The organism is Nocardia sp. NBC_01009 (assembly GCF_045208035.1).
Classification (GTDB): domain Bacteria; phylum Actinomycetota; class Actinomycetes; order Mycobacteriales; family Mycobacteriaceae; genus Nocardia.
Genome location: NZ_CP108695.1, coordinates 6091335 through 6206677, shown reverse-complemented (window position 1 = coordinate 6206677; position 115343 = coordinate 6091335). Strand labels below are relative to the sequence as shown.

The following is a 115343-nucleotide window of genomic DNA, read 5'->3' as shown; positions in this document are numbered from 1 at the left end:
CCCGGGGAGGTGTCGGCCAGATAGGTGAGGATAGGGCGTCGCCGGTTGGTCACGAAGGATTCGCCCAGCTCGGGGAACAGGCGGCTGACCTGGGTGCGGGTGTGCGAGGCGCTGTGATGCTCGGTGATGTCGTCGATGTTGTAGGCGAACACATCGCCCACCTGGCCACCGGCGACGTCGGTGATCTGCAATCGCTCGCCGGTACGCAAGGTGACCGACCGGGCCTGCCTGGCCGGAATGGTTACCGGCTCCGGATAGCTCAACGCTGTCATGCTGGTCAGTCAACAGAACTGTGGTGGCCAACAGGAATGGATATATACACACTATTTGGGCAATTGAATAGATGTTCACACATACCCGCGCAGATGTCTGCGCGATAGCGTGTGCTCTACTCGTTCCGGACCCGAGCATCGGGAGTACCTACCATGACTACCGCCACCGCAATGGCGCAGGCCCTCGCGAGCGGCGAAGCTACGTCGGCGCAGCTGGTAACCGCCGCCATCGACCGTGCCCGGCAACCTGATTCGGCTGCGGTGATGATCACTGTCACCGGCGAACGCGCCCGCTATCAGGCCCAGGCCAGCGACCTCCGTGCCTCGCGCGGCGCACGCCGCAGCCGACTCGACGGAGTCCCCATCGCATGGAAGGACGTGTTCGACGTCCAAGGCACCGTCACGACCTGTGGTTCGGCCAGCCACCTCCACGATGAACCCGCCGTCGTCGACAGCCACCTCGTGCGGCGGGTGCACAACAGCGGTCTGGTCACCATCGGCAAAACCAATCTCAGCGAGTTCGCCTTCTCGGGACTCGGGATCAACCTCTGTTTCGGCACTCCCGCCAACCCCCTCGACCCGGAGCTCATCACGGGCGGATCCTCCTCCGGATCCGCGGTCGCGGTCGCCCGCGGCATCGTCACACTGGCGGTCGGCACCGACACCTCCGGATCCGTGCGCGTGCCCGCCGCCCTGTGCGGCATCGTCGGATACCGTGCCAGCCCAGGTAGATACGGCCCCCACGACTTCGCGCCGCTGTCGGCAACACTCGATAGCGTCGGCGTCTTCGCGACCACGGTCGAGGATCTCGCCGCGCTGGACCGTGTACTCCTGCCTACCCGACCTCGTCGTCGCCCGCTACCGCTGCGATTCGTCGTACCCGCGGGCGAATGGTCGCAGGACACCACAGCGGAGATAGCCGACGACATCGACGTCGCCGTCGCCGAACTCCGGGCCGCAGGCGCTGACGTTCAATTTCGTCATCTACCGTCGCTCTCGACGGCCCAGAGCCTGATGGATGACATCGGAACGATCGTCGGCGCCGAGGCATACCGGCTGCATCGCCACCGGCTCGACTCGACAATGCCGATCGAACCCGCCACCCGGCGCAGACTCGAAAGCAACACGCATACAGCCGATTCCATCGGCCCCGTCTATGCTGCGATGTCTGCCTTGCGCGCTGAGTTCGCCGCCGACCTCGATGATGCCACGCTCCTGTGCCCTACCGTGCGCCGCATGCCACCCCGCGCAGCCGACCTGCAGTCCGACGCAGATTGGTACGACAGCGCCAACGCCGCCGTACTGCGCACGACCATGGTGCTCAGCTACCTTGGCAGTTGCGGCATCACCCTGCCCGCACCTGCCGTGCGGCCCGGGCCCCGCACCGGTATCCTGCTTTCCCGACCGTCTGACGACGACATGGCCCTATTGGACTGTGCGGCCTGGGTGCAGCGCGTCACCAACCCGACTATCGGGAAAAGTCCGACACCACCACCACACCCGTGACAGTCGCTGCACTCCTTGGTTGATTATCTGAGCGGGTCGAGCCGTACACGAAACGCAAGTACAGGGCTTTCATCGTCAACGACGTCGTCCCCTTCATGGGCACTGGCTCTTGTGGCGGTCACTCGGTTCACCGATGCGGCTCCGGTTTTGCGGCCGACGGGGTGGCGAGTGTCGAAGCCTCCACACGTGCACAACCGAACGAAATCCGATGGTTCGCTTTAGAAGTCGCCAGCTCGTGCAGCAGCCCACCGCGCGTGCGTTGGGTGCCCCGCTGGAGACGACGTGGATGTCGCCGTCCGGAAGGTGCACCATTTGCTCATACAATCGGTGTGTGGTCTGGGAGATCGCGCGACCGTCGTGGACACCCGCATTGCGCGGCGTCGATATGGCCGGATTCCGTATTCACGGTGACGGCCCGGCGCGGCTGCGTGCCATTCCCCATCCGGCCGTCACGGTGGTCGTCGAGTTCGGTGACCGTTGCTTCGATGTCCGCGACTCGACAGGCCGAACCCACTCGGGCAGCCTGGCCCTTGGTCTCGCCGACAGCGCGGCCCCGGTGCGCGTCGAAGCCATCGAGTGTGTACAGGTGCGCCTGTCACCGGTTGTCGCACATGCCATCCTCGGGTTCCCGCCTGCCGAGTTGAGCAGGAACATCGTTGGACTCGACGATCTTTGGGGCCGCGACGCGACGCGTTTGCGTGAGCGCCTGCACGAGACGCGAGGCTGGCACGAACGATTCGCATTGGTCGACACGACGCTCTCGGCGCGGGTCCGGGACGACAGCTGGGTCGACCCGGAGGTCGCCTGGGCGTGGCGCCAAATTATCGTCAGCCGAGGCCGATTTCGCGTCGAGCACCTTGCCGCTCGAGTCGGGTGGAGCCGCCAACGGCTGTGGTCACGCTTCGGCACCCAGATCGGCCTGACACCCAAGCGCGCCGCCATGCTGGTTCGTTTCGACCACGCCATGCACCGGCTGGTCCGGGGACATTCGCCTGCGCAAGTGGCGGCCGACAGCGGTTACGCGGACCAGTCCCATCTCTATCGCGACGTCCGCGGGTTCACCGGCGCGCTCCCCACATCCGCGGCCAGCGAACCGTGGCTCGCGGTGGACGACCGGGCCTGGCCGTCGAGCACTGTTGGCTGAGCGAGCGTTGCCGTGCGTCAGCATCCTCGGGCGAGCCTTTGAACTGCATAGTCACCATGAGGTTCCCCAGTCACCGGAAAGTGCGTTCTTCCACGTCCGTAGACACTCTCCTATGGTTTCTTGGTAACCATGAGTGACTAAGAGAAGGCGGGCGGCATGGCCATTGGGGTTCCCCTGAAGTAGTGGACATCTGAGATAGCGGGACCGATGGTCCCTGGAAGGATGTTCGCCATGCCTCGTCCGCGTCGATCGTATTCGCCTGAATATCGGGTGGAAGCGGCGCATCGAGTGATCGATTCCGGTCGGCCGGTGCGGGAGATCGCCCGTGAGCTCGACGTGCACGAGAACCTCCCTGGTCATATCGCGGGCACCGACGATCCGATGATCCTGGTCGTGTGGGTCTGTGCGGGCGTCTCGAAACTCGGCAAGCACTTCTCGCAGGTGGTACCGCCGATGGTGAGCAACAGCCCGTCGGTTCCGTTCAAGTGGCTCAAGCGGGCGCACTACCGTGACTTCCCGCGAGACCTGCGCCCGTCTCGGATCGCGGATGTGATGGCGCACGTCGGCGGCACAACGGTAGAAGTGATCACCCCACTGGTGCTGTTCTTCTCCACCAATATCTGGCTGACCGTGGCCGCGGCGACGGTGATGGTCATCTTCCACCTGTTCATCGTCTCCACCTTCCCGCTCGCGGTTCCACTCGAATGGAATGTGCTGTTCGCCTACGCGACCGTCTTTCTGTTCCTCGGCTTCCCGAACTGGGACGGCTACGGACTCACCGATATCTCCTCGCCGTGGCTGGCCGCCGCGCTCATCGCCGGATTGCTGTTCTTCCCGATCCTGGGCAACTTCCGGCCGGATAAGGTCTCGTTCCTGCCGTCGATGCGCCAGTACGCGGGCAACTGGGCCTCGGCGGTCTGGGCCTTCGCACCCGGTGCGGAGAGCAAACTGAACAGGGTGACCCGCAGCGCGAAGAATCAGATCGACCAGTTCGTCGAATTCGGCTACGAACCGCAGTGGGCCGAGATCACCATGCAGCAGACCATCGCCTGGCGCACCATGCACAGCCAGGGCCGCGGCCTGTTTTCGGTGCTGCTGAAAAACCTGCCAGATATCGATAGCCGGACGGTGCGTGAGGCCGAATTCATCTGCAACTCGCTGATCGGCTTCAACTTCGGTGACGGACACCTGCACAATGAGGAGCTGGTCACGGCGGTGCAGCAGGAGGCCGGCTTCGAACCCGGCGAACTGGTGATCGTCTGGGTGGAGTCGCAAGCCTGGGGCAGCAATGTACAGCACTACAAAGTGATCGACGCCGCGCTCGGCGTCATCGAGCGGGGCACCTGGAAGGTAGCGGAAGCGGTCGCGGAGCAGCCGTGGCTGCCCAACGGGCCGATCCCGTTGGAGGTCACCTGGTCGCTGGCGCTGTCCGCCCAACCCGCCGCCCGCCACGAGCAGGAACACGGACACGGAGCGCTGGCATGACCACAGCGACCGTTGTCGGCGGCGGGCCCAACGGACTCGCCGCCGCCGTTGCCCTCGCCGAGGCGGGCGTGCAGGTGACCGTGCTGGAGGCCGCCGGCGAGATCGGCGGCGGCACCCGCACCGGCGAGGCACTGCTGCCCGGCCTGCTGCACGACCAGTGCTCGGCCACCCACCCGATGGCCGTTGGCTCGGCATTCCTCAACAGTCTCGACTTGGAGCGCTACGGATTATCTTGGCGCACACCGGAAATCGACTGCGTGCACCCGCTGGACGGCGGCCGGGGCGCGACGCTCTACCGGTCGGTGGAGCGGACCGCGGCGGGGCTGGGGCGAGATGGCGAGCGGTGGCGGCTGTTGTTCGGTGCGCCGTCCGCGCGGTTCGACGCACTCTCCGAAGACATCATGCGGCCGCTGCTGCGGTTCCCGCATCATCCGTTGACACTGGCCAGGTTCGGCCTGCCGACCGTGCTTCCCGGTTCGACGCTGGCGCGGTTGTTCCGCACCGACGAGGCCAGGGCGTTGTTCGGAGGTGTTGCGGCACATGCATTTCGGCCGCTGCACTACCCGCTTACCTCGGCCATCGGGCTCGGCATCTTCACCGCCGGGCACCGGCACGGCTGGCCGGTGGCGGCGGGCGGCTCCCAGTCCATCACCATTGCGCTGGCTGCGCTGCTGGCCGATCTCGGCGGCAAGATCGAGACCGATACTCGGATCGAGACCGCCGCACAATTGCCCACCAGCGATGTGACCATGTTCGATCTGGCCCCGGATGCCGTGGCCGGTATTCTCGGTGACCACCTACCGTCTCGAATTGCCCGCGCCTACCGGCATTTTCGGCAGGGACCCGGCGCGTTCAAGGTGGACTTCGCGATCGAGGGCGGGGTGCCGTGGATCAACCCCGACGCGCGCCGGGCAGGCACGGTACATCTCGCGGGCAGCTACGGTGAACTCGCCGCCACGGAGCGCGAGATCCACGCCGGGCGGATGCCGCAGCGTCCGTTCGTGTTGGTCGGTCAGCAGTATCTGGCCGATCCGCAGCGCTCGGTCGGCAACGTGCACCCGCTGTGGACCTACGCGCACGTGCCCAACGGCTACACCGGTGACGCCACCGCGGCAATCATCGCCCAGATCGAACGATTCGCGCCCGGCTTCCGGGATCGGATCGTGGGCCAAACGGTCCGCGACACAACGCAGATGGCCGCGTACAACACAAACTATGTCGGCGGCGACATCATGACCGGCTCGAAGGATGTCCGCCAGCTGGTGTTCGGTCCGCGAATCACATTGTCGCCATACAGCATCGGGGTTCGGGGCATGTATATCTGCTCGGCCGCGACGCCACCGGGCCCCGGCGCGCACGGTATGTGCGGTGCCAATGCCGTCGACGCGGCGCTCGCCTACCTCAGGCGCACTGCCTAGCCGGTTGCCCAAATAGGCGCACGTTCAACAACTTTCGAAACCAAAAGGGATCTGTCATGAGCACGCTCGAAACCCTCCAGTCGACCGCACCCGCCACCGACAAACTGGCCAGCCGTGTCGCCTTCGTCACCGGTGGCACCCGCGGCATCGGCGCAGCCGTCGCACACAGCCTGGCCAACCAGGGTGCGTCCGTCGCAGTCGGCTACAGCCGCAATCCCGCCAGCGCCGAGCATTTCGTCGCCGATCTGCGGCAGGCCACCGAACCGCACGGCGCGGCGGCCTCGGCGCATCGCGGTAATGTCGGCTCCGCCGCCGACTGCCGCAGCACCATCGCTGAAGTCATCGAAACCCATGGCCGCCTGGACATTTTGGTGAACAACGCCGGAATCACCATGGACTGCACGGTCGCCGAGATGACCGAGGAGCAGTGGTCCACCGTCCTCGCGGTCAACCTCTCCGGCGCCTTCTTTCTCTCCCCGGCCGCGCGCGGCAGGCCAGAATTGGATATTCCGCCGACGGGCTCGGCTTCTGGAGAATCATGCTGTCGGCAAGGACGGGGATGGCCGACAACCGCAGCGGTTGCGTATTGGCTGCCGGTTGCGCGCCCAACGGCCGAATGGCATCCGTTATCGTGCTGCCACCGGATCGAGTCAGGACCATACCGTCTGTTATGAATTGGTGGTCGTACGTTCAGGCCTTCGACAACCGAGCGGACGAGGATGGTGTCGAGCGGACGCGCAGTTACCGCATCGAGGGGTGATCGGGGGCTCGGCCATGGACAACGGCGACCAGTCGCACAAGTACACGATGCGGATCAGTCGGCCGACGATCGACAAACTCGGGATCCGGTTGTACGACCGAGTTTCGGCCGTGCTCGCCGAACTCATCGCCAATTCCTATGACGCTGATGCGACCAAGGTCGAGGTCACGCTGCCGTTGGGGGGTGACGCTGGCGGGCACGATCCATGCCGTCGAACATGAACCGTATCGAATTGTGGTGCGGGACAACGGTCATGGGATGACATCGGAGGAGATCAACGCCCATTATCTGATGGTCGGTTCGGATCGCCGGGTGCGGATCGGTTCGGATCTGTCGCGCCGTCTGGAACGACCGGTCATGGGCCGCAAGGGGATCGGTAAACTCGCCGCCTTCGGGATCTGCCGGACCATCGAGGTGGTGTCAGTGGGTGGCGCAGACGCGGAGCGCACGCCACAGGGTTGGCCGGTGGCGAATATCGTCATGAGCCTGGACCAGATGCTCTCGGATACCGAGCGCGACTACCATCCGCGCCCTGGGCTGCAGGACGGCACGTTCGGTACCGAGCGGGGAACCACGGTCATCCTGCGTGACTTCCTGCGTAAGCGAACTGTTTCGCAAGTCGGTGATGGACGCCGCGCGAATCCTGGTGAACAACAAGGACCGTGCTGCGCTGGACGATCCGGCCCATCTCGACAGCATTGTGCGCCTTGCCCTCTCGCTGGGTCCGCAGCGCAGCCTATTGGAAACACTGAAGGAAGTTGCCGAGGATGGTGACAATCAGCTCGACGTTGTTGTGGCCCTATTCGAAACCGCGCGGGTGGCCGAGGTGTATTCGCTCGGTCAGATCGCCTCGGAGCGGGTCGTCGTCAACCGGTTGCAGAGCCTGATCGATGACCGCCGTTCGCTGGAGCGTCCCTTCCAGGAGTTGATCGAGCGGGCCCCGTGGCTGCTCGCGCCGGAGTGGACGCCGCTGGGCATGAATGAATCGCTGAAGCGGGTACGAGCCAGTTTCGAGCGTTGGTATCGGCAGAAATTCGGCACCGTCCTGGTGACCACCGCGATCGGCAGCGAGAAGCGCGAACCCGATTTCGTGTTGCTACATGATGCGGGCGAACTGTGGATCGTGGAAATCAAGCGGATGGACTACCACCTCACCGATGAGGAGTACAACCGCGCGATCAACTACCTGTACTCGTTGGACGCCTTCCTCAACGAAAATCAACGCATCGGTGAACAATTCCCGCGCCGCAGGCTCACCTTCATCGTCGATCACGTCGACAGACTGCGCCCAGCGTCGCTGTCGTCGCTGCTCAGCGATCATCGTATCGACCGGCGGACCTGGCGCGAACTGCTCGATTCCACTCTGCGTGCCCACCGCGGCTTCCTTGATCGGGTCTACACCATGCGTCTGGGCGAACAGTCCGAATCCGATGATGCTGGAGCAAGCGTCGGTTGATTCAGGGCGGACCACTGACGACCAATCCCGCTGGCCAAGATAGTCGTACGTCCCTGGTGTTGTGAGAAGTCACGATGGATGCGGTTCACGATGTCCGGCCCCTCCGGATCAGCGGTCCGAATCAACTGGCCTGGCGAGAGTATTCCGACCGTGTCCGTCTCGCGGGTGCTGGTGAGCGGTATGAGCGTGCGCGCGCGGGAACTTCGGAGACGTAGCCGTCGATGATCGGTATTCCGTAGCGGCGTTGGAATTTGGTCAGCAGTTCGATGCCGGCTGGGGCCGCGCCGCAGATGGCGAATCGTACTGATGAGGTGTTCGGCTGGATTTCGGCGGGCAGATCCGACAGCAGTGCATACATGGTCGGGACTGCGGAAATGTATGTGGCACGGCTGCGTTCGATCCGGTCGAAGAACGTCTTCGGGCTGAAGGCCATGGTGGCGTGGCCACCGGCCAGCAGTGGTGACAAGGCGCCGACCACGATGCTGTTGACGTGGAACAGCGGCAGGTTCAGCAGGCTGTGGTCGGCTCCGATGAGTTCGAATGCCTCGATCACCATGCGGCACATGGCAGTGAGATTGGCGTGGTCGATCGTCACCCTGTTGGGTTTGCCTGTGGTGCCGGTGGAACAGATGAGCAGCGCCAGCGTGTCCTTGCGAAGCCGTGCGGGATCGGCGGCATCGGGGTCTGCGGTGGTGAGATCGTCGGCGGGTATGACGGCGTGGACCGGAGCGTCGGCGGCGGGCGGCTGTGCGGTGATCAGGACCTTGGCGCCCGTGTCGGTCATTTGGCTGTTCGCTTCCGCGGCGGTCAGCGACGGGTCGATAGGTGTGACCGTGGCACCCACACGCCAGGTAGCGAATAGAGAGACGACAAAGGCGGCAGTGTTGGGCAACATGATCGCAACCACGTCGCCACTCGAGACTTCCGCGCCGCGCAGGGTAGCGGCGGCGCTTCGCACAGCGTCCAGGAACCCTGCGTTGTTCAGGTCGGTGCTGTCGTCGGCGACGGCGGCTGCGTCCGGCGCGGCGGCGGCGCGATGGTTCGGGAGAGTCGAAAGATTCATAAGCGGTCCTCAGGAGGGATACAGGGAATGACGACAACGGTAGAAATCACGCCGCCGCTCGGCACCGTCGTGCATGAATGAAATTCGCCGCGGGCATTGTCACCGGAGGACAGTCCCGACCGCGCAATGCGACGCCGCGGTAACCGGGATGTAACTAATGGAAGGTGATGAATCTTCGTGGCGACGGTACTGCTGATGTTCGCGGCTATGTCGCCGGTTCCGACACTCCCGAGGTCGCCGACTGGACCTGGCGGAGCTGAGCCGGGCGTAGCGTGTTCGGGGTCACACACCGAGCCGGCGACGGGATCAACAGCATGGATCTGCATCTGTCGGGCAAGACCGCCGTCGTGACCGGCGCGAGTAAGGGTATCGGGCTGGCGATCACCCAGGCGCTGGTGGACGCTGATGCCCACGTCGTGGCCGGATCACGTACCCGTGGGCCCGATCTCGGGGCGCTGGAGGAGGCAGGGAAAGTGACGTGTCCGCCGATCTGTCGCAGCCCGGCGGCGCCGAGGACCTGGTTGCTGCTGCGGCGGACCGCGGCGGCATCGATGTGCTGGTGAACAACGTGGGCGCGCTCACTGTGCAACCCGGCGGACTCGCGAGTGTTACCGACGACCAGTGGCAGGCATCCTGGGATCTCAACGTGATGGGGACGGTGCGCCCGACCCGGGCCGCTCTGCCACAGATGTACCGCCGTGGCGGCGGATCGATCGTCATCATCGGATCCGTCAATGCGTACTATCCCGACCCCGGGATCTACGACTACTGTGCCACCAAGGCCGCCGTCACCAACTTCGGCAAGGCTTTGTCAAAAGAATTGGGGCCGAAGAATATTCGCGTCAACTCCATAAGCCCCGGACCGGTGACGACCGGGCTGTGGCTGGACGAAGGCGCAGTGGCCGACACGATCGCCGCCGCCAGCGGTCGAACCCCCGAAGAGGTCAGGTCCGCGACAGCTGGTGCCACCTCGATGGGGAGGTTCACCACTCCGGAGCAGGTTGCCGACCTGGTCGTGTTCCTGGCCGGTGACCGGTCCGCCAACATCACCGGATCCGACCTGAGGATCGACGGCGGCTTCGTCACCACCATTTGAGGTAGCCGACCAGTCGCATGCGTCGTTCCGTCCGGTTATCGGGATCGGCTGACAAATCCACGGGCGGCGCCTGGGTGGGATGAGAACGCGAACTGCGGAGCCGCACAGTTGCCGGACCGGCAGCTGCCACCCATGGTGCACAATCACTCGCGATGTTGCTCCGTTTTGGAGATCAGGTGCCCGAAGGTTCAGCCACGGTTGACCGAGCGCTCCAGCGCCTGTTGGACATTCGCCTCGAGTTCGTCGATCACATCGTCGCGACCCGCGAGATACCTCAAGAGGGCCTGCTGGAACAGTCCGTCGAAAATGGCGTAGGCCACCGGTGGTGTGACAGCGAGAGGTAGTCCGGTGAGGTCGGCGTACTTGTCGACCACTCGCCAGATCATCTGTTCGCGTCGTTGGTCGATATCCAGTACGTCGGCTCGGAACCCTTCTTCGAAGAGGCTCTGGTTGCGCAGGTCATACCAAAGCCGGTGCATCGGGGCGTCCGTTCGCAGCGTGGTCGCCATCGCGGCGGCAAAACCTTGCTGGAGCTCTTCGGCCGAGGTCGCGGCGGCGACGACCTCGTCGTAGCGAGTCACACACGCTGCTTCGTACTGCTGGACGGACTGGGTCAGCAGGTCCACCTTGTCGCTGAAGTAATAGTGGAGCACACCGTGGGAGAACTCCGAGTTCTGTGCGATCTCGCGCAGGCTCGTCCGGGCGTATCCGAGTTCGGCGAGGGTCTGTAGCGCGGACGCGGCCAACTGTGCCCGCCGTTCGGTGAACTTGTCTACCTGCCGGCGCGAGATCCGTTCGCGGTTGCGTTCCGTCACGTCAGTCACGGTGAACCTCCCTGTCGGCTCTCGCTACCCGCACCGTGCGAGCACCGATCGAGTCTATCGCCGTGCGGCTCGGATGAGCCGTTCGAGGTCTTGACAAGTGTCACAAAAAAACTTGACGACTGTCAAGAAAAAGCTTGACGACTGTCAAGAGATTGATAATGTATGGCGTACGTCACAGCAACTGGCATTCGGCGTAACTGGCGACGACACCGCCAAACTCGAAGAGGAGATCTACATGGGTGCTTATGACCTGACCGGACGAACAGCGTTGGTGACCGGCGGTGCGGGCGGCCTCGGAGCCGAGATGGCCGAGGCACTCGCTCGCGCAGGTGCGGCCGTCGTAATCGGAGACATCAACGAGGATGCCGGAAGGGCAACCGCTGACGCGTTGAAGCAGTCCGGTGCCAAGGCCGCATTCGTCTCCCTCGATGTCACCGACGACGCGAGTTGGGAAGCCGCCGTTGCCGCGACGATTGCGGAACTGGGTGGCTTGGACATCGTGGTCAACAATGCCGGGCTGGAAGTCACCGCGTTACTGGCCGACTTGGACCCGGACGAAGCCCGCCGGATGCTCGACGTCAATCTGCTCGGTCCCGCACTCGGCATCAAGCACGCATTCCGGGCGATGCGTCCGGGCGGTCCGGCAGGCGCAGGTGGCGCCGTGGTGAACATCTCCTCGGTCGCCGCGACCATCGCGTTCCCGGGAATCGCCTGCTACTCGGCGACGAAATCTGGTCTCGATCGACTCACGAGGGTCGCGGCCATGGAGTCCGGCAAGCTCGGCTACGGCGTGCGGGTCAACTGCGTCTATCCCGGCTTGGTGGCCAATGAGATGGGCATCAAGCTCGCCAATGATGTTGTTGCCCTTGGCCTCTTCCCGAGCGCCGAGGAGGCCGTCGGTGCAGTCGTCGGCTTGACTCCGCTCGGCCGCCTCGGCGTCGCGTCCGAGATGGCTGATGCTGTGGTGTTCCTGGCGTCGGACTCCGCTCGCTTCATCACCGGCGCAGGCCTTCCGGTCGACGGCGGCATGGGCATGTGACCCGAGCACTCCACCAACTTACGAAAGGCTGATCCATGACTATTGCCAAACCCGTTGTTGTGTACGGGGCCTCCGGGTACACCGGTCGATTGATTTGCGAATACCTTCGCGAGTACAGCGTGCCCTTCATCGCGGCCGGACGTGATAAGCGGCGTATCCAAGAAGCGATCGACAAAGTTCCCGGCATCGAGACCGCGGAGTACGAAGTCGTCGAGGTTTCCCACGAGGTCGAATCGCTGACCGAATTGTTCAGCAGCGCCGAGGTTGTCTGCAACACCGTCGGACCGTTCTCCAAGTACGGCCACGAGGTCGTCGAGGCGTGTATCCGAGCAGGCGCGCACTACCTCGACACCACCGGTGAGCAGGACTGGTTGATCGAGTGCGACGAAACCTACGGCGAGCGGATGGGGGAGCACGGGCTGTTGCTCGCACCAGGTGTCGCACAGATGTACACCACAGGTGAGATCGCGGCGAACATCTGCTTGGAAACGCCCGGGTTGGACACCCTCGACATCCTGGTCTTCTGGAAGGGCTTCCCGACGGTCGCATCGACCAGAACGATCCTTGTCAACGCCGCGCTGTCGAAAGCGCACTACCTGGAGCAGAATCGGTACCTCGAATGGCCTGCCGACGCCGGCCTTTACGACGTCACGGTTCCCGGGCAACACGAAGCGGGTCTCGCGCTGCCATGGGGCGGCACATCGCACCCGGTGTGGTTCAAGCGCGATCCACGAGTGGCCAATGTCAAGGCGCTCGGCGGAGTCTTCGATCGCCAACTGATGCAGGGTGTGCCGCTGATCGTGAAAGCCGTTGTCGAACAGATACAAGGACTTCCGGATTCGGAGAAATACAAGATCCTCGACGAGCAGGCCGCTGCTGTGCGTAGCGAGATGCCTCCTCGGGAGAATCCGCGCATCAATACCTCGATGGACTCTGTGCACGCGTCGGGCCCACTCGGCCGCGCCCACTGCGTGATCCACGGCAATTCCAACTACAAGCAAACCGGCCTGCTGCAAGCATTTTCGGCGTACTCGCTGCTTCAGCAGGCACCGAAGCGCGTCGGCTTCGCCTCCGCATGCCAGGCGTTCGGACATCGTGAACTGTTGGGTGTGCTGCGAAGTTTCGGGCTGGTGCTCGAGCCGATCCATTCTGTCTACAGCTGATCGCGTGGGGCTCCCGGCTCACCACCTGCCGGGACCCACGCCATATCAGATCCGAGTACGCACCTGAACAAAGGACGGCATTGTGCGTCTGACCGAATACCTCGACAAGGGGGCCTCCCTCGGGCCGTCGTCGCCATGTCTGACGACGGACGGTGAATCACTGAGCTACGGAGCGGTACAACGACTGTCGTGGCAGGTGGCTCGTGCGTTGGCGCGGTCCGGTGTGCGGCCGGGTGACAAAGTGGCGATCCTTTCCGGCAACGACCCGGTCGCGTTCGCGTGCGTTTTCGGTATTGCGCGAGCCGGCGCGGTGTGGTGCCCGATCAATCCACGCAATGAAGCGGCGGAAAACCGGGATCTGCTCGATCTTTTCGACTGCACGTGCCTGATCGTTCAGGAGGCGTTCGCCGAACTCGTCACAAAGATCCTTCCGGACCTACCGAAGCTGACCACGTTGGTGTCACTCGAGGGGCAGATCCCGGCGGCAATACCATTCGAGCAGTGGCTCGACGGTATGGCCGCCGAGCCCTGGCAGGCGGAACCGGTCGACGACGTGATCATGATCGTCGGCACCGGGGGCACCACCGGGCGCCCGAAAGGGGTGATGCTGACCGGCAGCAACATTGCCACGATGTCAGCTCTAACACTGATGAGCTATCCATTCGACCAACGGCCGAGATATCTGGCGCTCGCACCGTTGACGCATGCCGCAGGTGTGCTCTGCTTTCCGGTGATGGCACTCGGTGGCGAGATTGTTGTCATGCGGAAACCCGAGCTGGCCGAGTTCCTGTCACTGATCGAAAGGCACCAGGTCACCCATACGTTCTTGCCGCCGACCCTGATCTACATGCTGCTGGACCATCCAGGCCTCGAATCCGCTGAACTGAAATCCTTGGAGTGCCTTTGGTACGGGGCGGCACCGATGTCGGCGGCGCGGCTGGAAGAGGCGATCGAGAAGATCGGCCCGGTGCTTGCTCAATTATTCGGCCAGACCGAAGCGCCCATGATGATCTCGACCATGGCGCCGAAGGATCACTTCCATGCCGACGGCACCCTTGCTCGCGGCCGCCTTTCCTCTGCGGGACGGCCGACGCCACTGGTGCTGACGGCGATCATGGATGGCGAGGGTCGGCTACTCGGTGCCGGTGAGCGCGGCGAGATCGTCATCCGTAGCCCCCTCGTCATGGCCGGCTACTACAAAGATCCGGCGGCGTCGGAGGCTGCCGGGAAATACGGCTGGCATCACACCGGGGACATCGGCTACCTCGACGAGGAGAACTATCTGTTCATTGTCGACCGTGCCAAGGACATGATCATCACAGGAGGCTTCAATGTGTACTCGACCGAGGTCGAGCAGGCGCTGATGACCCATCCCGCGGTGCGGGACTGCGCGGTGATCGGCCTGCCGGACGACAAGTGGGGCGAGCGGGTGACCGCAGTACTGGAGCTACACGACAGCCAACATGTGACGGGCCCCGAAGTAGTTGCCTTTGTACGCAATCTGTTGGGTAGCGTGAAAGCTCCTAAACAGGTGGAGGTTTGGCCAAATCTACCCCGTTCGAAGCTCGGCAAAGTTCTCAAGAACGAGGTCAAACGCCGCCTGCTGCACGACCGCGAGATCGACGACTGACGTCGGGCTCGGCGCAGTGGTGGCCGGGTCGGTGGTGGCGATGCTGCCAGTCTTAGAGCCTTTTCATCTTCGATTGAGGGCGCTCTGCGCTGCATCGCTCGCGCGGGACACAAATCTACGGTGATCGCGGATCCGGCGCACACCCCACATGCTCAGCGCTATCGCAAGGCTCAGATACAGGATGTAGGCGGTGCAGACCATCAGCGGGCCGTAGTTGCCGGCCCACTCTCGCATCAGCGGCAGGAAGGCCAACCCGGTGCCGATCAGCATCATTCCCAGCGCCAGAGCTGGTATTCCCAGTGGCGCGAGTTCGTCATCGATACTGCGCTGCTGCGGCAGTCGACTGCGCGCGCTCGCCCGGCTCCGGTCGCCGATGACAGTAAAGGCGTCGAGTGAATGCATGGAAGCTCTGGTGACCATGATGTTCTCCAAGCGGGCCGCCCCGGGTCGGCCGAGGGTGGATCTGCGGGCATCGTTGTTCACGTGTCGCTGTGGTCGACATCACAGCCGTTAGCGATGGTTATAGATAACTCCAGTTGCAGGAAAGCTTGCCAGAGGTATGGCTTCGGGGAAACCTCGTTCGCATCCCGGAAAATCGAACACGTAGGCGATGCAGATTCGTGACCAATGTGTAGCAGTGATACCTAACCGGGGGAAATGTGACCGTCCACACCTGCTGCCGGCCGAACGGAGAGAGTAAATCCCCTGGTTGTGATTTATGGAACCGTTACGCCGGTGCAACAGAATCTGCGCGATCGGGCACGGAATCCTGGCAGTGGGCGCACTTCGAGACGAAGTGCGAAACGAAGTAACCGCAGGTAGGCGCACCGGTCATAGCGACGGTGCTGATTGGGGCGAACCGCACCGTTTGGGTACGTAGCTCCGCAGAATTATCTGCAGCAGATCGCGCTCGGCCACCTGTTCTGTCGTAGCGAAACCGTTTGATGTGACTTTCTCGAAGGTGGACCCCACCCCGTGATCGACGATGGTTCGTTCGATCAAGAGACCGGTGCCCCTCGGCCTGAGCTTTCGAGACCTGGTGGTATGCGGAGTACACCCTCGAGCTCCGCTGGCTCAGGCGATATCGGCGGGGGCGGCCAGCGCGGCTTGCATCGCCACCCCGTCGACGTAGGAGTGCTTCTCCCGCACCGCGCCGTCCTCGATCAGAACCACATCTGCGAGGTCCACATCGACGGTGCCGCCGGTGGCCGAGGTGCCTGACAGCCTCCATTGGACCACCCAGAAGTCGTCGCCGACTCGCAGGTTGACCAGGTGGAAGGTCAGGTCTGGAACCAGAGCGAAGGTCCCCGCGGCGGCGGCGCGGATCTCGGCGCGCCCGCGAGCAGGTTTGCTACCGGAGTGCAGGTGGAACATCGAGTCGGGGGTGTGCAGGGCTGCGATGCGGTCGGGGTCGCGGTCGGCCCAGCAAGCGTGGTAGCGCTCGAACAGATCTTTGGTGGAAGCGGACATAATCAGAAATCCTTCTAAGATACAAACAGGATGACTGTATGTTCCCGGATGGCGGTATCACTGGTCAAGGGGCGAAGTAGCTCGGATCGAAGACGGATTCGGTGCTGCCCTAGACTTCAACGTCGCTATGAACGCTGATCGCCGAACCCAAGCCGAACGCTCGGCGTCGACGCGCGGTGCGGTGATCCGTGCGGCGCGAGAACTGTTCGGCCAGTATGGATATGGCGCGGTGAGCACGGTCGCGGTCGCCGAGGCCGCAGGTGTCAGTCGTGGTGCGCTCTATCACCAGTTCAGCGAAAAGCGGGATCTGTTCGTGGCGGTGTTCGAGGACCTCGAACGCAGTCTGGTCGAGGTGATCGGTGCCGCGGTCGCCGAGTCGCATTCCGATGATCCGATCGCCAACCTGATCGTGGGCTGTCTGGCGTGGCTGCAGGCCTCGACCAGTTCGGAAGTGCGACGGATCGCGCTCCTGGACGGGCCTGCGGTGCTCGGTTGGAGCCTCTGGCGCGAGATCGAACTGCGACACACGATCGGTCTGGTGGAGAACGCCTTGGCCGGGGCCATCGCCGCGGGACGCATCAGAACCCAACCTGTGCGGCCGCTCGCGCTGGTCATCGTGGGCGCGCTGGACGAGGCCGCCCAATGCCTCGCGCACTCCGAAGGCGACGCCGAGGATGCCGCGGCCATCGGCTCGGTGATCGAGCAGCTCATTTCCGGTCTCGCGGTCCACTCGGAACCCGAGTCGCGCGGGTAGGGCGGACGCTCGCGCTGTCGACCGATCGGACCCGCTGCGGCTCGACATCATGTGGTACCGCCTATCGCGCGGTTCGGAACCCGCACAAGTCGATTACCGCGTGTCTGATTCGTCTTCAACGGGCTAGAGGTGTTCGGGCAAGGAGAATCCAGTTGGCTACGTTGCTGAATGATTCCCGACGCGCTCCGGTCGAGCTACCAGCGCACCATGGGCAGCGGACGGGTGGGGTGGGCCAGCGCGTAGGTGGTGACTTGGTTTGCGAGGAACCGATGAAAGCCGAGGTAAGGCAACTGTGCGACAACAGCTTTGACATCTGCGCGAGTCACCGGTCGGCGGAACAGACCACGGCTTGCGTCGATGCGGTCGGCGATACGGAACGTTTCGGTCAATCGGTCGTCGTTGCGGCGCAGTCGATGATGGTTGAGGACCATCCGTCGCGCACTGTCGATGTCGTCGATTCCGAACTCGGCGGCGTGTTCGGTGACCAGATCCGCCGAGGGCTTCAGGTAGTCGAAGGTTCCGGCAGTCCAGATGCCCAAGTCATGTACGACCCACGCCAGTGCCGCTGTGTCGGGCACCGGCTCGCCCAACAGTAACTGCTGATAGTTCAGACTGCGGAATACATGATTGCGATAGACCGGCAACGCATCGCCGAGCTTTCGGCAATGCCGATCCAGTACGGCGTCCACAATTGGATGGGATGTGCGAACCATCATGTGTCGCCCCCGTATCGCTCTGAATTGGGTATGTTCCAGACGCTACACGGAAAGTTGGTGAGTCCGATGGTGACCGAACGCCGAGGACTGGCCGGTCCGGGCCGAAGTTCGTGAGAGCTCACAGGCGAACATCATGTCTTGTCGCTGATCGCGCGGTGAGAACGTCCCTGTGTTCGTTGCATAGTCGCTGACTGCTGATGCGTAAAGCTGTGTAAGCCAACACTTATGCGGGGGTCTCCAGCTTCGGATCGGCTACGCGTCATCGGTGTCGTTCGCCGCGCCCCGCCGGCTCAGGGACGACCAAAGGGATTGTTCCGGTTCGATGCCGCCACCGAGGTGGATGTCGAAAGCCGATGTCCCTGGTGCAAGACTCGGGGACGTGAGATGGGCGGTGGCGGAATCGGGCGACGGAGGTGCGCGTCTGTGTCCACTTGATCAGGAGGGTCGGCCCGCGGGACCAGTGATACGCGAGCCCTCGATCGCCGAGGCGGTGCGCTCACGCCCCGAGGTCGAGCGGTGGGTCTGGCGATCCACGGCCGAGATATACCGACCCTTGCTTGCGGCCGGAGTGCGGGTCGAGCGCTGCTACGACGTGCAGGCCGCGGAGGCGCTGCTGATCGGCCACGAGGAGGGCCAGTCGGGCCAGGCCCGCTCGCTGGCGGCCGCCTGGGCGCGACTGCACAACCTGCCCGTCCCGCCGGATGCGCCAGCACGGGCCACCGAGACCCAGCCGTCGCTGTTCGAGTCGGGCCCGGTACCGCTGCCACCCGGCACGGACGAGTTCAACGCCCTACTCGAGGTCTACGCGGGACAGCTGGCCCGTACGGCGAAGACCGAATATCCGGAGCGAATGCGGCTGCTCCTTGCCGCCGAATCCGCAGGCATGCTGGTTGCCACCGAGATGTCGCGATCCGGGATCCCGTGGCGCGCGGACGTCCACCGCGAGTTGCTGGACGAGCTGCTGGGTGAGCGCTTTCCTGGCGGGCTGGAACCGCGCCGGATGGTGGAGTTGGCCGACGAAGTGTCGCGGGCCTTCGGGGAAGGCGTCCGAGTCCGACCAGACCTGCCCAACGACATCATCAGAGCCTTCGCCCGCGCCGGGATCTCGTTGTCCTCCACTCGAAAATGGGAGCTCCAGCAGATCGATCACCCTGCGGTAGCACCACTGCTGGCCTACAAATCGCTCTACCGCTTGTACACCGCTCACGGCTGGTCCTGGCTCGAGCAGTGGGTGCACGGCGGCCGCTTCCGTCCCGAGTACTTGCCCGGCGGCACGGTTTCGGGCCGCTGGACTACCAACGGTGGTGGTGCGCTGCAGATCCCCAAGGTGATCCGTCAAGCGATACGCGCGGACCCGGGATGGTGTCTGGTGGTCGCCGACGCCGACCAAGTGGAGCCGCGAGTGCTTGCTGCAATCTCCCGCGACCCAGGTCTGATGGAGGTGGCCGGACGCGGCGAAGATCTGTACGCGGATCTGGCGGTGCGAGCCTTCGGCGGCGACCGCGCCCAGGCCAAAATCGCCCTACTGGGCGCCATTTACGGCCAGACCTCCGGCGATGCCCTCACCCACATGGCCGGACTCCGCCGGCGTTATCCGGCCGCAGTGGCGTATGTCGACGACGCGGCTCGCGCCGGTGAGGAGGGCCGCTTGGTGCGCACTTGGCTGGGGCGCACCTGCCCGCCGCTGTCGGTCGCGTCGCACGACCAGTCGGACCTGACCCAGGAGGAGGAGCATTTCAGCGGGTATGGCAGCACCTCCGCGGCGCGCGCTCGTGGCCGCTTCACGCGTAACTTCGTGGTGCAGGGCAGCGCCGCCGACTGGGCCCTGCTGGTACTGGCGGGCGTGCGTCATGCGATGACTCGCGCCGGGCTCCGCGCCGAACTGGTCTTCTTCCAGCACGACGAGGTAATCGTGCACTGCCCGGCAGAGGAGGCCACGACGGTCGCCGAAACGATCGCAACCGCGGCAGAGACCGCAGGCCGGATCGCCTTCGGGCCGACACCCGTGCGGTTCCCGTTCACGACAGCGGTGGTGGAGTGTTACTGGGACGCCAAGTGAGGATGCTCAGTGCCGCCCCGGTGAGTGGAGGCACGCCCAGGCGAATGCCGGTGCGGGAGATGCCTTCCCGCCGCTCTTGCGTCGCCGCCATCACACTCCGACCTGGACCGCTGGCCCGCGCCACCGACCAGGACGCGTGAGTGTCAGACGCCCTCCGAGGCAGTTACGACGCCCGCTGTGATCGGTCGAATGTGAAATCATGGCTCGCGATCCACAACCCCTACGAACAGGACACCAGATGAAGAAGCTCATCGTTGTCGCCGCCGTGACGGCCGGCCTGCTCACACCCGCCGGGCTGGCAACCGCGGAACCCGCTGCCGCACCGAACGCCGCGACATCGACCACGACGTCGACCGCGATGCCCATCGGATCGTTGTCGGAGGACATATTCTGCGCCGTGATCCGATTCCTGAAGGGCGGCTGGGCAGGCCGTCCAACAGACTGCACGTTCTGACTCGCACCTTGAAGCTCGTCATTCTGCTCGTCCGGCCGTGAGGCCGGTGCCGCCGATAGCCGAGCATCCCAGAGAAGAGCGGAAGCCCAGGAGCATCGGCTCCGGGGCTTCCGCTGTGATTGACGGCGGTGATTGCGGTGACCATCGGATTCCGTCGGTGTCGGAGACGGCGTAACGGGGTTCTACCTCACCTGCGTCATGGGCCGAACGAGTCACCGACACTAGGACTTTCGCACCCACAGTTCGAAGCCTGCTCACCGCGTCGCGCGATTCGACGAACCTGTTCTACTCCATACTCGTGGCGCACATCCTCGCCACCGACATAGCCTCGGGCACAGAAGTCGCTCAGGTAGCGCAGATAGCGCGCCGATCGCAGCCCGTCGCCGTTGATGACCGCGGCGCCGCGAGCGTTCCGGCCTCTTCGAGGTCTGCGCCGACCAGCACAGCGTGTGTCAGCACAGCGCGTATCAGGTTGGCGCCAGTGAGGTTGGCGCCGGTGAGGTTCGCTCGGTACAGGTGGGCGTTACGGAGGTTCGCCCGCAGCATCTTCGCGGCGGACAGGTTTGCACTGCGCATGTGCGCGCCGGACAGGTCGGCCCCTGAAAGGTCGGCTCCGGAAAAGTCGGCGTTCGACAGGTCTGCGGCGGACAGGATCGTACTGCAGAGATCTGCCTCCCGACAGATCTGCGCTGCAACCACCCCGGCGGACGGTCCTGTTACCTTCTGCCGTCGGCACTCGTCATAGGTGCGACGACCGAATACGAATGGTCGTCGCACCAACGACTGAAGCGGAGAACAGGATGCTGACAAACATCATGTACGTGACGATCTACGTCACCGATCAGGACCGCGCGCTGGGGTTCTACACCGAGGGGCTCGGTCTGGAAAAGCGGATCGACTTCCCGGGGCCCGACGGACGTTTCCTCACCGTCGGCGTTCCCGATAGCCCGGTGCAGATCATCCTGTGGTCACATGCGGCGGCCGCGGGACAGCCCGCCGACGTGGGCCAGCACGCCGCGCCCGGTCCTCTCATCCTCGAATCCGACGATTTGCGAAAAGATTTCGAGGTCCTGCGTCAGCGCGGCGTCACCTTCAAACAGTCCGAACCCGAGGACTACCCGTTCGGGATCCGCATCGAGGCGGCGGATCCGGACGGCAACCGGATCTCGCTCCGTCAACAGCGGAAGCCGTGACCACCCACCCGTCCGGCCTCGTGACCGAGGCGTTCGAAGCCCAGCGCGATCGGCTGCGCGCCGTCGCGTACCGCGTGCTGGGCTCGCACGCCGACGCCGAGGACGTGGTCCAGGAAGCCTGGATGCGCCTCGTCCGCCAGGACACGGCAACCATCGGCAACCTGGCGGGTTGGCTGACCACCGTCGTCGGCCGAATCAGCCTGGACCTCCTGAGATCCCGCCAAGCACATCCCGAAACCCCCTATGGGCAGGAATTTTCGGCCCTCATGGTGACGCCGGACGACGCCCCTGCGCCAGACGAACAAGTGGCGCTGGCCGATTCGGTCGGCCTCGCCCTGCTCGTCGTGCTCGATTCGCTCACCCCGAGCGAGCGCCTGGCGTTCGTCCTGCACGACATGTTCGCGGTCCCGTTCCACGAAATCGGCCAGATCCTGGGCAAATCCGCCGACGCCACCAAGGTGATCGCAAGCCGCGCCCGCCGCAAGGTTCAAACCGTGGACCAGCCGGCGGACCCAGGCCGCGAGCACCGAGAGGTCGTCCAGGCATTCCGCGCCGCCGCCCTCGGTGGCGACTTCGAAGCGCTCCTGCGTGTCCTCGACCCTAACGTGAAGCTGACCGTCGACACCCCCGACGGCATGGTCGTCACCCTCGGCGCCACCGAGGTCGCCGCCGGCGCCCGCATGTTCTCCGGCGAGGTCGCCCGCCACCGACCCGTGCTGGTCAACGGCGTCCCCGGCCACATGTCCTGGCGCCCCGACGGATCCCCCCTCTCCGTCATCGCCGTCACGGTCACCGAAGGCTGGATCACCGCGATCCACATAGTCGTCGACCCGGCCAAACTCGCCTCGATCCATCTGCCGGACCCGGCCTGAACCAGTGTCGTCAGGGTCGGCCCCTGCATGCGCAAGTCATCCCGGGCCGACGGACCTAGTTCCTCAGTGCCGTGGCCGGTTCGGGCAGGGCTGTCTTCGGCGATTCATGTTGTGCTGATGTCGGGCGTCGTCCCAGATGGCGTCAGAAACATCGGCGTCGGCTGTGGGCGTCTTGTGTTGCAGTGGTTGAAGTTTGGCTTGTTGCTCGTCGAGCATCGCCTGGGTGAATCCAGTGTCGACGTTGCCTATGTAAGACAGGGTCACGGAATCATTGACCGCCATCGAACCCCGCATCGTCGGCGAGGTCTCATGTGCCGGTTGGACCAGGGACGGCCGCCTCCGGCACCAGGCGGCGAAATTCGGTTTTGGTTGGCGAAGGAGTGGGGGAGTTCATCGCAGGGCAAAGGGGTCATATTGTCCAGCGGGCGCGCAGGACTCCATCAGGGTCGGGTGGGAGCACATCGCGACTCTATAGCGGCATGAACGAACGAAACGTCGGCAGTCTAGTTGTGACACCAGATTCTGGGGTCGGACTGCCTCTCGATGCCGCGTGGCTGACGTCATCTCGGTGGTGCCACAGCGGTAGGTCTGGATGGGATCGGGTGGAGCTCGAGGCCGAGACTTCAGCTGAATCGGACGATCGAGAGCACCCCGGCGGCCACGCAGTAAACCGCGAACGGTAGCAGGGTGCGGGTCTGGAAGTACCGCTCGAGGAACCGTACGGCCAGCCACGACGACAGTCCGGATACGATGGCGCCGACCAGCACCGGCCCTCGGATGCCGTCGGTCTCCGGTCCGATGAGTTCCGGTATTTCCAGTATCCCCGCGCCCAGGATCGCCGGAGTCGCAAGCAGGAAAGCGAATTTGGCCGCATGCTTGTATTCGAGACCGCGCCACAGACCACCGACCATGGTCAGACCCGCCCGACTGAACCCGGTCAGCAGCGCGCCGACTTGAGCGAAGCCGATACCGACGGCATCCCGGATCCCGAGGGCGGCCAGTGGGCGGTCGGATTGGCGGCGGGTTTGCGCTTCGGCGGTGAGAACCCCGGTGAGGGCCTCCTGTCGGGCGAACCGTCGCCCATATTCCGCCAGCGACGGCTCATTGCGCCGGCGCAATCCTTCACCGACGATCAGCACGACACCATTCAGCATCAGAAAGACGCCGGCGCAGAGCGGCGCCGCGAACAGCGCGTGCAGTGGATGTTCCAGCAACGGCCCGAGGACACCGACAGGAATGGTGGCGATCACGATCAGCAACGCCAACCGCTGCGCGACGGTGTCGCGGCGCCCGGTCCGCAGCGTGGTGATGAAACCGGCGACGATCGCACACCAGTCGCGCCAGTAGTAGCCGATGAGCGCCACCGCCGTCGCCACGTGCAAGGCCACCACGAATGCCAGATACGGTGTGCCCGTGGCCGACTCGCCCGGCCTGACCAATTTCTGCCAATCACCTCCGAGCCATGCCGCAACCAACACGGAATGCCCGAGGCTCGAGATCGGGAACAGTTCGGTGACACCTTGCACCGCACCGATGACAGTCGCTTGAAAGTAGGTGAGCATCGCGACGAGTCTCGCATGCGCACAACGGCAACGCCGCAGGGCCCCGCGCACGGACCGATAGGCCCGAATACCGTTTCCCTCAGCGGCTTTCGTCTCGTTCGAGCCCGCTTGTTGCGGATGTCGACCTCGCCTACATCCGCCTGGTGGCCTACCAATTCGTTGCGTGACGGTCGATAAGCTCGGCTACCGCAGCCGGCCGTATGCCGCCGAGCCGACCACCGCCCCGATCGGCCCTGGCCTTCGGCTATGACTTCGAGCCGCCAGGCGAGTTCGCCGAGCGATGATCGGCCCTCTTCTAAGGCAAAGGCCTCCATGTCATCAGTGACACAAGAGCGAGGAAGAGTGCATGACGGGCCGTCATTTCGGCGGCGAGTCGGGGCGGGTGCACGAGGCTGATGGACCTGAATCCGCGTAGTGGACTACTCGGGTTCCAGCGGGCTGAGCGCGCTAGCGTTTGGTCGTATCCGTCCTCGCCGCACGCCAGTGGAGAGGTCCGATGATCGTGAACCACCATGAACCCTCGCCTTCACACCGGATCAGGCGACCAGACACTTTGCCATGACCAATCCGCGACGATCCTCGCCGACACCGCGGGTTAGCTGCCGAACAGCGCATCGAAAGGACAACGGACCATGGGCCTGAAAAGCATGCTGTTCACCTCGCCGGACCCCGACCAACAGCTGGAGGACTGCTTGGTCTCCGATCCTGCGCATATCGGGGAGGGGATCAACGGTATCGGCGAGCACGTGCGGCGGATCCAGATCGCGCTCAACGAGCTCGACGATGCCGGTCTCGAGGTCGACGGCCGCTTCGGAGAAGACACCGGCGACGCGGTCGAGGACTACAAGAACGCGCGCAATATTTTCGCCCCCGGAGAGACCACAGCCAATCGCATCGTGGGCAAGGGCACGATCAAGATTCTCGACGACGAGTTGAACGTTCTCGAGAAGTCGACTCCGCTCCCCACCAGCTTCGTGTCGCCGACGGAGGCGGGTCTGCCGCACGCCCACCAACAATGTCCCACCTCACCACGGGTCACCGTACCCGGCCCCGACGGGCGCGCCCAACATCTAGGCAGCCCGATCAATCCCATCGGCAACGCAATGAAGATCAACATCTACGGCGAGGGAGAGACCGACTACATCGGCTTCGCCGACTTCGCGACCGAACCCCAGTTCGCCAATGGGCGACCGATGACTTCAACGTTGGTCAACGGATGCGCCAGCGATATCTGTGTGCGCAGTTCGCCGCTGAGTGCGGTGACTTTGAACGAGATCCGGCGGATCGCCCAGTCGGCTTTGGTCGGCGGATGCCGCTTCACCTACGGTTCGAACCAGGAGACCTTCACGACCCCCCGCGCCGACATCCTCAGTCTCGGCACGGTAATCCAGCAGCATCGGATCGCCAATCCCACAGCTCCGAACAATCCCCAGAAAGACTTCGAGGTATGGGTCGTCGACATGTTCTGACCGGCCGGCAACCGACCAAGGTTTCGGTGGCGCGATCGGTCAATTGCTGGAGGCTCTTGCCGGTCGGACGGGCGAGCCATGTGTCGGCCCAGCTCTGGGCGTAGTAACGGCGGTAGTCCGGGGTGGGCTCGATGCCGGAATCCCATTCCCGCGAGTCCTCAGCGACCTGAACCCGCAGCTTCAGTGCGCTTGCCAGTGGCTGCAGCGTTTGCACCGCTCGCCGAACGGTATTCATGGAGAACGCTTGCGTCGAGCGAATATTGGGCCCGCCGACACGCTGCTGATGTGCTCCTCGAAGCCATGTGCCAGGAGAGCACCAGCGGATAGTTTCCTGGATCGACATGGCCGCCTGCGGGTCGATCTTGTCGGCATCGGTGCCGATCCGAGCGTGATGGGATCCGGGTTGTCGGCGTCAATCGGGGACCGGTGGAGACCGAGCGGCGGGTTGAGCGTGGCCCAGCGCTCCCGGGACGGCTGGAACGCGGTGCCTCGGTCGAGCCGCCGGCAGCGTTGCACCCATCCGCCACCGGGCGCAACACTGTTCGTCCCGAACTCACTTCGTGATGAAAATGCCTGCCACATCGGCTTTCTTGATCGGCGTATCCGCATTGCGCTGCGAGCCGCACAGCAGGTCGACGGAGATGATCGTCGCATCGACCACGGTGCCCGCAGGCTCGTGATCATCCTTGGTCTGTTCCTTGATGGACTTGGTGATCGTCACCCGCTTGGTGTCCTGGTCCTGCTTGACGTATTCGCTGCAGGGCGTGTCACCACCGCGATTGAGCACTCGCTCGATATCACTGCACCCCGCCAGCAGTAACACGACCGCCGCGACCCCGAGGCCGGTCCGGCCGGTCCGTGACAGCGTGGCATTCATCTATTCCTCCTGGCAGCTGGTCGCGCGGCATTGTCCGCGACGATCGCCCCCAGCGTAGGGCTAATCAGGCTGGTCGTTCGCATGGTCTGCGCGCGAGTTCGCCGTACACCGTGCCGTACCGCACGATCACGTGCGATGGACGCGCAGCGGCACATTCATTTCCGCAGGTGTGAGGGATCCGTGATGGCCGATCAGCATCGCTTGCAGTGGCTCGGCGCCGGTGCGGATGATGCCGCGGGAACCGGCGGCGACCACGACCAGATCGCCGATGCGGTCGGCGACGTGGGGGGAGACGGTGGGGCCGAACCAGCCGCGGGCGATGATGTCGGCGCGCGAGAGCACGTGGAAGTCGGCGCCGAGGAATTCCTGCCAGGTCGCGGCGACGTCGGCGGCAGCGCCTCCGGTGGTGTAGACGTGGCGGGCACGGGGTTCACCGCCGAGGCGGGCGACACCGTCCTGGAGGGGTGGGGTGTTGTCGAAGTCTATGCGGGCGTCGAGTTCCACCATGCCGTGGTCGGCAGTCACGACCAGTGCGGCGTTCGGGGGTAGGTGTTCGGCGATGGTGGCGGCGAGGCGGTCGACGTGCGCCAATTCCAGCAGCCATGCGTCCGAGGACGGCCCGCGCACGTGGCCGGTGGTGTCGAGGTCGCCGTGGTAGGCGTATACCAGTGCGCGGTCGCCCGCGCGCAGTGCTTCGGCGACGCCCGCGACGAGGTCGCCGGTCGAGACGTTGGGGCGAAACTCGCAGCCGCGCAGCACCGCTCGGGTGAGCCCGGAGCCGGCCTGATAGTGCGGGGCGACCTGTGTGACGGCGATGCCATCGGCTGCCGCGCGTTCGAAAACCGTTGCGTTGGGCTGGAATTGCTCCGGGATGAGCTCGCGCAGCAGGTCGACCTTCGGTCCCTCGCCGTGCAGGCGCCAGCGTAGTGAATTCACCAACCGGTCGTAGCCGGGAACGTTGATCAGGTAGCCGACGATCCCGTGCTCGCCGGGTGGGACACCGACGCCGAGAGAGCTCAGGCTGGTCGCGGTGGTGCTGGGGAAGCCCGCCGCGAGCTCGGCCGGGACGAGACTCGACAGGAACGGCGCCGCATCGGCATTCGCCGCGAGCGCCTCGGCGCCGAGGCCATCCACCAAGAGCACGCAGATGCGGTCGGCGGTGCAGCCGAGGCCGAGCCGGTCGACCTCGCCGGGCACACCGAGCCCGGCGAGGAGCGAAGGAAACAGATCTGCGAGGGAGCCCGTACCGTAACGGGGCGCGACGAACACGTGCGTCAGCCTGTCAATATCGGGGCTGTGTCCGCAAGAGTTTCAGGCCTGCCCGGTCTCGAATCGGCTGACCTTGCCGTCGCGAAGGATGAAGCGCCAATTGGTGCGCATCGATCCCCAGCGCGAGTTGGTGTAGTTGGCCACCAGCTCGGTGCCGCCGTCGCCGATCGATTCGATCTCCATGCGACCGCTGCTGCCGAAGACCTCGGAGTCGGTCCACTGCGCGAGGTTGCGTTCGACACCGTCGTCGGACATCGACGCGTCATCGGTCAGGACCGCGAACAACCGGTCCTGGTCATTGTCATTGAGCGCGTCCACGAATTCTTGAACCACTGGATCGAGCTGCGGTGCGGTCATCCGGTCTTCCCTCTCGAATCAGGTGGGGAGCGTAGGGCGAAACAGCAAATATCCGGCACTCACTCTAGGGCAGTTCGGTCCTCGGACGTGTGACGTTGCGGTGCGCGTTATGCGCTGGGTGCGATGAGTGCGGTGAAGGTGCGCATATGTCGTCGACCAGTGCGGGGGCCTCGGTGCCGAGCTGGACCGAGCGCTTTTCCAATTGCCCGTCGAGCCACAGTGAGGCGAGACCGTGCGCGATTCCCCACCATGCGACGGCGATGGTGTCGGCTTTGTCGGCGGACAGCAAGCCCGCGGCGACACAGTCGCCGACGGTGTCGGCCAGTACCGCGAACGCGGCGTCGCCCGCATCCATGGCGTCGGGATGCTTGTCGGGTTGAGAGAGTTCGGGGCGAAACATCAGCCGGAAGGGTCCGGGATGTTCGCGGGAGAACCGCACGTAGGTGAGCTGTCCGCGGAGCGGGGGCTCGAGTTGGTCCTGATAAACCCGGGAATGATGCTGGGGCCGCTGTTGTCCACGGCGCTCAGCACGGCGATCGTTCCGGTGCAGTGGTTGCTCGGGCGCAGTGTGCCCGGCTCACCGCGGGTGAGTCGCTCCGGTCGTCCCAGCGTCGGCACCGCCAGTCGCACGGGGGCGGCCGGTGGCGGTATTGGCCGCGGCGGTGACGCTCGTCGGAATCGCTATCGCGGCTGGCACGCTCGCGCAATGTTGACCGGCCGGTCGCGGCGTGCTGAAGGTGCCGTGGAAAGGCATGGATACGTCAGAATTTGCCCGTTTGATGGTCGATACGGTGTCCCAGTTGTGCGCCGAACTCGGTGATGAAGGTGTCGGTGAGTGGTGGCCAACCCCAAAAGTCGAAGGCGAGTGCGCCGAGAGCGAACCCCCACGGCCATTGCCATTCGGTGACCGGGATGGCGTCACCGCAGGAATTGCAGGCGGCAGTGCCGACGCCGGTCTGCTCCCACGCGTCGATGCCGTTCCGGAATGGTCGCCAGATCTCAGGATCGGCTTCCCACTGCTGCGGGTAATCGATGATCACCGTCGTAGCGTGGCAGTGCGGGCACACCGCCGACTCCGGCTCGATCCCGCCCTGCCCGCCGTAGTGGTCGGCGCGCCCGACGATCACAGCTACCGGACCGGGGATCCAGTCGCCCCATTCCTGGGTGACCTGCGCCCAATCCGGTCCTGGCACATAACCTTTGTCCACCCCTAGGCTGTACATCGCGTCACCGGACATCTCCCGCGTGAGCAGCCGTCGGGAAATCATCCAGTCCAACATCCGGGCCGCCACCGCGTCCGCCTCCGTAGCGGTCACCTCGATGTCGACGATCCGTTCGAAGTAGTCACCCATGTTTGTCGAGCACCTCCTGAATCAGTGGTGCACACTCTGCCAGCACGGACCGACAGCGATTCCGGATACCGCCGGTGCCCTGCGGTCGAATCATGATGGTAGACAGACGTTATGACTGTGCCACGTCCGTTCCGGTTCGGCGTCAACATGGTGGTTCCCGATTCCCGCGCGAATTGGATCGAAAAGTGCCGTAGGGCCGAGGAATTCGGCTACGACGTGATCGGAGTGGCCGATCATCTCGGGATGCCTGCGCCGTTTCCCGCGATGATTCTGGCGGCTGAGGCGACCGAGCGAGTCCGGCTGAACACCTTCGTGCTGAACACGCCGTTCTACAACCCGGTGTTGCTTGCTCGCGATGTGGCGGGTGCGGACCAGTTCACCGATGGTCGAGTGGAGCTCGGGTTGGGTGCGGGCTATGTGCAGTCCGAATTCGAGGTGGCGGGCATCCCGTTCGCCAGTGGCGGCAAGCGTGTCGAGCACCTGGAGAAGACGGTCACCACGCTGCGTGCCCTCTTCTCCGATCCGGAATATCAGCCGCGCCCCGCACAGCCGTCCGGGCCGCCGATGCTCATTGCGGGCTGGGGTGATCGGCTGCTCGGCGTTGCGGCGAAGCACGCCGACATCATCGGGTTCACCGGCGCTGCGGCGGCACGCAACGGTGGGCCGCTGCAGATGGCGGGGCTCGAAGAAACCGCGGAGCGGATCGACTACGTGCGGACTCTGCTCGGCGCGCGAGTAGATCAGGTGGAGCTGAATATCCTGATCCAGCGCGTCGTTCCGCCGCATGAACTGACGGCTGTACTGGAAGTATTCGGTCCCGCACTGCCGCCGGATGTCGCGGAGAGTCCGGAAGAGCTGCCGATCCTACTGATCGGGACGCCTGAGGAGATGGCCCAGCGGCTACGCGATCGCCGCGAGCGGTACGGCATCAGCTACATCACCGTGCTCGAGGACAGCATGGAGAACTTTGCGCCGGTGATTCAGCTCCTGCGTTAGCGTGCTTCGGCGTATCGGGCCCCTGTATTCGTGATGACGTCGACGATGTCTCGAGCGAGCGGCACCGAGGCCGAGCGGCAAGGGGCGGTCTCGACGGTGGGCTTGTCGCCCGTGCCGCGTTCGACGACACACGTCCCACCATGCCAAGGTTCGCTTGATCGGGTAGTGCTTCGAGCAAAGGGCTGATCTGAAATGTGGCGTGATGGAAGACTTTGCGGGGAGCGAGGAAAGTGTCGGCTTCGGCCGGGTGGCGGACGGGGAGAGGGAAGATCATGGGATTGGCGAGTGGGCTCAGGAAAGTTGTCGTTGCGGGCGCGGCGGCGCTTGCGTTACTTGCGTTGACGCCCGGCGGTGCGCATGCGGCAGTCGGCAGATTCTCGTACATCACCGCAGCCGGGCAGCTCATCCATGTCGACGACCCGGCGAGCGGCACCTGTCTGCAGCTTCAGGGTGGCGCGGTGAGGTTCGAGAACGGCACCTCCGACTCGGCCTCCCTGTTCAGCGATTCGTCGTGCAGTGGAGGATATGACCTCGAGAAAGTCGAGCTCATCTGGAAGGCCCCGGCTGGCGTGCAGGCGCTCGCCGTGCGCTTCGACAAGCCTGCCTAGGGCGGAGGCGAAGCTACGGAACTAGTTCGGCGAGCGCATCTTTCAAGTAGGTGGCGAATTTCCACACATCCGGAATGGTGTCGGTGCAGGCGAGGATGCCGAAGTCGAGGTGGCCGTTGTAGGACATCACGGTGATGTTGAGTGGGCCCGATAGGTCGGTGAGTACGGAGATGGGATAGCTGCCTGCGACGCGAATTCCTCCGGCGTACAACGGAATCTGAGGGCCTGGCACGTTGGAGACGACCATGTTGGCCAGGGGGAGTGCGGGGGCGGCGGCGCGAAGCAGCATTCGGGTTGCCAGGCCGTGCAGGATCTGGGGTAGCACCGAGGTGGCGTAGTGCAGCAGGGATGGTGGGGTGGCTTGGAAGCGCTCCTTGGCGGCGAGCATGGCGGCGTGGGTGAGTTTCATGCGGTGCTGCGGATTCGCTTCGCCGATCGGAAGTTCGCACAGCATGATGGAGAACTGGTTGCCCGCGGTGCCGCACTGCTCAGGGGTGCGGACCGATACGGGTATCGCGGCAACGGCGGGGTCGTCGGTGGGTATGTCGTGGTCGAACAGCCAGCGGCGAAATGCGGAGGCGCACAACGTCATCACGACGTCGTTGACGGTGCCGCCGAAGCTGTTCTTGACCTGCTTGACGGTATCGAGCGGCAGGGATACGAACGCAAAGGAGCGGTCGGTGCTGTTAGGGCCGGTGCCGGGCAACCTGGGATTCACCTTACGCATATCGTCGAGCGCGTTCGGCAGCATCGGTCCAAGGCGCAACGGCAGGCGCAGTCGGTCGGCCTGGCGGGTCATCGTGTTCGCGATGCCCCGGCCGAGCATCTCGGCAGGGTTGGGAGTTCGGCCCAGCTTGACCCCGTCGGCCGGTGGCGGCACCGGCTGCGACTCCGCGACGACGTCGAAGACTACGGCCATCACTTCGGCACCGGACACACCATCGATCAGTGCGTGGTGCACCTTGGTGTAGATGGCTTGGCGATCTCCGGCCAGTCCCGAGATCAGGTGGCATTCCCACAGCGGTCGGCTTCGGTCCAGCGGCTGCGCGTGCAGGCGGGCCGCGAGATCCGCCAGCGCCACGTCGGTCGAGCCTTCGGGCAGGCGTGTATCGCGCACGTGATATCCGAGGTCGATGGTGTCGCAGTCGTCCCAATAGGGGAGATCGAGACCCCAGGGGACGGTGCGCAATCGCCATCGCAGCGGTGCGATCAGGTGTAGGCGGCTCGCGATCAACTTCCGGAATGCGGTGACGGTCAACAGACTGCCTTCGACGGTCGGCTCCAGCAGCGTGACCGATCCGACGTGCAGCAGCATGGTGGGTGCTTCGGCATTGAGCAGCAGGACGTCGAGCGAGCTGAGCTGCCGAGACGGCCCGCTATCGCTCGATAGTGGGATCCTTTGCGACGGTGCTGCCCGGTTGGCGGGTAGGCCGCCGGCGAGTTGGCCGGGCGTCGTGATGCGGACGTCCAAGTGGCGGGCGGGTTTCAGGTCGGCGTGGGTCATAAGTGCTCCGCGGTGTCGCTGGGGCGGGACAGACTGCCGACTCGGTTCAGGGGCGGCGGCATGATGGTGCCGCGACGCATTGACGGTCTGTCGGTATCTGCAGGGGCTGAGAACCGTTCGAGCCGCTCCGCTCGTCCGGCGACGCCAGTGTCCGTGTCGAAGACGCGTCATTGATTCTAGTTGTCGACCGGTCGTGATCGCGTGCTCGGCAGGTTAATTCTGCGCAAACCCTGGATAGGGGGCGTGTAACTCCGGCGACCGCTCGTCGATTCCGGCCCGCGCTCGCAGCTGCGTCCGGGTGCAGCACGAAGATGAAATCGCTATCGAAGCAAGACATTCCGGAAGTGCCTGGGGTGATGCACAAGGTCGGCGGGCTTTTCGGCAGTTCGGCCCACCACGCTCGCGGACGGCGTAGAGAAACTGCACACTAGTAATGCATGTAATGTAATGATGTGATTTGAATCACATGAGCCCGCACAAATTGTCGGTGTCAGATGGCATGGTGGTCGGTATGCCATTGACCGATTCCGTTGCCGCCACCGATGTCATCCGGGTGTTGGGGGCCAGCGAGCACAACCTGCGCAATGTGTCGCTGGAGATCCCCAAGAACAAGATCACGGTGTTCACCGGCGTCTCCGGTTCCGGGAAGTCGTCCATAGTGTTCGACACCATTGCCGTGGAATCCCAACGCCAGCTCTACGCAACATTTCCCGCCTTCATCCTCAACTTCCTGCCCCGCTACGAGCGCCCGCACGCCGAGGCGATCGAAAACCTGACCGCGCCGGTGATCATCGACCAGCAGCCGGTCGGCGGCGGGCCGCGCTCCACCGTCGGCACCATGACGGATATCTACTCGATGGTGCGCGCCATGTTCGCCCGATTCGGTTCGCCCTCGGCCGGATTCGTCTACAACTACTCCTTCAACGTGCCGCAGGGGATGTGCCCGGATTGTGACGGGCTCGGTCAGACGGTGCGCGCCGATCCCGACCGGCTGGTGGATCGGAGCAAGTCGCTCAACGAGGGCGCGATCCTGCTACCCGGCTATGGGGTGGGCAGTGGTGACTGGCAGCTGTACGGCAACTCCGGCCGGTTCGATCCGGACAAGAAGCTCGCCGACTACAGCGTCGAGGAATTCCAGGATCTGCTGTACGGCACCGGCGGCAAGGTGGAGCTGACCTTCAGTAAAGGCACATGGAAGGCGAATTACGAAGGGGTGGCGGCGAAGTTCACCCGCACCCGGTTGCAGCGCGACACCTCCACGCTCAGCGAGAAGACTCGCGAGCAGATGCAGAAGTTCCTCACCGAGGGGGTGTGTCCGACGTGCAACGGCGCACGGCTCAATGCCGAGGCGCTCGCGACGGAGATCAACGGACGCAATATCGCCGACTGGTCGGGCTTGCAGATCACCGATCTGATGGCGGTGCTCGACGAGATCACCGATCCGGCCGCACTCGGGCTGGCCGCCGCGATTCGCACCGCACTGCAGCGGGTGGCCGATATCGGTCTCGGCTATCTGAGCCTGGACCGGGCGACCTCGAGCCTGTCCGGCGGTGAGGGTCAGCGGCTGAAGATGATCAAGCATCTGGCCAGCACGCTGATCGGCATGACCTACATCTTCGACGAGCCGAGCGTCGGCCTGCACCCGCGCGATGTCGGGCGGTTGAACAATCTGCTGAAGGCGTTGCGGGACAAGGGCAATACTGTGCTGGTCGTCGAGCACGATCCGGATGTCATCCAGATCGCCGACCATATTGTGGATGTCGGGCCGCGCGCCGGGGCGCACGGCGGACAGGTCGTGTTCGAGGGCAGCTTCGCCGAGCTGCGTGCGGCCGACACCCCGACCGGCGCCGGGCTGCGCAGGCCGTTCACAGTGAAGGAGGTGTTCCGGAAGTCGAACGGTGCGTTGCTGATCGAGCACGCAACTGTGCACAACCTCAAGGATGTCACTGTCGCGATCCCTACCGGCGTGCTCACCTCGATCACCGGCGTCGCCGGGTCCGGCAAGAGCAGCCTCATTCGAGATGTGTTCGTGCGCAACCATCCCGAGGCCATCTTCGTGTACCAATCCGCGATCGCGGCCTCCTCGCGCTCCACACCCGCCACCTATCTGGGGCTCATGGACCCTATTCGCAAGCTGTTCGCCAAGGCCACCGGTGAATCGCCGGGGCTGTTCAGCTTCAATTCCGCGGGCGCGTGCAAGCAGTGCGAGGGGCGCGGCGTGATCATCACCGAGGTCGCCTATATGGATCCGGTGACCACCCATTGCGACGCCTGCGATGGACGGCGATTCTCCGATGAGGTGCTTGCACATACCTTCCGCGGCAATTCGATCGCGGACGTGCTGGAGATGTCGGCCGAAGAGGCGGTGCAGTTCTTCCCCGAGAAGGCGCTGCATACGAAGCTGCGCACCATGAACGAGGTCGGTCTGGATTACTTGAGCCTCGGCCAGGCGATGAGCACGCTCTCGGGCGGCGAGCGCCAACGCATCAAACTGGCCACCCAACTGCAGAACACCGGCAGCGTCTATGTTCTCGACGAGCCGACCACCGGACTGCACATGTCGGATGTAGACACCCTGCTCGCGCTGATGGACGGGCTGGTCGAGCGAGGCAACACGGTGGTGGTGATCGAGCACAACCTCGATGTGGTCGCGCACTCGGACTGGGTGATCGATCTCGGGCCGGACGGTGGCAAGGATGGTGGTGAAGTGGTCTTCACCGGCACGCCGGCGGCACTTCTCGAGCATCCGACCTCGCTGACCGGCGAGTACTTGCGCAAGTACAAGGCGGCGTAAGCGGTTGCGTTGTGGCCGGGGGTCGATCTCCGGCCGCAGCGCCCCCGATCTCGGGGCGAATCAGCTATGGCCGGTGAACTGTTGGGTGCCGGTGATGCGGAGCAGGTCGAGAGCCGAGGCGGCGGGGGTGCCGGGTGCTGCAGAGTAGACGATGACGGTCTGGTCGGAGTCGGGGACGAGGAGAGTGTCGCACTCCAGGACCAGGAGACCGAGTTCTGGATGGTCGACCGACTTGCTGGCGCTGCGCCATGGTTCGGATGGCCGTTCGTTCCACAACTGTTCGAATCGTGCACTGCGCGTACGGAGTTCGCTGATCAGGAGCAGCAGGTCGGGGTCATCGGGGTAATGAGCTCGGGCGCTGCGCAGGCTGCTCACCGAGAAGACGGCAGCCGTCTGTGTCTCGGTGGGGGTTGCCGCGACCCGGCGTGGTCCGGTGCCGAGGAACTGCTGCCAGATGATGTTGCGTTGCGCGGGCGGCCATTCGGTGAAGTCGCCGAGCAGTGCGGCCGCCATCGAATTCCAAGCCAGCACATCGCCTTTCGCGGAAAGAACTAGTGCGGGCAGGTCGGCCATCCGGTCGAGCAGTCGCAGCACGCTCGGCCGGACCACCATGGCGATCCGGCCAGCTTGCGGTGGTGCGGATCCGGCGAACTGGAACAGCAGATCGCGATCTTCGTCGTTGAGGCGCAGGGCCCGGGCCAGCGCCGCGAGGACGGCGATCGAGGGTCGTGGGCCGCGGCCTTGTTCCAGCCGAACCACGTAGTCGACGCTGACACCGGCCAGTTGTGCGACCTCTTCGCGGCGCAGTCCAGGCACCTGTCTGCGGAAGCCCGCGGGGATGCCGACATCGCGGGGCTGGATGCGCGCGCGGGCCCGCCGAAGCAGTTCGGCCAGTTCCGTGCGGTCCATGCCGTCGATCATGCCGTACTACTCACACGGCGGGGTGGTACCGCGGGTCCCAGGAGCCGCCGGTCCTGGAGTGCCGTGACTGCGGCGGGCGATGCTCGGATGATGAACAACCCCACGAACTCCGCAACGACGGTTCTGGTTACCGGAGCGAACAAAGGACTCGGTCGCGAGACCGTCCGCAGGCTGGCGAGCCTCGGCTGGCAGGTGTTCCTGGCCGCACGCGACGCCGATCGCGGTAAGTCGGCGACGGCCGCCCTCACCGCCGCAGGCCTCGACGTCGAGTTCATCCAGCTGGAGGTCACCTCAGCCGACTCGATCGCCGCGGCCGTCGAGGCGGTGAGGCAACGGACGCGGAAGCTGGATGTGCTGGTGAACAACGCCGGCATCGGCGGCACCCGCAAACTTCCGCCCGACACCGAAGCCGCAGACTTTCGAGAAGTATTCGAGACCAACGTCTTCGGCGCGGTTCAGGTGACCAACGCGTTCCTGCCGCTGCTACGCGCGGCCACCCAACCTCGAATCGTGATGGTGTCGAGCGGCATCGGCTCGCTGGCCCGAACCTCCGACCCGACCCGCATCGAGTCCACCCTTCTCGGCCTGCCCTATCCGTCCTCGAAGACCGCCCTCAACATGATCACCTCGATGTACTCTCGCGCGCTGCCCGACATCCACATCAACGCCGCCGACCCCGGCTACACCGCAACGGATCTGAACAACAACTCAGGCCACCAAACGGTCACCGAGGGTACCGACGCGATCGTCCGCCTGGCGTCGATCGGACCGGACGGACCGACCGGTGGATTCTTCGATCGCTTCGGTCCGGTGCCCTGGTGACCGCGCTCGAGCGGTGACCAACCGCGCGAGCGGCGAGTTCGTCCGGCTGAGCGGTGCGGTGACCGTCATGGCAGCGGTGCTCAGCGGGTCGTAGTGATCGAAACGGACTGGTACCCGCCGGTTCGCACGGCAGCGGTGAGCAGTGCCCGGACATCGCGGGGCTCGGCGGACAGTAGTTCGAGTAGGTCGGTCCGGTTTGCCTCGAGCACACCCGCGCCTATATTGGCGAACATGGAGACGGCATTCGTGACTTGGTAGGGCTCCATTCCGATGTCCTGCAGTGCGATTCGGGTGTCGAACAATGACATGGATCGGTAGCGCACTGGCCGGCCGAGCGATTCGGCCAGCACCGCTGCGATGTCGGACCCGCCGATCGTCGCGACACCTTCGAGTTCGTAGACCTTGCCCGCGTGCCTGCTGCGACCGCCGGCCGTGAGGTCACGGCTGGTTTCGGCGGCTACCCGCACCGCCGCGTCGGCGAGGTCCTCGCGAGCGACAACCGACACTCGTCCATTGCCGAATGAGGCTGTGTAGAAACCTGTTTCGGCGGCCGATGCGGCACCTGCGGCCGCCAATCCGATCGGCACCTCGGCATAGAGTCCGTTGCGCAGAATCGTCACATCGAGCGGCGCCGAAGCCAGACGTGTCTCGGTCCATCGGTGCGGGAGCGCGATGGTCATCTGATCGCCGGAGCCCGCGAGGCTGGTGTAGATGACGTGCCGGACGCCGGCCGTCGTCGCGGCGGCGACTACCGCGTCGTGCCTGGCCAGCACCACGTCGTCTTCCGCGTATCCGGCCGAGATGAACACCAGCACGTCCACCTCCCGAAACCCTTCGACCAGGGTGGCGGGGTCGTCGAAATCGATGTGCCGGACGCCGGTGCCGTCACCGGAACGGCTGCCCGCCGTGACGGTGATGTCGTCGAGCGCGGACAACCCGCCGAAGACGAGGCTGCCGAGCGAACCGGAAATACCGGTGACGAGGATCATTGGTGCACTCCCGAATGTTGCAGTTGCTGAACATGACCCAGCATCCGCAATCGCGGGCGGCAGCATAAGGAGGCACTCTGATGTCAGTCACGAACACGGCGGTTAGCTCGCAGGCGGCGGGCCCTATGCCCGATGGACCCTGTGGCGATGACGACTGCGGGATTCGCGATGTCCTCGACAGGCTGGGGGACCGGTGGACGGTGCTGGTGATCGTGGAGCTGAGCAAGGGAGTGCGTCGCTTCCGCGAACTGGAGCGAGCGATTCCGGGTATTTCCCAGCGCATGCTGACCTTGACGACCAAAAGGCTGTGGCGGGACGGGATCATCGAACGGATCGCCTACCCGACCATCCCACCGCAGGTCGAGTACCGGCTCACCGCGACCGGCCGGAGTCTCGCGGAGACGGTGCTGGTACTCGCCGACTGGTCGCGAGAGCACAGAGGCGCTATCGCAGCCGCCCGGCAGCAGTGGGATGCCGAGCATGCATCCGCGAATCAGGCGTGAATGGAACTGTGCGGCCGATGTGCCGCTATCTGTATCACCTTCTTCTGACGCAGATCCACTTGCCATCGGGTCCGCACTCGCAGCGGAAGGGACCCTGGTCCGATCTCTCGCCTACCTTGCACTCCGGCTGTGGCTGTGGGTCCTGCTGTCTTTGGGCAGCTGCCGCGGTACCGGACAGCCCCAGGCTGCCGACGGTTGCCAGACCCGCGAGGAGGATTGTGAGTGAGCGATTCGGCATAGCTCTCATTGCCGTGGCTCCTTTCTATCGACATCGTCGATCGAAGTGCCCATTATCCTCGCCATACCGGGCGGTCGCTATAGCGCATTCGGGCCGGCTCAGCGGGCCCCACCGTTGACGTAGAGCGTTTGGCCACTGACGTAGGAGGCCTCGTCGCTGGCGAGGAACGCAATGACAGCGGCGACCTCCTCGGGCTGTCCGACGCGGCCGAGCGGGGTGCGCTCGGCAACGGACTGCTGGTGCTCCTCGGCGGTGAGCCCTACTCGGTTGGCGGTCGCGGCGGTCATTGCGGTGGCGATGTAGCCGGGCGCGACCGCGTTGACGTTGATGTTGTAGGGGCCGAGTTCGATGGCCAGCGTCGCGGTCAAGCCCTGGATGCCGGCCTTGGCGGCGGCGTAGTTCGCCTGGCCCCGGTTGCCGAGGGCGGAGCGGCTGGAGAGCGAGACGATCTTGCCGTAGCGCTGCGCGACCATGAACTTCTGTGCGACCTGCGCGCAGTGGTAGGCCCCGGTCAGGTTGACCGAGAGGACCGCGTTCCAATCGTCCTCGGAAAGTCGGAAGAACATGTCGTCGCGGGTGATCCCGGCATTGTTGATCAGGATGTGTGGTTGCCCGAGATCCATTGCCACCTGGTCGAATACGGACTGCACCGAGGTGCGATCGGTGACATCGCAGACGTAGCCGCGTGCGGTGCCGCCTGCCGCGGTGATCTGCTCGGCGGTCTTGTCCGGAGCATTGCGGTCGAGCACCGCCACCGCAGCGCCCTCGGCGGCCAGCCGCACCGCGGTGGCCGCACCGATGCCCTGTGCCGCACCGGTCACGACGGCGATCTTGTCGGTGAACCTGTTCATCGATGGTCCTTTCTGTTCTTCGACGAGGCCGGATCCGACGTCGTCAGAATGCGCTGATTCCGGTCAGGTCTCGGCCGATCAGCAGTTTTTGGATCTGGCTGGTGCCCTCGTAGAGCGTCATCACCTTGGCGTCGCGCAGATACTTGCCGACCGGGAACTCATCGATGTAGCCGTAACCGCCGAACACCTGCAGCGCGCGATCGGCGGCGCGCACCGCAGCCTCGCTCGCGAACAGCTTCGCCTTGGACGATGCGATGGCGAACTCGGCGCCACGGTCGATCAGATCGGCCACCCGCCACACCAGCAGCCGTGCCGCGTCCACATCGAGCGCGATGTCGGCGAGCAGTTCCTGCACCAGTTGGTGTCCAGCGATCGGCTTGCCGAATTGTGTCCGCTGCGTGGCGTATCCGACCGCGGCGTCGAGGCACGCCTGTGCGATGCCCACACAACCCGCGGCCACCGACATCCGGCCCTTGGCGAGTGCCGCCATTGCGACGGTGAAACCTTTGCCCTCGGTGTGCAGTCGTGCGCTGTCGGGGATGCGAACGTCGTCGAGCGCGAGTTCCGCGGTCGCCTGCCCGCGTAGCCCGAGCTTGCCGTGCACGGGGCGGGCGGCGAAGCCGGGGGAGTCTGTCGGAACGAGGAAGGCCGTAATACCGCGGTACCCGGCGCCGCCGGTGCGTGCGAAGACGAGCGCGACCTCGGCCCAGGTCCCGTTGGTGATGAACATCTTGCTGCCGGAGATCACCCAGCCGTCGCCGTCGCGAACCGCGCAGGTGCTCAATTGTGCTGCGTCCGAACCAGTTCCGGGTTCAGTGAGCGCGAAACAGCCGAGCGCTTCGCCCGCGGTGAGCCGGGGCAGCCAGGTGCGCTTCTGTTCGTCGGTCCCGTAGTGGTGGATGGATTTGCTGACGAGACCGAGGGAGACCGAGACGATGCCGCGCACGGCGGAGTCGCCGCGGCCCAGCTCCTCCAGCACGAGGCAGTAGGTGAGATGGTCGCCGCCGCTGCCGCCGTATTCCTCCGGAATGGTGAGACCGAGAAATCCGAGCTCGCCGAGCCGCGGCACAATCGCTGGATCGACCGATTCGGCGCGATCCCATTCCGTTGCGTGCGGGGCGATCTCGCGGTCGACGAAGTCGGCGGCCATGCGCTGTGCCGCTGCCTGTTCATCGGACAGTTCCAGGTTCACCGCAACTCCAAGAAAACTAACGCTGAAAGTTTCTTGTAGGCTAGCTCTGCATAAACTAACAACGCAAGTTTACTGCCCCCATGCGACACTGAGGGCCGATCGACCAGGAGGTTTTCGTGGGAAGACCGCGCCGACCATTGCTGAGCCGCGAGCGCATAGTGTCCGCCGCGTTGGCCCTGGTCGATGCCGAAGGCCTCGAAGCTGTATCCATCCGCAGGCTGGCCACCGAACTCGGGGTGCAGGGGCCGTCGCTGTACAACCACCTCGCCACCAAGGACGACCTGCTCGACGCGATGGTCGATGCGGTGCTCGGCAAGGTGGATTTGTCGATGTTCAGCAGCAACACCGACTGGCGCGGCGCGCTCGAAGCCTGGGCCCGGTCGTATCGCGCGGCATTGGCAGACCATCCGAACTTGGTGCCTGCCCTGCATCAGGGGATGGGCAGGCGGCCGAACGCACTACGCCAGGCAGACGCCGTCTTCGGTGGGCTGGTAGCGGCGGGCTGGCCGCGACGTGAAGCAACTCAGGTGGGCGCGCTCATGCGGTTCTTCGTCACCGGTTCTACCCTGGGGTCGTTCGCGGGCGGCTTCCCCGAGGACGCGGCGGTGTATCGCGGCAACTATCCGCACCTCGACGAAGCGCACCTGCTGTCGGGGCGGCAACGCGAAATCGACGACGCCGCTTTCGGAACCGGCCTGCGCGCGCTACTGGATGGTCTCACCCTGCGATTCCAGGCACTGTCCTCGGCCGCGCCCGGCCACTGACCGCCGGTGGTCGACTCACCGCGCGGGCTCCGAATTCGCTGAGCCAGTCCGGAAACTCGGTGAGGTCCTCCAGCACGACGTCCGCGCCCGCCGCGCGGAGTTCGTCGGCGTCGCACGGTCCGGTGGTGACGCCGACAGCCGCCACCTCCGCGGCTCGCGCGCCGCGCATATCACCGGCGTGATCGCCGACGAAGACATCGGCGCGCTGTTCGCGCAGCACACCGGCCTTGCCCGCCGACCAGAGATCACCTGCCAAATGATCTATCTGCCAACCGAGTTCGACCAGATGCAGCCGTGCCAACGGCTCGTGCTTGCCGGTGACGATCACTACTCGTCCGCCGCGCTCGGCCACGGCGGCCAACGCCGCATCGGCGCCGGGCATGGCCGGAACGTGCGGCACCACGGTCGGATAGAGCGCGCGATAGCGGGCCACCAGGGCCGGAATGAGATCGGCGGGGACACCCGCGTCGGCCAATAGCTGGTCGAGCGGGGGGCCGAGCCGGTCGGCGAGCTCGACGCCACGCAGCGGGAGATCGAACTCGGTAGCGATGGTGTCGATCGCCCGTGTGACGCCGGGACGGGAGTCGATCAAGGTCATATCCAGGTCGAAGCCGATGGTCCAGGTCACTAACCGACTGTAGCGGCCCGTCGATCGGCCGCACAGATGGCCTGTGATGGTTACTCGTTGCGATTCGGGAAGTGCTGCTCCGGAGGTTCCTGGTCGTCGTCGAGCCCCTCGCTCAACTCTGCGGTTCCATCTGTCTCGGCGCTGGGCGTGACAAACTCGGCGCGGGCCGACCCCAGTTCGCGCAGCACGGACGGATCGACCGCAAGATCGAGTGACTCGGGTGAGGGCAGCGGCGTGTCTCGTACGGTCAGAAACGTATCGAGGAGGGCCAATCCGTCGACAGTCATGCCGGACGCCATGGACGACAGCTCGTCCTGCAGGATTTCCTGCCCCTGCGCCGCCTCGATTCCCGGCGTTTCGGGATCGACCCGCCGCCATTGCACGGCGAGCGTCCACGAGGGGTCGCCGCTGGCCCACGCCCAGATGACGGCGCGGACCACAGTGTGCAGCATGGTGTACACACGGAAATGCTCCGAGGCGGATCCGGCCCGATGTTCGATCTCATAGACCCACTCGTGGCGTCGCGTGCGGATGTAGTTCTCATCGTCGCGCGCGACGAACAAGAACGGATCGTCGGGGTCGGCGGCACCGACCACGAGGTCCTCGAGCAGCGCGGCGGTGAGATAGGGCAGTGTCCTCCTGTCGTGGTCGTGTGCGCCGACAGTGACGCGGACATCGACGTGGTCGCGCGGGTCGTAGAGGTGCCCGGTCGCGACGTCGAGTACGGCGAGGTCGCGGTCCTTGGTCAGCTTCAGGACGGCAAGCAGGTGCTGGCCCCGGCTCGGCCCCCAGGTGCGCAACACGGCTCCGCGGACATCCGCGACGGCCGTGACGAATCCGACGGCCGCGCCCCTGCTCTCTATTTCGGCCAGGAGGTCGAGGACGGCGGGCGGTGCCGCGCTGTTGTCCGAATGGGCGCACATCTGCTCATACAGCGCAAGCGCGTCGAGGGAGGTATCGACTTCGCCGGCCGGGACCACTCCGAAATCGCACGTCACCGCCAGGCTGGTCAGCAGCGAGTCGAATTCCGGCGTCTGGTGTACCGCGACATTGCCGTCCTTGTCGATCTCGGTGCCGGCCGCGAGGCTGATCTCCGAATCCTTCCACCAATAGACCGCCGGACTGACCGGTCGCGGTTCGCTGCGATAGGTGTTGGCCGCTACCTTGCCGAGCAGGATCATGGCCGTCATCGCGTCTGGTCCGGTGATGGGGTGCACGTACACGTTTCCCTCGTGAGAGGTGACGAAAAGCGCACCGTACATTCCGATTACCGGGTAGTCGTCGAGCCACCTTGCGTGGGCGCTGGCGAAGTCCGAGCCGCTCAGCAACGCGAAGTACGCGTCGTTGTAGCCCTTCCACTCGATCTCGAGGCGACTGTCGGCGCGCGTGTTCGCCTCGGCGAGGTCGAAGAGTTCGTCGAGACCGATATCCCAGTGGGCGAGCATCTCGAGGGTGACGGCCACGGCGGTGTGGAGTTGACCCAGCACCGCCACTTGCACGATTCCCGGCGCAACGTCCCGGCGGACGCCATCGATGCCCGTGTCGGCACCTGCCGGAGCGAAGTGCGTCCTGAGCAGGCCCCGCACCGTGGCAAAGTCGTTGGTGTCCAGCGGATCGGTGTATTCCATGTCCACTTCGGCGAGAAATGTGCCGACGTAGTCCGTGACGAGCGTTGGCCACTGGTCGGCTGGGTGTTCGTTCAGGCTACGGCGCAGGTTGTCCAACCACAGGTAGTGCGGTCCGTCGCCACGCGGGCCGATGAACTCCGCCACCTCGTCGGCGTTGGTCGCCCGGCACACGTAACCCAGTTGCTGGGCTGCCAGGGTCACCAGCGAAGTCAGCCTGTGCGAAGGCACATTCGGCACTGTTTCTCCCCGAGATCGGCGTCGAAAAGACCCTAGGTTACCCACCCATGCGCGCGCGGTCGGCGTGGTTGTTGCCGTCTATGGGAGGCCGAGCTGATGGGTGGCGAGATCGGATGGTGTCGCGTATTCCGCACTGCGGCAAACGAGTTGAGCCCGGGTTTGTGCCGATGCGTCGGTCTGCGCCGATGGTTTCGGTCCGCGCGTCGGTCGCGGTCTTGGGGGTTGCCCATCAGACAACAAGGAGTACGCTCATTAATGAGTCTACTCATTATCTTAGGGTGTCGGATGACGATCTCGCCCGACCCGGCGCACGCGGGTCGCCGCCAGCGGAACATGCGTGACAAACAGTCGCGCATCTTCGAGGCGGCGGCGGCGCTGTTTGCCGAGCGGGGCTTCGAGAGCGTCACCACGCAGCAGATCTCCGACCGCGCCGATGTCGCCGCGGGGACGCTGTTCCGGTACGCGTCGTCCAAGGGTGAGTTGCTGCTGATGGTCTACAACGAGGACCTCCGGCTGGCACTCGAACTCGGCGACGCGCAGTCGCGCTCGCAGAGTAAGCCGGTGGACGCGGTGCTCAGCATGGTGCGGCCGACCGTGGAGGCTGCCGACCGGCATGTCGAGAACACCGTGGCCTACCAGCGTGAACTGTTATTCGGCTCGCCGACCGAGAAGTACCGTGCCGAGGGCCTTGCCCTTGTCGCACAGCTCGAGGCGATGATCGCCGCGCGTTTGGCGGCTGCCGCCAGGCAGGACGGCCGCCAATCGCGCCGCCTGGACAAGCAGGCACTGCTGGCAGGCCGCAGCGTGTTCGCGGTGCTGCACCTGGTCCTTGCCCGGCCGTCGACCGGCGTGCATCCCGGCTATGGCGCGATCGGCGACTTGCGTGACCAGATCACGCAGATCGTCGCCGGATTCTTCGCGTCGCTCGACTGTGCCGACACCGAAGACGACGAGTGAACATCGAGGGGCGGACTTCGCCCCGTGAAGAAAGGAGACAGCAATGACCATCGAGATTCGCAAGGTGACAGTCCTCGGGACGGGGGTGCTCGGTTCGCAGATCGCGTTCCAGACCGCGTTCAAAGGGTTCGACGTCACCGCCTACGACATCAGCGATGATGCCCTGACCGGCGCCCGCGATCGATTCGACAAACTGGCGGCAACCTATGACGAAGAGGTTGCTGGAGCCGCGGATGGGAAGGCGGAGCAGACGGCGGCCGAAATCGTGCTGACCGCCGATCTCGCCGCCGCGGTGCGGGACGCCGACCTGGTCGTCGAGGCGGTGCCGGAGGTTCTCACCATCAAGCAGGAGATCTACAAGCAACTGGGCGAGCTCGCGCCCGATCGCACCATCTTCGCCACCAACTCCTCCACCCTGTTGCCCAGCGACATCAAGGACTTCACCGGCCGACCGGATAAATTCCTCGCGCTGCACTTCGCGAACCAGGTGTGGAAGTACAACACTGCCGAAATCATGGGCACGCCCGAGACCGACCCCGAGGTGTTCCAGGCGGTCGTCGATTTCGCGGCCGCGATCGGCATGGTGCCGATCGAGTTGCACAAGGAAAAGGCGGGCTACGTGCTCAACTCGTTGCTCGTGCCGCTGCTCAACGCCGCCATGGCGCTCGGTGCGGGTGGATACGCCGAACCGGAGGCGGTCGACACGACCTGGCGGATCGCGACCGGTTCCCCGCTCGGTCCGTTCCAGATCCTCGACGTCATCGGCCTCACCACCCCCTACAACATCCTTGCCAACGGCGGCGAGGACGCGCAGCAACTCGCGGCGTGGTTGAAGGTGAACTACATCGACAAGGGCAAGCTCGGCCTCGCCAGCGGAGAGGGGTTCTACCGCTATTCCGCCTGACCGCGGGTGTGAAATCACTTCGAACGCGCAGCAGGTTTTGATCAAGAAATTGGGCTCGACCGAGATCGGTGAATTGCTCAGGGAATTCGGGTTGGTCACCGACATGCACTAGCTCCCCGACACAACTCCACCGCGAGGGCCCGGTACTTCTGGACCGGGCCCTGGTATCGCGATCGTCCTTCAGGAGGACTTGGTCTCGGCGCCGGGTGCTGTCGCGGTCGGCGACAGCGGTTTTCCTGATGCTCGCCGCATCTGCCGGTCGGCCTGGAGGGGGGAGGTATCGGCAGGGATGACGAGCAAGGTGAGGCGGGCGCCATGGGCTCCGATGAGGTGCATGACATCGGGTGGTTGGTTTTTGCCCGGGCCGTGTATCTGTATGCCGTCGTCGTGATCGATACGTCGTTGGGTGAGACTGACGGCGTTCCAGTCGAAACCGATACGCACAGTCGGTCCAAGGCGTGGGGTGAGCACGCTGATGAGGTCGTGCAGCTCGGCTGTGAGATTGGCCGTCCACGGCCACCACGCGCCGTCGACGTTGCTGGACCGCGTGCCGCCTTCGCGCAGTAGCAGGCGTGGCGTGCGGGTGGGTGTGCGGAAGGGTTGCCGGTCACGTTGGGGTGGACCGGTATTCCTCGTCATGTCGCGGTGATTGGTAATAGGGCGTTGCGCTTGAATGGGGATCATGGTCTGGTTTCCTTTCATCTGGAGACAGTGGCCGCCGGTTCGGGGGTGGCGGCGGCCATCAGGGCCGAATGCGCGGTGAGTTGATTCGTTGCGGACGGGATTACCTGCAGCACGATGAAGGTGCTGTCGCTGCCGAACACATACATCGTGTTCCACAGCTCGAACGGGTAGGCGTCGAGTCGAACTACACGACCGTTGGCGGTCATCTGCGGGGGCGGCGATGACCATCCGGCGGGGTCGTAGACGACTCGCCAGACCGGGCCGAGTCGAATTGCCAAGACCGCCAGCAGATCTGGCAGTTCGGCGGTGAGGTCATCGGATCGGGGCCACCACGCGCCGTCGAGATACCCGATGCTTTCGGATTTCGGCTTCAATCTCAGCCGAGGCGTGTAGTCGGGTGGCACGCGGTGGCGCGCAGCGTGCTGTCGAATCTGTGTAGAGGTCATGGTGCGGCTCCTGTCTCGGCTGCGAATTCGGGCCTGTCGACAGCGAGGTGCTGCCTTGTCCCGGTGATGACAGTCGCGTTCCAGCGGCTTTCGGCTCCGCCTTCGGAATCCCAACGCTGCTGTGCAGCAATAGTTTCGGGATCGTCGACGTCGCCCGCGTCGGCTGCTTGTGGTGTGCACCGCAGCCGGAGCCGATCTGTGGACGGAATGCGGTTGTTCGGATCGGTTCGGACCGGTGAAGGTGTCATGATTGGGGCTCCTTTCTCGACTGTGGACCGGCTTGGAGTCATGGTCATGGTGAGGCCGGACAGCAGGATGTCCAGGCCGCGCTCGAGTTCGGTGACGCCGTCGTAGGCGGCCAGGTCCGAGGCGAGGCCGCGCAGCAAAGGGAATTCACCGATCGGCAGGCGATTGAGGCCGAGGCGCAATAGGTCGGTGGTTTCTTCGGGGCGTTCGACGATTTCCTGGAGCTCGTTGAGAATGTGGCCGTTGAGGAAACCGAACAGGGCGCGGTAGATGTGCAGGGCGTCCGCGCCGCTGAAGTCGGCGCGGGTGAGCAGATCCAGCGTGTTTTCCAGTGGGCGCAGGGTGCCCAGCGGCCGCAGTCCGAGCGGCGTGGCCAGTGGGTGGGTGACCAGCAGGGGAACCACGTTCGGGTGCGCCACCGCCAGCTCGCGGAACTCGCGTGCCACGACACGCAGCTGGTGGCGCCAGTCCGGGTCGTCGATGTCGACGGTCAGTTGTCCGAGCACCATCTCGGCGACTCCGTCGAGGACCGCCGCCTTGTTGGCCGCGTGTCGGTAGAGCGCCATCGGGTCTCGGCCGAGCGCGTCGCCGAGGTGGCGCATGGACAGTTGGTCGACGCTGTCGCGGTCGATGATCTCGAGCGCGGCCGCGAGCATTGCGGCCCGGGTCAACGGGCTGTGCCTGGTGCGTTTCCTGCCGCCATGACCTTTCGGGCGTCCGGTTGGTCCATCTCTGGTTGCGTTCATCGAATTCAGCACCTCTCGGCCGGAGTCGGTGTCAGGCCCTCCCCGCGTCTAGACCTCCAGTACACGCCCATATCTACGCGGTGTCAACGTTGTAGGTCTACGATTGATGTCTACATTGTTGAAGGATCACCGATGGCGAGTCTGGTTCGCATAGGCCATTCGATCGGCGGCCCACGTCACAACTTCTGACCGGCGGCTGCTGGTCGGGTTGGTGCTCAACAGCCTGTTCGGATGGTGGTGGGCCGATCCCCTCGCGGGACTGGGTATTGCCGCGATTGCCGTCAAAGAAGGGCTGGCCGCGCGACGCGGTGCGGCGTGCTGCGCCTCCGGTGCCTGCCAGGGCTGACGTGGCAGGTCAGCCCTGGCAGCGCGTCCCCTTCTCGGGAACGATGCCGTCGAGGAAGAAGCCGACGACGATCGCGTCGATGCATTTCGAGCCGTTGTCGAAGGCGATGTGGCCTTCGTGTTCGTTCACCACCAAGACTGCGTCGGCGAGGTTGCGCGCGACGTTCTGTGCGCCTTCCAGTTTCGTCGCCGGGTCCTCGGTGTTGTTCAGTAGCACGATGGTCGGCGCACCCGCGGCATCGACCGCTCTGGACTGCTGTGTCGGCGGCACCGGCCAGAACAGGCACAGCGGGGTGCTGAACACTCGATTGGCGCCGAAAATCGGCGCAGCCACCGCGCGACTTCGTGCGATCCGCGCCAACTCCGCCAGTATCTCGTCCTCGGACTTCGACTGGTAGGTCGCAGGATCGTCGTTGACGCACTGGACCGCCCAGAAGGCCGAATCGGAGGTCGAGTAGGCGCCCGAATTGCCGCGACCGACATAGCTGTCGGCGAGCTGGGCGAATCCGGTGCCATCGCCGTCCAGCGCTTGTGCGAAGGCCTTTTCGAAGCTGGGCCAATATCTTTCGTCATAGGTCGCCTGGAAGATACCGATCAGCGCCAGGTTCGAGCCCACCTTCCTGCCGTCGGCGGCGGGGATCGGGTGCGCGTCGATGCGGTCGATGAGTTCGCGCAGGGCGCGCAGCGCCGCTTCGGTATCGGTCCCTACTGGACAATCCGGCCGGGTCGCGCACGAGGCGAGCATGTCGCGCACGACACGGTCACGCGGAGCTAGTTCGACGGGGCCTGCGCTCGACTCGGGTTCCGCGCCGGAGAAATCCCAGCGCTCGGTCCGGACGCTCGGATCGTCGACGGAATCCAGCAGCATGCGGCCGACTCGATGTGGAAACTGCTCGGCATATTGCTGGCCGATTCGAGTGCCGTAGGAGAAGCCGATGAAGTTGAGTGTGTCCTCGCCGAGGGCCGATCGCATGATGTCCATATCACGAGCGACGAATTCGGTGCCGACGAAGCCGAGCAACGTGCCGGTCTGACGCAGGCACGCCGAGGCGTAACGCTTGTGCGCCGCCGCGACCGCGCGCAGTCCGGCGGCGTCGGTCGGGGTGAAGTCGGTGGCGAGATATTCGTCCATCTCGCGGTCGCCGAGACACTTGACGCCCGCCGTGCGGCCGACGCCGCGCGGGTCGAAGCCGACGAGGTCGTAGCGGGCAAGGAACTTGCGCAGGCTGGTGTCGTGGGGGTTGCGTGCGAATACCACTTGCTCGTAACCGGATTCGCCCGGCCCGCCGGGATTGGTGGTGAGCACGCCGAGTCGATGCGCCGGATCGGTCGCGCGCAGCCGGACCAGTGGCATCGTAATGGCGAGGGCGCCCGGGTGTTCGTAATCGACCGGAACGCGAATCGATCCGCAGTCCAATTCGGGCCCCTCCCGACACGGCTGCCATTCGACCCGTTGCGCCAGATAGGCCTCGTGCGTCGGAAATGGCTGCGGCGACACGACGGCCTTGCCTGGCACGGGTCCGTTGGGGGAGCAGCCGGACCCCGCGACCAGTAGTACGGCCGCCGCGATGCAGAGCAGCCCAGAGCGACGCCGCATGGGCGGACCCCCGATCACCGACGAATGCCTTCGAGTAGAGCACAGGCACGACGCTGCGCGCGGCCTTCTTCGCCGGAATGAAACCGAGGCGGTATCGGCTACTGCGCACAGCGGCACTTGCGCTCACTGTTGAGTTCGGGCCGATGCTGCCAGGCGGATCGGGACCCTCCGTCCGGTTCTGTTGCCGGGCGGAGGGTCGGGTGCCCGAATGTTTCTCGTAGCCGGGCTGATTCACGTGGAACTCCCGGTGCACGCGATGCGGTATTGCGCACCGCACTGCTACCGCGCGAACGGGAGGGCGACACTGCGTTGTGCGCACAATGGCATTCGCTGAAATTTCAGGAGCCGCTGGGGTTCTGAAAGGAGAAAAGGAAAGCTCAGAGCGTTGTCGCGGCTGTCGATCGACAGGCGTGGCCGCGTGCGCGATTCCGTTCTGCCCCACGATGTCTGGAGTGACGGCTGCTGCATGATTGCATCGAGTGCGGCCGCGGAGCCCGCCTCGGGCTAGCCGTTGTCCGATTCGACGCTGGTGTCCGGGAAAGAATGGTGCTCGTGCACGACGACCCAGCGCTCTTCCTGCTTGCGCAGACCGAAGGTGAGGCGCAGCCGTTTCGCCGGATCGGTGGCGAAATCCTCCGCGGTGCCGCACAGCAGCAGGGCGTAGGCGAAGGCCACGTCACCGGAGGCGGCGACCTCGAGTGAGACGATGTCGAACGTTGCGCCCTTGGCCTGCCATTCGAAGAAGCCGGGCCAGACGTCACGGTAGGCGTCGATGCCGCGGATCCCCTCGTTCGGCGGCGGCACATCGAACATCACGATGTCGGGCGCGTGGTCGGTGAGGACACCGGCGAGGTCGCCGACGTGCACCGCGGCGGCCCACCGTTCGATCAGGATCCGGATCTGCTTCTCGTCATCGGACATAGGGTTGCTGTCCTTTCCGCACGGCCGTTGAGGGTGGGTGCCGCGACTCTTGCCAGAGAGCGTGCCGAAATCCCTGGTTATCCGCAATGAATCAGGAATGCTCTCGGTCGAATTCGTGCAAGATCCCAATTGCGGAAAAGTCGCCCGCTACCGCTCGGCCCGAACCGCCTCCGCGACGGGTTCCGGTGCGGCCATGACCGAGCGTTTGCGGCCGTAGCCCAGGTAGACGGCGATACCGATGGCCACCCAGACCGCGAAACGGACCCAGGTCAGCGCGTCCAGTGTGGTTGCCAGCAAGATGCAGCCGACCAGCGCGAGAATCGGGACCACGGGAACCAGCGGCGTGCGGAACGGACGCTCGCGGTTCGGTTCCAGTTTGCGCAGCACCAGCACCCCGACGCACACCACCGCGAAGGCCGAGAGCGCGCCGATGTTCACCAGCTCGACGACGATGTCGATCGGCAGCAGTCCGGCGATCGCTGCGCAGACGGTGCCGAGCAACAGCGTCAGCCGGACCGGGGTGGATCGCTTGCCGGTGGTGGCGAGGGTGCTCGGCAACAGTCGGTCACGACACATGGCGAACATCAGGCGCACCTGTGCGTACACGATCAGCAACAGACCCTTGGTGAGCGCGATGATCGAGGCGATCACGATGACATTGCCGATCCAGCCGATGTGCAGTCCACCGAAGGCCGTCGCGATCGGCGAGGCGTTGTTCAGTGTCGCGAAAGGGGCGATTCCGGTCAGCACCGCGCTGACGAGTGCGTACAGCAGGGTGGCGATGAGAACCGTGCCGATGATCGCGAACGGCACATCGCGGCGCGGGTTGCGAGCTTCCTCCGCCGAGGCCGCGACCACATCGAAGCCGAGAAAGGCGAAGAACGCGATGGCGGCGCCGCCGACGACGCCGCCGAGGCCGAAGGGCGCAAACGGCGTCCAGTTTCCCACATCGATATGCGGGGCGCCGACGGCAACGACCAGCACCAGCACGCCGATTGTCACGCCGACCAGTGCCTTGGTGATGCGCGCGGTCAGTGAGACCTCACCGACGAGCACCGCGACGATCACCCCGATGATCAGCACCGCGGGCAGGTTGAGGACACCACCCTCGGTAGGGCTTGCCGTGATGGCCTTGGGCAGCGTGATTCCGAACATCGAGTCCAGTGCGGACACCACCGTGCCGGACCAGCCGATGGCGACGGCAGCACCGGCGATGACGAATTCCAACAGCAGATTCCACCCGACCAGGAACGCAGGTCCCTCGCCGAGGGTCGCGTACGTGTAGGTGTAGGCGCTGCCGGAGACCGGAACCATTGCGGCGAGCTCGCTGTAGCAGAGCGCGACGAGCACACAGACTGTGCCGGCGAGCACGAAGGACAGCACGATAGACGGACCGGCCTTCTCCGCCGCGGCCACTCCGGTGATCACGAAGATGCCCGCACCGACGATGGTGCCGACGCCCATCGCAGTGAGATCGACGCGGCCGAGGCTGCGCTTCAGCGTGGCGGTACCGGCGTCTGGCGTGCTCGCTTCATCGGGGAAGCGGCGGCGCCACCGCCGCGCTGGTGCGCTTGTCATGTACTCCCTTTGGACGAAAAATGGTCTGCCGAGTCCGCCGGCTCGGCCGGACTCGACAGACCATTCTCGTCGGTGGGACACGGGTACCCATGACTGGGGGTACCGCACTGCCTGCGTCGACGCAGTGCATGCGTAGCTGCACCACCTGCTGCTACTCGTCGCCCCGGCGGACGGCGGTGCCCATCGCGCCATGGATTCCGGCATCTTCCGGGGGCGACGAGGGCGGTCGTCAGCTATTGGAGGACGCCGCGAACGGGGTGGCGCTGAGGGTGCCCGCTCCGTTGACCGGATTCCGCCACAGGCCCTTGCGCTCGAGGATGGGCAGCACGCCCTCACCGAACCAGTAGGCCTCTTCCAGATGCGGATAGCCGGAGAGGATGAAATGGCTGACGCCGACCTTCGAGTACTCGATGAGGCGCTCGGCCACTTCCTCGTGCGAGCCGACCAGCGCGGTGCCCGCGCCGCCGCGGACCAGGCCGACGCCCGCCCACAGGTTCGGCGCGATCTCCAATCGGTCGGTGCTGCCGCCGTGCAGTTCGGACATGCGACGCTGTCCCTCGGACTCGCTGCGGACCAGGCTGGCCTGCACCCGTTCAATGTCGGCGGGGTCGATGCCCTTCAGTAGACGATCGGCCTCGGCCCACGCTTCCTCGGCGGTGTCGCGGGTGATCACGTGGATGCGCAGGCCGTAGTCCAGGACGCGGCCCTGATCGACGGCGAGTCCACGGATCCAGTCGAGCTTCCTGCTCACCGCGAGCACCGGCTCACCCCACGTGAGGTAGGTGTCGGCGTACCGAGCGGCCACCGGGCCCGCCGGCGGGGACGAACCGCCGAAGAACACCGGCGGGATCGGGTCGGGCCGATTGGCCAGCTGGGCGCCGCGCACCTGGATGTGCTCGCCGTCCAAGGTCACCGGATCGGCCGATTTCCACAGTTCCCGCACCACGTGCAGGAATTCGCCGGTGCGTGCGTAGCGCTGCTCCTTGTCCAGGAAGTCGCCGTAGGCCTGCTGCTCGTGCGGTTCACCGCCGGTCACCACATTCAGCAGCAACCGGCCGCGCGAATGCCGCTGGAAGGTCGCGCCCATCTGTGCGGCGAGGGTGGGGCTGATCAGACCGGGCCGCAACGCTACCAGGAACTTCAGGGTTTCGGTGGTCTCGACGAGCATGGCGGTGGTCAGCCAGGCGTCCTCGCACCAGGTGCCGGTCGGGGTGAGGACGGCCTCGAAACCGTTGTCCTCGGCGGCGGCGCTGATCTGGTTGAGGTAACGCAGTGTCGCGGGGCGATCGCCGGACATGAAGGTGCCGTGCCCGCCCGCGACCAGGCTGCGGGAATCGCCGTAGGTGGGGAGGAACCAGTGGAACGACAGACTCATCGGAGCCGATCTCCCTTCAGGAGTTCCGGGGGAACAGGTCGTTGAAGCGCGTGTCGGTGAAGTCGGTGATGGACACCTTGTGCGGAATGAGCCCGGCGCGGGCAAAGCCGTCGGCGCTGCGCCGCTCGGCGGTGATGGTCGCCGGATCGGTCGCGGTACGGACTGCACTCGACCGCGACGCGGGTGACTCCTCGAGCAGTCCGGTCAGCTCCGCGACACATGCGACACCTCGGGTTGGGGACAGTACGCCGTGCGCCGTGAGCGCCGCAGTCGTTCATGATGTGCGCGTAATGGCCAGGGGTCACCCTTTGTAACCACCCCGGTTCTAATGGTAGACCCGGGCGCGCCGACCTCCACCACTAGACGTAACTATCGATAACACGTAATCTCGTGGGAACGCGCGGCCGAGGGTGCCCGGGCGAGACCAGACGAAACGAGTACCTCAATGACGCGGCATGTCGACGTACTGATCATCGGCGCGGGCCTGTCCGGAATCGGGATGGCCTGCCATCTGACCCGCGAGCAGACCGGGCGCAGCTACGCGATCCTGGAGCGCAGGACCGCGATCGGTGGCACCTGGGATCTCTTCCGCTACCCGGGCATTCGCTCGGACTCGGATATGTACACCTTCGGCTACGGCTTCCGGCCCTGGATCGGTACCAAGGTCCTCGCAGACGGACCACACATCCGGCAGTACATCGAGGACACGGCGGCGGAGTACGGCGTCACCGACCACATCCGTTTCGGGCGGAAGGTAACTACTGCGCGCTGGTCCACCGAAGCCGGGCTGTGGACGGTCGAGGCGGTCGACGAGCAGACTGGCGACACCGAGGTGTGCACGAGCAATTTTCTCGTCGGCTGCACCGGCTACTACGACTACGACAACGGGTACCGCCCCGAGTTCCCCGGCGCAGCCGACTTCGGCGGGCAGATCGTGCATCCCCAGCACTGGCCCGCGGATCTCGACTACCGAGGCAAACGCGTCGTCGTGATCGGCAGCGGCGCGACCGCGATCACGTTGATCCCCGCCATGAGTGACGATGCCGCGCATGTCACCATGCTGCAGCGCTCGCCGACCTACATCACGGCACTGCCCGCCGACGATCCCGTCGCAGTCGGCATGAAACTCACCCGCGTGCCCGCCAAGGTGGCCTACAGGCTGGGCCGCGCCCGCAATATTGCCCTGCAGCGAGCCAGCTTCCAGCTCTCGCGCACCAACCCCGAGATGGCCAAGAAGCTGCTGCTCGGCGCGGTCCGGATGCAGGTCGGCAAGGACATCGACATGCGCCACTTCACACCGTCCTACAACCCGTGGGATCAGCGCCTGTGTGTGGTCCCCAACGGTGACCTCTTCAAGGTCCTGCGCAGCGGCCGCGCCTCGATCCTCACCGACCGCATCGCGACCTTCACCGAGACCGGCATCCGGCTCGAGTCCGGCGCAGAGCTGCCCGCCGACATCGTCATCAGCGCGACCGGCCTGACCGTACAGATGCTCGGGGGCGCGACGCTCGAGGTGGACGGCGAACCCGTGGTGACCCGCGACCGCGTGGCCTACAAGGGCGCGCTGCTCAGCGGCATTCCCAACGCCATGGTGGTGCTCGGCTACACGAACGCATCGTGGACGCTCAAGGCCGATCTGGCAGCGGAATACTTCTGCCGCCTGCTCAACCACATGCAGACCAACGGCTTCGACAAGGTGGTCGCCGTGGCCGAGGACGGCGACCGCTCCGAAGACTCGCTGATGGGCGGCGCCCTCACCTCCGGCTACATCCAGCGCGGCGACGCCGTGATGCCGCGCCAGGGCACCCGCGGCCCATGGCAGGTGATCAACAACTACTTCCGCGACCGCACCATGCTCCGCAAGGGTCCCATCGAAGACGGCGTGCTGGCCTTCACCGCCGCCCAGACCACAACCAGCTCCGGCGATCGCTCACTCGCCGACTCCCGCACCGCCTGACCGAGTCCAGCGGTAGCTCGCCCCATTCGAGCGCCCTGGCGGTCGGCGGTCGCCCCGTGGTCGCACCATTTTTCGGGATCCGGTCCGGATGTGGGGCACCGCAATGCGTGCGAACTCGAGAAAGGGCGGTGAGGGCGGTTTCGGGTCGGTTGTCTCAGGGGTGGTCGGTCGGGTTGAGGAGGGTGTCGGCGACCGTGTTGATGTGGGCGAGGTATTCGCCGCGGTCGGCAGGGGTGGCGGTGGCGCGGGCCAAGGTGCCGCGGGCGAGGGTATAGCCGATGGTTTCGGCGATGATGCGGGGCGGGACGGCGGGTGCGATCCGATCCGCGGCATGCAGGCGCTCCAGGTAGCGGGTGAAGCGGCGGATGGGCCGTTCGGCGATTTCCTCGGCGAGTGCGGCAATGCGGTCGTCGACGGCACCGCGTTCGTCGATGAGGCGCAGCATCGGGCCCGCGGCGAGGACGGCGGCGGCGAAGGATTCGATGGTGGCGGCCAGCATGTTTCGCGGATCGGCGTGGTCGATGTCCGGTTCCTGGGCGGCGAGGAAATCGTCGCGGACCTGGGCGGCGAGGGCGAGGAAGATTTCCTCTTTGGAGGCGAAGTAGACGTACAGGGTGGCTCGGGAGACTCCGGCGGCCGCGGTGATGTCGGCGACGGTGGTGTTGTCGTAGCCGCGGAGAGCGAAGACCTGTGCTGCGGCGTCCAGTAGCGCGCGATGGCGGGAGGTGTGCGATCTTTCCCGCGCCGCGCGCACCGACCAGCCTGCCTCTGCCATGGGATCATCGTCGTTGACATTGACGTCAATGTCAACGCAGACTGTCGGCATGCGCATAGCGGTGGCGAACAGAGGTGAGGTCGCGGTCCGGGTGATCCGGACGGCTCGCGAGCGGGCGTACTCGGTCCTTGCGATGCACACCGCAGACGAGGTGGGAGCGCTGTCGGTACGGCTGGCCGAGGACGCGGTCCAACTGCCGGGCGTCGGGGCGGCGGCGTATCTCGATGTGGCCGCTGTCGTTGCCGCAGCGCGCAAGGCAGGTTCCGGCGCACTGGTGCATCCGGGTTACGGGTTCCTCAGTGAGAGTGCGGATTTCGCGGCCGCCTGTGCGGAAGCGGGGTTGGTGTTCGTCGGACCCGCGCCGGAGGTGTTGCGGATCTTCGGCAACAAGCTCGCCGCCCGGGAGGCCGCGCAGCGGGCAGGGGTCGCGGTGCTGCCCGCGACGTCCGCCGGTGTCGGTCTGACCGAGATCGCGGCACTGCTCGCGGATCATCCGAGCGGTGTGATGGTCAAGGCCGCGGCCGGGGGAGGCGGGCGGGGAATGCGTGTGGTGCACGAAGCATCTCGGATCGCCGAGGCGTATGGGCGCTGTGTGGCCGAGGCGCTTGCGGGCTTCGGCGATGGCACCGTCTATGCCGAAGCGCTCGCGCCGGACGCACGGCACATCGAGGTCCAGGTTGTCGCGGACGGCGCGCGGGCGATCGCGATCGGCGACCGGGACTGCAGCGTGCAGCGGCGGCACCAGAAGCTCATCGAAATTGCTCCGGCACCGAATCTCGCTGCGGCGCTGCGGGAACGATTGCACGGCGCTGCCGTCCGGATCGCCGAGTCGGTGGGCTGTCGCGGCGTGATCACCGTCGAATTCCTGGTCGGCGGTGATGATGCGTGGTTCCTCGAGGTAAACCCGAGGCTGCAAGTTGAGCACACGGTGACCGAGGAAGTGACCGGTGTGGATCTGGTGGCGGTTCAATTCGATCTCGCGCAGGGATACGCCCTCGCGGATCTCGAGCTGTCCGACGTAGCAGCGCGCGGATTCGCCGTGCAGGCGCGGATCAATGCCGAACTCGTGACCGCGGGTGGGGAAATAGTGCCGAGCACGGGCTCCATCACGCGCTTCGCCCCACCAACAGGGGGCGGCGTCCGGGTCGACACCGCCGCGCACGCGGGCATTGGGCAGAGCACGCAGTTCGACTCCTTGCTGGCGAAGGTGATTGCCCACGGACCGACGCACTCGGCTGCGCTGCGGCGATGTTCGGATGCCTTGGCGGAGACAGTAGTGGTCGGCGTGGACACCAACACGAGTCTGCTGCGCGCAGCTCTCGACCGGCTCGCCGGCGGGGTCACCGTGACGACCTCGTGGTTCGAAGACAACATCAGCGAACTCTCCGGTCGCGCAGCGGATTACGCACGATGGATGGCACATGCCGATGCCGTCGAACCGTCCGCGGTGGGGCAGGACAGGTCGGCGGGCGCAGATACGGCCCAGCAAAACTCGGCCTCGGCCCGCGGGCCGCAGGAGATATTGCACGACGACGAGCAGGCGCTTCGATCCCCGATGGGCGGCACCGTCGTCGCACTCGCCCCGCCTGGCGTCACCCTCCCCGCAGGTGCGGAAGTGGCCGTGCTCGAGGCGATGAAGATGCAGCACGTGCTGCGGGCCCAACAGCCGCTGCGAGTGCTGCGTCATGTCGTCGAACCGGGAGCGGTCGTCGACCCGCACGCCCTACTGGTGACCTGGACCGACGCCGACCACGACGGTCCTGCCGCCGACATGGCCGCAGTGGACCTGGACGCTGAGCGCGCGGATTTGGCGCAGGTGCGGCAGCGGCACCGGATCGGGCGGGACGAGGGGCGTCCGGATGCGGTGGCCAAACGCCGCCGGCTCGGTCGACGCACAGCACGGGAAAACATCGCCGACTTGGTCGACGACGACAGCTTCATCGAATACGGCGCGCTGGCGGTGGCCGCGCAGCGGCTGCGCCGTAGCCAGGAGGACCTGATCGCGAACACGCCCGCGGACGGCTTGATCGCGGGCATCGCCACCATCAATGCCGACCGCTACGGTGCGCAATCGGCTCGCGCGTTGGTGATGTCCTACGACTACACCGTGCTGGCGGGCACCCAAGGCATGCGCAATCACGCCAAGACCGACCGGATGCTCGCGCTGGCGCACGAGCAGCGGCTGCCGGTCGTGTTCTTCACCGAAGGCGGTGGCGGGCGACCGGGCGACACCGACTATGCGGGCATCTCGGGTCTCGATGTCACCACATTCCGTGCGATGGGCGCGCTGTCGGGCCGAGTTCCCTTGATCGGCATCGTCTCCGGGCGCTGTTTCGCGGGCAACGCCGCTCTGCTCGGCATCTGCGATGTCGTCATCGCCACGCCCGACGCGAATATCGGTATGGGTGGCCCTGCGATGATCGAGGGCGGCGGTCTCGGCGTCTACGCGCCGGAGGACATCGGGCCCATCGAGGTGCAGCGCCGCAATGGCGTTGTCCATGTGGTCGCGCGCGACGAAGCCGAGGCGGTCGCGCTCGCGCGCCGCTACCTGGCGTACTTCCAAGGGGCGATGGGGGACTGGGAGGCGCCGGATCCGCGCGTGTCCCGGCACGTTGTGCCCGACAACCGCTTGCGCGCCTTCGATATTCGGGCTGCCATCGAATCCATCGCCGATGTCGACTCGGTCCTGGAGCTGCGGCGCGACTGGGGCGTCGGCGTCGTCACGGCGCTGATTCGAGTGGAAGGCCATCCGTTCGGCCTGATTGCCAACAACTGCCACCACCTGGGCGGCGCGATCGATGCATCGGCCGCCGACAAGCTGAGCGCCTTTCTGCAGCTGTGCGACGCCCATGGGTTGCCGATCGTCTCCCTCTGCGATACGCCGGGTTTCATGGTCGGCCCCGACGCCGAGAAACAAGCAACGGTCACCAAGTTCAGCAAGCTGTTCATCGACTCGGCCGCCCTGTCGGTCCCGTTCGGTACTGTCATCCTGCGCAAGGGTTACGGCCTCGGTGCGCAAGCCATGGCCGCAGGCTCCTTCCGCGCGCCACGCTTCGTCATCGCCTGGCCCACCGGCGAGATCGGTGGCATGGGTCTGGAAGGCGCCGTTCGCCTCGGCTTCGCCAAAGAGTTGGCCGCCATCGAAGACCCCGGCAAACAACGCGAAGCCTTCGACAACCTCGTCCAACTCGCCTACGCCAATGGCAAAGCCCTGACCGCCGCCACCGTGCTCGAGCTCGATGCCGTCATCGATCCTGCCGACACTCGTCGCTGGATCCGCACCCTGCACTGAGGAAGCACTCCCCAGCACAGCGAAGTCTCTTCGCGACATCACCTGCCGACACCGGCATAAGCTGCTCCGATGGTGCCCGCTTCCCACCTCGCAGCCTTCGCTCTCGCCGCACTGGTCATCGTTGTGATCCCCGGCCCGAATGTGCTGTTCGCCATCGGACGGGCCTTGACACTGGGCCGCCGTCCGGCATTACTGTCCGTGCTCGGTGCGACGCTGGGATCGACTGTGCCTTTGACGGCCGTTGTCCTGGGCCTCGGCACGATTCTGGCCGCATCGGCAATGTTGTTCACCCTCATCAAGATCGCGGGCGCGGCCTATCTGATCTATCTGGGCGTAATGGCGATTCGCGATCGCAAACAGATGGCCACCGCGCTGGAATCGGCCGCGGAAAAACCGGCCGTAGGCCGGATCGTGCGTCAAGGATTCGTCGTCGGAGCGACCAACCCGAAGGCATACGTATTCCTCGGCGCAGTGCTACCCCAGTTCGCGGTCCCCGAAGCGGGCGCCCTGCCCATGCAATTTCTGCTCCTGGGCGCGGTCTGCCTGGCTATCCAGGTTGTTTCGGACAGCAGTTGGGCGCTGCTGGCCGGTACCGCCCGTTCGTGGTTCGTCCGCTCCCCGCGCCGTCTCGAGGCCGTGGGCAGCACCGGCGGGCTCATGATCATCGGCGTCGGCGCGAGCGTCGCGCTGAGCGGCAATCACTAGCGGCCGAGCGGCCACCTTTCCTGCGGCGTGACGATGACCAGATCGCACACGGCGCACAACTGGTCCCGCGCTTCGACGACATGCTCGACGCGCCATCGATAAGTTGGCGTCGACCGAACCGCACGACGTTCGACTGTGCCGCACCGCCTTCGATGCGCTGTGGGAACTGGCGATACCGCACCGTGACTACCAACCCGTCTAGTTCTGGGAGGCGCGCCGCGCACTGGGCGGGAGGCTGCGCGACATGCGCAAGGACGCGGGTCTGAGCCGGCGGGAGTTGGCGGCCGAGACCGGCCAGCATCCCACGCGAGTGAGCAAAATCGAGAACGGTGCGCAAGCGCCCACCGATCACGACATCCGCCGATGGTGTGCCGCGTGCGCCGCCGACGATCAGGTGCCCGATCTGATCGCGACCTTGCGTTCGGTCGATTCGTCCTATCTGGAGTTCCGTAGGCAGGCCTGTGCCGGAATGAAGCGGGTACTCGGCGCGCACACCCTCCAGCAGTACGAGCAGACGAAGGTGTTTCGCATCTACGAGCACAACGTCATACCCGGCCTCTTCCAGACGGCGGAATACTCGACCGCGATGCTGTCGTTCTGGACCACAACCCTCGGCGCGCCGAACGATATCGAGGAAGCGGTGGCCGTCCGCATGGAGCGGCAGCGCGTAATCCGCCGCGGCGGCAAGCGATTCGTCGTCGTGCTGGAGGAGCAGGCCCTGCGGACCTGGTTCGGCACCGCAGAACCCCAGGCAGGGCAGCTCGGTCGACTCCTCGAACTGCTGTCACGGCCGAAGATCTCGCTGGGCATCATCCCGCTGATGACCGAACGCACGGCGGTCGGCTCGACCGGATTCTGGATCTTCGACGACACACTGGTCGCACTCGAAACGCCGACCGCGAGTATTCAGGTCACCCAACCGCAAGAGTGCACCATGTACGCGCGAATGTTCGAGGTGCTCAAAGGCTCTGCCGTCTACGGTCGGGCCGCCCGCGGGCTCATTGTCGGGATATTGAACGAGCTCGATTCGAGTATGCCGCCGCCCGAAGAGCATGAACTGCGCTAGGCGCTCGATGCGGCGACTGTAGGAACCCGAGCCGCGGGGTCGGACTCGACGACCGAGCGAAAGATGTGCTCGCAGCATCACTCTCATGCAATCCTTCAGTCACGAATCTTTCAACCCAGCAAACATCATTTGCTTAGCAACAAGCTACCCGTTGGTAACTTGAGCTACTTTTGTGCACACTCCTAGTGATTGACGCCAATCCGGGGTCGTCGTATGTTCCTCGTCACAACTCCCGGTGTGATTGTGGTTGGCGGCACAAATGGTGGATGACGGGTATGGCCTACGGGTCTTGCTGACGCGGGCACTACGCCGGATTCAGGAGTTGGAGGCAAAGCGGCACGCGCACGAACCGATCGCCGTCGTGGGGATCGGCTGCCGGTTTCCCGGCGGCGCGGACAATCCGGACAACTACTGGGACCTGCTGATCTCGGGGCGCGACGCCATCGTCGAGGTCCCGGCGGAACGGTGGCCGCTCACCGATCCGGCACCGCAGAGCGGACTGCGCCGGGCCGGGTTGCTCGACGCGCCGATCGACGCGATCGACACCGAATTCTTCGGAATCGCGCCTCGGGAGGCCGCCGCGATGGATCCGCAGCAACGTCTTGTGCTCGAAGTTGCCTGGGAGGCAATGGAAGACGCTGCGCTACTGCCCGAAAGTGCGGCCTCGACGAGAACCGGCGTCTTCTTGGGCGTCAGTTGGCAGGAGTATCAGCGGACCATCACGCCGGACTGGGTGCGGTCGGTCGACGCGCACACGCTCACCGGAACGATGTCGAGCGTCGTCGCGGGACGGGTGGCCTATCTGCTCGGCTTGCGCGGTCCCGTCGTCGCTCTCGACACAGCCTGCTCGTCATCCCTGGTCGCCGTGCACCAAGCGTGTCGCAGCCTGCGGTCGGGGGAGTGCGACGTCGCGTTGGCCGGTGGGGTGAATCTGCTGCAGTCCGAGCTGACTTCGGCGGCGTTGTCGCGGATGGGCGCATTGTCGGCCGACGGCCGGTGCCGACCGTTCGACGCACGAGCGAACGGGTACGTGCGCGGTGAAGGCGCGGGCGTGATCGTGCTCAAACGGCTGTCGCGCGCGATCGCGGACGGCGACGAGATTCGTGCGCTCGTTCGAGGCTCGAGCGTGAACCACGATGGTCGGTCGATGGGGCTGACCGCGCCGAATCCCGTGGCACAGCGGGAGTTGCTGCGCGCGGCACTCGCCGACGCGGGTTGTGACGCGGCGCAGATCGGCTATGTGGAGACCCATGGAACGGGAACCCCACTCGGAGATCCGATCGAATTCGAAGCGTTGTCCGAGGTTCTGGGTGCGCCGCGGTCCGACGAGTCGGTGTGCTTGCTCGGCTCGGTGAAGTCGCAGATCGGGCATCTGGAAGCGGCCGCGGGGATCGCGGGACTGATCAAGACAGTGCTGCTGTTGCAGCGGGGACAGATCCTGCGCCAGCACGAATTCGACACGATGAATCCGCGAATCGCGCTCGACGGCACGGCATTGGCGGTGCCGACGCGTGATGTCGAATGGCCGGAGGCGGACCAGCCGCGGTTGGCCGGAGTGAGTTCGTTCGGGTTCGCTGGGACCAACGCGCACGTGGTGCTCGAGGCGGCGGCCGCGTCCACCGAAAGCGCAACGGTCCCTGAAATGCCTGCGGTGCTGGCCCTTTCGGCGCGGTCCGAAGCGGCCCTCGAGGCACTCACCGCGCGGTACGGCTCGGTATTGACACGCACGAAGCTGCCACTCGCCGACATCGGCGCCACCGCGGCGCTCGGGCGAACACACTTCGCGCACCGGCGTGCGATCGTCGCATCGACCTCGGCCGAGGCGGCAGGCCGGCTCGCGGCGCCGCAACACCGTGCGGGGTTGCCGCACGAGCGGAATCCGCGGGTCGCCATGCTGTTCACGGGCCAGGGCGCGCAGTACGCGGGCATGGGAGCGGCGCTGTACGAGCGTCACCCGGCATTCCGGGCGGCACTGGATCGCTGTGACGACATCCTCGGTGTGCTGCCCGGTGGTCTGCGGCTGCGGGCACTGCTATTCGAGGCGAACGACGAGGTGCTGACGCGCACCGAATACGCCCAACCGGCGCTATTCGCGGTCGAGTGGGCGTGTGTCGAACTGTGGGCTGCGTGGGGGATTCGCCCGGATGTCGTGCTCGGACACAGTCTCGGCGAGCTGGTGGCGGCGACGGTCGCCGGAGTACTCGACCCCGAGGAAGGGTTGCGGCTGGCGGCCGCGCGCGGACGGCTGATGCAGGCCGTGTCGCAACGGGGCGCAATGGCCGCAGTGTTCGGCGCGCAGGCCGAGTTCGCGGATCTGCTCGCTGAACTCGCACCGAGCCTGGCGGTGGCGGCCGTCAACGGGCCGCGGCAGTTCGTTGTCTCCGGCACGGAGGCCGCGGTGCGGCGAGTCCGAGACTTGGCTGCCGAGCGTGCCATTCGTGCCGTCTCGTTGCCCGGCACGACAGCGTTCCATTCGCCATTGCTGGACCCGATTCTCGACGACTTCGAAGCGAAGGCGGCCGAGCTGGTGGCAGAGCCATCCCGGATCACCTCGATCCCGCTGGTGTCGAATGTGACCGGGCAGTTGCTCGAGGCCGCGGCGATGAATGCCAGGTATTGGCGCGAACATGCCCGCAGGACAGTGCGTTTCGCGGAGAGCATGCGGACGGTAGCGGACTTCGACGTGGACGCGTATCTCGAAGTGGGGCCGCATCCGGTGCTGCTGGACTTCGCGCGACAAGTGGATCCCGAGGCGATGTGGCTGCCGAGCCTGCGCCGCTCCTCGTCCGACGACACGACGATCCTTACGAGCCTCGGCGAGATCTACTGTGCTGGAGCGGATGTCAACTGGACAGCGGTGGTGCCGGTGTCGGCACGGCGACGCAACGGACTGCCGACCTACCCGTTTGCGCGGGAGCGTCAAACGCCGCCGCTGAGTGCTGATGCGCCGGTGGACACCGGTTACCTCGCCGAACATCGGTTCCAGGATCGGCCGGTGGTGCCTGCGGCATATCTGGCGTGGGCAGCACTGCGAGCCGCCGGCGCGGATCGTGAGCTGGTCGATTTCGTTGTCGTACGACCGGTTCCATTGGACCAGCTCGCCGCGCCGGTGGTCGATGCGGCTGATGGTCGCGTCGATATCAGGTTCTGCGTCGAAACCGGTGGGGCGGCGGCTGTTTCCGCGTCGGCGGTGCGTTGGGAACGGATCCGGCCAGGGGACACGACCGACCTCGCCGCGGCCGAGCACAGCGACGCCGCGGAATGGGATGTCGCCGAGTTCTATCGGAACTGCACCGAGACAGGCCTGACGTTCGGCCCCCGGTTTCGGTGGATCGAACAGCTGCGTGCTGGCGGTGACTTCATGCTGGCCAAGCTGTCTCGCCCCGCAGAGCTGGCCGATGAACCGCAGGCGCTGCTGCCGTGCCTGCTCGACGCTGCCGTGCAAACCGGGCTCGCGTTGGTGACCCGGCAGGGGGAATCCGGGCAATTGCCGGTCGGTATCGGCAGATTGCGCGTGCACCGCACGGACGAGGTCGAGACGGCGTGGGCGCTCGCGACGCGCACCGGCCGAACGAATCGAATCCAGGTCTTCGATGACGACGGCGACCTCATCTGCGATATCGAAGATGTGTGGTACGCGAAGACGGGATTCGGTCGACCGGCGCAGGAGCGGGTCGTCACGCCGGACCTGGTTCACCTCTCGGCCTGGGAGCGGGCGGTGGCCGAACCCGGTGTGGTCGCGCCGAATTCGTGGCTGGTCATCGGGACCGGTGAGCAGGCGGATCGGTTGGCCGAGGCACTTCGCAAGGCGGGTCACCAGGCTGTCCGGATCGACCGGACGGCCGACCGGACCGCCTTCGCCGGAATGCTCGGCGAGGCTGGTCGGGCGGTTGTCTATCTCGGTGACGCCGAGGCAGACGACAGCGCGATTACGGCGCGTGTCGAAACCGAGCTCGCTGTCGAAGTCGTGCAGTCCCTGGCCCGTATTGCGCACGACGGCCCCCTGTACCTGGTCACCACTGCTGGCATCGCCGTAACGCCGGGCGAGCGAGTGCGTCCGGCGGCCGCCGCGCTGTGCGCATTCGGGGCGGTGGTGCGCACCGAACTTCCGGATCTGCGTTGCCGTCTGATCGATCTGCCGGATCGCGCTCGATCCGATGACCGCAGGCTCGTCGCGGAACTCCGCACCGCTGCCGTCGATCCCACGATTGCACTGCGAGGACGAGATCGCTATGTCCCACGTTTGGTGGCGCCCGCCGACGCGGCGGGGCTGAACGATCCTGACACCACGCACCGCGCTGACGGGCTTCATGCGCCACGCCTGCCGGAGTTCAGCGATGCGATGGAACTCGACAGGGCCGCAGCCTATTTGATCACCGGCGGGTTGGGGGCGTTGGGTCTGCTCGCGGCGCGCGCACTTGCCGAGGCGGGCGCCGGAACCGTGGTGCTGGCGGGCAGGAATGGTCCGAATGCGGAAGCCGCAGTAGCGATTGCGGGCATCTCGGCGCTCGGCGCCCGAGTCGAGACGGTGCAGGTCGACGTCGCTGATCGAGCTGCACTGTCTACCTTGATCTCCCGATTCGGTGGCCAGCTGCCTCGATTGGCCGGGGTTGTGCACTGCGCTGGAGCACTGGACGACGCGTTGTTGATCGAGCAGTCCCCTGAGCGGGTGCGTCGGGTGTTCGCGGGCAAGGCGGACGGGGCCTGGAATCTGCACGAGCTCACCGCTGCCCATGCGCTCGACCTTTTCGTGCTGTTCTCCTCGGCCAGCGCCATCGTTGGCATCGCAGGTCAAGGAAACTACGCGGCCGCGAACGCGTACCTCGATGCACTCGCCCGCGTCCGGATTGCCAGTGGCCTGGCCGCCCTGAGCATCCAATGGGGACCATGGGCAGACACCGGCATGGCGCGCGGCCTGAACGCGGCGGCCCGCCACGCCTGGGAGCGCCACGGCGTCGCACAGCTCGACGTCGAGGACGGTGTCCGAACCCTGAAGTCGCTGTTGGCTGTTGACGGCGTCGTCGCCGTTTACCCGCCTGCCCTTGCCACCCGATCAATGGTGGCCACGCAACCGACTTCTGCCGCGCACCCCCCGGTGACGGACTACCTGGCCACGGTCCGCGCCCACGCCACCACAGCGCTGGGCCGCAAGACTCCGGTCGCCGACCGCACCCCACTCCGTGAGTTCGGACTGGATTCGATGATCGCAGTGGAGCTTCGGAACACCTTGTCATCGGAACTCGGGGTCCGGCTACCCGCCACGCTGCTCTTCGACCATCCGACCGTTGCCGCCGTGGCAGACGAGATCGCCCGACTCGCAGCCGAACGGCCCGTGCCGCGCGCAGCGGGCAAAGCAGTGCGCGAACCCGACCACCCGACGACCTTTGCCGCAACCGATGAAGCCGAGCTCGCCGCGGCGACGCATGAACCCGACCGCGCTTCGGCCCCGACCTTCGCCGGAGCCGAACGGGTCACTGCCTCTGCTCGGCCGCAACAGGCTGGGCGGCCCGAGGTCGAGGGTCGGCAGGTTCAGGATGTCGCCGGATCGAGTGAGTACGACGATGCGATCGCGATTATCGGGATGGGATGCCGGTACCCGGGTGGGGTCCGGGGCCCCGGCGATCTATGGCGGCTGGTGTCGGAGGAAACCGATGCGGTTACCGAGGTTCCCGCGGATCGGTGGGACGTCGAGGCGTACTTCCATGCGGATCCGGATGTCGAGGGGAAGACGTATACCCGGTGGGGCGGGTTCGTCGACGGTGTCGAAGAGTTCGATGCAGGGTTCTTCGATATTTCGGTCGGCGAGGCACGGATGCTCGATCCGCAACAGCGGTTGCTACTCGAAACATCGTGGGAGGCATTGGAACACGCGGGGTATCCGGCGGACCTGCTGACCGGGAGCCGCACCGGTGTCTTCGTCGGTGTGATGTCGACCGACTATGCCGAACGGATGGCGCGGGCCGGCGTGGCGCCGAATGCGTGGTTCGGCACAGGGAATCTGGCGAGTGTCGCGTCGGGCCGGTTGTCGTATTTCCTCGGTCTGAATGGTCCGAGCCTGACTATTGACACCGCGTGCTCCTCGTCGTTGGTGACGGTGCACTTGGCGATGCAGAGCCTGCGGCGCGGGGAATCCGATCTGGCACTCGCCTGCGGTGCGACCGTGGTTCTGACACCCTCGCTGGACATCTATTTTGCGCGGGCGCGCGGGCTGGCCGCGGACGGTCGGTGTAAGAGCTTCGACGCCCGCGCCGACGGTGTGGTGTGGAGCGATGGTGCGGGAACGCTGGTGCTCAAACGATTGTCGGACGCGCGCCGCGATGGGGATCGAGTACTTGCCCTGGTGCGGGGTTCGGCGGTCAATTCCGATGGCCGCAGCCAGGGTTTGAGCGCGCCGAACGGTCCCGCACAGGAAAGGGTGATCCGGGCGGCGCTCGCGGACGCGACGTTGACGGCGTCCGACATCGACTATGTCGAGACGCACGGGACGGGAACGGCGCTCGGCGATCCGATCGAAGTGAACGCACTCGCCTCGGCACTGACCAGCGAACGGCCCGACAGCACACCGCTGTTGATCGGCTCGGTGAAGTCGAATATCGGGCACACACAGGCCGCGGCCGGGATCGCCAACATCATCAAGGTGGTCGAGTCCATGCGGCACGACCGGATCCCCCCGTCCCTGCATTTCCGATCCGGGAATCCGCACATCGACTGGGACGACATCGGTGTGCGAGTCGTCGCGAAGGAGCGGGCGTGGCCGCGTTCGTCACGGCCACGTCGGGCGGGAGTGAGCGCGTTCGGCATCAGTGGCACGAATGCGCATGTCGTCCTCGAAGAAGCCCCCGTTCCGCCACACACCGACACCCCCGACCACACCGACGGGCACCTGCTGGCCCTGTCCGCGAAGAGTGCGGACGGATTGCGTGAACTGGCCGGTCGATATCGGGATCTGCTGACCGCAGATCCTGATACGAGACTCCACGACCTTTGTGCCTGCGCGAATACCGGCCGCACGCATTTCGCCGAGCGAGTGGCGATCATTGTCGACACCACCGCACAACTGCGTGCGGCCCTCGAGTCGGTGGCTACCGGGAGCAGCGCCGCAGGCACAGTTGTGGACCGAGCCACCGGCTCCGTCGAATTGTCGACAATGGCTCTCCGGTACGTCGAGGGTGCCGATATCGACTGGCATGCAGTGCATTCCGACCGAACATGGCGACGAATCGAACTGCCGACCTATCCGTTCCAGCGCAAGCGCCATTGGCTCGACCTCACGCCCGTACGGCCGGTCGACGACAATGTGCGTGAGCAGCCGGTCGGCAAGCTGTCGACCAGCGTGCTCGCGGTCGAGCCGGAGATGTTCAGCGGGCACCAGCTGCACGGCGCGCCCACGGTGCCAGCGGCGTGGATGGTCGCGCAACTCGCCCGGATCGCGGCCGAGCTGCCCGGGGCCGATCGCTGGGAGATCACCCATGTGCGGCTGACATCGCCGCTCGCGGTCCCATCCGTTGGCACGGTCGAGATCCGAATCGAGGCTGTGGCAGCCGGATACGACGCGCACTTCATCAGTACCTCCGGCATCGAACCCGAGTCGAATCCTTTCGCTCGGGCGGCGCTACGTGCGGCTGCCCGCCATCGGGAACCGGCTCCGAGTGGGTCATGGCTGCGGCAAGCGGCCAGACGACCTCTCCACCATGTCCCACGCGACGACCGGGACGCCGGGGATGGCGCGGCATGGGCTGCGTATTACGGCCGGGTGGCGGAGTGGGGGCTGTGGTTGAGCGAGGACTACCGGTGTGCTGCCGGGTTTCGGCGGATCAGCGCGACCGAATCGGAAACCTCGCTGCGGGCCTCTGCGAGGGATTCTGTTTCGTTGGATCCAGTTCTGCTCGACGCCTGTTTGCACAGCATCGTGCTGACCGCCGATCCGGACACGCTATATCTGCCTGTTTCGATCGATCGAATTGCATTGTCCGACAGTGAATGTACGGCCGGTGACCTGGTGCGCTGCCGTGTTCGCGTGACCGATCGCGGTGCCCGAGTGATCGTCGGTGACGCGACGCTGATCGACAGCGACGGACGCACGATTGCGACAATCGGAGGAGCGTGCCTCATTGCGGCGGGGGGCGCCGCGGCCGCACGGGATGCCGAAGCCCTACGGGATGCCGCAGGCCCACGGGATGCTGAAGCCCTCAGGAACACTGCAGCCCTAGGGCACGCCGAAGCTCTGTGGGATACCGCAGCCCGAGGAGATGCCGAAGCCCTGCGGAACGTGACAGCCCCAGGGGGTGCGCGAACTCCAGTCCTGCGCGGAGCGGCCGCTGGTCCCGGGTATGCGGCAGCCCCAGGGGGTGCGCGAACTCCAACCCTGCGCGGAGAAACCGCTGGTCCCGAGCATGCGGGAGCCCGCATCGAGCGGCTGTTCCATCGTCTCGAGTGGACACCGATCGCTATCGGTGAACAACTCCCCGTCGGCAGGGGCGCCGCAGATCGATGGCTGGTGTTCAGTGACGGACCGGCGGGGGAGGCAGTCGCCGCCGGGCTGTCGGCGCGAAATATCGAGATCAGCGTGGTGCGTCCGGAAGATATTCTCGGCGAGGGGTTGTCGATCGAGCCCGGCGAGGCGAACTTCGCGGCGATCCTCTCCGGTGCACCGTTGGGTGGCATCGTCTACGCGTGGACCGCCGGTTCCGCGGCCGTCCGGGTCGGCACAGTACTGCGGCTCGCCCGCGCGCTGGACGGTGCCGACCGCGTGCCGTCCACGCTGTGGCTGCTCACGGTGGGTGCCCAACGCGTCTCCGACGCCGACCGCCCCGACCCGGAGCAGGCCATGATCTGGGGGTTGGGCCGAACTCTTGCCATCGAGCATCCCGAATTCGCTTGTCGCCTCGTCGATTTGGAGGCAGAAAGCGCGGTCGACACGACGCTGGTCACAGCCGGCTTCGTCGCCGGGATCGAAGACCGTGAACTCGCCGTCCGGGACGGCCGGTGGCATGCCGCTCACCTGGCGGACGGAGTGCTGGATTCGGATGTGGCGGACAACTTCCACCTGGTGGCCCACCGATCCGGTGACCTGGGCCGATTGCGCTGGGATTCGACCGCCCGTCGCGCGCCGGGGCCGGGCGACGTGGAAATCGCGGTCGAGGCCACCGGTCTGAACCCGCGTGACCTATGGCTGGCGTTGGGCACTCACCCGGATGCTCCCGCGCCGCTCGGCCTGGAATGCTCGGGCCGCGTGACCGCGCTGGGCGCGGGCGTCACCGAGTTCCGCGTCGGTGAGCGTGTGGTGGCGTTGGCGAGTGGCAGTTTCGCGCGTTACGTCACGGTGGACCACCGGCTGGTGGCGCCGCTGCCTGCGCGGATGACGTTCACCGAGGGTGCCACCATCCCGGCCGCGTTCGTTAGCGCGTGGTACGGGCTCTTCGATGTCGCGGGTGTGCGGGTGGGTGAGCATGTCCTGGTGCACGCTCCCGCGAACGGAATCGGCACGGCCGCCGTGCAGTTGGCCGGGTGGGCGGGGGCGCACGTGCTCGGCACGGTCGCCCTCAGCCGATGGGCGGCAGGCGTCGGACTCGATATCCCGCAGGTCGACACCTGGCGCATGCACGGTGTGGGCGACCAACTCGACGCGCTCACCGACGGCCGAGGTCCCGATGTCGTATTCAATGCGATCGCGGGCGAGTTCACCGCAAGTGCCGCAAAGATCGTCGGCCCACATGGACGATTCATCGATATTGATGATCCGGGCCAGTCCCGGCGCGAGGACGGGGCACAGGCCGGGCACGGCATCGATTACCGAGTGGTCGATCCGAATTCGGCCGATCCAGAACGCCTGGGCACGATCTTGCGCACGGTGCTGGAACTGTTCGACAACGGTACGCTGGCTGTCCGGGACCAACCGGCGGTGTACGAGGCGGACGACGCGGAGACCGCGTTCCGTTCCTTGTGGCGACACCAGCATTCTGGTCCTATTGCCTTGCAACGCAAGACTACTCGCGCGACGCCCGACGGCATCCGAACGGTCGCTGGCACCGGCACTTACTTGGTCACGGGCGGATTCGGCGGACTCGGCGCGGCAGCGGCCCGGTGGCTCGCCGCACGCGGGGCACGCACAGTGCTGCTGGTCGGCAGGCGCGGACCGGATGACGCGGGCGATCGGCTCGTGGCTTCGCTGCGGGCCGACGGACTTCACGTGGTGACTCGTCAGGTCGACGTCGCGGATCGGGCAGCGGTGGCGGAATTGCTCGCCGGGTTCGAGGAATCGGGGTTGCCGCCGCTGCGGGGTGTGGTCCATTGCGCGGGCGTGCTCGATGACGGCGTTGTCACCGAATTGTCCTGGCGTCGCTTCCAGAGGGTCCTCGGCCCGAAATACCTTGCGGCCCAGCATCTGGACGAGCTGACGCGCGGCATGGAGCTGGATCTGTTCATCACCTACTCGTCGGTCGCGGGGTGGCTGGGCACTCCGGGGCAGGCGAACTATGCCGCCGCCAATGCGGCGCTCGACGCCTTGGCCTGGCGGCGGCGTGCCGACGGGCTGTCCGCGCTGAGCATCGTGTGGGGACCTTTTGCCGATGTCGGGATGGCGGCAGGGCGGCCCGAACTCACCCAACGCCTGGACCGGCGAGGGCTGCCGCCGCTGCGGGTGGCGGACGCTGCCGCGGCATTGGACCGATTGCTTTCGGTCGACAGTCCTTGTGCGGGCGTCTTCGATTTCTCGGCCGATCGTTGGTACACCGCCTATCCGGCTCGCGTTTCGGTCGCGGAGGCGAAACGGGAGCCGATCCCGGACACACGACCTATCGATGCTGGTGCGACTACGGGGCAGGTGAACGTGCGGCATCCTTCGGAAAGTGCGGCTACACAGCGAGATGCGGGCCGTTGGATAGCGCTCGTACAGCGCATCGCGATGCGTGTGCTGGATCGGACCGCCGAACTCGATCCGGATCTGCCGTTGCACGACATCGGCGTCGACTCGCTGACCGGAATGGAGTTGCGTGCCGCACTGGTCACAGAGATCGGTGCACCCCTGCCCGCCGGCCTCGTATTCGACTACCCCACCGTAGGTGAAATAGCGAAGTTGTTGCAGCGCAAGGGCGCTGACATCGAACTCGATCACTCGAACGGCGTGGGCCAGGTCGCCCACTCGGACCGGGCAGATCACCTCGACCAACCGGAGATCGACTACCGGATCGAGGGGGTGGGGACCGCCGTTCGGCACGAACGAGACGCCGATGACGCCACCCACATCGGTGGCGAGGACGACGATCCGATCGTCATCGTGGGCATGGCCTGCCGGTTCCCGGGCGGCGTGCGTACCCCGGAGGAGTTCTGGGAGCTGCTGTGGGCGGGCCGGGACGCGATCACCGAGGTCCCGCCGCAGCGCTGGGACATCGACGCCTTCTACGACCCGGACCCCGCCGCCCTCGGCACGATGTACACCCGATGGGGTGGATTCGTCGACGGCGCCGACGAATTCGATCCCGCTTTCTTCGGCATCAGCGCGGCCGAGGCAAGGGCTATGGATCCGCAGCAGCGCCTGCTATTGGAAACGAGCTGGGCGGCGCTGGAGCGGTCCGGGCGGGCGCCGGGGAGTTTGGCGGGCAGCCGGACCGGAGTGTTCGTCGGCTTGTGTTTCAGTGAGTATCCCGGAACGCCCACGCAGGCAACGGATCCGGCGTCGATCGGCGCTTACTCCGTGATCGGTTCGGCGCCGAGCGTCGCGGCCGGCCGGGTGGCCTACGCGCTCGGGTTGCAGGGTCCCGCGGTCACGCTCGACACGGCATGCTCCTCGTCGCTGGTCGCCGTGCAGTCGGCGTGGGACGGCCTGCGGGCGGGGCGCTGCGATCTGGCGCTGGTGGGTGGGGTCAATCTGCAGCTGGCACCGGAAACCACGATCGGGTTCTGCCGTCTGGCGTCACTATCGCCGGACGGCCGGTCGCGGGCGTTCGACGCCGACGCCGACGGCTATGTCCGCGCGGACGGTTGCGGTGTGCTCGTACTGACACGACTGTCCGCGGCCCGCGAACACGGCGACCGGGTGCTCGCGGTTGTGCGCGGTATCGGGGTGAATCACGACGGCAGGTCCAACGGGCTCACCGCACCCAACGGCCGGGCCCAGCAGCGGGTCATCCGGGACGCCATGGGGCAAGCGGGAATCCGGCCCGGTGAAGTCGACTACGTGGAAGCTCACGGCACCGGCACACCGTTGGGCGATCCGATCGAGGCGGCGGCACTTGCCGAGGTCTACGGCGAGCACCGCACTGTGCCGCTGCTCATCGGCTCCGTCAAAACGAATATCGGGCACACCGAAGGGGCGGCCGGTGTCGCCGGTGTGATCAAGGCCGTCCTGATGGTGCAGCACGCGAAAATTCCGCCGAGCCTGCATTTCCACACGCCCAATCCACTCATCGATTGGTCGGGGCTACCGCTGGAGGTTGTGCGGGAGCCGCGAGCGTGGCCCGAGACCGGCCGCCGTCGCGCGGTCGGTGTCAGCTCGTTCGGAATGAGCGGGACCAATGCGCACCTCATTCTGCAACAGGCCGCACCGGAACCCGTTCGTCGTCACTCCGCTTCGGCACCACAGGTGCTGGTCGTCTCAGCGCGTGATGACGCCGCACTGATCGAGTCGGCGAACGGCTGGGCGGACCATTTGAGTGGGGCCGTCGGCGAGCTCGCCGATTTCGCCTACACGGCCGCTACCGGGCGCACCCACTTCGAGGAGCGCCTGGCTGTGGTCGCGGCAACGGCGGATACCGCCGCCGCTCGGTTGCGCGCTGCGGCAGCGGATGCACGGTCGGTGCTGCGGGGCCGGGTCGAGCGCGCCTCGGCCGCACCGAAGATCGCAGTGCTGTTCACCGGGCAGGGATCCCAGTATCCGGGCATGGCCAGAGGATTGTTCGAGACCGAACCGGTGTTCCGGCGGGCATTGCAGCACTGCGACGACGTGCTGGGGCCGATCAGCGATGGAATGGGGCTGCTCGATGCCTTGTACGGTGACCGTGCGTCCGCAGACACGCTCGGCCGTACGGTATTCACCCAGCCTGCGCTGTTCGCGGTGGAGTGGGCGCTGTGGGAGATGTGGCGTGACTGGGGGATTGTGCCCGCCGCAGTGCTGGGCCACAGCGTCGGAGAGTATGTGGCCGCATGCGCGGCCGACGCGATGCGGGTAGACGATGCGCTGCGCTTGATCGCCGTGCGCGGCAGGCTGATGCAAAGCCTGCCGGATGGTGGCGGAATGCTGGCGGTCGAGGCCGATTCGGCGGCGCTCGCCCCGGCACTCGAACGCTATGCGCCCGCGGCGACGATCGCCGGATTCAACAGCCCGGCTCAGGTCGTCGTCGCCGGGCCGCGCAGCACGCTCGGATTGCTGCGGGATGACTTGGTAGCGGCAGGAATTCGCGCAACTGCCCTGACTGTGTCGCACGCGTTCCATTCACCTCTGATGGACCCGATTCTCGATGATCTGGCCGAAGCCGCACGGCGCACCGTGCTGCGGGATCCCGCGATCCCGATGATCTCGAATGTGACCGGTGCCCCCTTGCGTGCCGGCGAGCTCACGGCAGAGTACTGGGCGCGACAGGCTCGACAGCCGGTTCGCTTCGTGCAGGGGATGCGGGCCCTGACCGAACTCGGGATCGGCACCTTCCTCGAAATCGGTGCGCAACCAACGCTTTCGGCGCTCGGCAGTCGCGCGATCGAGGGTCCCGCGAGGTTTGTCGCGGCATTGCGGCGCGGCCGCGACGACCGGGAGATGACAGCGGATGCGCTGGCGCAGCTGTACATCGGCGGCGTCGCCATCGATTGGGAACGCGTGCACCGGCCGCACGCGCCACGACGGGTCCTCGCCCCGACCTACCCCTTCCAGCGGCAGCGGTACTGGGTCGACCAGCCCCGCAAGCCCAAGGCGCTGAGTCCGAACGAGCCGGACGCGGCCGCGCACCGACTCGGAGATGATCTTCATCGACCGACCGCCACCACGTCTACTGCAGCAGTACACATGCCGCTTCCGTACCTTCCGCGCCGTCTCGACTTGCCCGGCGACGTCACGCATTTCGCTATGACCCTCGCGCCGGCCGCACCACGCTATCTGTCCGATCACGTGGTCGGTCATGACGTGGTGGTTCCCGCCGCGTGGTTCGTCGCGACCATCGTGGCGACGGCACAGGAGGTGACCGGTACCGAGGTCGTCACGATCGAAGATCTCGTGATCGCCAGCGGTCTGATGCTGACGGCGGACCATCTCGTTCAGCTACGTTTCGCGCCGCAGGTCGCCGGTTTCACCGTGGAGGTCGCGAGCCGCGCGGGGGACGGCTGGCACACCCACGCTCGTGCGCAGGTGTCCACGGGCGCCATCCGAACCGCTGTCGAGTTCACCGTCACCGATCTGTTGAATCGTTGCACTGCAACGCAATCCGCCGACGACTTCTACCGAATGCTCGCCGTCGCCGGTCTGCACTACGGTCCGGCGTTCCAGCGTGTCGTCGAGGTTCGGACCGGTGATCGAGAAGCTGTGGTCAGGATGTCGGATCCCGACCCCGACGCCGACCTGCTGCCACCAGTCCTGCTCGATGCGGCCTTGCAGGCAACCTATGCCGCGATGGCGCCGCAGGCGGGGACGCACACCTGGATGCCCATGGCCATCGACCGGGTGAGCGTTCCGGCCGTCGGCGGGCGAATCCGATACGGCCACGTGCGTGTTCTCGAGCAGACGCCGCAGCTGTGCGTCGCCGACGTTCTGCTGCTCGACGAGGAGGGTGCTCCCGTGCTGATCGCCGACGGTCTGCGAGTGGTGCGGACGGCCACCGACCGCTCTGACGCTCGACTCGCAGTCCAGCTGTCGCCGACCACCCACGGCGAGGCAGCCCTTCAGGATGTCTACCGCATGGCTTGGCAAGATGCCGGCCCGGTCACAGAAGTCGCTGCGGCGGGCCGCTGGCTCGTCGTCGGCACCGTGGGCGGCCCCGGCGACGCGGTCGCAGCCGGTCTGCGGGCATCGGGCGCACACTGCGTGGTAGCGCGGCCCGGCCCCGGATTCGGGTTCCTCGCGGACGACGAGTTCGAAGTGGACCTCGGCAGACCGGCGGCGGTGCGGGCCTTGCTCGGCGCGGCAAGCGACGGGCGAACGCCGCTGCGCGGCATTGTCTACACGACGCCGGTGTCGGCCGCCGATGACATGACGCCGGACCGGGCTCAGCAGGTGGTCCTCGGCGCACTGCACCTGGTGCAGGCCGCGGCCGTGAACGGTGAACCCGCACTGTGGCTGCTCACCCGCAACGGCCAGCAGGTGGACGCAGCCGATCGGGTAGCGCCGGATCAGTCCGCACTGTGGGGCTTTGCCCGCAGCGCTCACCTCGAGCAGCACGAAATCGGTTGCCGGATAATAGATCTCGACGATCGAACGGCAGCAGATGTGGAAGCTGTTGTTGTCGAGCTACTCTCGACCACACCTCGTCGACAACTCGCGTTGCGCGGCGGAAGGCGGCTGCTGCCGCGACTTGTTCCCGCCCAGCGATCCCGGCCGGAGCCAGGACGGAACGGTTTCGGCAGCGCGGCCACCACGCAGACGGTGCTGAGCACCGAGGGGACGGTGCTGATCACCGGGGGGCTCGGCGGAATCGGCCGGACCCTGGCCCGCTGGTTCGTCGACCGCGGCACCCGAAGCCTGGTCCTGGCCGGGCGCAACGCCCCGGACGCCCCGGCACTCCAGCTGATCACCGAGCTCAGAGAACGTGGCGCGCATATCGAGATCCGCACTCTCGACGTGGCCGATCGTGCTGCGGTAGCGGCAACCTTGGACTGGATCGACCGTGAACTCGCACCGCTGGCCGGGGTTGTTCACCTGGCGGGTGTGCTCGATGACGGGGTGATCGCCGAGCAGTCCGCGACCCGACTCGGCCGCGTTCTCGCGCCGAAATTACACGGCGCCTGGCATCTGCACGAGCTGACCGCACTGCGCGCACTGCGGTTTTTCCTGCTGTTCTCCTCGGCGTCCGCGGTGGTCGGCCTGCCCGGCCAGTCGAGCTACGGTGCGGCCAACGCGTTCCTGGACGGATTGGCCGAGCTGCGCCGCGCCGCTGGCCTACCCGCGCTATCGATCGCCTGGGGACCCTGGGCCGGAACAGGCATGGTGGACCGGCTCGGCGCCGGCGATGTGCAACGCCTCGCCCGCCGCGGCTACCACCTACTCTCCGAGCGTCGTGCGCTCGAAATCCTTTCGCACACGATGGATTCGGAGAGTGGCACCCTGATGGCACTGCCGCTCGACCTGCCCGCCCTGCGCCGGTCCGGTGTCGAGGTGCCCGACGTGCTGGCGGGCCTCGCCGCCGGCGGCACACTGCCGCCGGCCCCGTCTTCCGTGACGGTGGAGCGCAGGGTCATCCACGACCGGAACGGATGCGACGCCGAGATGGCGGCACTGGTCCGGCACTGTATCGGCCTGGCTCCCGACGCCGACCTCGATCGCCCACTGCACGAACTCGGCCTGGATTCGGTCGCGGCCATCGAGATCCGGGACGAGCTGTCTCGCGCCGTCGGGCACCGCCTGCCCGCCACGCTGGCTTTCGAGTATCCGACCCCGCGTGCGGTCATCGATCTGCTCGTGCAGCTGGGAACTGCTGTGCAAGAGCCGGTTTCGCTGCCGGACGGGGTACCTACCGTAAACGCGCCCGCACCGGTGGGTGTGTCGGCACGGGATTCGCTTGCGCAGCAGTACGAAGTGTCCGCGGAACGTGCCGCCCATGACTCGTCCGCAGCCCAGGATGAGCCAGGGCGCACCTCGGTTGCACAGCGGGGCGAGTTGAACGCGAACGGTTTAGTTCGCAGTTCGCCCGGATCCGTGAACGCGCCAGCTCACGAAGCGGTTTCGCGACAGCATGAGGTCTCCGCGTCGAGCCCGGCCGATACGGAGGCGCTACGGATCACCGGGCTCGAGCCGTCCAGGCGGGAGCGTTCGGGCGCGGGCGTCGGGGATATCGCCATTGTGGGTGTGAGCGGTCGGTATCCGGGGGCGGACGGACTGGAAGAGTATTGGCGAGTCCTGCTCGAGGGGCGCGACTGCATTACCGAGATTCCGCGAGAGCGGTGGGATCACTCGCGATACTTCGTCCCGGATCGGCACAACCCGTATACCTCCTACACCAACTGGGGCGGGTTCCTCGACGATGTCGATTGTTTCGATCCGCTGTTCTTCGCGATCTCGCCGCGTGAGGCGGAGGTGATGGATCCGCAGGAACGACTCTTCCTGCAGACAGCTTGGGCCGCTTTGGAAGACGCGGGACATACGAGGGCCGATCTGGCGCGGCGCGGTATGCGCCCCGAAGAGGCCGGGGTATTCGTCGGCATCATGTGGGGCACCTACCAGATGTTCGGCGCGGAGGAGTCGCGGCTGGGACGCGGCACGTTGCCCGCTTCGACTTTCTGGAGTGTCGCCAATCGGGTGTCGCACGCGCTCGACTTCCAGGGGCCGAGTATGGCGGTGGACACGGCGTGTTCCTCCTCGCTGACCGCGCTGCATCTGGCCTGCCAGAGCTTGCGGACCGGGGAGTGCCGGATGGCCGTGGTCGGCGGGGTCAACCTGTCGCTGCACCCGTACAAGTTCGTGGCGTTGAGCCAGGGGCAGTTCGCCTCGACCGACGGGCGCTGCCGATCCTTCGGAGCGGGCGGCGACGGATATGTGGCTGGAGAGGGGGTCGGCGCGCTCGTGCTGCGGCCGCTGGCCGACGCCGAGGCAGACGGCGACACCATCCACGCGGTCATCAAGGGCACCGCGGTGAACCATGGCGGCCGGGTGAACGGCTTCACGGTGCCCAATCCGACGGTGCAGGCGGCGGTGATCCGTTCGGCGCTACGCACCGGCGGTGTCGATCCGGATTCGGTGTCCTACATCGAGGCACACGGCACCGGAACCGCACTCGGCGACCCCATCGAAATTGCCGGCCTGTCCAAGGTATTCGGCGGAACCGAGCGGGCCGAGCTGCCCATCGGCTCGGTGAAGTCCAACATCGGGCATCTGGAGGCCGCGGCAGGTGTGGCGGCACTGACCAAGGTGCTGCTCCAATTGCGCCACGAGACCATCGTGCCCTCACTGCACGCGACGCCGGCCAACCCGAACATCGACTTCGCGAGCACTCCGTTCCGGATTCCCGAGCGACCGCTGCCGTGGCCGTCCGGTGGTCCCGAGCAGCCGCGCCGGGCGACCATCAGCTCATTCGGCGCCGGGGGATCCAATGCGAATGTCGTGCTCGAAGAATACGTGGACCAGCGCCCGGTCACCCGATGGGTCGACGATCAGATCGTGCCCGTGTCGGCACGGGATGCGGATCGTCTCACCGAATACGTTGCGGCACTGGATCGTTTCCTCACCACCCAACGGCCGAACCTGGCCGATCTTGCGCACACAATGCAGGTCGGCAGGCTGGCGGGCAGCGCGCGAACCGCGTTCATAGCTCGCGATCTGGACGAACTCCGGGCAGCGGTTCGTACCTGGGTCGAAGACGCGCCCGGCGCACGCGGTTCGGCGCGAGCGGCCGCCGATCACCGCATCGCGGACTGGCTCAACGGTGCCGAGATCGATTGGGAGACCGTGTGTAACAACGAATCCCATCGCCGGATCCCGCTACCGACCTATCCGTTCGCCAGCGAACGCTACTGGATTCCCGATGTTGTGGACCGAAACGATGGTCCGACGGCGGACGCCGCAACATCCTCCGCGGCGCCGGCAGCAAGCGTTGCCGATCTCGGAGCCACCGTCGATGCCGGAACGCGTGCCAGGAATGGGTCGGCCCGCAGCGCCACCTTCGAAACCATCGCCACCGGGGCGGAAGCGGTTGCCGTGCACGCGGAACGGCGTGCACTCGTTCCGGTGTGGCGGCCTGCGGAACCCGGCCGCGGTGATGTACGCGACCGCCTGCCGCTGGTCTTGTACGACGCCCGGACACCCGCATCCTTCGTCGAGACACTGCGGGCAACACTCGGGGAACCGCTGCGCCTGATCCGGGTCACCGATGCCCCACGAGACGGTGACCTCGACCGTACCGACTTCGCAGCGGGCGCCCAACTCGGTCGTGCACTGCTGGCTCGATACCCGGACACCGACAGCGTGATCGATCTCTGCGATCTCGCCCCGTTGCCCTCGGGTCACCGACCGACTGCTGATCTCGGCCGAATGGGCTTGTACCAGGGCGTGATCGACGGTCGTTCGCGTGCTCTGTCACTGCTGCATGTGGCGGCGGGCACCCCGGGCACGGACGGGCCGGAGTGCACGCCGCTCGCCGGACTGGTCGCGGCTCTCGCCGATGAGATCGGCGATGTACACACCCGCAGTGTGCATCTGGTCGCCCACCGCGGCGCCGTCTGCGCGGATCCGCACTCGCTGATCGAGATCCTCGGCGCGGAGTGCGCGTCTGTGGGTGACGATGCCCCGCGCGTGCGGTACCAGGGCGGGCGACGTGTGACCGTCGGGCTCGAACCGGTGGCACCGCGCAGCGGACTCGTCGTCGATCCCGCACGCACCTATGTCGTGACCGGCGGAACCCGCGGCCTCGGTGCGGAATTCGCGGCCATGCTCGTGGAGCGCGGCGCGCGCCGGCTGGCCGTTCTAGGACGGGAGGCACTGCCGCCCGAATCCGAATGGCCAGGACTGGCCGACTCGGATGGGCCGCACGCGGCCAAGGTGCGGCGGCTGTCCGCGCTGCGCGACCGAGGTGTCGCGATACGCACCTATTTCGGCGACCTCACCGACGAGTCGGCATTGACCCATTTCTTCGCCGAGGTCCGGCGTGAGCTCGGCCCGATCGGCGGCGTATTGCACTGCGCGGGCGCTGTTTCCGTGGAGAGTCCCGCCTTCGTCCGCAAGACCGCGCCCGCGGTGGCAGACGTTCTGGCGCCGAAGATTGCCGGAACGGCGGTGCTCGCCGCGGTGCTCGCCGCTGATCGACCGGACTTCTTCGTGCTGTTCTCCTCGGTCTCGGCCGTCCTGCCCGGTCTCGCGGTCGGATTGTCCGACTACGCGATGGCCAACGCACACCTGGACCGCTTTGCCGAGGCCCAGCACGCCAACGGCCGCACGTGGTTCCGTTCGATCGAGTGGCCGTCTTTCCGCGGCACCGGGTTCGGTGCGGTGACGACGTCGGCCTATCGGTCGACCGAATTGCCGACGATGACGGCAGCGGAGGGCTTCGATCTCCTGGACGGCATCCTCGGCCTGCCCGACACGCCGGTCGTCCTGCCCTATCACGGTGCGCCACTGCAACTCTCGCTTCATCGGTCGAAGCGCAACGCGGTCTCCGGTCCGGCCGTGGCTACGCCTGCCGTCGATGCGGCCGCACACGGCGGATCGAGTCGGGCCTATCAGGAGTTGTTGCGAATCTTCTCCGATGAGCTGAAGCTCGCGCCCGCCCGTTTCGAGGGGCACAAGCGTTTCGACGAGTACGGCGCCGACTCCGTGCTCATCGCTTCTGCGGTACGCCGCATCGAGAAGGTGACCGGACAACCTTTCGACCCCGCGCTGGTGCTGGAGTACCCCACCCTGGACGCACTGGCCGATCTACTGACCGACCAGCATCCGGATCTGTTCGCCGCCCCATCACATCCGAAGCGGGCGCAACCCCATGGCGATCCAGATCCGCGGGGCGCAGTCGACGGTGGCGCGACCAACGGCGCGGGCCCGCATCGTACCGGCGCACTGCCGGCATCGGACACGCAGCGTAATGGCTCGGTCGCGCCGATCGCCGTTGTCGGAATCGGCTGCCGCCTGCCGGGCGGCGACGACCCAAATGCCTTCTGGCGCCTGCTCGCGGCAGGCGAATCCGGTATCCGCGAGGTCGATCCGGCACGCTGGGATCCCGCGCGGTACTACCACCCGACCGGAGGTCCGGGATCGACCAACAGCAAATGGGGCGGCTTCGTCGACGGCGTCGACCTGTTCGATCCAGGGTTCTTCGGGATCAGTGACGCGCTCGCTTGGCAGATGGACCCTCTGCAGCGGCTGCTGCTGGAAGCATCCGTGCTGGCGACCGCGGATGCCGGCTATCACCGTGACGAGCTCGCGGGTCGCCGGATCGGGGTGTATGCGGGTAGTCGTGCGGCCAACTACTTCGACCGCATCCCGGTCGCCGACCGGCACACCATCGTCGGCATCGGGCAGAACTTCATCGCCGCCCGTATCTCCGACTATTTCGATTGGCATGCGGGCAATCTCATACTGGACAGCGCCTGCTCGTCGTCGCTGGTATCGGTGCACCTGGCCTGCCAGGCGCTGCGCGCGGGCGAACTCGACGCGGCACTGGCCGGTGGCGTCGAGGTGCTGCTGGACGAGGCACCGTTCGTGACCCTGGCCGCAGCCGGTGTGCTGTCGCCGAACGGCCGTTGCGCCACCTTCTCCGAGCACGCCGACGGTTTCGTGCCGGGGGAGGGCGCGGCATTGCTGTTGCTCAAGCGTCTCGACGACGCGGTCCGCGACGGAGACCGGATCTACGCGGTGCTGCGCGGCTCGGCGATCGGCAACGACGGGCACACGATGGGCATCACCACACCCAATATGCATGCGCAGATCGAGGTCATCACCGCCGCCCTCGACACGGCGGGCATGTCGCCCGACGCGCTGTCGTATATCGAAGCGCACGGCACCGGGACCATGATCGGCGACCCGATCGAACTGAAGGCCTTGGCGACCGTACTCGGCGACCGTTCACGCGGTACCCAACCGTGTGCGGTCGGCAGCGTGAAAACCAATATCGGCCATCTACTTTCGGCGGCCGGTATTGCCGGCGCGGTGAAAACGATTCTCGCGGTGCACCATGGTGCGCTGCCGCCTTCGCTGCACTGCGAAAACCTCAACCCGCGTTTCGCGTTCGCCGGGTCACCGCTGTACATCAACCGCGAGTTGCGCCAGTGGCGCACCGACGACGGCAGGCCCCGTGCCGCGGGGGTCAGCTCGTTCGGGTTCGGTGGCACCAATGCCCACCTGATCGTCGAAGAGGCACCTGGGGCGCACCGTCCGGTGCGTAACCCGCTGTCGCCACCCGTCTTCCGCAAGAGGAGCTTCATGCTGCCGAAAACGGTTCCGAGCACATCGACCGATCCTGGGCCCCGGTTCGTGCTTTCGTCGGTGCCCACCACAGCCGCGCCGACAGTGCCCACCGCGTCGTTCCTACGCGTGGAGCCACTGGTATGAACGAGCGAAGTGCGGGAGTCGTGTGCCGGTGCGCTGCGCGCATGTCGGAGCCGAGCGTCAGCGAGGCGCGGGCATGAGTGGGATCGAGCTGGACAGCTTTGCCACCACTGTTCTCGCGGACGATCCGGTGGTGCGGGACCATCGGGTGCACGGGGTGCGGATCCTGCCCGGTGTGGTGTATCTCGACCTGATTCTGCGTGCCGCGATGGCGGCCGGCTACGCGCCGGCGGACCTGGTGATCCGGGAGGCGTTCTTTCACCGGCCGGTCGCGTTGGATTCCGGCGGCGCGGTCCGCATCGCATTCCGGGTGGAGGCGAGCAGCGGTCGCGTTCGGATCGATGTGCAGCGGTTCGACTCGGGCGGACCGACCCGGCCGATCGAGTTGGTTGCGGAATGTGTAGTCGCACGGTCTGATTCAGCCGCGGATCCGGAAGCCATGGACCCGGGTGCAGTCCGGGCGGCGCTGGTCGCGGCCCGTGGCCTGGACGAGATGTATCAACAGAGCGGTAGCCGCGGCATCGAGCATCGCGATTTCATGCGTGCCGCAGGCATTTTCGGTCGTCATGAGGATGTGGTGACCGCGGAGCTGACGCTGGGCGCCGAAGGGGCGGCGCACCTGCCCGGGTTCCTGCTGCATCCGACGTTCTTGGATGCGTCGACGATCGTGCCGTTCGTCGATCCGCATCGACTGGGCATCGACGACGACAGCGCGTTCATTCCGATCCACTTCAGCGAGGTTCGGGCGTGGCGCCCGACGCCGGAGCGGGTGTTGGTGCGTGCCCGGCTTCGCGGCCCCAGCCACGCACAGGATCTATTGCGAGCCGAAGTGCGGCTATACGACGAGGCGGGCCGGCCGGTCGCGGACTACCTGCTGACCTCCAAACGCGTTCGAGGCAGGGCGGATATCCATCGACTACTGACCGAGTCCTACGTGGCACCGCCGGCGGCGGCAGCTTCGACCGGTCCGAGCGGACCAGCACCGGCCGAGACCGGGTTCGCGCCGAGCCAGCAGGCGGATACGCGAGATCCGCTCGCGGTGATCACCGCGGACCTGGTGGTGCTTGTCGCCTCCGAGATGGCCGTCGACTCCACCGGTATCGCGACCGACGTGGGCTTCTATGAGCTCGGCCTCGATTCGAGCCGACTACTGCGTTTGACCGCAGAGTTGGAGGCCCGGGTCGGCGAACCGCTGTATCCGACCTTGCTGTTCGAGTACCAGACCATCGATGCGCTTGCCGGGTATCTGGCCGACACGGTCGGCGCGCGGTACCGTGCGGCCGCGACGGCGCCGGTGGCGGCAGCGCCGGTCGCACTGCGCCGAGACGGTTTGGTCACCTTCGGATTCGATTGGCAGCCGGCGGATACGCCGTATCGGCGACGGGAGCCCGACAGCCTGCTCGTCTTCGACACCGCGGATCAGCCGTATCGGCACCAGGGGCGGGCTCCGGTCGTCCGCGTTCGGCCCGGTGGTGAATTTGTCTCAGGTTCCTCCGAATTCGTTGTCGATCCGGCCGACCCGCGGCATCTACGGTTACTGCTCACCGAGTTGTCCACCCGCCGCCGAACCTTCGACGCGGCGGTGTACCTGTGGAGTGAGCGCCACACGGGCTCCGAGGCCGACCCGCACCGGATCGCGGAGCAGGTGTACCTCCCGTTACGCGAGTTGGTGCGGGCCGTGGCGGATACTCCGGACGCGCCCGTGCGACGGATACTGGTCCTATCCACAGCGTCCACACCGGGAAAGCTCAGCAGCGCGCTGATCGGTGGCTTCGCGCGCACCGTGCGGCTCGAGCTGCCGCGGCCGATCGTCCGGGCCGTGCTGTGTGACACCGCCGCCGATCTCGAGGCCGCGATCACTGCCGAACTTGCCATCGACGACCACGACGCGGCCACCGAGATCCGCTATCGCGCGGGCCGCCGCGAGGTCCGCACACCACAGGAAATCTCCCTTGCCGCAGCGAGAACGGCCGCCCCGCTGCTCGAACAGCACCTGGTGGCGATCGTGACCGGCGGCTTCGGCGGCATCGGTCAGCAACTTGCCCGCAAGCTCGCGCGCGAGTACCGGGCCCGGCTGCTACTGGTGTCGCGCAGTCCGCTCGACGAGTCGGGGGCAAGGCTGCTCGCCGAGATCACCGGCCTCGGCGGCGAAGCCGTTCATGTGCGGGCCGATATCGCTGTCGCCGCCGACGTCGAACGAGTCGCGACTATCGCACGCGCCACCTTCGGGCGAGTCGATGCGCTGTACCACGGCGCCGGAGAGCTACGCGACGGTCTGCTCGCCAGCACGACCGGTGATGCAGCGAGATCGGTTCTCGCCCCGAAACTCCGCGGTGCCGAGTGGCTGATCAGGGCGGTCCCGGAGGCGCGCCTGATGGTGCTGTTCTCGTCGGTCTCCGCGGTCTTGGGCAATCCGGGACAAGCGGATTACGCGGCGGCGAACCGGTATCTCGATGCCTTCGCCGAACTGCACGACAACACCGCGGGATCACCCCGGGTGATCAGCATCAATTGGCCGCTGTGGGCCGAGGGCGGGATGCGTCCGCCCACCGAGCAGATCGAGGCGTTGGGGCGGGCGGGAATCGGCTTGCTGCCCACCGACATCGGGCTGGATCTGCTGATGTCGTCCGCGTCGGCCGATCGTGCCCAAGTGGCCTGTGTCTGGGGCGACGCGGAAGCCGTGCGTGCACGACTACGCCAGGGGCCGACCTCCCCTGCGGCTACACCACCCGAGATTCCCTCCGCGCACCCCGCCGAACCCGAACCCGCACAGCAGCGTAGCCGCTTCGAGAGCGACACCGCCCTCGCCATTGTCGGTGTCAGCGGTCGATATCCGGATGCCGACACCCTCGACGAGTTCTGGCACAACCTGCGCGACGGACACGACGCGGTCGGACCCGTCCCGGCCCAACGGTGGTGGCTCTCCACCGCCGATCGCTCGGCAGGCTCCCCACCGATGACGGGTGGGTTCCTGCGGGGCGTGGCCGGTTTCGACCCGCAGTTTTTCCGTATCCCGCCCGCGCACGCCCCACTCATGGATCCACAGGAGCGGTTGTTCCTCCAGCAGGCGTATGCGGCGCTCGAACACGCCGGCTACCACCACGAGGATCCGGCCGTCCGGGATCGGCGGATCGGCGTATTCGTCGGCGCGACCTGGAGCGACTACCGGCTACTCGGAGTGGAGGCCACACGCACCGGCGATCCCGTTGCGGTGGCATCGATTCCGTCGTCCATCGCCAACCGGACGTCGTACACCCTCGGCCTGCGCGGGCCGAGCCTCACCGTGGACACGGCGTGTTCGGCATCGCTGACCGCGTTGCATCTTGCGCGGCGCAGTCTGCTGGAGGGCGAGTGCGACGCGGCGATCGTCGGTGGCGTGAACCTGCTGCTGCACCAGGACAAGTTTCTACTGCTGAGCAGTTTGGGCATGATGTCGGACACCGGCAGGTGCAGGCCGTTCGGTGCGGGGGCCGACGGGTACGTGCCAGGCGAGGGGGTAGGTGCGGTCTATCTCAAACCGCTGCCTACCGCCCTCGCCGACGGCGACACCATCCACGGCCTGGTGCTGGGCAGCGCGGTGAATCACGGAGGGCAGACCGCCGGATACAGCGTGCCCCATCCCGGCGCGCAGGCCGAGGTGATCACCGAGGCGCTACGCGCGGCCGGAGTCGAATCGGGGACGATCGACTACATCGAGGCGCACGGTACCGGAACCGCACTCGGTGATCCGATCGAAATCGCCGGCCTGGCAGTGGCATTCGGGCGGTCCATCGGCGAGGGGCGACAGCGTGCACTCGGCTCCGCGAAATCGAATATCGGGCATCTGGAGGCGGCCGCGGGTATAGCGGGCCTCACCAAGGTGCTGCTGCAGTTCCGGCACGGCCGCATCGCGCCGACCTTGCATGCCGCACAGGTGAATCCGGCGATCGCGTTCGACACGGTGCCGTTCCATCTGCCACAGCAGCTCGAAGACTGGCCGCGCGCCATCGTCGAGGGCGCTGCGCGGCCGCGCAGCGCGGGGCTCAGCGCCTTCGGTGCGGGCGGTGCGAACGCCCATGTGGTGCTCGCGGAGTTCATCGACCAGCGGACGCGGCCCGCGGCGACCGGCGAACCGGAGGTTTTCGTCCTCTCGGCACGGTCGCCCGACCGGCTCCGACGCTACGCCGAGACGATGGCGCGGCATTTCCGCGCACTGGATCCGGGCGATTTCGCCGATGCGGTGCGCACGCTGCAGGTCGGAAGGCCCGCGCTCGCGCATCGACTTGCGGTCGTCGCGACCGGCCCCGATGCGGTGGCAATCGCGCTCGAGCAGTACCTCTGCGACCAGGCGAGCCCTGTGGTGACCGGAACACTGGGCGCCGGTGCGCGGTCGGCAGAACTCGCGCCGGCGACGTCCCTCGAGCAGACGGCACGGCAGTGGGTCGCAGGAACCCCCGTCGACTGGACCGAACCAGCCCGACGGATACCGCTGCCGGGATACCCCTTCGATCAACGGGACTACTGGATCATCGCGCCGCCGAAGTCCGGATTCGACACGGCCGTGGCTGGATTCGAGTCCAGCCCGCGCCAGGGCGGGATCGGCGAGCCCGGACAAGCGGAGCTGGCGCGCTACGCGGCGATACGCCTGTTCGGCGTGCTGACCGACCTCGGACTTGCGGCAGGGCAGTGGTCGGTCGAATCGATGCGTGGGCGCCTCGGTGTGCTGGCCCGCTTCGAGCGACTGCTCGCCAGTTGCCTCGACATCCTGCTCCGGCACGGATTGGTACGGAGCGCGGGTGCCGGGATCGTGGTCACCGGGCCACCGCCGGGAACGACTTGGATGCGCGCGGATCTGCTCGCCCGATTCCCCGAGACCGAAGCGTATGTGACGCTGCTCGACACCTGCTTGACCGCCTACCCACAGGTGCTGCGCGGCGAGTTGGCGGCGACCGAGGTGCTGTTCCCGCGCGGCGAACTCGAGCTGGTCGGCGCGATCTACCGAGGGAACGCGGCCTATGACTTCGCCAACGGTCTGCTCGCAGATCTGGTGGCGGCGGTCGCGCGGGAACGGGCCGACAACCAGGAGCGGACAGGCGATGCGCTGCCGCTGCGAGTGGTGGAAGTCGGCGCGGGCACCGGCGGCTCGACACACGCCGTGGTAGCCGCGCTGGTGGCTTCCGGAGTGCCGTTCGAATACCACTACACCGACGTCGCGCAGAGCTTTGTCGCACACGGCCGGCGTACCTTCGCCGGCCAGGCCGGAATGCGTTTCGGCGTGCTCGATATCGAAGTCGATCCGGTGCGGCAGGGGTTTCCCGTCGAGGGTGCCGACCTCGTGGTGTGCGCCAACGTCTTACACGCGGTGCGGGCGATCGGACCAGCCCTGCATCATGTCCGCCGTCTGCTCGCGCCCGCGGGTGTGCTGGCGTTCACCGAGGCGACCGCCGATCTCGAGGTACTCGCGCTGACATTCGGATTGCTCGAAGGCTGGCACGGGTATCGGGATCCCGAACTGCGGATCGCGCACTCGCCATTGCTTTCGGAGGACCAGTGGCGCGTCGCGCTGACGAACGCAGGCTTCACCGGCGTGCGGGCTTGGGGTCCCGGGTTATTCGCCGACACAGAGCCGAGCTTCCGCCTGCTGGCGGGGGTGAGCGACGCCGTGCCCGCGCTCGCGGCCGCCCTCCCATCTCAGGATGCGGATGGCATCGCGCCGCCGCCCGCGTCGGCTGATCCTGTGAACTCGGTGGATATTTCGAGCCTCGAAGCCGAGATCACCGGCATGGTGGCCGAGGGGCTCGGGGTGTCGGGCGCCGACGTGCACCCGGAGCTACCGCTGTCCGAGTACGGCGTCGACTCGATTCTCGCGGTCAAGATCATCGACCGGGTCAATGCCCGCTACCGATTGTCACTGCGGCCGACAGCGGTCTTCGATCACCCGTCGGTGCGGCAACTGACCCGACGGATCGCCGACGACGGCGCGAAGGCCGCCGCGGCACCCCCCGACGCGGCGTCAGCGGCCGCAGCCTCGGCGCCCGACACCGCCGCACCGGTCGCCACAACACCCGGTACGCCGGCATCCGCCCACTCCGTCATCGCACCGTCGATCCCTGCGAGAAGGACGGCTCCGCAGTCGATGGATATCGCTGTCATCGGAATGTCGGGGCGGTTCCCCGGCGCCGCGAACCTCGAAGAATTCTGGCGAAATCTTGCCGCCGGACGGGATGCGGTGACCGAGGTTCCGCCGTCGCGCTGGCCGATCACCGACTATTTCCGGCCGGGACCGGTGACGCCTGGCAAGACTTACTCGAAATGGGGCGGATTCCTCGACGACGTCGACCGCTTCGATCCGATGTTCTTCGATCTGGTGCCCGCCGAGGCCGACTATATGGACCCGCAGCAGCGGTTGTTCCTCGAACACAGCTGGCTGGCGCTGGAAGACGCCGCGATCGATCCGAAGTCTTTGCGGCGCAGCCGATGTGGCGTATTTGCTGGGTCGCCTGGATCCGATTACGCGACCCTGCTGCGCAGCCGCGCCGGGTTCGGTTCGCATCATATGTTCACCGGCAACAGCCCGGCCATCCTGCCCGCCAGGGTGGCCTACCACCTCGATCTCACCGGACCGTGTCTCGGGCTCGACACCGCCTGCTCGTCGGCGTTGGTCGCGGTGCATCAGGCCTGCCGCAGCCTCGCCACCGGTGAATCCGAGCTTGCGTTGGCGGGTGGGGTGGCGATCTTCGTGACGCCCGAGTACCACCTGTTGGCCGCATCGATGGGGATGCTGTCGCCACACGGCCGCTGCGCGAGCTTCGACGCTTCCGCCGACGGGTTCGTTATCGCAGAAGGCGTCGGGGTGGTGGTATTGAAGCCACTGGCCGCTGCCGAACGCGACGGCGACCCGATCCAGGGGGTGATTCGTGGCATCGGAGTGAACCACGACGGTCGCACCAACGGCATCACCGCACCGAGTACCCGCTCCCAGACCGAGCTGGAACTCGATGTCTATCGCGCCAACGGAATCGACCCGTCGAGCATCGGCTACATCGAAACGCACGGCACCGGAACACGGTTGGGCGACCCGATCGAGATGGCGGCACTCACCTCGGCATTCCGCCACTACACCGACACGGTAGGCACCATCCCGGTCGGCTCGGTGAAGTCGAACATCGGGCACGCGTCGCACGCGGCGGGGATGGCGAGCCTGTTCAAGGTGCTGCTGGCCATGCGCGCCGGGCAGATTCCACCCTCCTTGCACGTCGATTCGGTGAACCCGCTACTGGATCTGGCGAATTCGCCGTTCTTCGTCAACACCGACCTGCGCGCGTGGCCGGACAGGCCGCGGCGCGCCGCCGTCAGCTCCTTCGGATTCAGCGGCACCAACGCCCATCTCGTCGTAGACGGCCACCCGCCGGTTCGGGCACCCTCTCGGGACACCGGCAGCGACGGAGCACAAGTGGTGGTGCTCTCGGCTCGCTCGGCGGACAGCCTCGGTCGCGCGGCGCGGGCGCTGCGCAGGCATCTGGCCGCGCACCCTGAGGTCACGCTCCCGGATATCGCGCGTACCCTCGCCTTCGGCCGAGCGGCCTTCGAGTACCGCCTCGCCATCGTCGCGGAGTCCGTCGACGGCCTCGCGGCCCGCCTGGCGGACTTTATCGAAGGCGACACTCCGGCGCGTGTTTTCACCGGTCTGATCCCCGACACCATCATTGCGGAGCAATCCGCGACGGTAGTCGCTGATCCGAGCGCGGCCGCGCGGCGATGGGTCGCGGGAGAACGAGTCGAATTCGCAGGCTGGTCAGCGGAATTCGCACAGCGGGTACACCTACCGGGATACCAGTTCGAGCGGGAACGGTGCTGGGTGCCCGACGACGGCGCCGCACCCGAGATCACCACCGCGGCGCCAACAGTTGCGGAACCGGCGATTCGACCGACGCGTGTCGATACACCGGCACCCACTGCGGAACCGGCGCCTCGGCCCGGGGTGTCCACCGACGATGCTCCCCTCCAGCGGAGCGCGGAGGAGTATCTCAAGGGTCTGCTCGCCGTGTATTGCCGACTGGATGCGGACCGGATTCGTACACGTATTCCGTTGCAGGACTACGGGATCGATTCGGTACTCATCAGCAGGATGAACGATCGGCTCGAGTCGGACTTCGGTGCACTGCCGAGCACCCTGTTCTTCGAGTACCAGACCGTCCGGGAGCTGGCGGGCTATCTCACCGAGGAGCACCCGGAACGGTTGGTGACGCTGCACACCGCGGCCGCGCGGCCGGTAGCGCCCGACGCACCGGCCTGCGCCACCGCGGTGACCACATCGGCGGACTCCGCCCGCATCTCGGTGCAAGTCGCTACTCCGTCATCCGAGCCGGCTGGCTACGGGACCGGCATGGCCTCCGCCACCACAGCCACTGTCGATGCAGTGGCCACCAGCCCCGCACCCGACGTGGACGACGAAATCGCCGTCATCGGTATGGCGGGCAGATTCCCGATGGCGCAGGACATCGAAGAATTCTGGGCCAACCTGGTTTCCGGCCGCGACTGCATCATCGAGGTGCCGCCGGACCGCTGGGATCATCGTGCTTTCCATTCCGAAGACCCCGACGAGCCCGGCACCACCTATGCGCGCTGGGGTGGCTTCATCGATGATGTCGACAAGTTCGACGCACGATTCTTCGGTATCACCCCCAAAGAAGCCGAGGAGATGGACCCGCAGCAGCGGCTGTTCCTCGAAACATCCTGGGCTGCATTGGAAGACGCCGGCTACTCGCCGGATCGAGTGCGGGCCGGAGCGCGGGCACGCGGACTGGTCGACGCCGGCGTCTTCGCCGGTGTCGGGTATGCCGAGTACCAAGCCTTCGTCGGTGTGCCGATCTCCGGCTATTTCGCCATCCCCAACCGGGTTTCGTATCACCTCGGTTTCAGCGGCCCGAGCATGGCGGTGGACACGGCGTGTTCCGCCTCGCTGACCGCCCTGCACCTCGCGTGCGAGAGTCTGCGCCGCGGTGAATCCGCGTATGCCCTCGCAGGTGGTGTGAATGTGTCGATTCACCCGGGGAAGTACCTGTTGCTCGGCTACGGACGGTGGGCCTCCACAGATGGCCGCTGCCGCTCGTTCGGCGCAGGCGGTGACGGCTACGTGCCGGGCGAGGGCGTGGTCACCCTGGTGCTCAAGCCATTACGACATGCCCGCGCCGATGGGGACCGGGTCTACGGCGTGATCCGCGGCAGCGCCGTCAACCACGGCGGCCGCACCAATGGGTTCACGGTGCCGAATCCGACTGCCCAGGCCGAACTCATCGGCCGCGCACTGACCACGGCCGGGGTGGATGCCCGCGACATCGGCTACGTCGAGGCGCACGGCACCGGTACCGCACTCGGCGATCCGATCGAGATCGCGGCGCTGACGAGGGCCTACCGCCGGTCTACGACCGAGCAAGGCTACTGCGGCATCGGCTCGGCGAAATCGAGTGTCGGGCACTTGGAGGCGGCCGCGGGCGCCGCGGGCGTGGTGAAGGCGCTGCTGCAACTGCGGCACCACACGATGGCGCCGAACCTGCACAGCAACCCGTCCAACCCGGCGATCGATTTCGCCGCGACCCCGTTCCGCATCATCGACACACCTACCGCATGGCCGCGGCCGGATGACGGCGCACCGCGGATTACCTCGGTCAGCTCGTTCGGTGCGGGTGGGGCCAATGCCCATGTGATTCTCACCGACGCCGACCAGCTCCCACCATTCGAGCCGGATGACCGGCCGCGGCTTGTGGTGCTGTCGGCGCGCGATGCCGATCGCCTGACCGATGCAGTCGGACGATTGACTCGTCGGCTGCGGGAGAACCCGCTGCCACTCGCTGATGTGGCCTGGACACTGGCCGTCGGGCGTGCGCCGTTCGAGCATCGGCTCGCCGTGGTGGCCACCTCGACGGCAGAACTGGTCGAGCTGCTGGAGAGTGCGGCCGATCCCGCCGCGCGGGTGCCCGCGGCGGGGCTGCTGGTCTTCCGAGGCGTGGCCCGCACCCATCGTGAGCTCGACGAGTTGCCCGGTGAATCCGAGGCGGACCGCACCGAGCTGCGTGGCCTGCTGCGTTCCGGCAACCTGCCGCGAGCGGCCGAATTGTGGACCGCCGGGTGGACAGTGGAGTGGGAACGGGTCTACGAGCGCCCCTTCGGCCGCATCGTCAGCCTGCCCACCTACCCTTTCGCGCGGCGCAGGCATTGGATCGTGCCCGAGGACTACCGTCGCCGCACCGAGCCCACCGGGACGCCGCAACTGGTGGCGAAGACGGTTGTTGCGCAGAGCCCCGAGCTGACCGACTCCGGCCCGCGTAACGGCCACCGACCCAATGGTGCTGCCGCGCAACGTATCCCGGAGTCGGGCGAGGCGAACATCGATACCGAGGATGGCAACGGCGTTGCGATGGTCGCCTTCCCGATTGCGGCAGACCCGGAACCCGCAGCGCCTGCGGAACCCGACGAAGAGCTGGGCGCCCTACTGCAGGAGCAGATCCGCGATATCTTCGCCGATCTCACCAAAACGGATCCGGCAGAACTCGAGCTGGACGCGGATTTCGTCGACTTCGGCTTCGACTCCGTGGCCACGGTGCGGATGCTCAACCGGCTCATGAAGCTGCACGAGGTCAAGATTCCGGCGGAGTCGATCGAGCTGTATCCGACGATCAGGTCACTGGCCGACTACCTTGTTGCCGAAGGGATCATCGTTTCCTCGACGCCACCGATCGGCGCTCCGCAGAGCACGGCTGCCGCACGCGCGGCCGATGCACAGGACGACATCACCGTCGTCACCGTGGATGCACCGATCGCCGTGGAGTCGGTCTTCATCACCGGCGTCACCGGTGTGCTCGGCGGCAAGGTGCTGCACGATCTGCTGGTGCACACCGACGTTCGGGTGACCTGCCTGGTGCGTGGCACCTCATTGGCCGCGGCCGAGAAACGGATCAAGCACTTCCTTGCCACCTACGACCCGGACGGCGCCCTCGACGACACCTTCGCGGCCAGGGTCACACCAGTGCTCGGTGATGTATCGAACGACAGATTCGGTCTGGACGAGGTGACCTGGCGCCGCATCGCGCAAGAGGTCGACCTGACCATCCACGCCGCGGGCCGCACCACGCTTGTCACCTTCTACGACGCGCTCGCACCGATCAACGTCGAAGGCACAAGGCGCGCTGTTGATTTCGCGCTGCAGTCGCGTGGTAAGTACCTCGTGTACATCTCCAGCTTCAGTGCGTTGGGTGACCGGCTCAACTTCAACAACCCGCCGTTCACCGAGCGCGACCTCGAATTGGGCCAGGGCTACGACCATCTGCCGTACCAGCAGACGAAATACGAGTCCGAGAAACTCATCAGGGCGGCCAGCGAGCGTGGCCTGTTGTGGGACATCGTGCGTCCGGGAAACATCATGGGCGACAGCGTCACCGGGCGATACCCGTTCTCCGAGGTGAGCGTCAAGGGTGCCTACTACGACATCCTCAAGACGATGATCGAGACCGGCGAGACGATGCTGACGCCGGTGCACTGGGACATCACCCCGGTCGACTATGTCAGCGCGGCCATCGTGCACATCGGGTTGCGCAGACCGACCTATCGCGAAACCTACCACCTGACCAACCCGGACATCCGGCGCTACTACGACGTCGTGCGCTACGTCCAACGGGCCGGGTACGACGTAGATCTCGTGCCGCTCGAGGAATTCCATCGCCGGGCCACCGAACGTCAGATCTATCGCCGTGGCACCGTCGAGGTCTACGACAGCCAGACCCTGGAGATGTTCAAGTACGGCATCGAGCTCTTCGGCTTCATCCACTACGAGGAGAGCTCCTACGCCGATGGCGCGTACACCCGGCGGGTGCTCGGCGCGGCGGGCATCGACTGTCCGACGACCGAGCGGCTGGTCCAGGTCTATCTGGCCCACTGCGCGGAGGTCGGCTACATCCCGACGCCGAAGGCGGCCGAATCGACCGTCGAGGCGGCGCGATGAGTGGGCACTACGCCGTCCCGAGTCCACCTGTCTCGAGCAGTCCACACGTCGGTCCCCGACGAGGGGGAGTTGCGGCTGGAGGTACGGGGCTGATGAGACCCACATATTCAGCGTTCGTCTTGCCGATGGGGTCCGCGGAGGTAGGGCGATGAATGCCGAGTGCACCCTCGTCTTTCCTGGTCAAGGCGCGCAGCGGGTCGGGATGGGCGCGGACTTCTGCGCCGAATTCCCGGTCGCGCGTGCGGTTTTCGACGAGGCGGCCGAGGCGGTAGGGGAGAATCTGCTGCGGATCTGCGTCGAACGGGATCAGCGGCTGCATCGCACCGAGTACACCCAGCCGTGCGTGCTCACCATGGAGATCGCGGCACACCGGGTGCTGACGGCCGAATGCGGTGTGCGGCCGGTCGCATTCGGCGGACACAGTCTCGGCGAGTACAGCGCGTTGGTCGCGGCCCACGTCCTCGAGTTCGCCGATGGGGTCCGACTGGTCCGAGCCCGCGGTGCGCTCATGCAGCGGGCGGTGGCGCAGGGCCGTGGCGCGATGGCGGCGCTCATCTTGCCTGGCATCGCCGCGCACGGAGTGGCCGAACTCGTCGCCGGCGTCGGCGCCGAGGTCGCCAACGACAACTCGCCGGAGCAACTCGTCATCAGCGGCGCCACCGAGGCCGTCGCGGCCGCCAGAGTGCTCCTCGCCGAGCGTCTTCCGGAGCTGCGGTTCGTTCCACTGCGGGTGAGTGCACCCTTCCACTCCCGGTTGATGCGGTCGATAGAATCGGAATTCGCCGGGTACGTCGCCGACTGCGCGCCGCGGCTGCGTGCGGACCGTGCGACCGCGGTGACCTCGAACTTCACCGGCGAGTTCCACCGGCCCGAGACACTCTCCGATCATCTCGTCCGCCAGATCAGCGCGCCGGTCCGCTGGCAGGACAATATGCGAGCACTCGGTCGCACCGGAACGGCGATCGTCGAAATCGGCCCTTCGGCGCCCCTGTCGAAGTTCTTCGCGGCAGTCGGGGTGGAGGTGTCGCGACTGGTGACCGTTGGTGATCTCGCGATGTTCCATTCCGAGCCACCGCAGGCGGCTGTGCGCACGGAGCCGACCCCAGCGCGAATGCCGAGTGCGCGACCCGTGCCACCAGCGGCGAGCATGCCGACGACGCAGGCCCCGCCGCCCACGCCGAGTGTAGGGCCCACACCATCACCCGAACAGCCGGTCGTATCAATCACATTCGGTGCGGGCGACACCGCGGATCGGCTGGTGTTGCATCGGCGGCAGACCACCCCTGCGCGGTTGCGCCTGTTCTGCTGGCCGTTCGCGGGTGGGAAGGCCGCGGCCTACACGCCGTGGCGGACCCGGTTGCCCGATTGGGTGGAGTTGTGCGCCGTCGAATTGCCGGCCAGGCACCGGCATCTCGGGCAGACACCAATGCGCGGATTCGGGGAATTGGTGGATGCCGCAGTGGCGCAGGTGGTTTCGCTCACCGACTTGCCGTTTGCCTTCTTCGGCCATAGCCTCGGTGCGCTGACCGCCTTCGAGGTCGCGCGCCGACTCCCTGCGGGGGTCACTCCGGAGGTGCTGTTCCTCGCAGCGTCGGTGGCACCGCACCTGCCGCGGCCGGGACGTCTGTCGAGCCTGTCGGATGATCAATTCCTCTCCGCGGTAGGGCATTACGGCGGCATCCCACCTGAGGTCCTGGATTCGCCCGAGGTGATGGCATTGTTCCTGCCCGCATTGCGCAGCGACTTCGAGATCTTCGACGACTATCGGTTCGTCCCGCACCCGCCGCCGACCTGCCCGGTCCACCTCTACGGCGGACGGGACGATCGCCAGGTGGCGGCCACACAACTCGAGGCTTGGCGCGATGTGCTGCCGGGGGTTCGCTCCATCGAGCTGCTGCCGGGCGGTCACTTCTTCCTCCTGGACCAGCGCGACGCGCTGGTCCACTCCATCGCCGACAAGCTGCGCACCGTCTATCCGAACGCGGTACCCGCCTGATGAAGGGATCACTCCATGAAGGTCGAAGTCCTCACTCCGTCCTGCAATCTCGACACGGTCCGCGACGGCCGCGGCGGCATATTCACCTGGGTGCCTCCGGAACCGCTGCTGGAGTTCAATCTGATCTACATGCATCCGGGCAAGGTGCGCGGCCTGCATTATCACCCGCACTTCGTCGAGTATCTGCTGTTCGTCGAGGGCAATGGCGTGCTGGTCACCAAGGACGACCACGAGGATCCTGACTGCCCGGAGGAATTCATCCACGTGTCCAAGGGGATCTGCACGCGCACGCCGATCGGGGTGATGCACACGGTGTACTCGATCACGCCGCTGACATTCATCGCGATGCTGACCAAGCCGTGGGACGAGTGCGATCCGCCGATCGTCCAGGTGGCGCCACTGCCACACACCTTGGAAGGCAATGGGTGATGTCCCGGCAACGGGTGGCCGTGGTCGGCGCCGCGGGCTACGTGGGCGCGGCGTTGGTCGAGGCTTTCGGCAGGCACCCCGACTACGAGGTGGTGCCCGTGGTCCGCGCGCACCACGAACGGCTGCGCACCACGGGCGGCTACTCCGTGCTGGTCAATGCGGCGTGCCCGTCGAAACGCTTTTGGGCCGAGCACAATCCGGCCGCCGACCGGGACGAGACGGTGACCAGGACCGAGTGGCTGCGGGATGCGTGGAGGTGGGACAGGTTCGTCCAGATCAGCAGCATCTCGGCCCGGACGCAACTCGACACCGTGTACGGCCGCAATCGCGCCGCCGCCGAGCAGTTATGCACCGGCACAGACACTTTCATCGTCCGGCTCGGCCCGATGTATGGCGGTGACTACCGCAAAGGCGTGCTGGCGGACATGGCGGCCGACCGTCCGGTGTTCGCCAGCGGGCGATCCCGGCAGAGCTTCGCCCCGGTGGAGTGGTGCGCCGAATGGATCGCCCGCCACTCGGGCAGCAGCGGTCTGCGTGAGGTTGGCGCGCGCACCACGGTGACGCTGGCCGAGGTGCGGGATGCGGTGGGGTCGCGGTCGGAGTTCGCCAAGGACTATGTCGACGACCAATTCCCGGCCACCGTCACCGAGTCCGATTGGCCGGACGCGGCGACGGTGATCGACTGGCTTTCGAGGAGGCGGATCAATGGTGGGCCGGCGAACTGATGCGGTGCCTGCTCGGCCGGAGGTACTTCTCCGCACACAGCACGAGCAGAAATCGAACGCTGGTCGCCACGTCGCGGGTGCGCATCTTCGACGCGCCCGCCGTGCGGTTGAGCACGTGAATCGGTATCTGCTGGATGCGGAAACCGTTGGCGTTCATGATGTAGAGGCTTTCGAAGAAGAACGAGTATCCGGTGGACCGCACCCGGTCGAAAGCGCCGACCGGAACGGCGTCGAGCCGGTAGAATCGGAAAGCGCCGGTGGCGTCGTAGGGCATCCGCAACAGTGTCGTTGTGAGGAAATGCCCGACCCGGGTGAGGATCTTACGGAAGGGAGTCCAGTCGGCCAGGCTGTCCTCTTTGAGGTACCGCGATCCGACCACGATATCGAAACCGGCCGCGGCGGCTCGCAGCGCCGGCAGATACGACGGCGGATGTGCGAAATCCGAATCCATCGTGATGATGTTGTCGTATCCCTCGGAATAGGCCCATCGGATACCGTCCTGGTGCGCAGAGCCGACGCCTTTGCGGCCCGGCCTGTGCAGCACGTGAATCCGCGGAGCGTGCTCCCTCGCCAGGTCCTCCAGCAGCTCGCCGGTGCCGTCCGGGGAGTTGTCGTCGACGAAGAGCACATCGAAATCGGTGCCCTGGTCGAGTATTTGACCGAGCAACGGCCCGACGTTGCGACGCTCGTTGTACGTCGGAATCATTATCAGAGTTCTTTCGGAGGCCGTGCTCATGCGATCCAATTTTAGTATGTCCGGCGACCGAAACATAGGTATTGCCCATGATTTCTACAACCGTTAGTCTCTGGTTGGAGGTTTGATGAGGAAGGCTTTGATAACCGGCATCACCGGCCAGGACGGGTCATATCTGACCGAATTCCTGTTGCAACAAGGATATGAGGTCCACGGAATAGTCAGGCGTGCGTCGAATTTCAATACCGATCGTATCGACCACCTTTATTCCGAAAGGCACTCGCAACGCCGGTTGTTTCTCCATTACGGCGATCTCATGGACTCCAGCAGCCTCAACCGGATACTGGAAGTGGTGCGGCCGAGCGAGATCTACAACCTCGGCGCGCAGTCGCATGTGCACATCTCGTTCCAGATACCGGAATTCACCGCGGAGACCAATGCGATCGGCACGCTGCGGATCCTGGACGCGATCCGCAAGACCGGCATCGCGACCAGGTTCTACCAGGCGTCGTCGTCGGAGTTGTACGGCGGCTTGCACGATGTTGCACTCAGTGAGGACACGCCGTTCCACCCGCGCTCGCCGTACGCCGTGGCGAAACTCTACGCATACTGGATCACCGTGAACCATCGCGAGGCCTACGGGATGTACACGGTCAACGGGACCTTGTTCAATCACGAATCACCCAGGCGCGGAGAGGTTTTCGTTACCAGGAAGGTTACTCGCGGTGCGGTGCGAATCGCGCAGGGGAAACAGGATCGGCTCTTCATCGGCAACCTCGACGCGCGACGGGACTGGGGTTACGCCAAGGAGTACGTCGAGGCGATGTGGTTGATGTTGCAGCAGCCGGAGCCGGACGACTACGTCATCGCGACCGGAGAAACGCACAGCGTTCGGGAGCTGTGCGAGGTAGCGTTCTCGGCTACTGGTGTCGAATTGGTCTGGGAGGCAACAGGACTCGCGGAGAAGGGGATCGACCGGCGCACCTCGCGGGTGCTCGTCGAGGTGGATCCCACCTACTTCCGGCCCGCCGAGGTACACCATTTGACCGGCGATCCGCGTAAGGCCAAGGAGAAGCTCGGGTGGGAGCCGAAGACGAGTTTCACGGAGTTGGTGGAGTTGATGGTTGCCCACGATATGGAGAACGCGTGACGGAAGCGTTGGCGGTGCACCGCTGCATGAGAGGTCAGGCCCGGAGGAGGCAGCATGCGTAACCACGTAGGGCCCCGATCATGCCAGATTGAACGCTGCCGGGTGTGCGAGAACACCCGGCTGGAAACGGTCGTCGATCTCGGCACGATGGCGTTGACCGGGGTGTTCCCGACTACCGACCCGTTCGAGGTGCCGCGCTATCCGCTGGAGCTGGTGCGCTGTGTGCGCACCGGAGCCGAGGATTGCGGGCTGGTGCAGCTGCGGCATACTGCGAACTTCGACGAAATGTATTCCGCTGGTTACGGATACCGCTCCGGCCTGAATCGCTCGATGATCGATCATCTCGGTCGTCGGGTGGCGCGGATCCGGGCCAGGGTCGACCTCGAACCCGACGATGTGGTGATCGACATCGGCAGCAATGACGCGACATTGCTGAAGTGGTACCCGGCCGCCGCCGCCACCGTGGTGGGCATCGATCCGCTGGGGGAGAAGTTCCGGGAGTTCTACCCCCCGCAGGTGCGGTTGGCGACCGGATACTTCTCTCGCGAGCTGGTTGCCTCGCTGTTGAACGGCCGGCGCGCCAAGGTGATCACGTCGATCGCCATGTTCTACGACGTGCCGAGCCCGCTGGAGTTCATGCGCGAGGTGCACGCCAGCCTGACCGATGACGGCATCTGGGTACTGGAGCAGAGCTATCTGCCCGCCATGCTGGCCACCACGTCCTACGACACCATCTGTCACGAGCACCTCGAGTACTACACCCTCGACCAGATCGAGTGGATGGCGCGGCGGTGTGGCTTCGTGGTGCTGGAGGTGGAGCGCAACACCATCAACGGTGGCAGTTTCGCGCTGACGCTCGGCAAGCAGGGCGCCCCGACCGCCGCTGATGCGGCCGAGTTGGCGCGGATGCGCACCGAGGAAGCCGGTCTCGGCCTGCATACACCGGAGATCTACGCCGACTTCGCGAAGCGGGTCGATCAGCATCGGGAGCAGGTCAGGTCGTTCTTCGACCGGTCCAAGCGGGCCGGCCTGCGCACGCTCGGCTACGGCGCCTCCACCAAGGGCAATGTGCTGTTGCAACACTGCGGGATCGGGCCATCGGATCTGCCGTGCATCGCGGAGGTCAACGACGACAAGTTCGGCAAGTGCACGCCAGGCACCGGCATCCCGATCGTGTCCGAGGCGCAGGCGCGCGAGCAAGCGCCGGACCAGTACTTCGTGCTGCCCTGGCACTTCCGCTCGATGATGGTCGAGCGCGAACGCGAGTTCCGTTCCGCTGGTGGACATCTCGTATTCGCACTGCCCGAGCTGGAGGTGGTATGAGATGACCATCGTCGTCACGGGCGCATCGGGACAGGACGGCATGCTGCTGATCAACCTGCTCGGCGCGCGTGGCCACCAGGTGTTCCCGCTCAGCCGCGCTGGGCCGGTCGACATCACCGACGCCGATTCGGTCGCGAGGCTGATTGCGGCCGAGCGACCGCGGCAGGTGTATCTGCTTGCGGCAGTCCAGCATTCCTCACAGGATCCGCCGGTGGATCCGCGCGAGCTGGCCCGCGACTCGCACCGGGTGAACACGCTGTCGGTGCAGCACTTCGCGGAGGCGATCGATCACTATGAGACCGGCACCCGGCTGTTCTATGCGGCCTCCTCACATATGTTCGGTCCCGGCGACGGCGCCGACCGGGACGAGGACAGCGGGTTGCGGCCACAGTCGATCTATGGGGTGAGCAAGGCCGCAGGCCTATTGGCCTGCCGGGCCTATCGGGCGCGCGGCGTGTTCGTGTCGACCGGGATCATGTTCAACCACGAATCACCCTTGCGAGCCGAGAAATTCGTCAGTCGCAAGATCGTGCGGGCGGTCGCCCGGATCCAGCAGGGCGCAGCGGAGGAGTTGGTACTCGGCCGGCTCGACGCGGGCGCGGACTGGGGATATGCGCCGGACTACGTCGAGGCGATGACCCGGATCCTCGCCCTCGACGAACCGGCCGACTTCGTGGTCGCGACCGGTGAATATCACACGGTTGCGGAATTTTGCGCGGTCGCGTTCGGTATGGCCGGACTGGACTGGCGAGAACATGTTCGCGAACGCCCCGCCATGCTGACCCGCGACCAGCAGCCACTGGTGGGCAACGCGCGCAGGTTGCGCGAGCGGACGGGATGGCGGCCCTCGGTGGATTTCCGCGGCCTGGTTCGAGCCATGCTCGCGGCCGAAGGGGTGTGCCTGGTCGACGAAGCGAGGCCGGTGGTCACCGGCGGAACGGATGGATGACGTGAACCTGAACGACGAGAATCTCCTTGCCGCGCAACTGATCTCCATCGCGGACGGGGTTTACGAGGAGACGGCGGCGCGACTCGGCGAGATCGGCACCGAAACGGTGATCGACGCGGTGCTGAAGGAAATCGCCTGGCGGGCCCGCGACGGCGTGCTGCCGAGTCGGCCGGTCACTGCGGTATTCGAGTTGACCCACGAGGGTAAGCAACTGGATTACCTGGTTACCTTCGGCGCCGAGGACCCCGCCGTCGCCCCCGGCACCCTGGAGGATCCGTGGCTGGTGGTGCGGCAGGATCTGGTGGAGTTGCTGCGCGCGGTGTACGGGCCGCCCGACGCCGGGATCGGTACCCGCTCGATCGCGCTGAAGGACGAGCCGGGGCCGGGCAGTTTCGCGCCGGACGACCCGTGGCGGATGGCCCGCGATGCCGCGGCGCGCGCCGCTGACGGCATCGTGACCGCTTGCGCCACACATCATTACGACCTCGGCGCGCTGTCGCTGCGGTTCGGCTCGGACAAGTGGGGCGGCCACTGGTACACCGAGCACTACGAGCGGCACTTCGCACCGCTGCGCAACAGTCGCGTGCGGCTGCTGGAGCTGGGTATCGGCGGCTATCAGGCACCGAACGTCGGCGGCGCCTCGTTGCGCATGTGGAAGCAGTACTTCCGTCGTGGCATGGTGTATGGACTGGACTACTTCGACAAGTCCGGCATTGCCGAACCACGGTTGCAGCCGCTGCAAGGCGACCAGGGGGATCCGGCGTTGCTTGCCGAACTCGGTGGTTCGCTCGGTCTGTTCGACATCATCATCGATGACGGCAGCCATATCAGCGGCGATGTGATCGCCTCGTTCGAGGCACTGTTCGCCCACGTGCGTCCGGGTGGGTTGTACGTGGTGGAGGACACTCAGACCTCGTATTGGACCGGCTGGGGCGGCAGCAGCACCGAACTCGACAGTCCGGCGACCACAGTCGGCTATCTCAAGACCCTTGTCGACGCGCTGCACCACCAGGAATTCGAGAAGGATGCGGGGCCGCAGCACCGCCCGCACGACGAGTGGATCGGCGCGGTGCACTTCTACCACAACATCGTCGTCATCGAAAAGCGCCGCAACAGCGAGCAATCCGCTCCATCATGGGTACCGCGGCATACCAATCCGATGGAGTGGATGAAGCCGAAGGAGTGACGGTATGAGATTCCTCGTCGTCCCGGTACCGTCGTCCGGGCACCTGTTGGCGATGGTGCCGTTCTGCTGGGCGCTACGGCTGGCCGGTCATGATGTGCTCGTCGCCTCGCGCAGCGACGTCACGGCCACCGCGCGGCGTTCCGGGTTGAACGCCGTCGAGTTGCCGGCACTGAACGTGCCGATGGACGAGCTGCGTACCCAGGTGAACCCGAGCATGTTCCCGCTACCGCTGTTCGCCGACCGGGATCAGGCCTCAGGTCAGGGTCTGTGGCATATCGCCGCACAGAACTGGTACAACCACGCGACCCGGTACGTAGACGTGTTCGCCGACGTGGCCAGGGACTGGGGCGCCGACGTCGTCCTCACCGACCCGCTGGCGACCGTCGGTCGGGCACTCGGAGCCGTCCTGGATCTGCCTGTGCTGGTGCACCGTTGGGGCATCGATCCGACCGGCGGGCCGTTCATGGAACGCACCGCGGCATTGGTCGCGCAGGCGGGTGGTGAGCTGGCCGACCCCGTCGCCGTGCTCGACATCTGCCCGGCGAGTGTGCAGGCGCCGGACGCGCCGCCCGGCACGCCGATCCGGTTCATCCCGTTCAACGGGACCGGCGTGCTACCCGACTGGCACCGAAACAATCAGGGGCGCAAGCGGATCGCTGTCTGTCTGGGCGGCAGCACGCTGAGCCTGACCGGGCCGCGCCCACTGCGTGCGATTGTCGAGTCGCTGTCCGAGGTCGCGGACGCCGAGATTGTGGTTGCGCTCTCCGCGACCGATCGGGCGCTTGTCGGTGAGTTGCCCGATCGCATCCGTGTTGTCGAAGAGGTGCCGTTGCAACTGTTCCTGCCGGGATGCGATCTCCTGGTGCACCACGGCGGTTCGACGACCGGCCTCACGGCCGGCTGGTACGGCCTGCCGCAACTGGTGCTGCCGCAGATGTTCGACCAGTTCGACTATGCCCGCGGCATAGTGCGCGCGGGCGCGGGTCAGGGAGCCGAAGATCCGGCCGCGCAAGCCGATACGAACGGCCTGGCCGAGTCCATCGGGACGCTGCTGCGTGAACCCGGGTTCCGCGCCGCCGCCGAACAGGTCGGGGCCGATATCCGTGACGCGCCGACGCCCAACGAGGTAGTGGCGCAGATCGTCCCGGAGCTCGCCGATCGCATCGGCGCGCGGATCAGATAAGACCACCGCGACGTCCTCGGGCAGGACCATGCTGAAGTTGGAAAGCGCAGGTTGTACATGATATCCAGGACCTGGACGAGATTCCGTGGCGCACTCGACTACTACGCTGCGATGTACGCGGTGTTCGTCGTCGGCATTCTCGTCCCCATCGTGATGATCACATTGTCGCTCACCGGACTACCGGGTGCGGTTACCGCGCTGCTCGGAATCCTCTGCGCGGCAGTGCTGTTCGTCCTGTTCGTGCCGTCGGTGCCCGTCGAATGGCGGGACGTGGTGCGCAGTAAGCCGATCGTCGTGCGGGTGCTGTGGAGTGTGGTCATCCTCGCCGTGGTGCTGGTGCTCGCCCGGCTGACGCAGTTCATTCTCGACGCGAACAACGTGGACAGTTCGCTGTCGGCCGAGGACGACTTCCTGGTGAAGAAGTCCCATCTGACCGGCTATGTCAGCGGCGCGCTGGTCGCCGAGGACGACCCGGCCAACCTGTACAACCGACATCGGTACGAGTCCCCGCAGGCGGATTCGGTGCTGCCGAGCGTGCAGCCGCAGGACCGGGACGCCTATCTGTACCCGCCGCCGTTCTTGCTGCTGCCACGGCTGCTGCTGGTGTTCAGTCATGATTTCGGCACACTGCGGGCGCTGTATTACTCGTTGTACGTTGCCATCGTGCTGATCGGCATGCTGGGGATCGCCCGCTGGGTGGGCGGTAAGCAGGGCGGCGTGCTCGCCGCGTTGACGCCGGTCGTGTGGCTCAGTCTGCCCACCCTGGCGACCTTGCAGATCGGCAATGTCCACGTGCTGATCCTGTATGTCGGCGGTGCGGGCGCCATGGTGCTGTTCCACTTGCGTCGCAACATCTTCGGTGGCGCGGCACTGGCATTCGCGATCATCGCCAAGGTGTCACCGGCGATCCTGCTGGTGTATCTGCTTGTACAACGACGTTGGCGACCGGCGGCATGGACCGCCGCATTCTGCGGAATCTATTCGCTTGCAACGCTGCTCATCTTCGGACGTGAGCCCTGGCGGCTGTTCCTGTCCGACGGCACCTGGCAGAAGCTGGCCAGCGGTGAGTTCCATCAGTTCGTCCTCGTCGAACGGGCCAATCAGCTCGTCAACTATTCGCCCTACGGGCTGCCCTACAAGGCGAACATTATGGGCTGGGACATCGGCGATCCCACCGGACCGGCCCGGCTCATCACCAATATCTATACGCTGCTGCTGGTAGTCCTGGTCGCTGTCACCGCGGTGCGGATCCACCGGCGGCTGCGCGCCGGAGCGGAAGGTGCGAGGTTCCGGGCCGAGAACCTCGCCATCTGGCTGGCGGTGCTCACGCTGGCCTCGTTCCGGGCGCCGTTCGGGCCGTGGGTGTACATTGCGGTCGGCGCGGTGTGGATGTTCGCGGTATACGCGGGCTTGATGCGGGGGAGCAAGCGCACCATCGCGCTGCTGACCGTGGCCTGGCTTCTTGTCGCGGTCTACAACGAGAACGTGTACTTCACCCTGGTTGCGCAGACGATCATCTACGTCACCTGCTTCGCGGTGGCCTGGCGGGCGAGCGGCGGTACCGAGGCAGGGGAAGCCCGCGGCGTCGCGGCGTCGGAACCCGAACCGGTCGGTGCGGCATGAACACCTACTGTGTGATCGGCGCCGGTGCGGCCGGATTGGTGACCGCTCAGGCGTTCGCCGCGCGCGGGATCGCGTTCGAGGTGCTGGAGGCGACGGACGGCATCGGCGGGATCTGGGACGCGCGTAGATCGGATTCGCCGGTCAGCCGCAATACTCATGTGATCGCTTCGAAAGGGGTGCAGGCGTTTCCGGGTTTTCCGATGCCGGAAGACTATCCGGACTATCCCGGTCATGAATTGATCCTGCGCTATCTGCAGAACTACGTCGACGCCAACGAACTCGCACCCCATATCCGGCTGAACACCGAGGTGCGGCGGATCGAGCCCGCCACGGACGGACCGGAGGCCGGATGGGACGTGACCCTCGGTGACGGCACCAGGAAGTCGTACGCGGGCGTGGTCATCGCCACCGGGCACGACCGGACCCCGCGCCGCATCGACATCCCCGGCAACAGCACAGTGCCCGTGCTGCATTCGAGCGAGTACCGACATCCCGAACAGATCATCGGCAAGCGCGTCCTGGTGGTGGGCGCCGGGCAGTCGGCGGCGGACATCCTGTCCGACTGCGCGGTGAACGCGGCACTGACTCTGCACAGCAGTCGACGTGGGTTCTACTGCATGCCGAAGTATCTGCTCGGGCAACCCACGGACAGCATGCTGCAGGGACGCATGTGGCGGCCGATGCGCAAGCGAGCGTTCCAAACGCTGTTCTCCTACCTGCGCCGCCGATCCCGATCGTTCGGGCTGCCGGTGCCCGACTTCGACAACGGCATCGTCATTCCGATGCTCGGCGATCAGCTGCACCACTACTACACGCACGGCGACATCACGCCGAAACCCGATATCGCCGCGATCGAGGACGACCGAGCGACCTTCATCGACGGCAGCGAGGAGAAGGTCGACACGGTCATCCTGGCAACGGGTTTCGTGCCGACCTATCCGGTGGTCGACCGCGTGCACCTCAACTGGGCCGAGGGGGCGCTGCGGCCGGGGCTGTACCTCAACATCTTTCCGCCCGGTGCGCTCGGCTTGTTCGTCGTCGGGATGGTGCGCCCGATCGGCTCCCACTGGGATGTCTACACGCACCAGGCCGAACTCGTCGCCGACTATGTGCAGGCGAAAGCGGCCGGGCCGCAACGGATCGAGCGCTTCGTCCGCGCGACCCACGGTGCGCAGCCCGATCTGTATGCCGGACTGCGTCTTTACCACGCCGAGCAGTACCCGCTCGTGGTGGAGAAACAGGATTACGTGAACCAGCTGCGCAAGCACGCGAAGCTGTTGAAGTGAAAGGTCCCACCATGAAAGCCCCTGGTCCAGGACTGGTCGAAACCGGCCGTATGCTGCCGAAACTGGCGAAGAACCCACTGGCCACTGTGGGCAGTCTGCTCGACGGCTACGGCGACGTGGTCCGGGTGAAGGCCGGGCCGATGCTGGTCTACCTGGTCGCGGACCCGGTGCTGACCGAATACGTGCTCAAGGACAACTACACCAACTATCGTAAGAGCCCGATCTACGACGAGTTCAGTATCCTGCTCGGCGACGGCCAGCTGACCACCAACAACATGGACTACTGGCGCAAGCAGCGCAAGCTGATCAGCCCGGCGTTCTCCCATACGCACGTCAAGGGATTCGCCGACGACATCACCGGCAGCACGGCGGCCATGCTGGATCGCTGGGATGCCGCGGCGGGCGAGTATCGCGACATCTACGACGACTACGTCGAGCTGCTGCTCGCGGTCACCGGACGGATCCTGTTCAGCATCGACTTGTCAACGGACACAACGCAAGTCACCGATGCGATGCGAGCCGCCTTCGCGTTCATCATGAAGCGGGTCAACGCCCCGGTGAAGCTCCCGCAGTCGTTCCCGACGCCGGCGGCGCGGCGGGTCGCCCACAAGGTGGGCGAACTCGACGACGTCGTACGGCAGCTCATCGAGGAACGTAGGGGCGGCGGCGACACCTCGGACGTACTCACCGCGCTGGTCCGCGCCCGCGACGAGGGCGGGCAGGGCATGCGGGAGGAAGACCTGCTCAACGAGATCAAGACGCTGCTCGTGGCGGGTCACGAATCACCGGCCAATGCGCTGTCGTGGGCGTGTTATCTGCTGGCCACGCACCCACAGATCCAGGAACGCCTCGCGAGCGAGGTCCGCGACGCGCTCGGCGACCGTACCCCGGCTTTCGCCGACCTCGGGCAGCTCGGCTACTGCCGGATGGTCATCGAGGAGACGATGCGGTTGTACCCGCCCGCGTGGATCGTCGAGCGCACGCCGATCGCCGACGACGAGATCGGCGGGTATCACGTCCCGGCGGGCGCTCGGGTCACGTTGTGCATGTATTACATTCACCGCGACAAGCGGCTGTGGGACGACCCGGCGGAGTTCCGGCCCGAGCGCTTCGCCGACAAGGAAGTGGCCGAACGGCACAAGTTCGCGTTCTTTCCGTTCTCCGGCGGCCCGCGGATCTGCCTCGGCAAGGACATGTCGATGACCGAGATGGTGCTGATCCTGGCGATGACCGTGCAACGCTTCCGGCTCGAGCTGGACAGCGCGCACCCGGTGGTGCCGCTGGCGTCGGTGAACCTGCGCCCGGAGTGCGGCATTCGGATCCGACCCGTGCGCAGGGCCACCCAGCCGGCACTGACCTGACGGCGGTCGCGATCAGCCGAGCAGTTCGTGGCCCAGCGCCAGTAGTTCGGCTGTGGAGAGAACCTCCTCGTCCGCCGATGTCCGCGGCGGGCGGGCGGCGAGCGCGGGCTCGATGCTGTCCGGGAGCTCACGTGCCCCGATTGTCGGTGGCGCTGCGGGGTGGTTCGTCGCTTCGAGGCGGGTGGACAGTTCGGCCGTGAGGAGTTCGACGGTGGGGTGGCCCCAGATGATCGCTGCGGGGATGGTGATGCCGAGGCGGGCGGCGAGACGGGAGCTGAGTTCGACGGCGTGCACCGAACCGACACCCAGCTGATCGAAGTTCCGGGTGCGGCCGATGTGGTCCGGCGTGACACCGACGACCTCGGCCAGTTCCTTCGCCACCGTGTCACTCAGCGCGGCGCGGCCGACACGGTGGCCTCGCCCGTGATCCTGCGTCGAATTACCCGCTACCACAGTGCTTTCGGAGCGCAGGTCCCGCATCGGTTCGGTCTCTGTGGGGATGGCCCAATGGCGTTGCCGCTGAAACGGATACGTTGGCAACGACACCACATGACCCGGTGGGGCGAGGGCGGACCAATCCGGGTCGACGCCGCGTTCGAACAGCGCGCCGACCGCCTGCAGCAGCCGGTGGCGCGGCACTGTACCCGGTCGCAGGGCTGCGGCAACCACCAAGGCCGAGGCTTGGGATGCGTCGGCCGTCTCGGTCGACACACCGATCGGCGCGGTGTCGCCGAGTCTCTCGTTCAGGAAGCTGTTCACCTCTGCCATGGTGGTCGCCACCAGCGAAAGGCGTTGCGCGAAAGTCTTTCTCGTGCGGCAGAGCGTGTGCGCGAGGTCCTCGAGCGTGATGCCCGGGTGGCTCGACAGGTGGTCGCGCAGCCGGCGAACCTGCTCGCGCAGTGCGGGTTCGGTGCGTGCGGACAATACGATCAAACGCTCTGGGTAGCGTAGTTCCGTCTCACTCGAGGTCGCGCGCACATTCTGCGGCGGACCATCCGCGATCTCTGCCGCGACTTCTTCAACGATCACGTGCGCGTTGGATCCGCCGAAGCCGAACGCACTCACCCCGGCGCGGGCCGGTCCCTCCCGTTCGGGCCATGGCAGCAGGGTGTTCGCGACCCGGATGCTGGCCGCCGCGAGATCGAGATCCGCTGCGGGGTGGTCGAAATGCAGGCTGCGCGGTATCTGGCGATGCCGCAGCGCGAGCGCGACCTTGAGCAGTCCGGCCATCCCGGCGGCCGCCTCGGTGTGCCCGATGTTCGTCTTGACGGAACCGACGGTCAGTGCGGTGCCACTGCGCCTGGCCGCTCCGTAGACGGCCCCCAGAGCGGTCAGCTCGGCGCGGTCGCCGACGGCGGTGCCGGTGCCGTGTGCTTCGACATAGTCGACGGTCGACGGGTCCACGCCCGCGCGGGCACAGGCGCGGCGCAACAGTTGTTCCTGCCCGGCAGGGCTACTGGCGGGCATGCTGTGTTTACCCGCCCCGTCGGATGCCGTCCCCGGATGGTGGCGGCCGTTGTTGTTGGTGGCGCTGCCGAGCACGGTGCAGTAGATGCGGTCACCGTCGCGCAATGCCGCCGACAGCGGCTTGAGCACGACCACCGCGCCGCCTTCGCCGCGTACATAACCGTCGGCAGTGGCGTCGAAGGCGCGGGAGCGGCCGCCAGGGGCGAGCACACCGAGCTTGGACAGGCCGATCGCGGTGTCCGGGATGAGATTCAGCTGGACGCCGCCTGCCACCGCCACCGCGCTTTCGCCCGCGCGCAGCGACTGGCAGGCCAGGTGAACCGCGACCAACGAACCCGCACAGGATGCGTTGACCGTCATGCTCGGCCCGTCGAAACCGAGGAAATACGACACCCGGTTCGCGATGATGCCCTCCACATCGCCGGTGCTGGTGAAGGGTGTTGTAGCGGCGGGGCCGCGCCGCAACTTCACTGCCCGGTAGTCGTTGAACTTGTTGGCGAAATACACGCCGGTGTCGGGGACGGCGTCGGGTCGAATTCCCGCGTCCTCGAACGCTTCCCAGGACAATTCCAAGGCGAGCCGCTGCTGCGGGTCCATATCGGCGGTCTCGCGCGGGGTGATCCCGAAGAACTCGGCATCGAACAGCTCGACATCGGGCAGGTAGGCGCCCGCGATCGAGACGGTTTTGCCGGGAGCGTCGCGCTCGGTGTCGTGGTAACTCCCGGACGGCCACCGACCTGCCGGCGGCGCGTCCGCGACTGCGTCGACCTCGCCGATCAGCAAGCGCCACAGGGCTTCCGGCGAATCCGCGCCGCCGGCGAATCGGCAGCTCATGCCGACCACGGCAATCGGCTGCGCGCTCTGTGCGGTCGTCGCCTGGTCGAGGTTGGTGCGCCGCTGCGGCTTCTTCCGTTTCACAAACGCCTACTCACCCACCGAGATTCCGTCCGACCAGGTGTCCGGCGGACAGGTGCCTTTCGGCAAATCCGCTGATCTTGTTGTGAGGTAAAGAGATACGGACGAGACTCTACCTGTGCTGTTTTCCGATCGCCCCGTTTTCACTCGGGTGACCTCTGTGCTCGGAGGCGAGGCACGACGTCGTGAACTGATTCGCTTCGCCTCCGTGGGGGTGGCCGCGTTCACCCTGGACACCGCTGTTTTTCTGACTCTCAAGAGCAGTGTGCTCGAGACGCAGCCGATCATTGCGAAGGTGCTGGCTGTGCTCGCGGCGATCACGCTGTCCTACATCCTGAACAAACAGTGGTCCTTCGCCGCGCGCGGCGGGCGGCGCGGGCACCATGAGGCAGCTCTGTTCTATTCGGTCAGCTTCCTCGCCGTTGCGATCAACACCGCACCGCTGTGGGTGTCGCGCTACATGCTCCACCTCGAGGTGCCCGAGGTCTCCCGGTTCACCCAGAACGTAGCCGATTTCGTGGCCGCGCAGCTGATCGGCACCGCGCTCGGCATGGTGTTCCGGTTCTGGGCCTTCGTGCGGGTGGTGTTCCCGAATCAGCTGGAACGCCCACCCGAGTAGTCAGGCGTCCACGAAGATATCGAGTTCGAGCGGCCCGCCGCCTGGGACGACGCGGTACCGGTCCAGCTCGGTGATGCCGTGCGCGGTGAGCACTTCGTCGTCGAGGAACAAATTGCCGGTCACGTCGGCCGCGGGCGAACAGAGCACGAGATGCGCTGCGTCGGCACAGATTTCGGGCGTGCGTGACCTCGCGATCGCCGCCTCGCCGCCGAGCAGATTACGCACGGCGGCGGTGGCGACGGTGGTACGCGGCCACAGCGAGTTGACGGCGATGCCGTCCTCACGCAATTCCTCGGCGAGCCCGAGCGTGGTCAGGCTCATCCCGTACTTGGAGACCAGGTAGGCCAACGACGAGCCCGTCCATGCCGGGTTGAGGTTGAGCGGTGGGGAGAGCGTGAGGATGTGCGGGTCGCGCCCGGCGGCCGACGCCGCCCGCAGGTGTGGAATCGCCAGTTTGGACAGCAGGTACGCGGCACGCGTGTTCACGCTTTGCATCTGGTCGTACTTCTTCATCGTCATGGAGTTGGTGGGCGTCAGGTCGATCGCCGAGGCGTTGTTCACCACGATGTCGATGCCGCCGAACCGGTCGACCGTCTCCTGCACCACCGCCGCCACGGTATCGTCATCGCGGACATCTCCGACGAACGGGAGCACCCGGCCGCCTGCGGCTTCGATTTCCGCGGCCGCGGTGTGGATGGTGCCGGGCAGCTTCGGATGCGGCTGATCGGTTCTGGCGAGCAGCGTGATGTTCGCGCCGTCGGCGGCGGCGCGCAGTGCGATGGCCCGACCGATGCCGCGGCTGCCGCCCGTCACGACCATGGTCTTGCCCGCCAGTGACTTCGATCCCGGTTTCGTCATGGTCTTCGTGCTCCTGCTCCGGTGTCCGTCCCCGCCTGCGGAAGGTGACCTCCATCCCGCACGGAGGTCGCCTTCGGCCGGCGCGTTGGCTGCTACTTGACGCTGATTACCTTGTCCGAGGGCTCCTTTGCATACAGAGCCGTGATTACGTCCGCGTACTTGCTGGCGATCGGGGCGCGCTTGAGCGACATCTTCGGGGTCAGCTCGTCGCCGCCCGGTTCCCATACCGCGTCGAGGATGGTGAAGCGCTTGATCTGCTCCACCCACGACAGCTTGCTGTTACCCGCCTGCACCGCGGCGCGCACTTCGTCCACGATCTCCTGGCGGGTGGCGAGTGTGGCCAGATCGGCGTCGGTGGCGCCGAATTCCTTGGCACGCAGGGCCGCGACATCGGGGTCGAGCACGATCAGCGCGGTGATGTAGGGCTTGGCATCGCCGATCGCGATGGCTTGACCGATCAGCGAGGAGGCGGCCTTCATCGCGTTCTCGATATTGCTCGGGGCGATGTTCTTGCCCCCCTCGTTGATGATGAGTTCCTTCTTGCGGTCGACAATGCGGAGGTAGCCGTCGGGGTCGATGGTTCCGACGTCACCGGTGTGCAGCCAGCCGTCCGCATCGATCGCTTCGGCCGTTTTCTCCGGCATGTTGCGATAGCCGCGGGTGACGATGGGGCCACGCACCAGGACTTCCCCGTCGGCGTCCAGACGCAGTTCCATGCCCTCGACGGCGCGGCCCACCGAGCCGGGACGCGGCTTGTCCAACTCGGTGTAGGTGCCGACGGCGGTGGTCTCCGACATGCCCCACACCTCGGTCACGGCGAAGCCGAGGCCGAGGAAGTACTCGAGGGTCTCCGGCGGTATGGGTGCGGCGCCGGAAGCCGCCACCTTCAGCTCGTCCAGGCCGAGGGCGTGCCGCAGCTTCGACAACACCAGCGTCTCGGCCACTTTGTGCTGCACGGAGAGCATCGGGCCACGGCCCCTCCCCGCGAGATCGGCTCGGGCAGCGGCGATTCCGGTGCCGATGGCCCAGTTGGCAAGTGCCTTCTTCGCCGCGCTCGGTTCGGTGGCGAGCTTGTTCTCGATGCCGGTCTTGATCTTCTGCCACACCCGTGGCACGCCGAAGAACGTAGTCGGGCGGGCGTCGGGCAGCGCGGCCGCCACCTCGCGCGGGTCGGTGACGGTGGTGATCTGGATGCCGGTGGTCAGGCTGAGGGCATGTGCGGAGATGCGGTCGGCCACATGCGCGGCGGGCAGGTAGGACACCGTACGGTGGTCCATGCCCACCTGCAGCGGGCCGTTGACCAGCGCGATGATCTGGGCGAGCACATTGAGGTGGGTGATCTCCACGCCCTTGGACGGGCCGGTAGTGCCCGAGGTGTAGATCAGGGTGGCGAGATCGTCGGCGGCGACCGCGCGCCACGCCGCGTCGAAATCGAAGTCGTCGAGGGGGTTGGCCTCGACCTCCTCGAGCGTGATGGCGCCGGTGGCCGGACCGTCGACCACGATGGCGTGCGCGAGGTCCACGCCCGCGCCGGTCACCGCACCGAGGAAAACCTGTTCTGTCACAACGACCTTGTTGGCCGCGTTGGTGAACACGTGCGCGATCTGTTCGGACGAACTGGTGTTGTAGACCGAGAACGGAGTCGCGCCGAGATGCAGCGCTGCGGTGTCGACCAGATTGAACTCGGGGCGGTTGGTGAGCATGATGCCGACGGTGTCGCCGTGCCCGACGCCGAGCCGGGCCAGGCCCGCGGCGATCGACTTCACACGTTCGCCGTACTCACGCCACGTGATCTCCTGGGTGCCGCCGACCGTCCGCAACGCGACCTGCTCGGGCCGCAACGTCAGGGTCTCCTGAAATGCCTCCGGCAAGGTGTAGACCGTTTTGCCCGACTCGTGCGCATATCCG

The 115343-nt window shown here is 66.1% G+C and carries 75 protein-coding genes and 6 pseudogenes (2 of these 81 cut by a window edge); 47 read left to right on the top strand and 34 right to left on the bottom strand.

Annotated features, from left to right (window positions below; all coding sequences use genetic code 11):
• Positions 1-272, bottom strand: the 5' portion of a protein-coding gene (locus OHA42_RS27750) for a DUF1989 domain-containing protein (RefSeq protein ID WP_406230748.1). Its footprint begins 370 nt before the window's first position; the window shows 272 of its 642 coding nt (coding positions 1-272); its start codon is at positions 270-272; its stop codon lies beyond the left edge, outside the window.
• Positions 273-425: 153 nt separating this feature from the next.
• Here OHA42_RS27750 and OHA42_RS27745 point away from each other — a divergent pair, with 153 nt between their 5' ends.
• The 9 genes and pseudogenes from OHA42_RS27745 to OHA42_RS27705 all read left to right on the top strand — a co-directional run bounded on the left by OHA42_RS27745 (position 426) and on the right by OHA42_RS27705 (position 8041).
• On the top strand, positions 426-1778 hold the full coding sequence (locus tag OHA42_RS27745; protein ID WP_406230747.1) for an amidase family protein: 1353 nt from the start codon (positions 426-428) through the stop codon (positions 1776-1778).
• 331 nt (positions 1779-2109) lie between these two features.
• Positions 2110-2922 carry a helix-turn-helix domain-containing protein gene (locus OHA42_RS27740; RefSeq protein ID WP_406230746.1) on the top strand — a complete coding sequence of 271 codons (813 nt, stop codon included), beginning with the start codon at positions 2110-2112 and terminating at the stop codon, positions 2920-2922.
• A 207-nt stretch (positions 2923-3129) separates the two neighbouring features.
• Positions 3130-3222: pseudogene (locus tag OHA42_RS27735) on the top strand (hypothetical protein); the annotation flags it as partial.
• Positions 3223-3303: 81 nt separating this feature from the next.
• Positions 3304-4407: pseudogene (locus tag OHA42_RS27730) on the top strand (DUF3556 domain-containing protein); the annotation flags it as partial.
• Positions 4404-5825 (top strand): phytoene desaturase family protein, encoded by a 1422-nt coding sequence (locus OHA42_RS27725; RefSeq protein ID WP_406230745.1) that lies wholly within the window; start codon positions 4404-4406, stop codon positions 5823-5825. The pseudogene OHA42_RS27730 and the gene OHA42_RS27725, both read left to right, overlap by 4 nt.
• A 56-nt stretch (positions 5826-5881) precedes the next feature.
• Positions 5882-6499, top strand: a complete 618-nt coding sequence (locus tag OHA42_RS27720) for an SDR family NAD(P)-dependent oxidoreductase (protein ID WP_406230744.1) — start codon at positions 5882-5884, stop codon at positions 6497-6499.
• 100 nt (positions 6500-6599) lie between these two features.
• Positions 6600-6806, top strand: coding sequence for a hypothetical protein (locus OHA42_RS27715; RefSeq protein ID WP_406239923.1), 207 nt, complete (start codon positions 6600-6602; stop codon positions 6804-6806).
• Positions 6724-6951: pseudogene (locus tag OHA42_RS27710) on the top strand (hypothetical protein); the annotation flags it as partial. The gene OHA42_RS27715 and the pseudogene OHA42_RS27710, both read left to right, overlap by 83 nt.
• 220 nt (positions 6952-7171) lie before the next feature.
• On the top strand, positions 7172-8041 hold the full coding sequence (locus tag OHA42_RS27705) for a hypothetical protein (RefSeq protein WP_406239921.1): 870 nt from the start codon (positions 7172-7174) through the stop codon (positions 8039-8041).
• 121 nt (positions 8042-8162) lie between these two features.
• On the opposite strand, the gene OHA42_RS27700 is transcribed toward OHA42_RS27705, so the two are convergent.
• Complete coding sequence (locus tag OHA42_RS27700) at positions 8163-9104, bottom strand: class I adenylate-forming enzyme family protein (protein ID WP_406230743.1); 942 nt, start codon at positions 9102-9104, stop codon at positions 8163-8165.
• Between the two features lie 314 nt (positions 9105-9418).
• Between OHA42_RS27700 and OHA42_RS27695 the strand changes: the two are divergent.
• Positions 9419-10200, top strand: a pseudogene (locus tag OHA42_RS27695) (SDR family NAD(P)-dependent oxidoreductase).
• Between the two features lie 188 nt (positions 10201-10388).
• On the opposite strand, the gene OHA42_RS27690 reads toward OHA42_RS27695, so the two are convergent.
• Positions 10389-11024, bottom strand: coding sequence for a TetR/AcrR family transcriptional regulator (locus OHA42_RS27690; protein WP_406230742.1), 636 nt, complete (start codon positions 11022-11024; stop codon positions 10389-10391).
• A gap of 235 nt (positions 11025-11259) precedes the next feature.
• On the opposite strand from OHA42_RS27690, the gene OHA42_RS27685 reads away from it, so the two are divergent.
• The 3 genes from OHA42_RS27685 (at position 11260) to OHA42_RS27675 (ending at position 14856) form a co-directional block, all read left to right on the top strand.
• Positions 11260-12063: an SDR family NAD(P)-dependent oxidoreductase gene (locus tag OHA42_RS27685; RefSeq protein WP_406230741.1), complete on the top strand. Its 804-nt coding sequence runs from the start codon at positions 11260-11262 to the stop codon at positions 12061-12063.
• Positions 12064-12098: 35 nt separating this feature from the next.
• Positions 12099-13226 carry a DUF5938 domain-containing protein gene (locus OHA42_RS27680; RefSeq protein WP_406230740.1) on the top strand — a complete coding sequence of 376 codons (1128 nt, stop codon included), beginning with the start codon at positions 12099-12101 and terminating at the stop codon, positions 13224-13226.
• A gap of 82 nt (positions 13227-13308) precedes the next feature.
• On the top strand, positions 13309-14856 hold the full coding sequence (locus OHA42_RS27675) for an AMP-binding protein (RefSeq protein ID WP_406230739.1): 1548 nt from the start codon (positions 13309-13311) through the stop codon (positions 14854-14856).
• 63 nt (positions 14857-14919) lie between these two features.
• Here the strand turns inward: OHA42_RS27675 and OHA42_RS27670 are convergent, their stop codons facing one another.
• Both OHA42_RS27670 and OHA42_RS27665 read right to left on the bottom strand, forming a co-directional pair.
• Positions 14920-15276: a hypothetical protein gene (locus tag OHA42_RS27670; protein ID WP_406230738.1), complete on the bottom strand. Its 357-nt coding sequence runs from the start codon at positions 15274-15276 to the stop codon at positions 14920-14922.
• Between the two features lie 654 nt (positions 15277-15930).
• Positions 15931-16326 carry a nuclear transport factor 2 family protein gene (locus OHA42_RS27665; protein WP_406230737.1) on the bottom strand — a complete coding sequence of 132 codons (396 nt, stop codon included), beginning with the start codon at positions 16324-16326 and terminating at the stop codon, positions 15931-15933.
• A gap of 127 nt (positions 16327-16453) precedes the next feature.
• Here OHA42_RS27665 and OHA42_RS27660 point away from each other — a divergent pair, with 127 nt between their 5' ends.
• Positions 16454-17080, top strand: coding sequence for a TetR/AcrR family transcriptional regulator (locus OHA42_RS27660; RefSeq protein ID WP_406230736.1), 627 nt, complete (start codon positions 16454-16456; stop codon positions 17078-17080).
• Between the two features lie 194 nt (positions 17081-17274).
• On the opposite strand, the gene OHA42_RS27655 is transcribed toward OHA42_RS27660, so the two are convergent.
• Complete coding sequence (locus OHA42_RS27655; protein ID WP_406230735.1) at positions 17275-17796, bottom strand: hypothetical protein; 522 nt, start codon at positions 17794-17796, stop codon at positions 17275-17277.
• A 322-nt stretch (positions 17797-18118) separates the two neighbouring features.
• On the opposite strand from OHA42_RS27655, the gene OHA42_RS27650 reads away from it, so the two are divergent.
• The gene (locus OHA42_RS27650; RefSeq protein ID WP_406230734.1) at positions 18119-19855 is read left to right on the top strand and encodes a bifunctional 3'-5' exonuclease/DNA polymerase; all 1737 of its coding nucleotides are present in this window, start codon (positions 18119-18121) and stop codon (positions 19853-19855) included.
• 238 nt (positions 19856-20093) lie between these two features.
• Positions 20094-20309, top strand: coding sequence for a hypothetical protein (locus OHA42_RS27645; protein WP_406230733.1), 216 nt, complete (start codon positions 20094-20096; stop codon positions 20307-20309).
• A 345-nt stretch (positions 20310-20654) separates the two neighbouring features.
• Here the strand turns inward: OHA42_RS27645 and OHA42_RS27640 are convergent, their stop codons facing one another.
• A complete protein-coding gene (locus tag OHA42_RS27640; RefSeq protein ID WP_406230732.1) occupies positions 20655-21008 on the bottom strand; it encodes a pentapeptide repeat-containing protein in 354 nt (117 codons plus the stop codon).
• A gap of 101 nt (positions 21009-21109) precedes the next feature.
• Between OHA42_RS27640 and OHA42_RS27635 the strand changes: the two genes are divergently transcribed.
• Together OHA42_RS27635 and OHA42_RS27630 are read left to right on the top strand one after the other, a co-directional pair.
• A complete protein-coding gene (locus OHA42_RS27635; protein ID WP_406230731.1) occupies positions 21110-21502 on the top strand; it encodes a VOC family protein in 393 nt (130 codons plus the stop codon).
• Complete coding sequence (locus OHA42_RS27630) at positions 21499-22374, top strand: sigma-70 family RNA polymerase sigma factor (protein WP_406230730.1); 876 nt, start codon at positions 21499-21501, stop codon at positions 22372-22374. The genes OHA42_RS27635 and OHA42_RS27630 overlap by 4 nt, the downstream gene beginning before the upstream one ends.
• A 63-nt stretch (positions 22375-22437) precedes the next feature.
• Here the strand turns inward: OHA42_RS27630 and OHA42_RS27625 are convergent, their stop codons facing one another.
• A complete protein-coding gene (locus tag OHA42_RS27625) occupies positions 22438-22656 on the bottom strand; it encodes a hypothetical protein (RefSeq protein WP_406230729.1) in 219 nt (72 codons plus the stop codon).
• A 341-nt stretch (positions 22657-22997) separates the two neighbouring features.
• On the bottom strand, positions 22998-23936 hold the full coding sequence (locus tag OHA42_RS27620; RefSeq protein WP_406230728.1) for an undecaprenyl-diphosphate phosphatase: 939 nt from the start codon (positions 23934-23936) through the stop codon (positions 22998-23000).
• 632 nt (positions 23937-24568) lie between these two features.
• Here OHA42_RS27620 and OHA42_RS27615 point away from each other — a divergent pair.
• On the top strand, positions 24569-25405 hold the full coding sequence (locus OHA42_RS27615) for a peptidoglycan-binding protein (protein WP_406230727.1): 837 nt from the start codon (positions 24569-24571) through the stop codon (positions 25403-25405).
• Here OHA42_RS27615 and OHA42_RS27610 read toward each other — a convergent pair.
• The 6 genes from OHA42_RS27610 to OHA42_RS27585 all read right to left on the bottom strand — a co-directional run bounded on the left by OHA42_RS27610 (position 25305) and on the right by OHA42_RS27585 (position 29260).
• Positions 25305-25640, bottom strand: a complete 336-nt coding sequence (locus tag OHA42_RS27610) for a histidine phosphatase family protein (protein ID WP_406230726.1) — start codon at positions 25638-25640, stop codon at positions 25305-25307. The two genes, OHA42_RS27615 and OHA42_RS27610, sit on opposite strands and share 101 nt — an antisense overlap.
• 318 nt (positions 25641-25958) lie before the next feature.
• Entirely contained in the window at positions 25959-26282 is a 324-nt protein-coding gene (locus OHA42_RS27605; RefSeq protein ID WP_406230725.1) for a hypothetical protein, read from the bottom strand.
• Between the two features lie 126 nt (positions 26283-26408).
• Positions 26409-27551 carry an alkaline phosphatase family protein gene (locus OHA42_RS27600; RefSeq protein WP_406230724.1) on the bottom strand — a complete coding sequence of 381 codons (1143 nt, stop codon included), beginning with the start codon at positions 27549-27551 and terminating at the stop codon, positions 26409-26411.
• Between the two features lie 42 nt (positions 27552-27593).
• Positions 27594-27908, bottom strand: a complete 315-nt coding sequence (locus OHA42_RS27595) for a nuclear transport factor 2 family protein (protein WP_406230723.1) — start codon at positions 27906-27908, stop codon at positions 27594-27596.
• A 64-nt stretch (positions 27909-27972) separates the two neighbouring features.
• A complete protein-coding gene (locus tag OHA42_RS27590) occupies positions 27973-28308 on the bottom strand; it encodes a TetR-like C-terminal domain-containing protein (RefSeq protein WP_406230722.1) in 336 nt (111 codons plus the stop codon).
• 361 nt (positions 28309-28669) lie between these two features.
• Positions 28670-29260 carry a hypothetical protein gene (locus tag OHA42_RS27585; protein WP_406230721.1) on the bottom strand — a complete coding sequence of 197 codons (591 nt, stop codon included), beginning with the start codon at positions 29258-29260 and terminating at the stop codon, positions 28670-28672.
• Between the two features lie 111 nt (positions 29261-29371).
• On the opposite strand from OHA42_RS27585, the gene OHA42_RS27580 reads away from it, so the two are divergent.
• Positions 29372-30256: an LLM class F420-dependent oxidoreductase gene (locus OHA42_RS27580; RefSeq protein ID WP_406230720.1), complete on the top strand. Its 885-nt coding sequence runs from the start codon at positions 29372-29374 to the stop codon at positions 30254-30256.
• A gap of 272 nt (positions 30257-30528) precedes the next feature.
• Entirely contained in the window at positions 30529-30864 is a 336-nt protein-coding gene (locus tag OHA42_RS27575; RefSeq protein WP_406230719.1) for a hypothetical protein, read from the top strand.
• A gap of 13 nt (positions 30865-30877) precedes the next feature.
• Here OHA42_RS27575 and OHA42_RS27570 read toward each other — a convergent pair whose 3' ends face one another.
• Positions 30878-32368, bottom strand: a complete 1491-nt coding sequence (locus OHA42_RS27570) for a WS/DGAT/MGAT family O-acyltransferase (RefSeq protein WP_406230718.1) — start codon at positions 32366-32368, stop codon at positions 30878-30880.
• Between the two features lie 511 nt (positions 32369-32879).
• Between OHA42_RS27570 and OHA42_RS27565 the strand changes: the two genes are divergently transcribed.
• Positions 32880-35162, top strand: coding sequence for an ATP-binding cassette domain-containing protein (locus OHA42_RS27565; protein ID WP_406230717.1), 2283 nt, complete (start codon positions 32880-32882; stop codon positions 35160-35162).
• 60 nt (positions 35163-35222) lie between these two features.
• Here OHA42_RS27565 and OHA42_RS27560 read toward each other — a convergent pair whose 3' ends face one another.
• The gene (locus OHA42_RS27560) at positions 35223-36071 is read right to left on the bottom strand and encodes a helix-turn-helix transcriptional regulator (RefSeq protein WP_406230716.1); all 849 of its coding nucleotides are present in this window, start codon (positions 36069-36071) and stop codon (positions 35223-35225) included.
• Between the two features lie 99 nt (positions 36072-36170).
• Here OHA42_RS27560 and OHA42_RS27555 point away from each other — a divergent pair, with 99 nt between their 5' ends.
• Positions 36171-36905 (top strand): SDR family NAD(P)-dependent oxidoreductase, encoded by a 735-nt coding sequence (locus OHA42_RS27555; RefSeq protein ID WP_406230715.1) that lies wholly within the window; start codon positions 36171-36173, stop codon positions 36903-36905.
• A gap of 80 nt (positions 36906-36985) precedes the next feature.
• On the opposite strand, the gene OHA42_RS27550 is transcribed toward OHA42_RS27555, so the two are convergent.
• The gene (locus tag OHA42_RS27550; RefSeq protein WP_406230714.1) at positions 36986-37894 is read right to left on the bottom strand and encodes an NmrA family NAD(P)-binding protein; all 909 of its coding nucleotides are present in this window, start codon (positions 37892-37894) and stop codon (positions 36986-36988) included.
• 80 nt (positions 37895-37974) lie between these two features.
• On the opposite strand from OHA42_RS27550, the gene OHA42_RS27545 reads away from it, so the two are divergent.
• A complete protein-coding gene (locus tag OHA42_RS27545) occupies positions 37975-38397 on the top strand; it encodes a winged helix-turn-helix transcriptional regulator (RefSeq protein ID WP_406230713.1) in 423 nt (140 codons plus the stop codon).
• Positions 38398-38733: 336 nt separating this feature from the next.
• Here the strand turns inward: OHA42_RS27545 and OHA42_RS27540 are convergent, their stop codons facing one another.
• Both OHA42_RS27540 and OHA42_RS27535 read right to left on the bottom strand, forming a co-directional pair.
• On the bottom strand, positions 38734-39486 hold the full coding sequence (locus OHA42_RS27540; RefSeq protein ID WP_406230712.1) for an SDR family NAD(P)-dependent oxidoreductase: 753 nt from the start codon (positions 39484-39486) through the stop codon (positions 38734-38736).
• Positions 39487-39529: 43 nt separating this feature from the next.
• Positions 39530-40678, bottom strand: a complete 1149-nt coding sequence (locus OHA42_RS27535; protein ID WP_406230711.1) for an acyl-CoA dehydrogenase family protein — start codon at positions 40676-40678, stop codon at positions 39530-39532.
• Between the two features lie 116 nt (positions 40679-40794).
• On the opposite strand from OHA42_RS27535, the gene OHA42_RS27530 reads away from it, so the two are divergent.
• Positions 40795-41442 (top strand): TetR/AcrR family transcriptional regulator, encoded by a 648-nt coding sequence (locus OHA42_RS27530; RefSeq protein ID WP_406230710.1) that lies wholly within the window; start codon positions 40795-40797, stop codon positions 41440-41442.
• On the opposite strand, the gene OHA42_RS27525 is transcribed toward OHA42_RS27530, so the two are convergent.
• Together OHA42_RS27525 and OHA42_RS27520 are read right to left on the bottom strand one after the other, a co-directional pair.
• Positions 41396-42070 carry an HAD family hydrolase gene (locus OHA42_RS27525; protein ID WP_406230709.1) on the bottom strand — a complete coding sequence of 225 codons (675 nt, stop codon included), beginning with the start codon at positions 42068-42070 and terminating at the stop codon, positions 41396-41398. The genes OHA42_RS27530 and OHA42_RS27525 overlap by 47 nt on opposite strands.
• Positions 42071-42120: 50 nt before the next feature.
• On the bottom strand, positions 42121-43926 hold the full coding sequence (locus OHA42_RS27520; protein WP_406230708.1) for a hypothetical protein: 1806 nt from the start codon (positions 43924-43926) through the stop codon (positions 42121-42123).
• A 294-nt stretch (positions 43927-44220) separates the two neighbouring features.
• On the opposite strand from OHA42_RS27520, the gene OHA42_RS27515 reads away from it, so the two are divergent.
• Both OHA42_RS27515 and OHA42_RS27510 read left to right on the top strand, forming a co-directional pair.
• On the top strand, positions 44221-44892 hold the full coding sequence (locus tag OHA42_RS27515) for a TetR/AcrR family transcriptional regulator (protein ID WP_406230707.1): 672 nt from the start codon (positions 44221-44223) through the stop codon (positions 44890-44892).
• Positions 44893-44935: 43 nt separating this feature from the next.
• Complete coding sequence (locus OHA42_RS27510; RefSeq protein WP_406230706.1) at positions 44936-45796, top strand: 3-hydroxyacyl-CoA dehydrogenase; 861 nt, start codon at positions 44936-44938, stop codon at positions 45794-45796.
• Between the two features lie 180 nt (positions 45797-45976).
• Here the strand turns inward: OHA42_RS27510 and OHA42_RS27505 are convergent, their stop codons facing one another.
• From OHA42_RS27505 to OHA42_RS27495, 3 genes and pseudogenes are all read right to left on the bottom strand, one after another.
• Positions 45977-46480: a DUF5994 family protein gene (locus OHA42_RS27505; RefSeq protein ID WP_406230705.1), complete on the bottom strand. Its 504-nt coding sequence runs from the start codon at positions 46478-46480 to the stop codon at positions 45977-45979.
• 14 nt (positions 46481-46494) lie between these two features.
• A complete protein-coding gene (locus OHA42_RS27500; protein ID WP_406230704.1) occupies positions 46495-46926 on the bottom strand; it encodes a DUF5994 family protein in 432 nt (143 codons plus the stop codon).
• A 275-nt stretch (positions 46927-47201) separates the two neighbouring features.
• A pseudogene (locus OHA42_RS27495) lies at positions 47202-47918 on the bottom strand (TetR/AcrR family transcriptional regulator); the annotation flags it as partial.
• A gap of 196 nt (positions 47919-48114) precedes the next feature.
• On the opposite strand from OHA42_RS27495, the pseudogene OHA42_RS27490 reads away from it, so the two are divergent.
• Positions 48115-48264 (top strand): annotated as a pseudogene (locus tag OHA42_RS27490) (cobalt transporter); the annotation flags it as partial.
• 9 nt (positions 48265-48273) lie between these two features.
• Here the strand turns inward: OHA42_RS27490 and OHA42_RS27485 are convergent.
• The 4 genes from OHA42_RS27485 to OHA42_RS27470 form a co-directional block, all read right to left on the bottom strand.
• Positions 48274-49860: an alpha/beta hydrolase gene (locus OHA42_RS27485; RefSeq protein ID WP_406230703.1), complete on the bottom strand. Its 1587-nt coding sequence runs from the start codon at positions 49858-49860 to the stop codon at positions 48274-48276.
• A gap of 504 nt (positions 49861-50364) precedes the next feature.
• The gene (locus OHA42_RS27480) at positions 50365-50781 is read right to left on the bottom strand and encodes a nuclear transport factor 2 family protein (protein ID WP_406230702.1); all 417 of its coding nucleotides are present in this window, start codon (positions 50779-50781) and stop codon (positions 50365-50367) included.
• 147 nt (positions 50782-50928) lie between these two features.
• The gene (locus tag OHA42_RS27475) at positions 50929-52359 is read right to left on the bottom strand and encodes an APC family permease (protein WP_406230701.1); all 1431 of its coding nucleotides are present in this window, start codon (positions 52357-52359) and stop codon (positions 50929-50931) included.
• A gap of 229 nt (positions 52360-52588) precedes the next feature.
• Positions 52589-53734, bottom strand: coding sequence for an LLM class flavin-dependent oxidoreductase (locus OHA42_RS27470; protein WP_406230700.1), 1146 nt, complete (start codon positions 53732-53734; stop codon positions 52589-52591).
• 445 nt (positions 53735-54179) lie between these two features.
• On the opposite strand from OHA42_RS27470, the gene OHA42_RS27465 reads away from it, so the two are divergent.
• Positions 54180-55691 (top strand): flavin-containing monooxygenase, encoded by a 1512-nt coding sequence (locus tag OHA42_RS27465; protein ID WP_406230699.1) that lies wholly within the window; start codon positions 54180-54182, stop codon positions 55689-55691.
• A 154-nt stretch (positions 55692-55845) separates the two neighbouring features.
• Here OHA42_RS27465 and OHA42_RS27460 read toward each other — a convergent pair whose 3' ends face one another.
• Entirely contained in the window at positions 55846-56466 is a 621-nt protein-coding gene (locus tag OHA42_RS27460; RefSeq protein ID WP_406230698.1) for a TetR/AcrR family transcriptional regulator, read from the bottom strand.
• Between the two features lie 49 nt (positions 56467-56515).
• Between OHA42_RS27460 and OHA42_RS27455 the strand changes: the two genes are divergently transcribed.
• The 9 genes from OHA42_RS27455 to OHA42_RS27415 all read left to right on the top strand — a co-directional run bounded on the left by OHA42_RS27455 (position 56516) and on the right by OHA42_RS27415 (position 98821).
• Positions 56516-59758: a carboxyl transferase domain-containing protein gene (locus OHA42_RS27455; protein ID WP_406239638.1), complete on the top strand. Its 3243-nt coding sequence runs from the start codon at positions 56516-56518 to the stop codon at positions 59756-59758.
• Between the two features lie 69 nt (positions 59759-59827).
• The gene (locus OHA42_RS27450; RefSeq protein WP_406230697.1) at positions 59828-60463 is read left to right on the top strand and encodes a LysE family translocator; all 636 of its coding nucleotides are present in this window, start codon (positions 59828-59830) and stop codon (positions 60461-60463) included.
• Between the two features lie 103 nt (positions 60464-60566).
• Positions 60567-60665, top strand: a complete 99-nt coding sequence (locus OHA42_RS27445; protein ID WP_406230696.1) for a DUF6879 family protein — start codon at positions 60567-60569, stop codon at positions 60663-60665.
• A 42-nt stretch (positions 60666-60707) separates the two neighbouring features.
• Positions 60708-61529, top strand: coding sequence for a helix-turn-helix domain-containing protein (locus tag OHA42_RS27440; protein WP_406230695.1), 822 nt, complete (start codon positions 60708-60710; stop codon positions 61527-61529).
• A 259-nt stretch (positions 61530-61788) separates the two neighbouring features.
• Entirely contained in the window at positions 61789-83697 is a 21909-nt protein-coding gene (locus OHA42_RS27435) for an SDR family NAD(P)-dependent oxidoreductase (protein WP_406230694.1), read from the top strand.
• Positions 83698-83770: 73 nt separating this feature from the next.
• Positions 83771-95671 carry an SDR family NAD(P)-dependent oxidoreductase gene (locus tag OHA42_RS27430; protein WP_406230693.1) on the top strand — a complete coding sequence of 3967 codons (11901 nt, stop codon included), beginning with the start codon at positions 83771-83773 and terminating at the stop codon, positions 95669-95671.
• A gap of 148 nt (positions 95672-95819) precedes the next feature.
• On the top strand, positions 95820-97667 hold the full coding sequence (locus tag OHA42_RS27425) for a thioesterase domain-containing protein (protein WP_406230692.1): 1848 nt from the start codon (positions 95820-95822) through the stop codon (positions 97665-97667).
• A 15-nt stretch (positions 97668-97682) separates the two neighbouring features.
• Positions 97683-98096 (top strand): hypothetical protein, encoded by a 414-nt coding sequence (locus OHA42_RS27420; RefSeq protein ID WP_328402094.1) that lies wholly within the window; start codon positions 97683-97685, stop codon positions 98094-98096.
• Entirely contained in the window at positions 98096-98821 is a 726-nt protein-coding gene (locus OHA42_RS27415; protein ID WP_406230691.1) for a hypothetical protein, read from the top strand. Before OHA42_RS27420 ends, OHA42_RS27415 begins: the two co-directional genes overlap by 1 nt.
• Here the strand turns inward: OHA42_RS27415 and OHA42_RS27410 are convergent.
• A complete protein-coding gene (locus tag OHA42_RS27410; RefSeq protein ID WP_406230690.1) occupies positions 98799-99527 on the bottom strand; it encodes a polyprenol monophosphomannose synthase in 729 nt (242 codons plus the stop codon). The genes OHA42_RS27415 and OHA42_RS27410 overlap by 23 nt on opposite strands.
• 115 nt (positions 99528-99642) lie before the next feature.
• On the opposite strand from OHA42_RS27410, the gene gmd reads away from it, so the two are divergent.
• From gmd to OHA42_RS27370, 8 genes are read left to right on the top strand one after another with little or no spacing between them, the layout of a single operon-like run.
• Complete coding sequence (gmd, locus tag OHA42_RS27405) at positions 99643-100665, top strand: GDP-mannose 4,6-dehydratase (protein WP_406230689.1); 1023 nt, start codon at positions 99643-99645, stop codon at positions 100663-100665.
• 54 nt (positions 100666-100719) lie between these two features.
• Positions 100720-101988, top strand: a complete 1269-nt coding sequence (locus OHA42_RS27400; protein ID WP_406230688.1) for a class I SAM-dependent methyltransferase — start codon at positions 100720-100722, stop codon at positions 101986-101988.
• A 1-nt stretch (position 101989) separates the two neighbouring features.
• On the top strand, positions 101990-102937 hold the full coding sequence (locus OHA42_RS27395) for a GDP-mannose 4,6-dehydratase (RefSeq protein WP_406230687.1): 948 nt from the start codon (positions 101990-101992) through the stop codon (positions 102935-102937).
• 1 nt (position 102938) lies between these two features.
• Complete coding sequence (locus OHA42_RS27390) at positions 102939-104123, top strand: class I SAM-dependent methyltransferase (RefSeq protein WP_406230686.1); 1185 nt, start codon at positions 102939-102941, stop codon at positions 104121-104123.
• A gap of 4 nt (positions 104124-104127) precedes the next feature.
• The gene (locus tag OHA42_RS27385) at positions 104128-105306 is read left to right on the top strand and encodes a nucleotide disphospho-sugar-binding domain-containing protein (RefSeq protein WP_406230685.1); all 1179 of its coding nucleotides are present in this window, start codon (positions 104128-104130) and stop codon (positions 105304-105306) included.
• A gap of 57 nt (positions 105307-105363) precedes the next feature.
• Positions 105364-106929 carry a glycosyltransferase family 87 protein gene (locus OHA42_RS27380; RefSeq protein WP_406230684.1) on the top strand — a complete coding sequence of 522 codons (1566 nt, stop codon included), beginning with the start codon at positions 105364-105366 and terminating at the stop codon, positions 106927-106929.
• On the top strand, positions 106926-108215 hold the full coding sequence (locus OHA42_RS27375; protein ID WP_406230683.1) for a flavin-containing monooxygenase: 1290 nt from the start codon (positions 106926-106928) through the stop codon (positions 108213-108215). The genes OHA42_RS27380 and OHA42_RS27375 overlap by 4 nt, the downstream gene beginning before the upstream one ends.
• Before the next feature lie 11 nt (positions 108216-108226).
• A complete protein-coding gene (locus OHA42_RS27370) occupies positions 108227-109576 on the top strand; it encodes a cytochrome P450 (protein WP_406230682.1) in 1350 nt (449 codons plus the stop codon).
• Positions 109577-109588: 12 nt separating this feature from the next.
• Here the strand turns inward: OHA42_RS27370 and OHA42_RS27365 are convergent, their stop codons facing one another.
• Positions 109589-111961, bottom strand: coding sequence for a beta-ketoacyl synthase N-terminal-like domain-containing protein (locus tag OHA42_RS27365; RefSeq protein WP_406230681.1), 2373 nt, complete (start codon positions 111959-111961; stop codon positions 109589-109591).
• Positions 111962-112076: 115 nt separating this feature from the next.
• Here OHA42_RS27365 and OHA42_RS27360 point away from each other — a divergent pair, with 115 nt between their 5' ends.
• A complete protein-coding gene (locus tag OHA42_RS27360; protein ID WP_406230680.1) occupies positions 112077-112577 on the top strand; it encodes a GtrA family protein in 501 nt (166 codons plus the stop codon).
• Here OHA42_RS27360 and OHA42_RS27355 read toward each other — a convergent pair whose 3' ends face one another.
• Entirely contained in the window at positions 112578-113435 is an 858-nt protein-coding gene (locus OHA42_RS27355; protein WP_406230679.1) for an SDR family oxidoreductase, read from the bottom strand.
• A gap of 92 nt (positions 113436-113527) precedes the next feature.
• Positions 113528-115343, bottom strand: partial view of an AMP-dependent synthetase/ligase gene (locus OHA42_RS27350; RefSeq protein ID WP_406230678.1) — the 3' portion only. 17 nt of this gene lie beyond the right edge of the window; the window shows 1816 of its 1833 coding nt (coding positions 18-1833); the start codon falls outside the window, past its right edge — the gene reads right to left on this strand; it ends in the stop codon at positions 113528-113530.

Excerpts from the sequence above, each read along its gene's own strand:
- OHA42_RS27555 (WP_406230715.1), top strand. The coding sequence starts at position 36,171 with ATGATGAACAACCCCACGAACTCCGCAACGACGGTTCTGGTTACCGGA.
- OHA42_RS27550 (WP_406230714.1), bottom strand. The coding sequence starts at position 37,894 with ATGATCCTCGTCACCGGTATTTCCGGTTCGCTCGGCAGCCTCGTCTTC.
- OHA42_RS27585 (WP_406230721.1), bottom strand. The coding sequence starts at position 29,260 with ATGGGTGACTACTTCGAACGGATCGTCGACATCGAGGTGACCGCTACG.
- OHA42_RS27400 (WP_406230688.1), top strand. The coding sequence starts at position 100,720 with ATGCGTAACCACGTAGGGCCCCGATCATGCCAGATTGAACGCTGCCGG.
- OHA42_RS27615 (WP_406230727.1), top strand. The coding sequence starts at position 24,569 with ATGGGCCTGAAAAGCATGCTGTTCACCTCGCCGGACCCCGACCAACAG.
- OHA42_RS27570 (WP_406230718.1), bottom strand. The coding sequence starts at position 32,368 with ATGACCCACGCCGACCTGAAACCCGCCCGCCACTTGGACGTCCGCATC.
- OHA42_RS27560 (WP_406230716.1), bottom strand. The coding sequence starts at position 36,071 with ATGGACCGCACGGAACTGGCCGAACTGCTTCGGCGGGCCCGCGCGCGC.
- OHA42_RS27430 (WP_406230693.1), top strand. The coding sequence starts at position 83,771 with ATGAGTGGGATCGAGCTGGACAGCTTTGCCACCACTGTTCTCGCGGAC.
- OHA42_RS27595 (WP_406230723.1), bottom strand. The coding sequence starts at position 27,908 with ATGACCGCACCGCAGCTCGATCCAGTGGTTCAAGAATTCGTGGACGCG.
- OHA42_RS27515 (WP_406230707.1), top strand. The coding sequence starts at position 44,221 with ATGACGATCTCGCCCGACCCGGCGCACGCGGGTCGCCGCCAGCGGAAC.
- OHA42_RS27415 (WP_406230691.1), top strand. The coding sequence starts at position 98,096 with ATGTCCCGGCAACGGGTGGCCGTGGTCGGCGCCGCGGGCTACGTGGGC.
- OHA42_RS27580 (WP_406230720.1), top strand. The coding sequence starts at position 29,372 with ATGACTGTGCCACGTCCGTTCCGGTTCGGCGTCAACATGGTGGTTCCC.
- OHA42_RS27660 (WP_406230736.1), top strand. The coding sequence starts at position 16,454 with ATGAACGCTGATCGCCGAACCCAAGCCGAACGCTCGGCGTCGACGCGC.
- OHA42_RS27410 (WP_406230690.1), bottom strand. The coding sequence starts at position 99,527 with ATGATTCCGACGTACAACGAGCGTCGCAACGTCGGGCCGTTGCTCGGT.
- OHA42_RS27455 (WP_406239638.1), top strand. The coding sequence starts at position 56,516 with ATGCGCATAGCGGTGGCGAACAGAGGTGAGGTCGCGGTCCGGGTGATC.
- OHA42_RS27665 (WP_406230737.1), bottom strand. The coding sequence starts at position 16,326 with ATGTCCGCTTCCACCAAAGATCTGTTCGAGCGCTACCACGCTTGCTGG.
- OHA42_RS27625 (WP_406230729.1), bottom strand. The coding sequence starts at position 22,656 with ATGGCGGTCAATGATTCCGTGACCCTGTCTTACATAGGCAACGTCGAC.
- OHA42_RS27485 (WP_406230703.1), bottom strand. The coding sequence starts at position 49,860 with ATGCGGCGTCGCTCTGGGCTGCTCTGCATCGCGGCGGCCGTACTACTG.
- OHA42_RS27425 (WP_406230692.1), top strand. The coding sequence starts at position 95,820 with ATGAATGCCGAGTGCACCCTCGTCTTTCCTGGTCAAGGCGCGCAGCGG.
- OHA42_RS27620 (WP_406230728.1), bottom strand. The coding sequence starts at position 23,936 with ATGCTCACCTACTTTCAAGCGACTGTCATCGGTGCGGTGCAAGGTGTC.
- OHA42_RS27505 (WP_406230705.1), bottom strand. The coding sequence starts at position 46,480 with ATGATCCCCATTCAAGCGCAACGCCCTATTACCAATCACCGCGACATG.
- OHA42_RS27370 (WP_406230682.1), top strand. The coding sequence starts at position 108,227 with ATGAAAGCCCCTGGTCCAGGACTGGTCGAAACCGGCCGTATGCTGCCG.
- OHA42_RS27450 (WP_406230697.1), top strand. The coding sequence starts at position 59,828 with ATGGTGCCCGCTTCCCACCTCGCAGCCTTCGCTCTCGCCGCACTGGTC.
- OHA42_RS27650 (WP_406230734.1), top strand. The coding sequence starts at position 18,119 with ATGCCGCCACCGAGGTGGATGTCGAAAGCCGATGTCCCTGGTGCAAGA.
- OHA42_RS27475 (WP_406230701.1), bottom strand. The coding sequence starts at position 52,359 with ATGACAAGCGCACCAGCGCGGCGGTGGCGCCGCCGCTTCCCCGATGAA.
- OHA42_RS27385 (WP_406230685.1), top strand. The coding sequence starts at position 104,128 with ATGAGATTCCTCGTCGTCCCGGTACCGTCGTCCGGGCACCTGTTGGCG.
- OHA42_RS27715 (WP_406239923.1), top strand. The coding sequence starts at position 6,600 with ATGGACAACGGCGACCAGTCGCACAAGTACACGATGCGGATCAGTCGG.
- gmd (WP_406230689.1), top strand. The coding sequence starts at position 99,643 with ATGAGGAAGGCTTTGATAACCGGCATCACCGGCCAGGACGGGTCATAT.
- OHA42_RS27565 (WP_406230717.1), top strand. The coding sequence starts at position 32,880 with ATGCCATTGACCGATTCCGTTGCCGCCACCGATGTCATCCGGGTGTTG.
- OHA42_RS27500 (WP_406230704.1), bottom strand. The coding sequence starts at position 46,926 with ATGACCTCTACACAGATTCGACAGCACGCTGCGCGCCACCGCGTGCCA.
- OHA42_RS27655 (WP_406230735.1), bottom strand. The coding sequence starts at position 17,796 with ATGATGGTTCGCACATCCCATCCAATTGTGGACGCCGTACTGGATCGG.
- OHA42_RS27670 (WP_406230738.1), bottom strand. The coding sequence starts at position 15,276 with ATGGTCACCAGAGCTTCCATGCATTCACTCGACGCCTTTACTGTCATC.
- OHA42_RS27435 (WP_406230694.1), top strand. The coding sequence starts at position 61,789 with ATGGTGGATGACGGGTATGGCCTACGGGTCTTGCTGACGCGGGCACTA.
- OHA42_RS27645 (WP_406230733.1), top strand. The coding sequence starts at position 20,094 with ATGAAGAAGCTCATCGTTGTCGCCGCCGTGACGGCCGGCCTGCTCACA.
- OHA42_RS27680 (WP_406230740.1), top strand. The coding sequence starts at position 12,099 with ATGACTATTGCCAAACCCGTTGTTGTGTACGGGGCCTCCGGGTACACC.
- OHA42_RS27725 (WP_406230745.1), top strand. The coding sequence starts at position 4,404 with ATGACCACAGCGACCGTTGTCGGCGGCGGGCCCAACGGACTCGCCGCC.
- OHA42_RS27685 (WP_406230741.1), top strand. The coding sequence starts at position 11,260 with ATGGGTGCTTATGACCTGACCGGACGAACAGCGTTGGTGACCGGCGGT.
- OHA42_RS27540 (WP_406230712.1), bottom strand. The coding sequence starts at position 39,486 with ATGAACAGGTTCACCGACAAGATCGCCGTCGTGACCGGTGCGGCACAG.
- OHA42_RS27590 (WP_406230722.1), bottom strand. The coding sequence starts at position 28,308 with ATGTTTCGCCCCGAACTCTCTCAACCCGACAAGCATCCCGACGCCATG.
- OHA42_RS27480 (WP_406230702.1), bottom strand. The coding sequence starts at position 50,781 with ATGTCCGATGACGAGAAGCAGATCCGGATCCTGATCGAACGGTGGGCC.
- OHA42_RS27545 (WP_406230713.1), top strand. The coding sequence starts at position 37,975 with ATGTCAGTCACGAACACGGCGGTTAGCTCGCAGGCGGCGGGCCCTATG.
- OHA42_RS27375 (WP_406230683.1), top strand. The coding sequence starts at position 106,926 with ATGAACACCTACTGTGTGATCGGCGCCGGTGCGGCCGGATTGGTGACC.
- OHA42_RS27420 (WP_328402094.1), top strand. The coding sequence starts at position 97,683 with ATGAAGGTCGAAGTCCTCACTCCGTCCTGCAATCTCGACACGGTCCGC.
- OHA42_RS27635 (WP_406230731.1), top strand. The coding sequence starts at position 21,110 with ATGCTGACAAACATCATGTACGTGACGATCTACGTCACCGATCAGGAC.
- OHA42_RS27440 (WP_406230695.1), top strand. The coding sequence starts at position 60,708 with ATGCGCAAGGACGCGGGTCTGAGCCGGCGGGAGTTGGCGGCCGAGACC.
- OHA42_RS27510 (WP_406230706.1), top strand. The coding sequence starts at position 44,936 with ATGACCATCGAGATTCGCAAGGTGACAGTCCTCGGGACGGGGGTGCTC.
- OHA42_RS27465 (WP_406230699.1), top strand. The coding sequence starts at position 54,180 with ATGACGCGGCATGTCGACGTACTGATCATCGGCGCGGGCCTGTCCGGA.
- OHA42_RS27460 (WP_406230698.1), bottom strand. The coding sequence starts at position 56,466 with ATGGCAGAGGCAGGCTGGTCGGTGCGCGCGGCGCGGGAAAGATCGCAC.
- OHA42_RS27610 (WP_406230726.1), bottom strand. The coding sequence starts at position 25,640 with ATGAATACCGTTCGGCGAGCGGTGCAAACGCTGCAGCCACTGGCAAGC.
- OHA42_RS27745 (WP_406230747.1), top strand. The coding sequence starts at position 426 with ATGACTACCGCCACCGCAATGGCGCAGGCCCTCGCGAGCGGCGAAGCT.
- OHA42_RS27355 (WP_406230679.1), bottom strand. The coding sequence starts at position 113,435 with ATGACGAAACCGGGATCGAAGTCACTGGCGGGCAAGACCATGGTCGTG.
- OHA42_RS27575 (WP_406230719.1), top strand. The coding sequence starts at position 30,529 with ATGGGATTGGCGAGTGGGCTCAGGAAAGTTGTCGTTGCGGGCGCGGCG.
- OHA42_RS27470 (WP_406230700.1), bottom strand. The coding sequence starts at position 53,734 with ATGAGTCTGTCGTTCCACTGGTTCCTCCCCACCTACGGCGATTCCCGC.
- OHA42_RS27380 (WP_406230684.1), top strand. The coding sequence starts at position 105,364 with ATGATATCCAGGACCTGGACGAGATTCCGTGGCGCACTCGACTACTAC.
- OHA42_RS27720 (WP_406230744.1), top strand. The coding sequence starts at position 5,882 with ATGAGCACGCTCGAAACCCTCCAGTCGACCGCACCCGCCACCGACAAA.
- OHA42_RS27395 (WP_406230687.1), top strand. The coding sequence starts at position 101,990 with ATGACCATCGTCGTCACGGGCGCATCGGGACAGGACGGCATGCTGCTG.
- OHA42_RS27700 (WP_406230743.1), bottom strand. The coding sequence starts at position 9,104 with ATGAATCTTTCGACTCTCCCGAACCATCGCGCCGCCGCCGCGCCGGAC.
- OHA42_RS27605 (WP_406230725.1), bottom strand. The coding sequence starts at position 26,282 with ATGAATGCCACGCTGTCACGGACCGGCCGGACCGGCCTCGGGGTCGCG.